Raw genomic sequence first — 111,373 nt, forward strand, 5'->3', positions numbered from 1 at the left:
ATCTCGCTGGAAGGTTCGGTTGGTTGATGACAGGTACCTCCCGTAACCGCATCCAAAAGGATGACGTGCTGACCTGGCTTGGTTACGCACTGCCGGTTCTGGGCGGGCTGCTTGGTGTGGCTTACGTCAACATCAACCACATGGAATTCATCAACCCAGTTTGGGCGGTTGGGGGCGGGTCGATCATCGGTTGGATCGTCGCGCGGCTACTCCGCAGGTTTCTGGGGTAAGAAGGTTTCGGGGCCAGAGCGCCCCTTGCGATACGCAAAAGGATAAAAAATGCTGGAAATCAAGAACCTGCACGTGCAGCTTGAAGAAGAAGATAAGCAGATCCTCAAGGGTGTGGACCTGACGGTTGAGGCCGGCAAGGTACACGCGATCATGGGGCCAAACGGCTCGGGCAAGTCGACGCTCAGCTATGTGCTGTCGGGGCGTGACGGTTATGAGGTGACCGAAGGGTCGGCCACTTTGGACGGCGAAGACCTGTTGGAGATGGAGCCTGAAGAGCGCGCAGCAGCCGGTGTTTTTCTTGCGTTCCAATACCCGGTTGAAATCCCCGGTGTGGGCAACATGACATTTCTGCGTACCGCAGTGAACGCTCAGCGCAAGGCCCGCGGCGAAGAAGAGCTTTCGGCGGCCGATTTCCTCAAGGAAGTGCGTGCCAAGGCTAAGACGCTGAAAATCGACGCAGATATGCTTAAACGTCCGGTCAACGTAGGCTTTTCGGGCGGTGAGAAGAAGCGCAACGAAATCCTGCAAATGGCGATGCTGGAACCGAAGATGTGCATCATGGACGAGACCGACTCGGGCCTCGACGTGGACGCAATGAAGCTGGTGGCCGAAGGCGTGAACGCGTTGCGCGATGAAGGCCGTGGTTTTCTGGTGATCACCCACTATCAGCGCCTGTTGGACCACATCAAACCGGACGTTGTGCACATCATGGCCAATGGCCGCATCGTCAAAACCGGTGGCCCCGAGCTGGCGCTTGAGGTTGAAAACAACGGTTACGCCGACATTCTTGCCGAGGTGAACTGATGGCCTTGCCCGAAGTCAAACAAACCGCAACCGAGGCGCGGCTGTCTGCCTTGACCATGCCTGATGCGGGCTGCACCCGTGCCGCCCGCGAAGATGCGCTGGCACGTGTTCTGGAAACAGGCCTGCCCGGGCGGCGTGACGAATATTGGAAATACACGCAACCGGATACGCTGGTCTCACCCGAAGCGATCCCGGCTGCGGTGTTTGCCGATGACGAGCCATTGATGTTCAACGCGCTGGACCGTCTTAACATTGTCTTTGTGGACGGTGTCTTCAGTGCCGAAGAATCTGATGACCTGTCGCTTGAAGGCGTGACCATCGACCGGCTCGAAGCTATCTGTTGCAAGGACATTCACTGGGCGAAAGACCTGTACGGCGTGCTTGAAACGCGCGGTCAGTCGCCGGTGCAGCGCCCTCTGGCGGCGTTGAATACGGCCTTTGCGTCGGATGGCGTGGCCATCCACGTGACAGGCAAACCGTCCAAGCCGATCAACTTGATCTATCGTCATGCGTCGCCGACCTCTGATGCGATCCTGCACCATGTTGTTCGCGTAGAAAGCGGGGCCGAGGCGACCATTCTGGAAACCGGCCCGGCGGCGTCGCGCTTCAACAAGTGCATGGAGATCGACATTGCCGACAAGGGCACGCTGCATCACGTACGAGCGCAGGGTAGGGATCACGAGCGTCGCGCTGCGACCCACATGTTTACTCGTCTGGGTGCGGAGTCGGTCTACAAGTCGTTCACTCTGACCGTGAACGGCGTGCTGACCCGCAACGAACAGGTTATTGAACTGACTGGTGATGACGCTGTGGCGCATGTGGCCGGGGCCTGTGTTGGTGATGGTGACTTCCATCATGACGACACGGTTTTCATCACCCATGACGCGGTGAACTGCGAAAGCCGTCAGGTGTTCAAGAAAGTACTGCGCAACGGGGCGACGGGTGTGTTTCAGGGTAAGATCCTTGTGAAGGAAGGCGCCCAGAAAACCGATGGGTATCAGATCAGCCAATCGCTGCTTCTGGATGACGACAGCCAATTTCTGGCCAAGCCGGAACTTGAGATCTACGCCGACGATGTCGCGTGTTCGCATGGCTCGACCTCGGGTGCGATTGACGAGACAGCTTTGTTCTATCTGCGGTCTCGTGGTGTTCCGACCAAGGACGCGACCAATATGCTGACACTGGCCTTCCTGGCCGAAGCTGTAGATGAGATAGAAGACAGCGCTCTGGCGGAAGAGATCGTAAGCCGTCTGGAAGGATGGCTTGCGCGCCGCAGCTGATGGCCGTCTCGTCAGACATACTGGCAACGTACCGGGGGCCGGGGCGCGTGGTGCGTCGGCTTCTGGAAATGGGTCCGCGCGAAGACCGGGCATTGGTTTTTGTCATGGCGTTCTGCGTGGTGGCCTTTATCGCGCAGATGCCCAGCCTTGCACGCAAGGCGCATCTGGAAGGCGTTGAATTGAACATGCTCTTGGGCGGCGCGCTGCTGGGGTCTGTGTTCATACTGCCTTTGTTTTTCTATACCCTTGCGTTGATCTCTTATTGGGCGGCGCGCTTGGTGGGCGGGCAGGGCACAGCCTATGGCGCACGTCTGGCGCTGTTCTGGGCGCTGTTGTCATCTGCTCCGCTGGTTTTGTTGAACGGTCTGGTCGCCGGGTTCATCGGACCTGGGCCGACTTTGACGTTTGTCGGTATCCTCTGGGTTGCTGTTTTTGTCTGGTTCTGGTTATCCGGTCTGAGACAAGTACAAAGGTCCGCTGTATGACTATCAATTCCCTAGGCGCTCTGGCGGTTCTGACGATCAGAAGCCCCGCCGAAGCTGCACGTCAGTTACTGACCTTAAATCCCGGCCGGGAAGGGTTGTGGCTGGCATTCGCGCTGGCGGTGGTCCTGAACTGCCTTGTTCAATTGGGAATCGATTTGTCTGTGCCTGTGACGCCCGGCCAAACCGCACCGGCACCTGAAAGCATCCCCGTTGTCTTATTGCGCTCTGCCGGAGCAATGATGCTGAGCATCGTCGCGTTCTTCATCGTCGGAAAGGCGATTGGCGGGAAAGCTAGCTTTGATGATCTGATGGTCCTGACGGTCTGGTTGCAGTTTCTGCAAATCGTTGCCTTGGTCATCACTCTTTTTCTGAGCCTGACCCTGCCGTTTCTGATGATAATAATGTTGTTTGCCACAGGAATCCTGAGCCTCTACATCACGCTTCATTTTCTGAACGAAGCGCATCAGTTCGGATCGTTGTGGAAGTCTTTCGCCGTGATTTTACTTTCCGCTCTTGTTGCGGTTCCTTTCGTTCTGTTTCTAACCCCGGCCGCGCCTGTCTAGGAAAACCATCCCATGTATGATGTGCAGAAAATCCGCTCTGACTTTCCGATCCTGTCGCGTGAGGTGAACGGCAAGCCTTTGACATACCTCGACAATGGTGCCTCAGCTCAGAAGCCTCAGGTCGTCATTGATGCGGTGACCCGTGCCTATGCCGAGGAATACTCGAACGTTCATCGCGGTCTGCATTTTCTGTCTAATCTAGCGACCGAGAAATATGAGGCCGTACGCGGCACCATCGCGCGGTTTCTAGGGGCATCTAACGAGGATGAGATTGTCCTGAACTCGGGCACGACCGAAGGCATCAATCTGGTCGCTTACGGTTGGGCCATGCCTCGGCTCGAAGCGGGGGATGAGATTGTCCTGAGTGTGATGGAGCATCACGCAAACATCGTGCCCTGGCATTTCCTGCGCGAACGGCAGGGTGTCGTTCTGAAATGGGTCGATGTGGGCGCGGACGGCGGGCTGGATCCGCAGGCGGTGATCGATGCGATCGGGCCGAAAACAAAGCTCGTTGCTGTGACCCAGTGTTCCAATGTGCTGGGCACGGTTGTGGACGTCAAAGCCATTACCGATGGCGCCCATGCCAAAGGCGTTCCGGTTCTGGTCGATGGCAGTCAGGGCGCGGTTCATATGCCGGTGAATGTCGAAGAAATCGGTTGTGACTTCTATGCGATCACAGGTCACAAGCTTTATGGTCCGTCCGGATCAGGTGCGATTTACATCAAATCCGAACGCATGGCCGAAATGCGCCCCTTTATCGGTGGTGGTGACATGATCAAAGAGGTCAGCAAGGATCAGGTCATCTACAATGACCCGCCCATGAAATTCGAAGCCGGGACCCCGGGCATTGTTCAGACCATCGGTCTGGGCGTCGCGCTGGAGTACATGATGGATCTTGGGATGGAGAATATTGCCGCCCACGAATCCGGTCTGCGAGACTATGCCATGCAGCGGCTGAACGGCCTCAACTGGGTTCAGGTTCAGGGCACACGGCCTGACAAGGCGGCCATCTTCAGCTTTACTTTGGACGGCGCAGGCCATGCTCATGATGTGTCGACCATTTTGGACAAAAAAGGCGTGGCTGTCCGGGCCGGTCATCACTGCGCCGGACCGCTGATGGACCATTTGGGTGTTACGGCGACCTGTCGCGCCAGCTTCGGTCTCTATAACACCATGGATGAGGTCGATACGCTGATCGAAGCGCTGGAATTGGCACACGATCTGTTCGCCTGACTTTGAAATGACTCAGGGTGCAGCAATCACGATTTGCAGTTGCACCCGGATTGGATCAAGGTTAGCTAACGGCCTAGGCACCTGTAGCTCAGCTGGATAGAGCGCTGCCCTCCGAAGGCAGAGGCCAGAGGTTCGAATCCTCTCAGGTGCGCCATCTACCCCACCAATATATTGTAAATTAAACAATATTTTCGCTGGAAGGATGTTGGCGTACTGATTTCTGTACTGATTGAGTGCTTCTGAAACCCAGTGTGTTGAGCGCCTGCATCAGCGGACCACTCTTAGTATTGTTTTTGAATGTACTCATCCAAATCCGCAATTACACTTTCGTTTCGTGTGGAAAAAAACGGATCAATCGAATCCTTGCGAGCAGCAAGCATTTCTTTGAGTGTCGGATAGCCCGTTGCTACAGATTGAGTTTCGTTCCGTGCATATCGAAAGAGGCTATTGGCATATGCTTGGAGCAAGACGATATCGTAAAGCGGGCCTTTTTTGGAAAGGGGTTGGTTCTTGTTCGTAGCCCGAGCGCGTTCGACTTGATACCACGTCACTAGTTCGAAAACCCGAACCGCCGCATCGTTGTCGATATGCTCAATCACTTGTTTTAGTGTTTCAATAGCTTCTGTCGGTGCTTGGGGGGCATTCTTAGACTGTTCGGTTAAGTAGTGGCCCGACTCTGAGACGTACTTGCAGACACCGCTGAGGGCGTCTGCCATTCTAGCCCTTGCTGCCATCTTCTTTCGCTCTACTGAGCGTTGATGCCGCGCATCGTCGGCCTTTGCTTGTTTTCTCATTTCACGGATCGTGAAATAGGCGGCGATCAGGGCAAGCAAAGCCCCCGAGAGAGTCTGCCAGTCTTTGAGAAACAGGTAAGTTTGACACAAATAGTAGTTCATAGTTGCCTTGCGTTCAGGAGTGTGGGATGCCGATAGCCCTCAGCTTTCGGTGTGCTTGTTTCAAATTTCCGTAACGTGTTCCTGTGGCTGGCTGCAAGCCGCCTATCGCTCTCTAAGCGGTATGCAGTCTTGCATTTGCTCGGCTAACTCTTCGCAAAAAGCGCGGGCTTCGCTTAAGTCGTGAAATGTTCCCACGCGCAATCTGAAAAATTCTCGATCCTCATATTGTTTACATTCAGAGGTGCATTCCACGCGGGTTACCAATGGTTCGAGCGGAGTAAGCTCAGTGCTAAATCGCTTCCTTATCGATTTCCAATCGCGAGTTGCTTCCCGGACCTCGTCGTACGCTCCCAACTGCGCCACTATTGCACTGGAGGGAAAGCCTACACTCACCTGAAGACGAGTGGCATTCCAATACGCAGCAATGCCCAGCCCTGCTAAAATTAATACCGCGCAAACCCCAGTCTTCCACTTAGTTGTCAATTTATATCACCTTGTTCAAAAACTGCTGACCAGCAGCACTATTGCATATGGTTGACCGATGGCCCGCGAACGCGGGCCTTTTGATTGGTCCGCTTCGAATCGCCTCGCGAACCGCTGAACCGTTACAATTCGCTTTGTCAAGAAAAATCTGGTATAGATTGTTCAACGATACAAGAAACCTTACCAAATTTGAGGAAAGCAGTACCAAGTGTCCATCACTATTACGCAAAATAAATACGCTCGCGCGTGTGCCGTCACCCGGAACACGGCCTGTGCGCGCTTGAAGGGTATCCGCCCGATTGGGACCGGACAGCCGTTCGATTACCATCTTGCCGCCGTTCTCCCGACGACCCGTAGAAAGGGAATCCCCGAGTTGTTTTCACTGGCAGAAGTGAATGACGATTTGTTTGTCGGAGATGACGTGCTTGGTACCTGCCGGACCGCAAAGGAATGGCTGACCCCCGATGAGCGTCAGCGTCTGCTCGAATGTGAAACCGCTCTTTCGAACGCGCTGGCCTCATCGCTTCGCTCATCTGAACTCTTCCGCTACGTCGACATTCTCCGTGCCAAGCTGCTGCTTCATCACGGCGTGCTTCGGTACGTGATGTTGAATGACGCCGCCGCATTGCCCAACTGGGGAGAATTCTGCGTTCCGTGGGCCATTGTGAATGCCTCAGACGAAGAAGTTCACGGGGAGATGGCAGCGTAATGACCGATTATACTAACTTTGTTGCCATCGTTAATGGGAGCGCCACCGTTGCAGAAAGGTGGGCTGAGGCCGTGCAGAAGGCAGTGACTATCGCTCAAGAACAAGGTGTCACGATTGATGAGACCGATGTTTTGGATTGCACCGCTGCAAGAATGATGGCTCTCGGAGCGAACGTTTCCGCCGATGAACTGGAGTCCGAGGTGGGCAATCTTGGTCCCATGATCGCCTCGCGTCAGGAAGAAGCTGAGCTACAGAAGATCGCAGAAGCCGACCCCGCTGCGCTTGGTCGCCTAAATGACCTGCCGCCTGCTACTAGAATCACGATGGCGAGGCGCGCGCAGGCGGGTGTCCCCGAGCGTACCGAAGAAAGTGTAGAACTGACCGAGGCTCAAAAGCTTGAAATCGTTTTGAAGGTGGACAGCCCTATCGCCCGCCTGCGTCTCGCTGACAAGCTCGGTATCGGGCGGCGTCCTCTGTCCAACAACAAGGGTCGCTAACGATGCAGGTGGACAAGCTTATTGCAGAAGTTCGCAGTTTCGGTGGAAATCCGTGGACCAATTTTGTGTCCGTGGAAGGAGGATGGGCAGCGGTCATGATTAAGAATGTCACCTTGTCGGACCATCAGTTTCTCAAGCTGGCCGAGTGCTTTCCCGATGCGCCCCCGCCGCCGCCCGCCGTTTTGGATGAACTTAAGGCACGAGGTATGATTGAAGAGCCGGAAGAGACCGCTGAAGTGCCGGAACCCGGACAACGTACCGTGCAGACGCCTTCGCGCCCGCTGACCGAAGCGGAAATTCGCCGTAATCGTCTGCATGCCCATGTGGATCGCACTGTTGAGCGCGGTGAGCGGAGGCGGCGGCGATGAGCATTTTCGAATTGGACGAATTGGGAGCCGGACACCCTCATATTGATAAGGCTGCACGGAAGCGAATGCAGCATCGTAGTGAGCGGTGGCGGCGGGGGTTGGCGCAGCGTGAAAACTGGACTGACCAGCAATTTCGTGAAGAGGATGAGCGCCTTGAAAAGGAAATCGCCGCATTCGGGAAAGCGGCGTAGGGCTGCTTTCCAGCGCGCTTATGAGAAGCACTTGATGCGTGCCGCCATCTGGCACCGCGAACGATTGGGTATCTCAGAAGAAGAGTTCCGTGCGCGATGGCATGAAATCGCGGCAAAGGTCGCCCGTGAACTGGATGAGCTATTCCCGAGGCACGCGGTCGCTCCTAGCCAAGCGCAATGATGCGTCCGGGCGGTGGTGGTGCCCCATCATCGTCGTCCGGACGCACCAAACACCACTAGCAAGAAAGCAAAGTAATGACCATCGAACTTACGGCGGTTGAGAAGTCCCGCCTGTATCTGGCACAGATTGACGCCCTCAATATCCCGAATGAACCCTCAACCGTGCGCGACCGTATGCTTGAACGTCGGGCGTGGTTTTCGACGCATCTCGATCCGCAGGACTACGCTGACGCGCTCCTTCTGGCTGAGGCCATCGATACCAAGCTAGTCGAAATGGGCCACGGGCGTAGTTTTGCGCTGTCTCTGCGTGAGGTGCGAGACGCGGCGGAGGCCGATCTTACGGAGTGCGTCTGGGCGTTGGAATTGCTGGGCGCGCACGAGGTCCGTCCGGGCGTTTACGGCAACACTGATTCGCTTCCGGTTGTCGAAATCGGCAACCTCGGGAACTGGCGAACGCTAGTCTAACTGACCGCTGATCTTGGAAACTTCACTTGAAGTAGATGGATCAGCCGAAATGCTGCGACTTGAAGTCGAACTTTAATACAGAAACTTCACTTCAAGTGTTAAAATACAGCTAAAACAAGTACTTACATTAAATATGATCCTGTGCTAGTTAATCTGACATCGGCGGATCAGTTCCGCACGATCTCAATCAGAAGGAGATTATGGGTGTACGAAATTGAGCAGAAATTGGTGCAGGTGACGGATGCAATTCGGGCGGCTGGGCAGCGCCCGCTGACGCGGGGCAACGCAGAAGATTTGGCGCGGTTGGGCGACGAACTTACCGACCTGTTGGAGCAAGTAGCGGACGTGTCAGCGGCACAGTGAAACGGTGGCGGCGCGCGATTAGCGCGCTCTGCCCAACAATGCCCGATGGCACGGGCGCTAAGATGGCAAAAATCGAGGAGCAAGAACAGAATGGCAAAGGATGCAGTCGCACCTTTCAACAATCCCTATTTGGCTGGAGGGCTGAGCGTCTATGCGTTTGCGCGTGGGTTGCGAGATGAACAGTCGCAGGACCACCCGATCCGGCCCGATCCGCCGCTATGGATGTATGATCATTCACGAGACGGTAATGTAATTAACTTTACCCGTCCTGCGCTGAGTAAGTTTAGTGCTGCTACCGTCATCGGGGACCTTGAGGCCCCCGCTTGCGATGCATTGTTGAATTCCAAGGCGGTGATTGGTGTGACTGACCACGCGCCCAAGGTATTTGGCCGTGATTGGGTTCGGTTCAGCGGTACGTGGGCAGAGGTGGTCAAGATGATGACCCCGCACCCGGAACGTACCGACAAGGGCGGGGATGCGTTGTACTTCGCGGAAGGCGACTTGACCGGAAAGTCGGTCGCGACGAACGGGCAGCGCTTTCAGTACATGTATAAGCTCAAGAACAAGCTTCGCCGGGTGTATGCGGTCGCCATCGACGTTGACGGTGGCTGCGCCGTTGAGCCGGTGGTTGCACGGTTGCGCGAAATGGGCGTGTTCGCCGTGGTCTACACGACGCACTCTCACACCACCAAGGGCGCACCCGGCAGTGATCGTTTTCGGGTTATCATTCCGTTGGCAGCGCCTTTTGAGCTTGGCGAAGATGGTGACGGCTGGCACGCCAGGTATGCAGAGTGGCAGGCGCGTTACGTTGGCTTCTGTGAAGCGCTGATCCCCGGCGAGATTGATGCAAGGGGGCGGCTTCCGTCTCAACTCATGTATATGCCTGCGCGCCCTAAGGGGGCTGACTTCAAGCACTACATTCTTGCAGGCCGTGGGCTGACTCTCGACGAAATGCCGGTCGGAGATGTTTCGCAGTACACCCGCCGCGCACCGTCAGGCGCTAAAGGTGGAAGTGGTGCCGTTTGCGGCGAACTCGCTTACCTGTCTGATGGCTTCGACCTTCTGGCATGGTGGCACGATCACGGCGAATACTTCCTGTTGCCTGACTTTCTGGAAATGATCGGCTGGGATGTTCGGGGTGACGCGGGGCGTGGCGTCGACGTTCTTTGTCCAAACGCAGCGGCGCATACCTCCGGTGAGGATATGGCTTGGGCGGCAGAGGGTGAAGGTGCTGACGAAAGCGCGATTGTCTATTGTCACCACAGTCACTGTGAGGGCTTGTACACCTGCGATTTCCTCCGCCTTATCGAGGAGCAGGTTACCATGCCGGACGGGGAGACCTTTTCTGGTCTGCTGTGCGATCCTGCATTCTACCCGAACGAACTTGACGGTGAGGCGATCACCGTTGACCGCGCAGACTACGTAGACGAGGAAATCAGGGTTGAAATGCTCAAGACCCCTGCGGCGGTAAAGCGAGCCTTTGCTTCGCTGTCCGCTAACGCGGGCAAGGACCATTTCGCCGCAATCTATGTTGGTGTTCTCAAGGGTGGCGAACGGAACAATGCCGTTTCGATGTGGACCAACTTGATCGGTGAATATCTTGACGCGAACCGGCGCAAGAGTGTTGAGAAGCATGGGCGTGACCTGCTGGATGCTGAAAAGGCCGCTTACGCGGCGGAGAAGGCAGAAGAACAGCGCGAAGATAACCTCGCCGCCCTGAACGCCGATCCTGCAAACACGTCTCTGGACCCTGCGGACCCTTTGGGCGACGATATGGAAACCGCATTGGCGACTCTGGCCTATCGCTATGCGCCCTGCGATCTGGGCGGGCAGTTTCGCATTGTACGTAAGCCGGACTTGAACGCTTTTAACTCCGATTTCGATTCCACGATTGCCGTTTACCGCAAAGACGATTTCCTGAACCTGCATCTAGATCGACAGATCGTTGAGGGGGAAGCTCTGGTCAACCCGGCGAAGGTCTTTCTTGAAACGGCAAAGCGAAAGAGTGGCTTGGTATTCGCTCCGCCGCCGATGGTGCCGGGGGAGAATGATTTCAACATGTATCAGGGTCGAAAGCTGACTTCGCTTGCGGGTGAGTTTGGTGACGAACGGGATTTCCCGGTCCTGCACGATTTCATGCTGCGCATTGTCTGTGACAACGATCAAGACAAGTTGGACTGGCTGCTGCTTTGGATGGCGCACATGGTTCAGCGCCCCGGTGAGAAGCCGGGGACGGCCATTATCGGTGTTGGCGACGGCGGCATCGGTAAGGGGCGGTTTGGCACGCTCTTGTCGAAGTTGGCAGCACCTCATTTCAAGCAGCTTGAGAATGAGAACCATGTGATCGGTCAGTTCTCCGGTGAGCATCTGAGCAAGTGCGTTCTGGTGGTGGTCAACGAAGCTGTATTCGGAGCATCGCCGCGCGTTTCCAGCACGTTGAAGGCCAACGTCGACTCGGTCACGATTCAGGTTGAGGCAAAGGGGATGAGTATCGCAACGGTGCTTTCCTGCACGCGGTATTACTTTGACTCCAACGAGGCCGTGCCGGTGTTGATCGAAAATAACGGTTCTGAACGTCGCTATTTCGTCCTGCGCTTCAATTCAGAAGAGCAAGGGCAAACGGGGTACTTTGAGAAGCTGACCGAGGCAATTGAAGGTGATGAGATGCGCCGCCTTCTTGCTTATCTGGAACGGTACGATCCCGCGTCAGCGGGCAAGAGTTGGTCAGATGTGCGTACGGCTCCTGAGACGCCTGAGCGGAAGGTCATGGCTGTCCATTCAATGCGCCCGGGGCAGCGGCGCTTGTTGAATGTCCTGCGTGATCGAGAGGTGACGCTAAGGGTTGACGGGTATGACGAAACTTTCGTCCTAGTGAAGGATGGATTGCGTGTTCCTAGGGCTGCGTTCCGTACGTTCATTGAGGCTGCGGCAAACAAGCACGATGCCGACGACGCTGACGTGGTGGCGATGGTTTGGCGCTTGTTTGGCGTTGAGATTACCGAAAAGCGCGGGCGGGTCGGGGATCATGGGAACAAGTGGTACTGGCTGTTTCCGTCTGAGATTTTGGGTGAAAATGTCGATAAGGTCTTGTTGGGGGCCGCGTGAGCGGCCCAACCTCCAAACTGCGCGGTCTGTGGAGGTGGCTTGGAGGCGCGGGCGTGCCTTATTTTCTTGGGCCACCGGCGGCGGCCTCCAAACCTCCACCGCACACGCACCTTGACGGAAAACAGATGGGGACACACACACCCGTGTTTGTTGGTGTGTGTGTCCATACCAAATTTTATTGAGGTAGTTTCTATTGGAGGTTTGGAGGCAGCAGCTTCGCACCCCTTATTCTTATGGGCAAATCCGCCTCCAAGCCCTTGGAGGTTGCTTGGAGGCTTGGAGGCAACCACAATAATTACCTGAATAGTAAAGTAATAGTCGTCTAAATCCCGCCATGCGGGTACGTTTCTTGTTGAACGAATTATCAGATACGCAAGAGGACTCTGGATGGGCCACAATGACCACATTGATTTCGATTTGTACGAGCTTTTGGATGACACAATTGACGCCGGTTACCTTGACGCAGAGGAGCACCGGAATGCGATTGGGGTAGCGCGGCAAGTGATACACGAAGGCTATGACAGCCTTTCCCCAAAACAAAAGACCTTGTTCAAAAAGGTCGTGGAGCCTGCTCTAAATGCCTGCAAGAAAGAGCATGAAAGGAACGAACTAGCGTACCGCTATGGGGAATAAGTTGTACCATGGATGACGACCGCGACTTCCTCCGCCTTCGGAAGGAGGGCAAAACCTACATATCGAAGGTCTTTAAGTTCAACGAGCAATCGACTGAACGTTTGCGTTACGTTCACATGGTCCTCGAAGGGAATGACAGCGCGCTGCTCGGCGAGATCGACGGCTCTATGTGCCTGCGCATCAGTGGTGAAAAAAGAAAGACGCAGGTGACTGCACTTGTCTCTCAAGATGATCAGCAAGTTAAGCGTCTTTCTCTGCTGACCTACCAAACGCGGGCTGGTGACTGGGTTCAAGGCTACGAAAAGAATGAATTCACTTTCCGAGCGGGTGAATTCCAGCGCCTATTGTCCTTTCTCGAGCAAATCAACTTTGTGGATATGACAAATGAAGCCCGCTTCCAGATCGAAGACATATCCACTCAAGCTGGTCCCAAAGCGATCATTGATGCCACCGACCGAGGACTAATTGAGCGTATAAAGAACTTGGATGAGAGCCAAAGAGAAGACCTAATTCAGGCATTGGGTGGATCGCTGTCCGGGGAAGAAATCAATGTTCTGCTTGGCCGTAAGCAAGGCCTTGAAGCGTTCGAGTTTCACATGTCCAGTGGAGATTGGGCAGAAACCGAATGGCAAGACTTCTTCGAGAGAAACCAGTGGGTGTTTGGTTACGGCCTCGATTACCGCGTCATGCGGCAGTTCGATAGAGAAATGTCCGTTGGTGGATACGGGACAGACAACAAGAACAAGCCGATGACTGACTTCTTAATGCAGTTTTCAGACTATACCGTACTCGTCGAGATCAAGCGCCCTGACACTCGAATATTCAAGTCAGGTAAGCGCGGACGAGCAGGTACATGGGAGTTCAGCGCGGAATTCACGAGCGCCGTTTCGCAGGTCATTGAACAGAAAGCTGAGTGGCTAGCCGCTGCCCAGACGGGAGAGCATTACAATCGCGACGGTACCGAGAAATTAGAAGCCCGTACACGCAACGCCAAGACGATCCTAGTTATTGGTTCCCGGACAGAATTTGAACGCGCAGAGAACATACGATCTACACAGATCATGAGTGACACATTCGAACTCTTCCGGCGCGAAATGCGAAGCGTTGATATCGTCACTTTCGATGAATTGCTGGAGCGCGCCCGCTTTATTACACGCAAGAGTTAGTCAAAATTTACTTCGCAGCCGCCCTCGGCAAGCCAAATATCAACTCCTATGGGTCAGTTGTATTGACCTATTAATAATCGACGCAGATTTCACGTAACCACTTGATATGACTCGCGAATCATGCCTGCGACATGGTATAAATAGCACAACCAACGTAGACGATTTTTACGAGGCCCGGTATGAGCAAGAAATATGTGATCTATCGCAGGGTAAGCACGGCCCAGCAGGGCAAGTCCGGGCTGGGTCTGGAAGCTCAGGATCGGGATATTGCCTTGTTTCTAGACAACTACTCAGACGTACCGTTTGAGGTTCTGGGAACCTTCACAGACGTGCAGAGCGGCAAGTACGCCGACCGTCCAGAACTAGAAAAGGCGCTGGAAACGGCCCGGAAGCATCGGGCAGAACTGCTTGTCAGCAAACTGGACCGCCTCAGCCGTGATGTGGAATTTATCGCGAAAACCCTTAAAGATAAGGACCTTACGCTAAGGGTGGCGTCCATGCCTTCCGCTGACAAATTCCAGCTGCATATCTATGCAGCGCTGGCAGAACAGGAACGTGACTTCATCAGCCTGCGCACCAAGCAAGCGCTAGCGGCAGCGAAGGAAAGAGGCGTCAAATTGGGTGGTATGCGGGATGCCACCATGAAGCGCAATGAAGCGGCGAAACAAGCGGCTGACGCCGCCGCTCAGCGTGTCGCATCCATCATCATTCCAATGCGGAAATCCAACGCTTCACTACAGGCAATCGCGGACGCTCTGAACGCTGCCAACGTCCCGACACCACGTGGCCGCAAGTGGGCTGCAATGAGTGTCAGCAACGCCCTGAAACGGCTGGATGCAGCTTGATCCTATTAACATGACATAGAGAGGTATCCGGGTGGGTGCGGGGCCGCGTTAGCGGCTTGAAAACAAAGGCAAATCACATTGACTCTTAACGTCGAATCGTCGTATAAGTAATTGTAAATAAAGGGAAAGGGGACCCGAGGCCGGTATACCCTTTTTTCGTGGAGAGGCGCGTAGTTGCTGTCTGCATACCTCGTGTAAACCTCAGAAAACCCGGATTAAGTACCCCGAGTTGACATCGGTTCTCATCTGCCCCGTCTCGGTTGCATTTTGAACTTCACGGTTATCATTTAGCGCTCTGGATGTTGCACGAATAGGGGACCCAACGGCAACCGGCACCCCCCTTTTTCGTTTCGCAATCCGGCCTCAAAAAATTTTCAATTCCGGTGAAAAAATGTTGCAGTGCCTGCGACTGAACGCTGCCCGGTTTGGATGAACCGTTTTGGCGGTTTGCTAGGCCACGTCACCCACCTGTGATACACTGTACTTGCTTAGCGGGGGTCTGATCCCCCGGCATTTTTGCCGTCTTCGGGCGGGTGTTTCGGGCGTATGGGGCCGCGAAACACCCGCCCACTTTTCCCATACCGAAGAAAGATGTAGCCACCACATGGCTGAAACTCACGAACTCCGTTTGAAGATTAATTCGGGTGCTGCAAAGAGCGGCGCGCGTGAATTCACTGGTGCCATCAAGGCCGTTCAGAAGGCCGTCCGCGATCTGGACCGGGACACCGCCGGGACTTTCACCAAGCTCAAGAATATTAAGCCGCAATACGACGTGACCCCGCTGACGCGGGCACGCACCGAAACCGAAAACCTGACCCGTGCAACCGACCGCGCCGCCGCCACGATCCAGAGAACCGCACTCGCCAGTGCGTCGGCGCTCAGGTCTTCTGAACAGGCCGCGCAGCGCCTTGCCCTGCGTATGGGCGATCTTGGTGACACGTCCGGGATTGCTCAACTCGAAACCGCTCTGACGCGTCTACAGGCCAATCTTGTGAACGCCACCAGCACCTTGGATGTGCGTTCCGCCAAGTCTCAGTTCGATGATCTGCGCAGTTCTTTGTTGCAGAACACTGTCGCTGCTGAACATCTTCGCGGCGAACAGGCTCAGCTTGCCCGCCAGACCGAAGAGGCTGCACGCGCTGCCTCTGGAAAGGCTGAGGCATTGGACCGGCTACGCACCAAATACAACCCGGTCTATGCAGCCTCAAAGCAGTATGAAAACGCAATGGACGAAATCAGCGCTGCCGAACGGGAAGGAGCCATTTCTACCCAGCTCGCCGCTGACGCGCGTCAGCGCGCGGCCCAGCAGCTTGCAGGTGCGTCCGCTGTTGTCGATCAGCACACCGCCGCAATGCAGCGCAATGCCACTACGACGCAACAGGGCATCATGGTGGGGCATCAGCTTTCCGACGTTCTTATTACGTCACAGATGGGTTTTCAGTCTGTAGGCATGATCGCGTTGCAGCAAGGATCGCAAATCGCTGCCCAGATGAATAGCCTCAAGGCCGCTGGCGGGGGAGTCTTCCGTACCCTGCTTGCCGGTTTCACTTCTTTGGTGAATCCGCTCAGCCTTATCACTATAGGCGCGGTTGCCGCTGGTGCCGCCATCGCAAAGTGGTTTTTTGCTGGGGCAGAAGAAACTAAGTCATTCGGCGATGCGCTGTCCGACGCCAATACGAAGATTCAGAACCTGCGCCGTGCGTCCGACGCGTTGGCGACTGGCAATCTGTCCCAGCTCCGCCGGGAATATGGAGCAGTAAACGAAGAGCTGCGTGTGCATATCGAACGCTTGCAGCAAGTCGCAAAGATTGACGCGAAGAACGTCAACCGAGATTTGATTGCATCCATTGAAGACGCGCTTACCAGCGACGGAAACCCGTTCACCGGATCGGTCGATGAAGTTCGCCGCGCCTTCGATACCACCAACGACTCCGCCCGCCACATGTTGGCGCTGATGACCGAGATTCAGAACGCAGCCACTTTCGAAGATCAGGCGGCAAGCGTGACCCGGCTGCGCTCTGAGGTCGAACGCGTATCCGGCGGATTGGCGCGCGCTGAAGGTGAGGCGCTTGAAGTGCTGATGCAGCTCATCAAGAGCGAAGACGCTGCAAAGAAGCTCATGGCTGCGCAAGAGGGCACCAGCAAAGCTACGAGGCGGGCCGCGTCAGCGGCGTCCGGGCTATCCAGTCAGCTTGGCACGGCGGCTGACGCCGCCCAGCAGCTTCTTTCCACGTTGGGCGCGGTACCCAGCGCAGTCGCTGCATTGGGACGTTCTGTGGACGAGCAGATTGCCAGCATTCAGGCTGAAAACAGGTCGTTGACCTTGCAGGTTGATCTAGGCTTGTCCAGTCAGGCCGCGAACCGCCGGGTGCAGCTTGATGACCTGTTGCTGTCCGGTGCGATGACGCCGGATCAGGCCGTTGCCGAATTTGAAAAGATTGGCGAACTTGAAAGCCTTGCCAAGCGGCAGGCAGCGCTGCGTAAGCAGCTCAGCGAAGCAAATCGGAGCGAGCGGAAAGGCGGCGGCGGGCGAAAGAGTGAGGTAGGCGAATACAAGAAGCTTATCGAAGCTGCACAGAAGCGCACGACGGCGTTGAATGCGGAATCATCTGCTCTACAGATGCTGGCAGACGGTCAGTTTCGTACTGCTGAAGCTGCCAACCTGATGGCGCGGGCACAGCAGCTTTCGGGCGGGTCCGTTGATGCCACCACCATGGCAATGATCAAGCAGATCGATGCCGCCGCGAAGCTCAATGAAGAACTGAGCCGGGTCGCGAACGACCCGGTTAAGGCATGGCGCGACAGCGTTCCCGGTTGGTATGAAGCTGGGCAGCGGATCGAAGTGGGTGTCATCGGCAACCTCAAGGATGCTCTGTCCGAGATGATGCAGTCTGGTACTGTGGACGTAGAAGCGTTCGGGCAGGCAATCCTTGGCACGATCTCCGAAATCGTTGCAGACAAGGCTCTGAAGGAGTTGCACACCGCGTTCGGTGGTGAAGGCTCGTTCCTCGGATCGCTTCTGGGCGATACGCTCGGACAGGATGCTTCACTAGGCGACAGCGCCGCCTCTGGTGGACCTGCGGCAATGCAGAACGCCATGATGACGGGCGGGCAGCAGGCAGGGCAGAACATCGCTCAGGCCATGCTTCAGGCAGGGCAGCAAGTATCCACCCAAATGCAGGGCGGCATGGCTCAGGGTGGCGCGCAGGCTACCGGACAAATCCGGGGCGGAATGCAGTCAGGAGGAGTAGTCGCAGGCAATCAGGTTCGCACCGCTACTATGTCCGGCGGGCAGCAACACGCAACGAGTGTCCAGACCGCAATCCAGAACGGGGGCAAGCAGCACGCGACTATGATCCAGCAGGCAACCATGATGCCGAAGAAGGGCGGTTTCCTCAGTGAGCTATTCGGTGGTGGGTCCGGCTTCCTTGGTACGGCCCTGTCATTTGCGCCAATGTTCTTTGAAGAGGGCGGGCTTACGTCCAATCCGCACCCGATAAACTGGAACCACGCGCCGCACTACGCGTCAGGCACTCCGAACACGTCCGGTATCCCGGCGGTATTGCATCCGAACGAAGCCGTGATCCCGCTTTCCAAGGGGCGCAAGATTCCGGTTGAGATGGCAGGAGGTGCAGGCGGTGGCGGAAACGTAATCAACATGCCGCAGACTTTTAATATCGCAACCCCCGATGCGGATAGCTTCCGCCGTTCCCAGAAGCAGATTGCGGCAGATGCTGCCCGCGCTGGACGAATGGCGTCAGCCCAAATCGACTGAAGAAGGTCCCTCAATGTCTCAGTATACGCCTAAAACGTCCCCCGGACATCCGCTTGGATTGCATCGCCCCAAGTTCGAAGAAATCCGCAAGCAACGCGGTTTGGACGAAAAGGGCTTCCCGAAAAAGCGGGAACCTGAACCGGAAGAAGAGACGGAAGAATCTGAGCACTAGGCGCTTTCCGTGTAAACGACACGATCACGCCAAAGTTGAGCCGCAAAGCACTCATAGTCACCAAAATTACTAAGTATTTTGGAGGCTTAAGTGAGAAAAGCTATCGCAGCAATTTTGCTGATTTCGACGGTTACAGCATGCACGGAACCAGTAATTCAGACTGGTGCAAGCTACCCGGCAGTATCGCCAGATCAGGTCAAAGTGTCATTCGCCGACGCGCCAAACTGTGAGAATGCAAAGGAGATCGGACTTATCCCACAAGTTGGGTCGAACAAGTATTCTCAGACAAGGGCAATCAACGAAATCAAACGGCAAGCTGGATCACGGGGCGCTAACTTGGTGTTACTTCAAACACGGGCCACAAGTCTTTTGGGTGACATGCTTATCGACGCTGAGATGTACCGCTGCCTTTAGTATAGAATAGAGTTTGGGCCGCTCACGCGGCCCTTATTCTTTGCCATCGCTTTCCTGTGATTTGCGATACCACGTATCTACGTTCCGCTTGTCATTCGCCCAGCTTCTCTCTGAAGACATTTTATCAATTTTTTCAGCCTGCTGCCGGTGTTCTTTGATGTCGTTTAGAGAAAGGGACCAGTCGTTACCGTCGTCATCTGTGCGGATCAAAAATGGGCTGTCGGCTGTTACGCCGCCAGACAGGTATTTCCCCCATTTCTCCATTGCTTCTAGACGCTGCCGGAACTGGGACCCCCGAACGTAACGTGACTCGGTGTCTCCGTGGATATTGTGATCCAACGCTAATTCTGCAACGTCGCGAGAACAAGATTCAGTCTCAGTCGCCCACGTTCTGAAAGTGGCGCGCAACCCGTGGCCCGTCGAAGGGAAGTTATTCGACTTGAGCCAGTTGTTGAAGAAGTTCTCGGAGATAATCCCGCGTTTGAATGAACCGGCATAGGGGAATACAAGATCATCCGCGCCATGTGCTCTCGTTATAGATCGCGCATATTCAAGTTGTATCTGCGAGGCCGTAGACAATGGCACAATGAACTGTTTACCGCCTTTCATATTCTCTGGTGGAATTATCCACGCATCCGCTGCAATTTCTTTCCACTTCATGAGCCTGACGGGCAAAATTCGGGGTAGGGTCAAAAGATAGAATTTGAGTGCGACTAACCGGATGTCGTCCTCTTGAATGCTCTTGAATAACTTTGGTCCGTCTTCCCAACTCAGGGCGGCGTGAGGTTTGGGTTTGTGGCCCGATTTACCAAGCTGAGTCGCCGCCTTGTCTGTCAGTTCAACATCAACGGCGGCGTCAGCCGCTTGTGCGTACCTCAGTACGTCGGCAATGCGAGGTCGAACTTTCTTTGCCGTGGGGTACTGATCGTACCAAAGCGGTTTCAGGATGCTGACCACATCGTCAACTGTGATGTCCCGACAGCGTAGTTTGCCTAGCTTAGGAACAGCATGCATTTCTAATACACGCAGCCACTCCCCGGACTGGTTTTTACCTCTGAAACCGCGCTTCTTTGCTTCATATGTCGCTTTTGCTGCTTCGGAAAATGTCAGGAACTTAGTTCCGGTTCCACGGACCTCGGCCATGACTTCACGTGGAGAGCGTCCTGTTGCTACAGCCTCTTGGCAATCCTCCGCTAATGCCCTCGCGCGTTTCAAAGGGACAGCCGGGTAGGGGCCAAGTCCGGTCTTGGGTGGCATGCCCCGGCGCTGGGTGCGAAAAAACCAATGCGCGCTATTGGCGTTCTCACGTTGGAAATACAGCCCGCCGCCATCGTTCAAAGTGACCTTCTCGGTTCCTCGCAACTGGCTATCCTTGAGCCTGTGTATTCCCGCCATAAATACCTCAATTTCTGTACTGATTTCTGTACTGATTTTGATGTGTAATGCCGTTATCTTGCGGAGTCCATACCTCTAAATGCCTTTGAAATATAACAAAAATACGGATTAGTAGATCGCGTTATACGTGTGTATGATTCATCTCAGGTGCGCCACACCATCCAAAAAAGTACTTACGAACAATGTCTTACTTGGTTAGTTTGCTCCGACGAGTGACACGTCAAGTGAAACCTGTCGAAGAACCGGTTCAAACTTGGCCTATCTCAATTCGGTAGGGTCAGAACGCTGGTGAGAGTCGCAGTGGCCACCAGTACCATCAGAATGATTGCAGTTTCGATTTCAATTGAGCGGGCCAAGTGGCGGGCAGCTGTATCGTCCCCGGCCTGCATCGCGGGAACAAAGCGAAGTTTGTTCGCGGCTGCCAACGTCAGAACAGCGCAAACAAGTGCAAGTTTGATCAGCAGGGTTTGCCCGTAGCTTGTTGTCGTCAATGCCCGCAGATCGCCCAACAGCATCCAGGCCATCAATAGTCCCGCCAAAATCAGTGTGGGGATTATGACGGTAGCGGCTTGCCCAAACTGATGCCCTAATGAGGCTGCTGTGCCCAGATACTCTGGCTGGCGCGACAGAGCATACAACGGTCCAAGTACCCCGACCCAGAACGCAACGCCCAGAAGGTGCAGGAACAACAGAAAACGGGCACCTGTTTGTTCCAATTCAGGGACATGCCCGATTTGAACAAACGACCACAGCGCAAGCAATCCACTCGCGAGCGCGATCCATTGTCCAACGCGTGGGATAAACACTCCGACGATGATCAAGACGGTCCCGATGACGCGACTAACCAGAACGTCGCCAACCGGCGTCTGCCACAAAAGGCCGAGCATTTCTGGATCAATCATGCCATCAGCCCCACCCGTCAAGGCGGCACCACGCAGCAGGAAACCAAGGACAGAGGCAGCAAGCGCAAGCCCCGCCAGCAGCGCAGCCTGTACTTGAATCTTATCGCTGAGAGGCGACACAAGGTCGGCAAAAGCGGCCCGAATGATCAAAAGTCCGGTCGAACCACCAATACCGACATAGAGCATCAGCTTGGACAAAATTGCTCCTATTCCCCAGATATCGGGCATGGTCAGTCCACTGTGAACGTGAAATCACCCTGCATGGCGTGCCCGTCCGCACCCAAACCCCGCCATTCTATGCGATAGGTGCCTTTGCCCATGCTTTGAAACGGGAGCGCGAACGCGCGGCCGAAACTGGTCTGATCTCCAAGATCAAGTGTGACGGTGTGAGCCTTCTGATGGATCATGTTAACCTTTGTCAGGCGAATATCATCCGTGAAATTGAAACTGATCACAGAAGGCACTTCGGCAATTGTCGCGCCGTTTTCGGGTGTGGTGGTGTCCACGCGCGAATGAGCAAAAGCACCTGTGGCAAACGTGGATATCAGTGCAATTGTGGTGAGCTTCTTCTTCATTGGGTGGTTCCTCAGTTTATTCCATTGGCGCGCTGGATTTCGCGAATGTAGTCGATGACCATGGCCACGTCTCCACGGGTCAGGCCTTCTATTGGTGGCATGTCGCCAAATTGCCAGTGGTGACTTCTAACGCCCATCGCGACCGCGCGTTGAAATGACTCGTCCGCGTGATGGGCGGGTTCATAGATGACATGGATCAGCGGCGGCCCTGCACCTTCAATGCCGACCGCGTTGTTGCCGTGACACGCGGCGCATGCGTTTTCGAATATACGCTGTCCGATAACAGCGTTTCCTTCGATTGGTGGCATCTGAATTGCGACCATGTCGCTGCCATCGGTGGTCGCAGGCTGTTCGTCGTTGTCAACCGAAACCGGGCGCAGCACGAAGTAGGCAGCCATGACGGCCGCGGCGCAAACGCCGGTTAGGAGATGTTTTTGGTTCATGTAGAGGTCCTAACACTGTGAAACAGAGGAATTCCGCAAATCTTTGCGGCATATCGGAACGTGCTCACGGTACGTGAACAGCGTCGGATTTCTGTTTCAGAAGTTAGGGGGTCTGTCCGGGTTGTCCGGTTCATTAAGCGCCGAAAAGCTTGTCACCTGCCATGTCAATACGACTGCCGATTGGCAGGGGCTTGATGCGGAATTCTGAATCGTAAGTGCTAGAGCATTGCACAGGAATGGGTTGCATCCTACGTGCGCCGGTTCGTTTGATTGACGCGCGGTGTCTTCGCTTGGAGGGGTCGAAACGTGGTCAGTGTGCTGTGACTCAACGCCCGGGACCACATGATCATCATGACCGACAGCGCAATCTTTCGACAGCGCATGCGCAACACTCCCGAGCCCGATAGTACAGGCCAAGAAAAAAGCAAGCAGCGTTGTGGTTGTTAGGCGAAAGTGTTTCACGCAGAAAAACTAATCCGGGTTCCAGACAAACGCAACGCGAATGCCAGAGGTTTCTTCTGGGCAATTGATCCCTTGGAGAGGCAGCTTTGCGTTACAAAGCGGGCTTCCAAGCGCTATGCAGCACATTGGGAATTGAGACCAGAACAAACTTTCACGACGCCAAGCATCTATGGCCGCTGAGGGTCGACCACAACCGAACATCAACGGTCTTCCAGCGAGCTTCTGCGCCGCACAGAGGTCTGAAGTGAGCTCAAAGAATCTAAGGCTGCGCGCGACAGGGCTGGCAGAGGGAAGGTGTTACAAAAGCCATACCTGAACCCCTTTACTTAGCGGATCGCTCGAGATTATGAAGCGCAGTTTTCTTTCTTGGAATTCCGTAGAAATGTCCGCGTTAAGCTGCTTGAGGCCGTCGGCGCTCGAACGGGTGATGGCTATTTGGTTGAGTGTATTTTGGGTTCAATTTCTCAACCACTTTATACGGGCACGGTTTTCAATTCTGCTGGGTACGAAAGATTATTGCTAACGCCCTTACTGAGGCGCAAATTTTTCCATCAGCACGTTTTCCTGTACACTTTCCGGATGAGTTTCGTTCGCGTCACCTTTGAAGGAGGAAAGAACGTGCAAGTCATCTCTTCAAAAAAAAAGTTTCTGATCGTTGTCGTGATTGTAGCGGTTTTAGGTTGTTCTATTATTACGGGGTATTCACCCCAAAGCGTTTTAGGCTGGATTTTGGTCGGAATTGTAGCCGCATTCATCCTTGGCAAGCTGACCGATGATGATCCGGATAGCGATGATGAATTAGAAAGCGGAAAGGCGTCTGACTCAAATGTCCACTCGGATGTCGACGATGAAAAGACGCGTGAGTCAGGCAGTTCAACTGCGGAAACGGCATCCAGCAGCGATTCCGGGGGCGGTGACGCCGGCGGAGGAGGAGGTGGAGATGCAGGGATGTAACCGGAAAACCAGTCAACCGGATGTCAGATAGACTGAGATCGTAGCTTCGGCGTTTTAGCCGCGCCAACTGCGTACGACACCGCAGTCCATGTGCACGAAATTTGATCCGTAATACTGACCGACGCCACCCGCACGGCAGGACATCGCCGCCTTGGCCATCTGCGAGACCGAGCGGGACGCGAGGCGCAAGTCAGCTGCCTGTCCTTCCATGTGGAGGGACTTTCGGGCCACGCGTCGAGACCGGGCACGCAGCATTGCGTTTGTCTGAGGGGAACGATAGCCGGACAACAACATGTAGGGCTCGTTGACATCCAGCAGGTTGTGTGATGCCGCCATGATATCAATCGTGCGTAAATCGATGGATTTTACCTGATCTGTGCGCCAATCACGCATGAAGTGGTTCACTTCTTTGACAGCGTCCTTGATATACTTACCATCGACCCAATAAATCATATCCAACCGTTCGCCCGTGCGACCGGAATACATACGTATGCGACGAATATCGCCGCCACCGCGCAAAAAGCCTGCTGCATTTGAGTAGGAAGGAGCTGCCACGACTGCGGTTGCTGCAAATGCACCCAATAGGGCACGCCGGGTCAAGCCCGAGGAACTGCTCTTGGTCATTTTTGGTTCGTCCCGTACTGTTCCTGCCTGCGCACGATGTTACGCGCGCCGTCTTAATTTTTTCCCATCCCAGATGCGGAATGTATGGCACAATCGGAATCAACGGCCAAGAAGTGTTTCACAATCACCTATTCAAGGGGGAATTTTCGGCAGTTTTTTGCGCAAATGTCACAGCGCATCACAGATATTTTTGAGGTGTGAGTTTCGAGCCACGCAGCCGATGCAATCGCGCATCAGGCATCGACAGAAGCGATTTGGTAGGGAATTTGTGAATAGACAAGGCTTCGGGCTCAAATCCATACTTGTTCGACGCACATATCCACCTGTCCAAACTATTGATTATCAAGGCAACCAATGTTTTCTGTTTTCCGGACCAGTACCAGTATCCTGCTAACCGCCTGTTTTGCGGCTACGGCGAGTATTGCGAATACCACCTTTGAGCCCGCGCCCAGCACGGCGTTCCAGATGGCAATCGCTGAAAACACAGCGCGGGCGTCGCAAGTCGCCGAGTTTTACCGGACAAACGGATTTGCGCCGATTTGGGTGGGTAAAACCGCCGAACATACGCAACGCAGGGCAGCGTTGATCAAGGCTTTGTCGAGCGCGCATCTGCACGGGTTGCCGCAAGCCACCCCATCAGTTTCAACCTTGCTGGAGACGATGGAATCGGCACGCTCGACCCGCGATCTTGGGGCCGTTGAGGCTAAACTGAGCAGGATTTTTGTCGAATACGCTGACGCGCTGTACACAGGCGCAATTCGGCCCGGAAGTGTTGATGATGGTCTCGTTCGGACGGTGGCGCGGCGCAGCGCCGCCGAGCATTTGCAAGGCCTCGGTGCGCAAGGTGCTGCATATATTGAGCAACTTGCGCCGCAGACACCTCAATACCGGGCGTTAATGAAGCAAAAACTGGTACTTGAGGCTCTTATTGAACAGGGCGGATGGGGAGCAACTGTTCCCGTGAGCAAGCTGGAATTCGGCGATACCGGGCCGAATGTCGTGAAGTTGCGCAATCGTCTGGTGGTTATGGGGTATATGAGACCTTCCGCCAGCCCCTCGTTCGATGCGGCTCTGCTGGACGGTGTTCGGGCTTTTCAAACCGCGCATGGGTTGGAACCTGATGGCGTTGCGGGCAAAGGCACGATTACCGAGCTGAATCGTCCCGCTTCCGACCGGTTGAAGGCCGTTTATGTCGCACTGGAACGGGAACGCTGGTTGCCTCGGGAACGCGGCACGCGTCATATCCTGGTCAACCAGGCCGATTTCTCGGCCAAAATCGTGGATGATGGGCACGTCACCTTTGAGACCCGGGCGGTGATCGGAAAGAACACCCATGACCGCCGGAGCCCCGAGTTTTCGGACGTGATGGAGCATATGGTGATCAACCCCAGTTGGTATGTTCCCCGTTCGATCATCACCAAAGAATATCTGCCGAAGTTGAAGGCGAATCCAAATGCGGTCGGTCACATTCAGATCACCGACAGCAGGGGACGGCAGGTCAATCGTGGGGCTGTGGACTTTAACCAATTCACAGCGCGCAATTTCCCATTCGCGATGCGCCAGCCACCCAGCCAAAGCAATGCTTTGGGGTTGGTGAAGTTCATGTTCCCTAATAAGTATAATATCTATCTGCATGATACACCTCATAAAAACCTGTTTGCGCGTGAGGTTCGGGCGTTCTCGCATGGCTGCATCCGGTTGGCACAACCCTTCGAGTTTGCCTATGCGCTACTGGCAAGACAGGAAGAAGATCCGAAGGCATTTTTCCATCGCGTTCTGAAGACCGGGAAAGAAACCAGAGTTGAACTGGATCAGCATGTCCCGGTGCATCTGATCTATCGGACGGCATATGTCGGACCGAAGGGTGCAGTGCAGTATCGCCGCGATGTTTACGACCGGGATCGCAAGATTTGGGAGGCCCTTCAAAAGGCAGGGGTGGCCCTGCCGGACGTTCAGGGGTAAGCACGGGTCAAATCCTGCCAAAAGGAAGCCCGCCATGCAGTTCACCGTTCAACAAATCGCCGACTCTCTGGGCGCTGAATGTCAGGGCGATGCTGGCCTGACAATTGTGCGGGCCGCTGAACCGGGTGATGCGGGTCCTACCGATTTGGCGATGGCCATGTCTCCAAAATACGCCGAGGCGCTATCCAACGGTGAAGCACGCGCCGCTGTGTTGTGGGAAGGCGCGGACTGGCAGGCGATGGGTTTGCGGGCGGCCATTTTCGTAAAGCGCCCCCGCATGGCGATGGCCGGAATCACTGCGATGCTGGATCGCGGGCAGGGGGTTGAGCCGGGCATTCACCCTTCGGCCGTTGTTGATCCAACGGCGGAAATTGGTGCGGATGTAGCGATTGGTCCACTGGCAGTCATTGGTGCCCGCGCGCGGATTGGTTCCGGATCGGTCATCGGGGCGCATTGTGTGGTCGGTATAGATGCCGTTCTGGGCGAACAGGCTCTTTTGCGCGAGATGGTCAGCATTGGCGCCCGTGCACAGATCGGGGATCGCTTTATCGCGCAACCTGGTGCACGGATCGGGGGTGACGGGTTCAGTTTCGTCACGCCCGAAGTGTCAGGTGCAGAGAATGCGCGTAAGACAATGGGCGATCAGGGTGATGCCAAGGCGCAAAACTGGCTGCGCATTCACTCTTTGGGCGCGGTTGAGATCGGTGACGATGTCGAGGTGGGGTCGAACTGTACGGTCGACAATGGCACGATCCGCAATACATGCATTGGCGACGGCTCAAAGCTCGATAATCTGGTTCACGTCGGTCACAACACCCGCGTCGGGCGGGATTGTCTGCTATGCGGGCAGACCGGCGTGTCGGGATCGGTCGAAATTGGCAACAACGTCGTTCTGGGTGGTCAAACCGGGGTTGTCGATAATATTTTCATCGGGGACGGCGTCATATCGGGTGGAGGAACAAAGATACTGTCAAATGTTCCCGCTGGACGCGTAATCATGGGCTACCCCGGCATCAAAATGGAAACCCATACAGACGTCTACAAGGCGCAGCGACGCCTGCCGCGAATGGCCCGCGACGTTGAGGCACTGAAAAAGGCTGTTTTCAAACAGACCCCAAGCGATTAAATCATCCTCAAACTGATAATCAGGGGATCGACATGAGCATCAGCGACCGCGTCATCGCAATCATTGCAGAGCAGGCCGTGCTGGAGCCATCGGACGTGACGCCCGAAAGCACACTGGAAGATCTGGGCATCGACAGCCTTGGTCTGGTCGAGAGTATCTTTGCCATTGAAGAAGAGTTCGACATCTCGATTCCTTTCAATGCCAACGAACCCGAGGCCAATGATTTCGATATTTCGAATGTCGCTGCGATCATTGCAGGGATCGAAAAGCTTGTGTCGGAAAAGGTCTGACAAACTCTCATGAAACGTGTTGTCATTACCGGCTCGGGGACGATCAATTCGCTGGGCCATTCTGTCCCTGACACGCTGAAAGCCATGCGCGAAGGCCGCTGTGGCATCTCAGAGCTGGAATTCCGCGACGTCGACCGCTTGGCCATCAAGATCGGCGGACAGGTCCGGGGGTTTGAGGCCGAAGGGCGGTTCAACCGCCAGCAGATATCTTTGTATGACCGGTTCACCCAGTTCACCCTGACCGCAGCCAAAGAGGCGATCGACCAGTCGGGCATCGAGTTTCACGGAGAGTTGGCCGCGAAATCGGGTGTTGTGTTGGGGACCGCCGGCGGCGGCGTGTCGACTTGGGATGACAATTACCGTTCGGTTTATGAGGACGGAAAGAACAGGGTGCACCCGTTTGTTGTTCCCAAGCTCATGAACAACGCGGCGGCCAGCCATGTCTCGATGGAACACAACCTCAAAGGCCCAAGTTTCACCGTTTCGACCGCTTGCGCGTCGTCCAACCACGCCATGGCACAAGCCTTTCAAATGGTGCGCAGCGGTATCGCGCCTGCCATGGTTACGGGTGGGTCCGAATCCATGCTGTGTTTTGGCGGCGTCAAAGCGTGGGAAGGCTTGCGCGTAATGTCGAAAGATGCGTGCCGTCCTTTCAGTGCCAATCGTAACGGGATGGTACAGGGCGAGGGGGCTGGTGTCTTTGTGTTCGAAGAATACGAACACGCCCGTGCCCGTGGGGCCGAGATTTTGTGCGAAGTTGTCGGCTTTGCCATGTCGTCAGACGCCGCGGATATCGTGATGCCCAGCAAGCAAGGGGCTTCGCGGGCCATGTCAGGTGCGTTGGCCGATGCCCGGTTGAATGCAAGCGATGTGGGGTACATCAACGCGCATGGCACCGGGACGGCTGCAAATGACAAGACCGAATGTGCTGCGGTTGCGGATGTCTTCGGCCCTCATGCCGACGATCTGATGATCTCATCGACCAAATCCATGCATGGCCATCTGATCGGCGGGACCGGTGCGGTCGAGCTGTTGGCCTGTATCATGGCGCTGCGTGACGGTGTCATTGCACCAACTATTGGATACGAAGAGCCCGACCCGGAATGCGCGCTGGATGTGGTGCCGAACGATGCTCGCGATGCCAAAGTCGACGTCGCGCTCAGCAATGCGTTCGCTTTCGGGGGGCTGAATGCTGTTCTGGCTTTGAAAAGGGTCTAGTGGTCAAAAAGCCGCCGCAAGTGATGCGGCGGCATATTCAGAAAAACGTTTTCAGTTCGTATTGACCGTCAGGGATTCATAGCCTGATGTGAAGCCGGACAGCGACATATCCATTTCCAGAACCTGGTCCGGGAAGCGGGCGGGAACCAGAGAGAAAGTGGCCTTGCTGCCAGCTTTCATCGCATCGATATCACCCTGGCTGAGCCCAAGCTGTGCGATGCAGCCAACCGGAACGCAGTGGTGATAGTTGTACAGCTTGCGCGGTGCACCGTCGATGGACAGGGCAAGTTGAGCTTGCAGCAGCGTCTCCAATGGAACGATCACATTTGCCCAGGCAACGGCCGCTCCGCCTTCGGGTAGCTTGCCGATCGATACTTCTGCAATCGGGTCGCCTTGGTCGCCGTTCAGAACCTGAACGATGGCACAAGGGTCTTCACCTTGCTGTGCCTTGATGCACGACACATCCCAGTCGCCGAATTCTTCTTTGACGAATTGCTCTCCGACCCGTGGTCCTTCCTGGCCCAGGTCCAGCGCTGTTTCTGGTTCGGATGTCGTTGTGTCCTGCGCATAGGCAGCACCGCACAGCAAAACCGCTGCCACGGTATTCAGCGAGAGGATTTTCTTGATCATGAATGCCTCGATTTGATGATTGAGCTTTTCGCTTCGTTTAACACTCTTCTGGACTGGTGTCAGTCACTATCGGAACAGCATGTTCGAACGTGAACGGATTCCTGCCGGAACGCCGAAAACGGGTTGTTCCGAATTAGAAAAAGGGAGCTGATCAAACAACTCCCTTTTCCAAAAGGTTCTCCCCGTCGGACTGGCCGACTTATTTATGCGCAAACCCTACGAAAGGGGGGCTGACGGGTCAACAGCTATCCTCAATTTTTAATTTGCCGATTAGAACTTTGAAACCCTTCGGGAGAGAAAAAAAGCCGTGCCCGAAGGCACGGCCAGTCGACAGGGAGGAAGTCTGCCCCGCAGAAAGGAAATCACCACAGGGCAAATTGACTATCGCAGTCAAAGGTTAACTTTGTATGCTGGTCCCGGATCGGTGAAACATAAGGCAGTGTTAATGGGCGAGAATATCTTTTTGGGCGGCGGTGGCGAAGGCTATGGCCAGCCGCAGGAACTGGCGTTGAAATACGCAAACCGCCATGGGTTGATTGCCGGTGCGACCGGAACGGGTAAGACCGTGACGTTGCAAATCCTTGCTGAAGGGTTCTCTCAGGCCGGGGTTCCGGTGTTTTTGTCCGATGTCAAAGGCGATTTATCCGGGCTGGCCTTGCCCGGAAGCGAGACACACAAACTGCACCAGGCGTTTCTGGATCGCGCGGGTCGTATCGGCTTTGACGATTTTTCCTATTCCGCCTGCCCGGTGACATTCTGGGATCTGTTCGGTGAACAAGGTCATCCCGTGCGTACAACAGTCACAGAAATGGGGCCATTACTGCTATCCCGTTTGATGGAACTGAGCGAGGCGCAGGAGGGTATTCTGAACATCGCGTTCCGTGTGGCAGATGAAGAAGGCATGCCGCTGTTGGATCTCAAGGATCTTCAGGCGCTGCTGGTCTGGATCGGAGAGAACCGCGCGCAGCTGTCCTTGCGGTATGGCAATGTATCGACGTCTTCCATCGGCGCGATTCAGCGGCGGTTGCTGGTGCTTGAAAACCAGGGCGGAACAAAGCTGTTTGGTGAACCGGCGCTGGATCTGGCCGATCTGATGCGGGCTGACGAGAACGGGCAGGGGATGGTGAACATCCTTGCCTCGGACAAGTTGATGGCTTCGCCACGGCTTTATGCGACCTTCCTGCTATGGTTGCTGAGCGAATTGTTCGAAGAACTGCCCGAGGTCGGAGACCCTGAAAAACCCAAGCTGGTGTTCTTTTTTGACGAGGCGCATCTGCTGTTTGATGGGGCCCCGAAAGTATTGGTGGACAAGGTTGAACAGGTGGCTCGCCTGATCCGATCCAAAGGGGTAGGGGTCTATTTCATCACACAGAATCCTGCGGATATCCCCGAGGATATTCTGGGCCAGTTGGGCAACCGCGTTCAGCACGCATTGCGGGCCTTTACGGCGCGTGACCGCAAGAACCTGCGGCTGGCAGCGGAAACTTATCGCGAGAACCCGGCCTTCGATACCGAGGCCGCGATCCGTGAGGTCGGCGTAGGTGAGGCCGTCACATCGATGCTGCAAAAGAAAGGCGTGCCTGGCGTGGTTGAGCGTACGCTGATTCGCCCGCCTGGGTCTCAGCTCGGACCGATTTCAGACGCTGAACGTCAGGCGATTCTCGACACTTCGCCGATGGCGGGGAAATATGACAAGGGGATAGATCGGAAATCCGCCTTTGAAATCTTGCAGGCCCGGGCAGATGCTGCCGCAAAAGCCGCCGAACAGGCCGAATCCGATGAGGTACTTGAAGCGCAATCGCCCATAGAACGGGAGTATTCTTCGGCCCGTAGATATTCGGGTAGCCGGGTGGGCAGGTCCTCGTCCCGTGTGCAGCGCCGGAAAGACACGTTTGCAACGGCAATGACCGAGGCAGTTATCAAGGAATTGAAAGGCACGACCGGACGTCGGATCGTGCGCGGTATTCTGGGCGGTTTGTTCCGCAACAGGTAAGGGCACGGCGCCCTTCCGGGCGCCGCGGCGTTTACTTGAGGCGGCGCTGGCCTTCCTGACGGCAATAGGCATCCGCCTCTGGCACCGACATTTTCGTGGCCGGGAAATCAATCGCGCGATCCCAGGTTACCCGGTCGGGGCGATACAGCTGACAGGTCACGACACCTTTGGGCGTTTGAACCTTGACAGGGGTTGTCTCAAGTTCTTCCGGTGAGGGAATGCAGGCGGCTGTTACAACGGCAACAACGGGAAATAGAACAAGTGTTTTGAGGCGCGGTGCTTTCATCTTTTACTCTTTTCAACACGTGTGGATGATCGTTACAGATCGGCGTAGACGGGTGTGAGTGCCGGCAACTTCCCGCAACATGAAAACACTGCGGTGGGTCCGTTTATTCAGAAAATCCTTAAGAATCAAGAAACCGTGCCGGATGAAAGGCACGGTTTCGCGTATTTCAGGTGGTTCTGATCTATTTCTCGGGGATCAGCCCCCTTGGACTGAATCTGAGAACAATCAACAGGATCAGCCCCATCGTCAGCAGGCGCATATGCGCGGCGCTGTCGATCAGATGCGATTTTAGCGCACTTCCATCCGGCATTCCCGCTGTGATGACATTCATAAGCCACAGGCCGATTGGCTCAACCTGAACCCATAGGAACCAGATCAGGAACGCACCAAGCACAGCTCCGAAATTGTTACCGGAACCGCCAACGATCACCATCACCCAAACCAAAAAGGTGAAACGCAGCGGTTGATAGGCGCTTGGTGTCAGCTGACCGTCCAAAGTTGTCATCATTGCGCCTGCGATACCGCAAATGGCCGATCCCAGCACGAAGATCTGTAGATGACGGCGGGTAACGTCCTTGCCCATGGCCTCAGCCGCGACCTCGTTGTCCCGGATCGCACGCATCATTCGGCCCCACGGGCTTTTCAATGCCATCTGAGCCATCCAGAGCAGAACAAGAAGCACGATCATGAATAGCAGTGAATACCCGAGTTTGACCGAAAGCGTCGAAGCAGTGACCGGATCCAGCCCGAGCCATTCTGCCCGGGCAAGGAAGACCGGGTCATTCTGCAAGTCGACCTCATAACCCACAACCGGGGAAGGACGCGGGATGCCGTAGACATTCTTGACGCCCCGGGCCAACCAATCCTCGTTTTTCATGATGGCGATGATGATCTCGGCGATACCCAGCGTGGCAATCGCCAGGTAATCCGAGCGCAGACCCAAAGCGGTTTTACCAATCAACCACGCGGCACCTGCCGCCAGCAAACCACCGGCTGGCCAGGCCAGCAGAACAGGCAGGTTCAGGCCGCCAATGTTACCGGCTATCGCCGGGTCAATCGCCTCAACGGCTGCAATGCTGGGATCAAACACCGCACGATAGACGAAAAAGCCAACAAGCAGAACGGCAATGATCGTCAGGGTCTGCACACGACCTTTCGGCATCTTCGTCGCGACCAGTACCGCGGCCACCACAGTGGCAGCCCCCAGAAGCAAAGACAGAAGGATACCGTAACCGCCGGCAGACCAAGCACCGGGAGTGGGCGCAGTCGAAATCAGCACAACGGCCAGACCGCCCAGCGCGACAAAGCCCATGACACCGACGTTGAACAGACCCGCAAATCCCCATTGCAGGTTCACCCCGATCGCCATGATGGCCGAAATCAACCCCATGTTCAGGATCAGGATCGCGGCGTTCCAGCTTTGTGTGAACCCGGTCAAAAGGATCAAGCCAGCTACGACAACGAAAAGCAGTGTGTTCTTAACGGATTCGGTCATACCGCTTTCCCCTTGAACAGGCCGGTAGGCTTGAAAAGAAGCACGATCAGCAGGATGACAAAACTGACCGCGAATTTGTAATCGGTCGAAAGAAATTGCACCAATCCTGACGGTGCTAGGCTTTCAGGGGCGATATATGTGATCACCTTTTTCCACGCGTAGGTGATCGTAATCTCGGAAAACGCGATGATGAAGCCGCCCGCGATAGCGCCTAGCGGATTGCCCAAGCCGCCAACAATTGCCGAAGCAAAGATCGGCAGCAGCAACTGGAAATAGACGAAGGGTTTGAAACTCTTGTCCAGCCCGTAAAGCATACCGGCCGTGGTGGCCAGCGCGGCGACGATGATCCAGGTGATCATCACCACGCGTTCAGGGTTGATGCCCGACAGCAGTGCCAGATCCTCATTATCGGAATAGGCGCGCATCGATTTCCCCGTGCGCGTCTTGTTCAGAAACCAGAACAGCAGCGCCACGGCGACAACGGCCACAATCACGGTGATGCCTTGGGACGTCTTGATCGCCAACCCTTCGCGCAGACCGGTCATCGCCTTGAAATCCCGCGCCGAAATGATGAAGCGTGCGCCGTCCGAAAACCTCTGATCATCCGGTCCAATGATGAATCGTACGAGGCCGTTCATGATGAACATCACACCCATCGACACGATCACCAGAATAACCGGTTTGGCCTTTTGTTCGCGGTAAAACCGATACACAAGGCGGTCGGTGATCAGCACCAACAGGATGCAGCCAAGAATGGCGAAGGGCAAGGCGAGCAGGGCGGTTGGCAACGGTCCAAAGCTGACACCGACGGCCTGCAAGCCCCATGTCACCAGCACTGCTATCATCGCACCAAAGGCCATGGTGTCGCCATGGGCAAAGTTTGAAAACCGCAGGATACCGTAGATCAGAGTGACCCCCAGTGCCCCCAATGCCAGCTGGCTGCCAAAGGCGATCGCGGGCACCAACACAAAATTCGCAAGCGCAACAAGCGCGTTGAGTAAGTCCATTAATTCTTCTCACTGTCCGGGTGCGACCTTATGGCATGGCACCGGTTGCAAGCACAACATTGCCGCTGCGCCCAGCACGTGAATTGTTCGCAAAAAATAGGATTGGTTTCGGGATTCTGCACTCGCTGACGACGGTTATGATTGAACGACCCCAAAGGTGCGAAAGCAGCCTTTGGGGTTTGTTGGTTTGATTCTGTTCGTTGGGTTGATTAAATCCAGCTACTGAGAAATCGAACAGACCCCACGCTCGTGCCTTTGCTGGCCGCCGGTAGCCCGAACCGACAATTCCCCAGACTCATTTTGGACTGTGTAACCGATGCTGCCGCCGGCGGTAATCTGTAGAAACTCTTGCGCGCCGAGACCGCGTAAAACATGCGCTTCATATTCCTGCCCGTTAGACAGAATCGTACCTTTGGACTGGCCGTCTAACTGTTTCAGTGTAACCGGAACGATGGGGTCGAGCGGGTTGCATCCACTGGATTTGCAGGCCTCGGTAATCTGACACTCATAAATAATTTCGCCTTGCCCGGAGGTTTGCGATACCGCCTGAGCCGACGCAGGCAGGACGATGGCGGCAAGCGCTGCCAAATGTTTCATAATATGTCTCCTGAAGAGGGCATGTGCCCGGTATGGATTGAGAATTCCTAATGGATTTCCAGTGTTCGCGCGCCGTGATTAGGTGCAGATCATGGCAAGAATTAAACTGAGTCCGGGCGGAATTCTGGACCTACTAATTTTTCTTCCAAGGGGCCCAGGCGGGTAATCTTCTGACAAAACAGCGTAAAAATATGCATCTCGCAATCTGGAAGGACCGGTCGGATTTGGCGCCACTTTTTGGCCACTTTTTGCGTTCTGCATCTGGCTAATTGTTTCGCCGAAACACAACCCCTTCACCTGGATTCAAGAACCGGTGAGGGGCGTGGGACAGCCCGTAGAAACTCTTGGGTTTCTTCATGATTTATGACGAAGCGTGGGGGCGCAGAAACAAAAATGAGGTTCGACATGAAATCATACGCAGCTCTGATACTGAGTGCGACTTTGCCTGTGATGGCTCAATCCGCGAGTGATCCTCTGAACGGCGCAGATTTCGTCGTCAACTGCGTGTCGGACGGAAATGGCGGAGCGGTGACATTGGCGCGATCCGGGGCGACCGACAAAGGGTTCATCGTGACAGAGGATATCAAGGGCGAGGCTACGATCATTCCCGGACTAAACTCGCTGACTTTCCTGCATATTATGGGGCAGGATGTTGTGACCTTTGTGGTGGATTTTGACAACCTGCATTATGACATGTCGATCAAGGGGCCTCATGCAGCGCAGGATTCTGGGTATTGCAGCAATCCAGAAGGGTGAATGTTGCAAGGCGGTTGTATTTGCTTGAGCGCAGTTTGCAGCCGCCTTGTGGCCCCTGAAAACAGGTCAGATATCTGCCACGAGCTTTTTGATGTTGGGGAGTGCAAAGAAAATGGAGTGGCCACGTATTCGTAGGTTTTCGCGACTCTCAAAGCCTAATTACAGCAATAGTAAAAAAGATTTTGGACAGATCAACCTGTGGGAATGTACAACATGCGAGGCTACCGAAGCGAAAAGACGTGAAAAAACTGCTAAAATGCCGGAGCGAATTTGCGATTTCTAAGGATCAACAGATTTGACCGGGACGGAGTTTAATCTAACCCAGTATAGGTTGAACAATTGCCGTGCCATTGCGCGACAATGAACTCTCCTAGTATTGCAGTATGTCGAGAATGAACTGCTGTCCCGTCCGTTAACACAGTTGTGGATTGAACTACTCCGGACCCAAGCGGCTCAACGAAGGAAAATGCTTGATTGCCATCGACGGGGACAACCTGGACAAGTCCTACATTACCCTGCATGAACGCTTGACCTTGCCCGTCCAAAAAGAAAGTCAGGTCCATTTCCTTTTTTTGACAACCTTCGTCGCGCGTGCATTCAATGTCGAATTTACAAACACATGATGATACTTGAGCAGCCAAGCTTTGAGGCGTCAAAAAAAATACCGCAACAAGAACCTTGGGATCTAGATTTTTCATTCTACCCCCCCAGGAAACTCTTGCGAACCTCCGGATCAGCCAGCAGTTCCTTGCCCGTGCCGGTATAAGCATTCCGCCCCTGAACCAGCACATAGCCCTTGTCTGCGATCTCCAACGCCTGCCGCGCGTTCTGTTCCACCATCAGGATTGGAAGGCCAGTGCGCGAAACCTCGATGATCCGATCGAACAGTTCATCCATCACGATGGGCGAAACACCGGCGGTCGGTTCGTCCAGCATCAATACCTTGGGCTGTGTCATCAGCGCTCGGCCCACAGCGACCTGCTGGCGCTGACCGCCTGACAGTTCTCCGGCCGCCTGATTGCGCTTGTCGCGCAGGATGGGGAAGAGGTCATAGACCTGTTCCATCGTCTCGCTGATATCATCGCGACGGATGAAAGCGCCCATCTCGAGGTTTTCTTCGACCGTCATAGACGTAAAGATGTTCTGTGTTTGCGGCACGAAACCCATGCCTTTGATCACGCGATCCTGTGGTGAGAGGTTGGTGATCTCTTCGCCATCCAGTCGAACAGATCCCACGCGGACGTCCAGCATCCCGAACACGGCCTTCATCGCGGTGGATTTACCCGCACCGTTGGGGCCGACGATGACCGCAATCTCGCCCTTGTCGACAGCAATGGTGCAGTCGTGCAGGATGTCGGGACCTTTGCCGTAACCGCCGGTCATGGTGTCGCCGATCAGAAACGGCTCAGTCATTCTCCTGATCCTTCTTCATCTGGCCGGAAATATCTCGGGGGTTTTGGGGGCAGAGCCCCCAATCACAAAGATTAAGCGCGCAGCAGGCGCTCACTCGGATCACGGATCTCACGCCTCGGCCTCCAGCTTGTCTTTGTTCTTCAGGCCGGTGCCCAGATAGGCTTCGATCACGTGCTCATTGGCCTTGATCTCGTCCAAAGTACCCTCGGCCAGAACTTTACCCTCGGCCATACAAATGACTGGGTCGCAGATTTTACCAATGAAATCCATGTCATGCTCAATAACGACGAAGGTATAGCCGCGTTCCTTGTTCAGGCGCAGGATTGTGTCGGCGATGGTCATCAGCAGGGTGCGGTTCACGCCCGCGCCGACTTCGTCCAGAAACACGATCTTGGCATCGACCATCATGGTGCGGCCAAGCTCAAGCAGTTTCTTCTGACCGCCCGACACCTGGCCCGCCTTGTGATCGGCCAGATGTTCAATGGTCAGAAACTCCAGCACCTCATCGGCCTTGGCCTTCAGCGCGCGCTCCTCATCGGCGATGCGCTTGCGGCCGAACCAAGTGTTCCACAGCGATTCACCCGATTGCGCGCCGGGCACCATCATCAGGTTCTCACGGCAGGTCATCGAGGAAAACTCATGCGCAATCTGGAACGTGCGCAGCAGACCCTTGTGGAACAACTCATGCGGGGGCAGGCCGGTGATATCCTCTCCGTCCATGTACACTTTGCCACTGGTCGGAGGCAGAACGCCTGCGATCACGTTGAACAACGTGGTTTTACCAGCGCCGTTCGGTCCGATCAGGCCAGTGATTGACCCCTTTTGGATTTCAAGCGACGCGCCATCCACCGCGTGAAACCCGCCGAAATGCTTGTGCATGTCTTCGACGACGATCATGTCTTCCCCCAGCCACCGTTTCCGGCGTCGTTACCTATCCCCGTTTTCGAGGTGCGGCTTTTTTCATTGAAACAGCCCGGACACAAGGCCCGGGCTGTTTGTTTTTATAACAGATTACGCAGGATCAACGGAACTTTACGGTCTTGTTCTCGCCGTCGGTCACTTCGATCTCACGATAGGAACCCGCGCTTTCACCGGGGCCAATCAGCTCAACACCGGACGCGCCGACGTAGTCGATGTCTTGGCCAGCTGCCAGCAGTTCCAGACCTTTGGCCAGTTCGCCGGGATAGATTTTCTCGCCCGGAGCGTTGGCCACATCCATGATTTTGGCACCATAATCGGCAGGGTTGGTCGAGCCGGCCGCTTGCATGGCTAGCATAAACAGAGCCGCGGCGTCATAGGATTCCGGCGAATATGGCGACGAGCCGTCAAACCCTGCTGCCTCGGCCATGGCAAAGTATTTCTCGGCACCTTCACCACCCGAACCGGCGATCTGACCAAACGAGCCGTTCAGGTCGGGTCCGACGTTTGAGGGCAGCGAGTCACCGATCATGCCGCCGGGCAGACCGAAGGTATCAAACGCACCGCTGTCCAGTGCCGACTGGATGATACCCAGACCGCCTTGGTCCAGATAACCCGCAACGACCAGAATGTCGCCACCGGCTGAAGCAAGCGCGCCAACTTCGGCCGAGTAGTCTGCCTTGCCGTCTTCGTGCGCGGCAACGATGGTAACTTCGCCACCGGCCGCCTCGAACGAGGATTGGATCGCATCCGCCAGACCTTTGCCATAGTCGTTGTTGGTATAGGTCAGAGCGATTGAGCTGATGCCGCGATCATTCAGGATGTCGGCCATAACCTGACCTTCACGCGCATCCGACGGCGCGGTGCGGAAGAACAAGCCATTGTCTTCCATGGTCGACAGACCGGGCGAGGTTGCCGAAGGCGAGATCATGACCATGCCGTTCGGAATCGCGACGTTCTGCAGGATCGCACCGGTCACGCCCGAGCAATCGCCGCCGATGATACCGGCAACACCGTCCGCGATCATGCGTTCGCCGTTCGACGTGGCCAGGCCGTTGTCGATACAGCCGGTGTCAGCGCGTGAGGCGGTCACATTGGTTCCATCCAGCAGTTTGCCGGATTCGGTCACTTCGGCCATCGCCATCTCGGCGCCCGAACCCATTGCCGGTGCCAGCGATTCAATCGGACCGGTGAAACCGAACAAAACGCCTAGCGTGATGTCCTCAGCCATGGCGGTGCCGGAAAGCAAAGCGGTTGCTGCAGTTGCGGTAAGCAGCTTTTTCATATGGTTACTCCCTATTGTGAACGTGTTCGTTCTGGCCACGAACCTAGGCAAGCCGTCTGGAAAAGAAAAGTCCTAACGCAAACGTGTTTTTGCCGATAGGAATTCTAACTGTTTTGTTAGGGTTTACCTGCGATTGCCACGGAAGGGGGCTTTCATGTTCAGAACTGTTGTGATTCTGTTCCTCTCTATTTGCGCCGGAAGCGCATTCGCTCAGGTCCTGTCGACGTCTGCTGGGAATGTTGTGCTTAAGGAAATGATCAGTGGGCTGGATACGCCCTGGGCAGTGGGTATCCTGCCGGACGGCGATTTCCTCGTCACCGAACGGGACGGAGAATTGTTGTATGTAAGGGATGGAAAGGCGCACGAGGTCTCGGGCGTTCCAAAGGTTGCAGCTTCGGGGCAGGGCGGATTGCTGGACGTCACAATCCCACGTGATTTCAATCAAAGCCGAGAGGTCTTTCTGACCTATTCACAACCACAAAAAGGTGGTGCAGGTACCGCGGTCGCAGTCGCGCGCCAGTCCGGGAACGGCAAGCGCCTGACAAACCTGCGCGTGATTTTCGAGGCCTCCCCGGGCGGATCGGGCGGGCGTCACTTCGGCAGCCGCGTGGTCGAGGCACGGGACGGGACATTGTTTGTAACAATTGGTGATCGTGGCCATGCGGACAATGCCCAGGACCGGTCCAATCACATGGGCTCGGTCATCCGGATAAACCGTGATGGAACAGTGCCGTCAGACAACCCGTTTGTCGGACAATCGAACATCCGACCGGAAATCTGGTCGTATGGTCACAGAAACCCGCAAGGGGCCGGACTGGATTCGCGCGGGCGGTTGTGGGTTTCGGAACATGGCGCCCGCGGTGGAGACGAGGTCAACCAACCCCGTGCGGGCAGAAACTATGGTTGGCCGGTCATTTCTTACGGCACTCATTATTCCGGGCAAAAAATCGGGGAAGGTACAGCCAAGGAGGGAATGGAACAACCAGCGCATTATTGGGACCCATCCATCGCGCCTTCTGGCCTGCTGGTGTATTCCGGCAGACTCTGGCCGCAATGGAAGGGTGATATCTTTGTCGGGTCGCTGAAATTTGACTATATCGCCCGGCTTGCTGGCAAACCGCTGCGAGAGGTTGAACAGATAAAGGGGCCCGAAACCGAGCGTGTGCGCGATATTGTCGAGGCCCCTGACGGTTCGATCTGGTTTATCTCGGTTGGGCAGGGCGCGGTGTATCGGATGGCCCCGTAGGCTTAAACCGACAACCGCCCGCTTTGCGCACCGCGTTCGCGATACGGCGTGGTGTTGTAATGCGCACGATAGCATTTCGAGAAATGGCTGGGTGAAGCAAAGCCACAGGCGAGCGCTACGTTGATCACGCTCATATCCGTCTGCATCAGCAGGTTCCGGGCCTTGTGCAGGCGCAGTTCCATGTAATAGCGCTTGGGCGAACGGCTGAGGTATCGGCGGAAAAGACGCTCCAACTGACGGGTCGACATGCCGACATCCTTGGCCAGAATCGAAGGCGAGATCGGTTCTTCGATGTTTTTTTCCATCATCAGGATAACCTGACTCAGCTTGGGATGCCGCACACCGATCCGGGTTGGGGTCGACAGGCGCTGGGTATCCTGATCCGTGCGAATCGATGAATAGATCATCTGATCCGCTACCGCGTTGGCCAGATCCTCGCCGTAGTCCTCGGCAATCAGCTTAAGCATCAGGTCAATCGAAGACGTGCCGCCCGCAGTCGTCATACGGCTTCCATCGATCTGAAAGACGGATTTCGTCAGTTCAACCTCATCAAATTCTTCGATGAAACTGTCCGAGTTTTCCCAGTGAATCGTCGCCTTCTTGTTATCCAGCAACCCGGCCTTTGCCAGAGTATAGGCAGCCGTGCACAGGCCACCAATCCGCAATCCGCGCCGGGCTTCGCGCCGCAACCAGTTCAGAACGCGCTTACTGGTGGCGGCCTGAACGTCAACGCCGCCGCAGATCAGAACGACGTCGTCCCGCTGCAATTCTTCCAGATCGCTATCCAGCCTGAACTCGGTCCCGGCCGAGCAGGTTACTGATTCTCCGCCTTCTCCCAACAGCCTCCAAGTATAAAGCTGTTTGTTCGCCATTCGGTTGGCGATACGAAGACTGTCCAACGCCGAAGCAAACGACAGCAAAGAGAATTTGTCCAAGAGGACAAAAACAAAATTCCGAGGCGGGGCCGCGGTGTCTTCCACCGTGACAACTTGGCGTTGCTCTTGCATGGCGAGATGTCCTTACTTCGCTGCTGGATAGAAGTATATCCAACGGCAGATTTGGCGGCCAGCATGATCAAAGCTTGTTTGCGTCGTCAAGAGGCGCAAATGGGATATGGTCACTCTTCATTGCATTTTGTATAGAGACGACCTGAACATTTCAGCGGAGATCAAAGCTATGACCGAATGGCAAAAAACGAACTGGCGCAACAAGCCCCGGGTTCAGATGCCAGATTATACCGACGCGGCCGCTCTGGCCAAGGTCGAGGCCCAGCTTTCACAGTATCCCCCGCTGGTCTTTGCGGGTGAAGCGCGGCGTCTCAAGCAACATCTGGGTGCCGCTGGTCGCGGCGAAGCCTTCCTGTTGCAGGGCGGGGATTGTGCTGAAAGCTTTGAACAATTCAGCGCGGACGCGATCCGTGACACCTTTAAGGTGATGCTGCAAATGGCGATGGTTCTGACCTATGGCGCCAAGGTGCCTGTGGTGAAGGTTGGTCGCATGGCCGGCCAGTTCGCCAAACCGCGCAGTGCACCGACCGAAGTTGTGGATGGCGTCGAGCTGCCCAGCTACCGCGGTGACATCATCAACGAGCTTGCCTTTACGCCCGAAGCGCGGATTCCGAATCCTAGCAAGATGCTTCAGGCCTATACGCAGGCAGCGGCTACTTTGAACCTGTTGCGTGCCTTTTCGACCGGTGGTTTTGCCGATATGAGTCGGGTTCACGCCTGGACACTCGGCTTTGCGGATGAGCAGGACGTTCAGAAGTATTCCGAGATTGCCGACCGCATTCAGGACACGATCGACTTCATGGAAGCTGCGGGAATCACAGCGGATACCACGCATGAGTTCTCAACCGTTGAGTTCTACACCAGCCATGAAGGGCTGTTGCTTGAGTATGAAGAGGCACTGACGCGTCTGGATTCAACCTCGGGCAATTGGCTGGCAGGTTCCGGTCACATGATCTGGATCGGCGACCGCACGCGTCAGCCGGATGGTGCGCATGTTGAGTTCTGCCGTGGGGTTCAGAACCCGATTGGTCTGAAATGTGGTCCGACAACGACCGCCGAAGACCTCAAGGTTCTGATGGCCAAGCTGAACCCGAACAACGAAGAGGGTCGCCTGACCCTGATCGCGCGTTTCGGTGCGGGTAAAGCAGGTGAGCATCTGCCGCGTTTGATCAAGGCTGTGAAGGAAGAAGGTGCCAAGGTCACTTGGGTCTGCGACCCGATGCATGGTAACACGATCAAGTCGGCCACAGGCTACAAGACGCGCCCGTTCGACTCAGTCCTGCGCGAAGTGCGCGACTTCTTCGGCGTGCATCAGGCCGAAGGCACCATCCCCGGTGGTGTGCATTTCGAGATGACCGGTCTGGACGTGACCGAATGCACTGGCGGCGTGCGTGCTGTGACCGAAGAGGATCTGTCGGATCGCTACCACACGGCCTGCGACCCTCGTCTGAATGCCTCGCAATCATTGGAACTTGCGTTCCTGGTGGCAGAAGAACTGACCAACCTGCGGCGCAACGGCGGTAAACGCGCAGCAAGCTGATCGCAGGCGTAAAACAAAAAAACAGCGGGCCTTGGGTTCGCTGTTTTTTTCACCCCGAGTCAATCGTCGCGTGATACGACCAGCCGCAGATGGCTTGCGGCCCGTTTGAAACCGGCTTGTTCTTCGGCAAACCCTTCCACCGGCTGCGGCGTTACAGGGGCCTGGGCCTGAATGTCAGCTACCGGTCTGATCCGCGTGTCAGAAATTGAAAACCGGCGAGGCGTTTTGCCGATTGCGCCGTCCGCGATCATGACCCCCAGCACCCGGCTGACATCCCCCAGATCGCTTTTCAGTGGCAGAAGGATCATGCGAGCCTGCATTCTTGCCCGCCCCAGCACACCGGCCGAGATCAAACCCAGTTCCGCGACTGCGGGCACGGCAAATACCTGTTCCAACACATCCTTTGTTTGGGCGCGATCATCGGGCTGAAAGAAGGCAGTCAGGGGCATTCCCCGAACTTCCATACCTGCAAGGGCATTCAGATGGCTGCCTGCCAGACGAAACCGCGCCAGCCCCGGAGCGATGCGTTCCAGAATGAAGGTGTATTCCAAAACATTCTCAAGACCGCGCGGGTCGATTTGTGACCGCATCGGAACGCTGTTACCGCTCAGCAATGCGGTCCAATACGCCTCGGCCTGGCGGATCGGCGAAAGGCTGCGCCCACTGTCAAAGCGATCCATTGCGACGATCTTTCCAAATTTTGACCCGGAACCTGTCCCGAAAAAGGTTTTCATTTTCATCACCCTAACGTCAATTGGCCGCCTTTTTCATAAAATGCAACACAATGGGAGCATCAGCGGCCCACAAGCCATTGCTAGGGGCAGTTTGACTCGGGTTTACTCAATTTTGGAGTAATTCTTTAACGAATGGTTAACTTGCGCCAAACAATTGCGTCTTCAGCAAACTCTTGCTCTGCACCTGACAATGGCATTAGGTGCGGCGAGAAGCGCCACAGGAAAGGGCAGTGATGATCAAATCCATGACCGGGTTTGCCTCGGGGAAGGGAACATACGGCCCGCACAGCTGGACGTGGGAACTGCGCAGCGTAAATGGCAAGGGCCTGGACATGCGCCTGCGCTTGCCTGACTGGCTGACCGGCCTCGAAGTCGCGCTGCGGGCCTCTTTGTCGAAGTCTCTGAGCCGCGGAAACGTGACCCTGTCCATGCGTCTGAACCGAGAGGACGCGGCCCCTGAGCTGTCGTTGAACGAAGCCGCGATGGCTGCCGCATTGACCGCACTTGAACAAACGCAAGAACTGGCCTCTGCGCGCGGCATCACCTTGGCTCCGACGAGCGCTTCGGACTTGTTGGCCCTGAAAGGTATGTTGGATGCCGGGGCAGAGGCTGACGATCCGGCGCCGCTGGTTGCGCATCTGACATCCGCGTTCAATGATTTGTTGACAGCATTTATTGACATGCGACGGACCGAGGGCGAGGCGCTGACAACGGTTCTGAACACACAGCTGGATCAGGTCGCGGAACTGACTGCGCGTGCGGCGGACTTAGCGGAACAACGCAAGGGCAAGATGGCTGATGCGTTGCGTGAGAATCTGGCGCGTGTGCTGGAAAACGCGCAGGGCGCGGACCCTGATCGCGTTGCGCAGGAACTGGCTCTGATTGCGGTCAAGGCCGATATTACCGAAGAGATTGATCGCCTGACCGCCCATGTCGACGCCGCGCGCGATTTGCTGGCGCAGAACGGAGCCGTGGGCCGCAAGCTGGATTTCTTGATGCAGGAGTTCAACCGCGAGGCCAACACGCTGTGTTCCAAGGCGCAAAGCTCTGACCTGACATCTGTGGGGTTGGAGCTGAAGGCGGTGATCGATCAGATGCGCGAACAAGTGCAAAACGTAGAATAAGAATGGGAACGACTGACATGGCGGACCGCCGAGGCCTTTTAATCATCCTATCTTCGCCATCCGGAGCGGGCAAATCCACTCTGGCCAAACGGTTGATGGCCTGGGACACGGATCTGGAATTCTCGATTTCGGCCACAACCCGCGCTCCGCGTCCGGGGGAAGAAGACGGGCGGGAATATTTCTTTCTGTCGGAAGATGCTTTCAAACAGCAGGTCGCGGAAGGTCAGATGCTGGAACACGCTCATGTGTTTGGCAATTTCTATGGCTCACCCGCTGAACCCGTTCGCAACTCGATCAATGCGGGTAAAGATGTGCTTTTTGATGTCGACTGGCAAGGTGAAGTTCAGATCAGAAACTCGGATCTGGGCAAGCACGCGTTGTCGATCTTTATCCTGCCTCCGTCGATTCCCGAACTGCGCCGCCGTCTGGAAACACGCGGGCAGGACAGCGATGATGTGATCGGTAAACGGATGCTCAAAAGCTGGGATGAGATCAGTCACTGGGGCTATTACGACTATGTCCTGATCAACGACGATCTTGAGGCGACCGAGGAAAAGCTGAAAACCATCGTCAGCGCGGAACGGATGCGCCGTATTCAGCAGCCTGCGCTGCAACAGCACGTTCGCAAACTTCAGAATGAATTCGAGGGGCTGTCATGACCATTTACGCATTGGGTGACCACACGCCTCAGATTCACGAAGACACATGGGTCGCTCCTGATGCCAATTTGATCGGCAAGGTCGTGTTGGAACAAGGGGCGTCCGTTTGGTTTGGCTGTACGATCCGCGCGGATCACGAAGAAATTCGCGTTGGCGAAGGCAGTAACGTTCAGGAAAACTGCGTCATGCATATCGACGCGGGGTATCCTCTGACCATTGGTCCGAACTGCACCATCGGCCACAAGGTGATGCTGCATGGCTGCACCATCGGTGAAAACACCTTGATTGGCATGGGTGCTATTGTTCTGAACGGCGCAAAGATCGGTCGGAATTGTCTGATCGGGGCAGGGGCCCTGATTACCGAAGGCAAGGAGATACCCGATAACTCGCTGGTCATGGGCGCACCGGGCAAAATTGTGCGCCAGTTGGATGAGGCGGCGGCAAAGCGGATTACTATGAGCGCGCTGCATTATCAGGAGAACATGCGCAAGTTTCGTAGAACCTTAAAACCTATCCCCTAAGGCGGGCGGGTTGATAGGGTATTGAAGCATGACTGCAGACCTTCTTGAAGAATTCGTTCTTGCAATACCGATGCCGGCGCTGATGGTCGATCAGACCGAACGGATTATTGCCGCCAATACCGATGCAAAGACCCTGTTGGGCCCGAACATTGTAGGGCGTCATTTTGCAACCATTCTGCGACAGCCACAGGTTCTGGAGGCAATCGAGCAAAGCCTGTTAAGCAAAAGCTCGAAAAAGACCCGTCATCTGTCCAATGACGGTGCGCAGGACACCACGTTTGAAGTACAATGCCGTTATATGAACGGGGTAGGTGCCGTGGCCGGAGGGGCCGTTTTGGCCACCTTTCAGGACATCACGCATCTGGAGCACGCCAGCCAGATGCGACGCGATTTCGTGGCCAATGTCAGCCACGAATTGCGCACTCCGCTGACTGCGTTGATGGGGTTCATCGAAACCTTGCGTGGCCCTGCGCGTGATGATCCTGCGGCGCGGGAACGATTCCTGCAGATCATGACCGATGAAGCCAACCGGATGAACCGGCTCGTCGGCGATCTGTTGTCGTTAAACCGGGTGGAAAGTGAAGAGCGTGTTCGGCCCAAAGAACAGTTGGAGCTTACCGGGCTGTTGCAATCCACAATGAACTCTCTGCGACCACTTGCAGAAGATGCCGGTGTGGTTCTGTCGCTGGACGCAAAGGACGGGCCACTGTCGGTTACCGGTGACAGTGACCAATTACGGCAGGTTTTTACCAATCTGATTGAAAACGGGATCAAGTATGGTGCCAGCGGGGGCAGTGTCGCGGTACGCGTTGTGTCCTCGGACCGGGATACCGCGATGCGGGGGCCAGCGGTTCGGATTCAGTTTATCGACAAAGGTCCTGGCATAGATGCGATTCACTTGCCGCGCCTGACTGAGCGATTCTATCGCGCTGACAGTCATAGATCGCGGCAATTGGGCGGAACGGGTCTGGGCCTTGCGATCGTAAAGCATATCGTCAATCGGCATCGCGGAAGACTGCGTGTGGAAAGCGAGTTGGGAAAAGGGTCTGTTTTCACGATCATTTTACCCCGTTAGATAGCCAGCCCCGCACTTTCAAACGCGCCAATGCTTGTATGGCTGTGAAGTTTGCGACAGCAAAATCTCGGAAAAAACCGGGTTGTCATAAAATCGTTACACACTTGTCACAAAAGGCTTACGCACGGCCCCTAGGGGTGCGCGCAGGATCATCATGGGGGTGATCAAGCATACCTTTTTCAGGGAGACTGAAATGTCCTTTGTAAAACTGTCGGCATCTGCGCTGGCAATCGCTGCCGTCTCGGCAACCACTGCTGCGGCTCGTGACAACGTTCAGGTTGCCGGTTCGTCGACCGTTCTGCCTTATGCCTCGATCGTCGCCGAACTGTTCGGTGAAAACACAGACTTCCCAACCCCGGTTGTTGAATCGGGCGGTTCGTCGGCTGGTCTGAAGCGTTTCTGCGAAGGCGTTGGCGAAAACACCATCGACGTTGCGAACGCGTCGCGCGCGATCCGTGAAAAAGAGATCAAAGCCTGTGCCGAAAACGGCGTGACTGACATCATGGAAGTCCGCATCGGCTATGACGGCATCGTTTTTGCAAGTCAGCAGACCGGTCCTGCCTTCACCGCGTTTGAACCTTCCGACATCTTCAACGCGCTGGGTGCGAAAGTCCTGAAAGACGGCGAAGTTGTTGATAACCCTTACAACACCTGGGCCGAGTTCAACTCGGAACTGCCGGACGTTGAAATCGCAGGCTTCATCCCGGGCACCAAGCACGGCACCCGTGAAGTGTTCGAAGAAAAAGTTCTGCTGATCGGTTGTGAAGAAACCGGCGCAATGCAGGCCATGATCGATGGCGGCATGAGCGAAGACGACGCAGAAGACGCTTGTCTGGCCGTTCGTACCGATGGCAAGTCGGTCGACATCGACGGCGACTACACCGAGACCCTGGCGCGTATCGACACCAACCCCAATGGCATCGGCGTCTTTGGTCTGGCGTTCTACGAGAACAATACCGACAAGCTGAAAGTGGCCACCATGTCGGGTATCGCTCCGTCGACCGAGACCATCTCGACCGGCGAATACCCGGTTTCGCGTCCGCTGTTCTTCTACGTGAAGAAAGCCCATATCGGCGTGATCCCCGGCCTGAAAGAATACGCTCAGTTCTTCACTCATGACGAAATCGCCGGTCCGTCGGGCCCGCTGGCCAACTACGGTCTGGTTGCTGATCCTGAGCTGGCACAGACACAGGACGCCATCGCCAACGAAGTCACCATGGGTTCGGGCAGCTAAGCCTTTCGCTGGTGTAATGCATCGGGGGCGACGGATCAGTCGCCCCTTCATTGTCTCTTCTACTAACCGCAATCAAGAGCAACGGGGGTGTCATGCCGATACTTTGGCTCATTCTGATCGTATTGGCGATCGCAGCAGTCGGCTATGTACTTGGACGCGCACGCGCCCTGAAAAGCGCCGGTGGCGACAGCCGGGATCTGCACTCACTTCCATCGTTTTATGGCGCAAACGTTGCGCTGAAGACGATCGTTCCGGCCTTTGGCCTCTTGATTGTCTGGCTGCTGGCGCAGCCGCTTTTCGTTAATTCTCAAGTGTCTGGCATGATCCCGGATTCGGTGATCAAGGAAGGTTCGTCGCGCAGTCTGGTCATGGCCGAGGTGCGCCGCACCGCAACCGGCTTGGACAATGCCGTTGCGCAGGGCAATCTGACCGAGAATGAAGCCAACAACCAGCAAGCAGACGTCACCGAGGTCACCCAGCAGTTGAAAGATGCGGGGCAGGTGGTGACGTCGGACATCACTCAGCCGGTTCTGAACGCGGCGCAAAGCTATCGCGCCATGAATGCGACCGGCTATACGATCATGTCCGCCGTTCTTCTGGCGGTCGCCCTGATCGGGGCTGCCGTGGCCTGGTTGCAAACCAACGCCGATTACCGCGCCCGCAACGTTGTTGAACAGGGCGTCGGCATTCTTCTTCTGGCCGCCGCGTCGATAGCCATTTTGACAACTGTGGGCATCGTCCTGTCCCTGGTGTTCAACACCTGGGAGTTCTTCAAGCTATACCCTGCTACAGACTTCTTCTTTGGCCTGACCTGGGCACCCAGTTTTTCGGGCCGTGGAGGCCTGTCCGAACTCGGTATCATCCCGCTGCTGTGGGGTACGCTTTACATCTCTATCGTTGCGCTGCTGGTTGCGGTGCCGATCGGATTGTTTGCCGCGATTTACCTCAGCGAATATGCCTCGCCCCGCGTGCGGTCCGTTGCCAAGCCGTTGCTTGAGGTTCTGGCCGGTATTCCGACCATTGTTTACGGTCTCTTCGCGCTGCTGACCGTTGGCCCGCTTCTGCTGGACGTGTTTGGCGACAATGGCCTGGGTTGGATGAAAGCAGGGACGGCCGTGATGACGGCGGGCTTGGTGATGGGGATCATGCTGATTCCGTTTGTTTCCTCACTGTCCGACGACATCATCAACGCGGTGCCACAGGCGATGCGCGATGGGTCTTATGGCCTTGGTGCGACGCAGTCAGAAACCATCCGTCAGGTCGTTTTGCCTGCCGCCTTGCCCGGTATCGTGGGGGCGATCCTGCTGGCGGCATCGCGCGCCATCGGCGAGACCATGATCGTGGTTCTCGGGGCAGGGGCCGCAGCCCGACTGAGCCTGAACCCGTTCGAAGCCATGACAACCGTGACCGCCAAGATCGTCAGTCAGTTGACCGGCGATGCCGATTTTGCCTCGCCCGAGGCTCTGGTCGCCTTCGCGCTTGGCATGACCCTTTTCATCCTCACCTTGGGGCTCAACGTTTTTGCCCTCTACATCGTGCGTAAGTACCGGGAGCAGTACGAATGACCGACGCAAGCATGCAAAGCCCCGATTCCGGTCGCCGCTCAACCTCGCTCACGGCTACGGATGAACGCACGAAAAAGCGCGCCAATGCCGAGAAACGTTTCCGCGCCTATGGTGTTGTTGCGATTGCAACCGGCCTGTTCTTTCTGGTTGTACTGTTCGCCTCGATCCTGTCGCAGGGCATCCCGGCCTTCCAGCGCACCGTCGTCAGCGTAGACTTTACCCTGACCGAGCCGCAGCGCGACGAGGCAGAAGGAACGCTGTTCAAAACCAAGGCTTATTCCAACCTGTTCATCGCTCAATTGAACAAAGAACTGGCAGACAGCGGGATCAGCGTCGATTTTGACGAGGCGGCCATCGAGCGTCTGTTGGGTAAAATTGGCGGGACGATCCGAACCTTTTATGCCGAAAACCCTGACAAACTGGGTGAGCCTATCGAATTCGATCTGGCCGCTTCCAGCCGGGTGGACGGGTACTTCAAAGGCCGCGTGTCCCGTGACACCATGCAAGACAGCCGATTCCTTCAGAAAAGCGACCTTGATCTAGTCGACGCACTGGAAGAGGCCGGTATCATCAAACAGGCGTTCAACTGGCCGTTCATCACCGGGGCAGACTCGGGTGTGGACAACCCGGGTGGTGCGGGCATCGGTGCCTCGGTCGTAGGGTCGTTCTTCATGATGCTGGTGGTTCTGGGACTGTCGCTGCCGATTGGCGTGGCCGCCTCGATCTACCTCGAGGAGTTTGCACCGCAGAATAAGTTCACTGACCTGATCGAGGTGAATATCTCGAACCTCGCCGCCGTGCCGTCCATCGTGTTCGGTATTCTGGGTTTGGCCGTGTTCATCCAGTTCATGCATCTGCCGCAATCGGCACCGCTGGTCGGTGGTCTGGTGCTGACCTTGATGACGCTGCCGACAATCATCATCTCGACCCGGGCCTCGTTGAAGGCGGTTCCACCGTCGATCCGCGATGCGGCGCTTGGGGTAGGGGCCTCGAAAATGCAGGCGGTGTTCCACCACGTGCTGCCACTGGCCGCGCCGGGTATCCTGACCGGCACCATCATCGGCCTCGCCCAAGCCTTGGGTGAAACTGCGCCGCTGCTGCTGATCGGTATGGTTGGTTTCGTCGCACGGGGATACCCCGATGGGTTCATCGCTGGCTTTACAGAGCCGAACTCGGCCATGCCGGCGCAAATCTACACCTGGGCTGCACGCGCTGACGTAGGCTTTTACGAGAAAGCGTGGGGCGGCATCATCATCCTTTTGATGTTCCTGCTGACCATGAATATCATCGCAATCATCCTGCGCCGCCGCTTTGAACGCCGCTGGTAATTGGGGGCAACAATGAACGACATGACACGAGTGGAGAGAGCCGTGGACTCCAAAGACATCAAGATCAACGCCAAGAAGGTTCAGGTTTTCTACGGTGACACCCATGCCATCAAAGACGTGAACGTCGAGATCGAAGATAAAACCGTCACGGCTTTCATCGGCCCGTCGGGCTGCGGCAAGTCGACCTTTCTGCGCTGCCTGAACCGGATGAACGACACCATCGATATCTGCCGCGTAGAAGGCGATATCCTGTTGGACGGTGAAGACATCTATGACAAGCGTGTCGACCCCGTACAGTTGCGTGCCAAGGTGGGCATGGTGTTCCAGAAGCCGAACCCGTTCCCCAAGTCGATCTATGATAACGTAGCCTACGGCCCGCGCATCCACGGCCTGGCCAAGAACAAGGCGGATCTGGATGAAATCGTTGAAAAATCCCTGCGCCGAGGTGCGATTTGGGATGAGGTCAAGGATCGCCTGGATGCACCCGGAACCGGCCTGTCCGGCGGTCAGCAGCAGCGACTGTGTATCGCCCGCGCCATCGCAACCGCGCCCGAGGTTCTGCTGATGGACGAGCCATGCTCGGCACTGGACCCAATTGCAACCGCGCAAGTCGAAGAACTGATCGACGAACTGCGCTCGCGCTATTCCGTGGTGATCGTGACCCACTCGATGCAGCAGGCCGCACGGGTCAGCCAAAAGACCGCCTTCTTCCACTTGGGCAATCTGGTCGAATTTGGTGAGACGGGGCAGATCTTTACCAATCCGGTCGATCCGCGCACGGAAAGCTACATTACTGGCCGTATCGGCTGAGCACAGGTATCTGACAATGAGCGAACAACATATTGCATCCGCATTCGACCGCGATCTCGAAGCGATCCAGGCCCATATCATGAAAATGGGCGGTTTGGTCGAGGCTGCCATCATAAGCGCCGCGCGCTCGCTGGAAACCCGCGACGAAGAACTGGCGCAAGAGGTGCGCAGGGGCGACAAGGCGATCGACGCGCTTGAAGATCTTATCGATGAAGAAACCGCGCGCCTGATCGCGCTCCGGGCGCCTACGGCCAGCGATCTGCGTCTGGTTCTGTCGGTTCTGAAAGTGTCCGGCAATCTGGAACGGATCGGAGACTACGCCAAGAACATCGCCAAGCGGACCACGGTCCTGGTCAATGCAGGCGAGATCAACGGCAGTGCCGCAGCCCTTCGCCGCATGGCGCGCGAAGTCGAACGGATGCTGCGTGACGCGTTGGACGCCTATATTCAGCGTGATGCCGAACTGGCGACTGACGTCATTAATCGCGATGAAGAAGTTGACCAGATGTATAACGGTCTGTTCCGCGAGTTCCTGACCTTCATGGCCGAGGATCCGCGCAACATCTCCTCGTGTATGCATCTGCATTTCATCGCAAAGAACATTGAGCGCATGGGCGACCATGTGACCTCGATCGCCGAACAGGTCGTCTATCTTGTTACAGGCGAACGCCCAACCGAGGCTCGGCCCAAGGCCGACACTACGTCGCAAACCGTGTAGGAGACGACTGAGATGTCCGCAGATCAACCTACGGTGCTGGTGGTCGAGGATGAATTGGCCCAGCGTGAAGTTCTGGCTTACAACCTCGAAGCCGAAGGATTTCGGGTCTCCAAAGCTGCCAGCGGTGACGAGGCCATGTTGCTGGTAGACGAGGATTGCCCGGATATCATCGTTCTGGACTGGATGATGCCCAATCTCAGCGGCATCGAAGTTTGCCGCCGCCTGAAAAGCCGCCCGGACACACGTTCGATCCCGATCATCATGCTGTCGGCCAGAACCGAAGAAGTCGACAAGGTTCGGGGGCTTGAGACGGGCGCGGACGACTACGTGGTCAAGCCGTATTCAGTGGTCGAGTTGATGGCACGTGTCCGTACGCAATTGCGCCGAGTACGTCCGGCGACTGTCGGTTTGAGACTTGAGTTCGATGACATCATTCTGGATTCCGAAACTCACAAGGTCAGCCGCGCAAGCAAGCCATTGAAACTCGGACCAACCGAATTTCGGCTTCTCAGCACGTTCATGGAAAAGCCGGGCAGGGTTTGGAGCCGCGAACAACTGCTCGACCGGGTATGGGGTCGCGACATTTACGTTGATACCCGAACCGTCGATGTACATATTGGACGTTTGCGCAAAGCGCTGACCCAGCATGGTGGGAATGATCCAGTGCGCACAGTTCGTGGCGCAGGTTATGCTTTAGGTTAACCAAAGTCAGATCAGGGCACGATAAATGCTGTGATCTGATGGGTTTCCGAAATTGAACTCTATGTCGGTAGGTTGGCGCCTTGCCTGTAGATGGCAATCGTATAATTGGTATTATGGTAAATATTAGGACCTTGTGAATTAAACAACAAGAGAACACTCTTATCCCGAGTTTACCACTCAATCTGGAAGTTTGCATGGATCTGAAGAACAAAACAGTCGTCGTGACTGGTGCAGCCCAAGGTATCGGCCGTGGTCTGGTCGAAAGATTTGCCGATGAAGGTGCGCGAGTTGTTTGCGCGGACATTGACGAAGCAGGTGCTAAGTCAGTTGCCACGTTCATTGGTGGTGTTGCGTATCCCTGCGATGTTTCCAACGAAGATCAAATCGAGGCATTGATAGATTTCACGGAAAACTCAGTTGGACCGATCGATCTGTTCTGCGCGAATGCCGGGGTCCTGACGCTTGGCGGGTATGATACGCCGGATGAGCATTGGGACCGGATCTGGAAAATCAATGTGATGTCTCATGTCTGGACCGCCCGCCATCTTGTTCCTCGCATGATAAGCCGTGGTGGCGGATTTATTCTGACGACGGCGTCTGCCGCTGGATTGCTGAACCAGCCAGGCGCTGCTCCGTACAGTGTTTCGAAACACGCGGCGGTTGGATTTGCTGAATGGTTGTCGCTGACATACGGCGACAAAGGTTTGCGAGTTTCCGTTCTGTGCCCTCAGGCAGTGCGTTCAAAAATGACCGAAGGACACGAGGTCTCAGTCGCGTCCATTGACGGAATGCTGGAGCCCCGTGACGTGGCTGAAGCCTGCGTGCAGGCCATCCAAGCCGAGCGGTTTCTTGTTCTCCCACATCCGCAGGTTTTGGACTATCTACAACTGAAAGCTGCGGATTATGATCGGTGGTTGGGTGGAATGCGTAAGTTAAATCAAAAATTTAACACTGAAACTTAACGTTTTTACCGGGCGCGGCGCATCAAACCTTCCTGAGCGACAGAGGCAACCAAGGTGCCATCCTCAGAATAGATAGACCCACGATTGAAACTACGCCCCTGCCCCGTCCAGGGTGAATCCATCACGTACAAGTGCCAGTTCTGGAATTTTACAGGTGCGTGAAACCACAGCGCATGGTCCAGACTGGCGCCGTTGAACTCTCCTGTGAACCAGCTCAGCCCATGTGGCCGCAAACCGGACGACATGAGGTTCATGTCTGAGGCATAAGCCAGCAACAGGTGCTGAGTTTTGGCGTCTGCAGAAGATGCCGCAGCCATACGAAACCAGGTCTGGTTGCGATCGTCGGATACCTCGGGCTTGAACGGGTCAAGATGATCCACGTCGCGCACCTCAATCGGGCGTTCACGCAGCAATTCACTGTGGAGTTTTTCAGGTACGCGATCGACATATGTCTTTCGCAGTTCGGACCGGGATGGATATGTTTCCGGTGGTTTCACTGATGGCATCGGGTGCTGGTGATCCCAACCGTCATCCTGAACGTGAAAAGACGCAGACATGTTCAGGATCTGTTTGCCATGCTGAATAGCGACGACGCGGCGGGTTGTGAAAGAACCTCCATCTCGCGCTCTATCAACCTGATAAATAACGGGTTTCTCTGGATCTCCGGGGCGAATGAAATAGGCGTGCAGGGAATGGCACAAACGGTCTTCTACAGTCCTGTAGGCCGCCGCCAACGCCTGTGCAATGACTTGCCCGCCAAAAATCCGGGTTGGAGTTTCACCTCCGGACCCCGTGCCGCGAAACAGATCGACCTCAAGCCGTTCGATATCCAGAAGATCCAGTAAGATGCGTTCCGCTTCGGTCATTGTCTGCTCACAGGATGGTTGTTCCAGACTCGGGTATCAGCCTGAGCAAGATCATTCAATCATGGCGGCATGGACCAATGCCTTGAGCTCAGCTCGGGACGGGTAGGAACTGGATGGTGACAATTGGGTAATAAACACGGCCGTCAAGTCATTCTCCCAATCGATCCAGAAATAGGTCGAGGCCATGCCGCCCCAACTAAAATCACCGAATGTTCCAGGTACGCACACCCGAGCCGGGTTCAGGACAATAGCCCCAGCAAGGCCAAACCCCATGCCTTCCATCGGTTGTTCCGCAAAGCTTTTTGGTCCCATCGACGCGATATCGCCCGGCAGGTGGTTGCGCATCATGAAGTCCACGGTTTTTGGCCCAAGCAATCGATGCCCGTTGCCGGATCCGCGATTGCGCAGCATGTCGACAAATTTGGCATAGTCATCAATTGTGGAAATCAGCCCGCCGCCGCCTGAGAAGGTTGTCGCCTTTTCAAATGGTGAACCTTCGTGGGAATCCACCAGCCGCAAGGTATCGCTTCCCTGAGCAGCGGAATTCAACGCCATCGCATCACCAGCCAACGGTGTGTAAAGTGCCGCAAATCGATCCCCTGCCCCGGTTGGGACTGAGAAGCCCGTTTCGGTCATGCCCAGAGGCGACAAAATCTCCTGCTGAAAGAACTGATCCAGTGTTTGTCCCGAAACGACCTCGATCACACGCCCAAGCACATCGGTACCGACCGAGTATTCCCATCGTGTGCCGGGCTGAAAAGCCAAGGGTAATTCCGCCAACTCACGTACACGATCTTCCAGAAGCCCTTGATCTGGTTTGAACATAAGGTCTTTTTCATCCATCGCTTCGGGCAGAAGTCCGGGATTGAACGGATAGCTGAACCCACTGGTATGGGTCATCAACTGATGCAGTGTTGGCGATGCCGCGTCTTCGGTCTGATCCAATCTTTGCGCGCCGGGTACCAGAGCCTGCATTTGCTTGAACTCGGGCAAGAAGTCAGACAGAGGCGCGCCGAGATGAAAAAGCCCGCGCTCTGCCAGTGTCATCAAAGCAACCGAGGTAACGGGTTTGGTCATTGAGTAAATACGCGCCAACGAATTGCGTTGGAACGGCAGGCCATGCTCAAGACTTCGCAGACCGCAGGAGTGAAAGAAGGCCTCGTCCTGTCTGTGTCGCAGCAAAAAAGATGAGCCCGCATATTTTCGCTGCTCAACATAGCTGTCCATCCAGGTACGCAGCCGGTTCAGCCGTGTTTTTTCAAACATCACTTGTTTTGAGGCCATAAGCAGAATTCCGTCAGGTGTTGACCGTCATAGTCGGTACTTGAGACCTGAAATAACAGCAAAAAATGGGTTAGTCACAGACTTCAAAAGCGCTATTGGTATCTAGGTGTTAGACTGAATCCGACGCAGATTCGCTTGGAAAGAACTAGGCGGGATCACGTGATTCCAGCTTGGAGGATAACTATGACGCAAATTATAGATTTCGTTTACGATTTTTGCAGTCCCAATGCATTTCTGGCCCATAAGATGCTGCCAGATTTGGCCGCGCGACACGACGCAAAGATTAACTATGTGCCTGTCCTTCTGTCTGCCGTGTTCAAGGCGACCCATAATCAAAGCCCATTTCAGGCTTTTTCCGAGAACCGCCAGAAAACTGCCTATCTTACGCATGACCTGCACAGGTTCGCGCGCCGCCGGGGATTAAGCTTTCACATGAGTCCCCATTTTCCGATTAACACGAAGTTTGCGATGCGCGGTGCACGTTTCGCCAACGGAAAATCTTGGGAAACCAAATATATAAACGCGGTTTTTGATGCGATTTGGGTGCACGGGCAAAAGGCGGACGAACTGGCGGTCCTCACCGATATTCTGCAAGAAAATGAACTGCCGGTCCGAAAACTGCGCGAGGCGATGACCAACCCGGACATCAAGCAGGACTTGAAGGATCAGACCAAAGCCTTTGTGCGTCGCGGTGTGTTTGGCGTGCCCAGCATGTTCGCCGGACCCGAGATGTTTTTTGGGAAAAACAGCTTATCGAACTTGGAGATTGAGCTTTCTCGAAACAAGGAAAGTGAATAAAAACAAAGTCTAGCGTGAGTATGTGAGTGTTACATCCTGTACAATCTGAACCTACAAGTTGAGCGTGTGCGCATTACGGTTTAACTCGGGAGGTTGCCGGCTTCCCTGCCCTCAAAGAGCCTCGGCAAAGATGTTGCCGGACGTGACTACGTTGATCCCACCTGAGACCGGGATGACCGCACCGGTCACATAGCTGCCGCCCCGCCCGCACAGGAACAGCATACATCCTGCAATATCCTCGTCGCACCCGACACGGCCCAGCGGCACTGAGTTTCCGACTCTTTCCCTGGTGCTTTCATCTGCCGTCGCAAAGGCAGTCATACGAGACACAAAGGGACCCGGCGCCAGCGCGTTGACCGTCACGTGATAGGACGACAATTCCTTGGCCATGATCTTGGTGAGGTGCAGGACTGCAGCCTTTGAAGCGGAATAACTATAGGCTCCATCCCCCATGGGAACCTCCCCCATCACGGATCCTACATTCACAACCCTCGCGGGATCATCAGCCGTGCCTGATTTCATCAACATTGGCAGAAGCCGCTGGGTCAGTTCAAAAATCCCGGCCACATTGACGGACATCACCTTGTCCCATGCGTCATAAGGGAACTGACCCAACGGTGCGCCCCAGGTCACGCCTGAGTTATTCATAAGTATATCAAGATGTTCGGTGCGCTCCTGAATGTCGGAAACCAGTTTGGCAATTCCTGCCTCGCTGCCTATGTCTCCGGCAAATCCCTCGGCACGGCCGGGGGCGTCCAGCGCATTCAGCTCAGCAGCGGCCGCAGCACAAGCGTCCCCGTTGCGAGAGGCTATCAGCACGCGCGCACCGGCCCGGACCAATGCCTCAGCTGCCATTCGGCCAATGCCCGTCGCGCCACCCGTAACCAACGCGGTCTTGCCCGGCAGTGTAAAAAGAGTGTCTGGGGTCATGGTCGTGCTCCTTGAAAAACTCTGGCGGCCTCTGTTTTTTGACCCGAACAACCCAATTGCCGTTACGGTAATCAACCGTTCACAGCGTTGACAAAATTCTGGGCTGGACCAAAAATTCCTTCTGACAAGTTTACAGGCAGATCAGAGGCGGTATGCAAGCATTACTCAGCGTCGCGCCGGGCGGACCCGAAACCTTGGAACTGACCACCCTGCCTGACCCAGAGCCAGGCAAGGGTCAACTGGTCGTTGGAGTCAGGGCCGCGGGTGTGAACTTTCCGGACACGCTGATCATTCAGGACCTCTATCAGATTAAACCTTCAAGACCTTTCGCCCCGGGAGGTGAAATTGCCGGCGAGGTGTTAGTCCTTGGTGAAGGTGTCACTGATTTCAAAGTTGGTGACCGCGTTCTCGCGTTGACCGGGCACGATGGTTTTGCCACTCACGCCACGATCAGAGCGGATGCCGCCCTCAAATTTCCCGATACGATGCCCTTTGAGGAGGCCGCCTGTTTCCTCTTTACCTACGGAACCTCCTATCATGCGCTCAAGGATCGGGCGAAAATTCAGCCCGGAGAAAACTTGTTGGTGCTGGGTGCAGCCGGTGGGGTTGGATCAGCTGCGATCGAACTGGGAAAATCCATGGGCGCCAAAGTGATAGCTGGCGTTTCTACCGAAGAGAAAGCAGAGTTCTGCCGTCGAATTGGAGCGGATGAGGTCGTGATCTATCCGCGCGACATGGACAAGGAGGCGCAGAAAGCCTTTGGCGCCGAGGTTAAAAGGCTTGCCGGTCCTAACGGAGTTGACGTGGTTTATGACGCGGTCGGCGGTGCTTTGGCTGAGCCGTCCCTGCGCAGCATGGCCTGGAAAGGGCGCTATCTTGTTGTTGGCTTCCCGGCAGGCATTCCGCAGATTCCGTTGAATTTGCCGCTTCTCAAAGGGTGTCAGATCGTGGGCGTGTTTTGGGGCGCGTCCGTGTTCCGTGAACCTCAAACCCATGCGGAAAACGTCAAAGAGCTGTTCGATCTCTACAGCGCCGGGAAGATCAGGCCACACATAAGCGCGCGGTTCCCGCTGGCCCGCGCGCACGAAGCGCTCGCGCAATTGTCACAGCGCTCTGTGCTTGGGAAAATCGTTGTCACGATGGGGGATGCTTGAAGTCTGGTTATGCGCTGCCCTTCGCTTTGTTTTCTAAGCAACTGACTGCATTCATTCCGGCAATGTCAGGTGGACAACCCGACCTTTTCGCGTCTATGAACCAATTATGGGGATCGTGAAAACATGCATAACGTTTTGGTATTGAATGGCCCAAACCTCAACCTGCTTGGTACAAGGCAACCCGAGGTTTACGGCAGCACAACTTTACATATGATCGAGGAACGTTGCGTACAGCATGGCGCGTCCATAGGGTTGGACGTCACGCATCTGCAATCCAATCACGAAGGTGTTTTGCTTGACGCGATACATGCGGCGCGCGGCGTACAAAGCGGTCTGGTTCTGAATGCCGGGGCATTCACGCACACGTCGATAGCACTGTATGACGCCATTGCGTCCGTAGAAGTGCCGGTTGTCGAGGTGCATCTGTCCAATATCCATGCCCGAGAGACCTTTCGGCACAAGTCCTACATAGCCCCGGTTGCATTGGGGCAGATCTGCGGGTTCGGAGCCCAAAGCTATATTCTCGCACTCGACGCGCTGGCGGCTCATCTTAAAGTGGGTGGCGTGGCATGAACCTCAAGGAATATCTACGGTTTGTCAGCTATGCCAAAACCCTGGAAGACCTTTGGGACGCCCACTGCCGTCAGATGGCTGAGTTTGGCTTCGCGCGCCTGATTTATGGCTACACACAGTTCAGAACTGCGACGTCGCTGGGCGACCCGGAAGATTTCGTTATCCTGTCAAACCACAGCCGGTCCTATGTCGACGGTTTCATCAAGGACGGACTGTATTTTCACGCTCCGATGCTGAAATGGGCGCTGGACAATGAAGGCGCGGCCAGTTGGAAAATGCTGCAAGATATGAACTCGGGCGGGACGATGACCGCCAAAGAACGCGACGTGTTTGAGTTCAACAAATCCATGGGTGTGGTCTCGGGTTACACCGTCAGTTTCAACTCGGTTTCCGTGCGCTCAAAAGGCGCGATCTCTCTGGCGGCTGCAGATGGGTTGAGCCAGGAAGACGTTGACGAGGTGTGGAACGAACATGGTGAAGACATCCTTCTGATGAACAATGTCGCCCATCTGAAAATCCTCACCCTGCCCTTTCTTCCGCCTAACCGGGCCTTGACCAAGCGACAGCGTGAAGCCTTGCAGTGGGTCGGAGATGGGAAGACCACGCAAGACATCGCCCTGCTGATGGGGCTGACATCGGCGACCGTAGAAAAACACCTGCGACTCGCTCGCGAGGCTTTGTCGGTCGAAACGACGGCACAGGCCGTTCTCAAGGCGTCGTTGCACAATCAGATGTTCATTATGGAAGTGTGATTACAATATTTTGACGCTATGCCGCGTCAGTTTACCTTAGGTAAGGAAATCACTACTTTTCAAATCAAGCCTAAAAGTTGCAAAGTGAGAGTGTTCCGTGAGTGGTGGCTTTAGCCAGGGAACATTCGATTGGATCTTTGCAATATCAAAGCTCTCCAATCACTCTGACAAAGGGGCGTCTATTTGTCCGCGTACCGGTGTCGGAATTTTGGGGGGCCTCGACCATCCCCATCAAGCGGGGCCCTCCAATCCTTCTCTACATATAGAAGTATGCTTTTTGCCGATGGCAAAAGAAAAAAGGGTTACGCGATGCGCAACCCTTACATTTTTTGGAAAAGGCTCCTGTCGGAACCTTAACCATAACTTCTTAGCCCTGAGCGGCCTTTGCAACTTCGGCTGCGAAGTCTTCTTTTTCGACCACGATGCCTTCGCCAACTTCCAGGCGAACAAAGCCGGTGATGGTCGCGCCTGCTTCCTTGGCTGCTGCTTCGACGGTCAGGTCAGGGTTCACAACGAACGACTGGTTCAGCAGGGTCGATTCCGCGACGAATTTCTTCATGCGGCCTTCGATCATCTTTTCGATCACCTGCTCCGGCTTGCCGGATTCGCGGGCGATGTCCATCTGTACCTGCTTTTCTTTCTCGACAACCGCCGGATCCATGTCGGCCTCGGACAGAGCTGCCGGGTTCACAGCCGCGATATGCATCGCGACCTGCTTGCCGATGGCTTCATCGCCGCCCGACAGGGCAACCAGAACGCCGATTTTGCCCATGCCGTTGGTCGCTGCGTTGTGCACATAGGACACAACGGTGTCGCCCGACAGTTTGGCCATGCGGCGCACCGACATGTTCTCGCCGATGGTGGCGATCTTGTCGGTCAGGGTGTCCGCAACGTTCTTGCCGCCAAGGTCAGCCGCCAGCAGAGCCTCGACGTTGTCGACGCCTTCAGCTGCGTAAGCGATCTTGCCGACCATTTCCTGGAACTCGGCGTTCTTCGCAACGAAGTCGGTTTCCGAGTTTACTTCAACAGCAACACCATTGCCGCCGTCGACGTGTACTGCAACCAGACCTTCGGCCGCGGTACGGCCCGATTTCTTGGCCGCCTTGGCCAGACCTTTGGTGCGCAGCCAGTCAACGGCTTCGTCCATGTTGCCGCCGGTTTCGGTCAGCGCTTTTTTTGCGTCCATCATGCCTGCGCCGGTTGCGTCGCGCAGTTCTTTAACCATTGCTGCTGTGATTGCCATCTCTTGGCTCTCCTCAATTCAAACGGAATTGGGGCAGGTCATACCCTGCCCCATATGTCATTTACGTGACGGGCAGCTTACGCTTCGGCAGATGCTTCTGCTTCCGCCGGGGCTTCTTCTGCGACGGCTTCTTCAACCGGCGCTTCTTCGAATGCACCGAGGTCAACGCCGGCTGCACCCATCTGAGCGGTCATACCGTCCAGAGCGGCGCGTGCGGCCAGATCGCAGTACAGCGAGATTGCGCGGGCTGCGTCGTCGTTGCCGGGGATGATGTAGTCTACGCCGTCGGGCGAGCAGTTGGTGTCGACAACAGCTACAACCGGGATACCCAGTTTGTTGGCTTCGGCGATGGCCAGTGCTTCTTTTTTGACGTCGATGACGAACAGCAGATCAGGTACGCCGCCCATCTCGCGGATACCGCCCAGCGAAGCTTGCAGCTTGGCCTGGTCACGCTCCATGCCCAGACGCTCTTTCTTGGTCAGGCCTTCAGCGCCCGATTCCATTGCTTCGTCGATCTGGTTCAGACGGTTAATCGACTGGGAAACGGTTTTCCAGTTGGTCAGAGTGCCGCCCAGCCAGCGGTGGTTCATGTAGTACTGAGCCGACTTTTCAGCCGCTTCAGCGATCGGGCCAGCGGCCTGACGCTTGGTTCCGACGAACAGAACGCGGCCACCTTTTGCAACGGTGTCACGAACAGCCTGCAGAGCCTGATCCAGCATCGGAACGGTCTGGGTCAGGTCCATGATGTGGATGCCATTGCGCGAGCCGTAGATGAACGGGCCCATGCGGGGATTCCAACGCTGTGTCTGGTGACCAAAGTGAACGCCAGCTTCCAGCAGCTGACGCATGGTGAACTCGGGAAGAGCCATGCTATTTTCCTTTTCCGGTTTACGCCTGGGCGGGGGTGAAAGAAGCGGATGCTCCAACCGGCGGTCTTGATGAGGATGTCTCCCTCAAAAAGCCCAAACCCCGCCTGCGGGTTTGAATGGCGCGCGTATACGGCAGGTTTTGAAACAGTGCAAGGGCCTATCGCCCTTATTTTTCAAGCCGCGCCAGCGCATGCGCATGGCGCACGGCCTCTTCGCAATGCCGGGCCAGTTCCTTGCGACTGGCAAAGTCGCTGACCTTTGCCGGAGAATGATAGATCAATTCGACGGAACCCTGCCTGCGCGCGCCAAGGGTTTTCAGCAAATGCGGACCAAACTCCATATCGCCCCACCAGCCGTAAAACCGGTCGGGCTGCCCTTCGGGTGCGTGAAAAATAACCGAGACCGGCTGCACATACATGAAATCGCGCAGCTCATCTACGAAGAACGCCGCGAACAGCGTTGTTTTAAATGGCAAAACACGCAAGCCATCAGTCGATGTGCCTTCAGGGAAGAACAGCAGCTTGTGGCCAGCTTTCAGGCGGGTTTCAAAGACTTTCGTTTGCTCCTTGGCCTTCTTGCGGTCACGCTCAATGAACACGGTACCGGTCGCGCGGGCCAGCCAACCGATGCCGGGCCACTTCGCAACCTCGGCCTTTGAGACGAAATACACACGTTTGCGTGCATTTAGCGCAAAGATATCCAGCCACGAGGTGTGGTTCGCAACCACGGCGCCGCGCTGCTGCATCAATTGACCAGAGGTGCGGAACCCTATCCCGAGAATCCGAAACGCATTTCGACACACAAACTGCGAGATAAAAGGCGTGACTGGGCGGCGCACGCCGAACAACGGGCGTTCGATCAGACGAAGGACCAAAAGAACGATCAGCCCTCCAAACACCAATAGGGCCAAGGGAACGCCGCGTAGAAACGCCAGTACCCAGCCGAGCGGCCCAAGCCGGATCGGGTCCGGCGCGTCTTCGCTGTTCCAAAGTGGGTCGTTCACTGCTTCAGGTCCCGGCATAGATGCGTCTCTGCCGTTCGTTCATGCGGGCAGTGTCGAGGACTAGGCACACGTCGGTCGTGTTGAAGGCATGATCGATAAAGGCCCCTTCGCCCACGAAACCGCCCAGCCGCAGATAGGCTTTGATCAACGACGGAACCTGCACCATCGCCGCCCGGCGATCCAGATCCTCGGGCGCGACGAGGTCCATGCTTTCGAATACCTCCGGTTGCGCCCGCACCCGCAGGTCCGGCGGAGCAAGATGGTTGTGATGCAACATCGACAAAGGCTGCGCCAGCTGCTCAAGGTCCGTTCCGTGAAAACTGGCTACGCCGAACAGGACTTCGATCTCGCGCTCGGTGACATAAGCCGCCAGACCGTTCCACAGATGGTACATCGCCGTGCCACCGCGATAGTCAGGATGCAGGCAGGACCGCCCCAGTTCCAGCAGCTTGCGGTCACTTTGTTTCAGGACAGTCAGGTCGTATTCATCCTCAGAATAGAACTGCCCAATTTCCGCTGCACGTTCGCCCGGTAACAGCCTGTAAACGCCTATAACTTCACGGGTCTGGTCATCAATCGCCAGCATGTGGTCAAAGTATGGATCGAACCTGTCGCGCTCCAGTCCGGTCTCGTGATCGACCATCTCTCCGCCGCCGCCCAGTTCACGTACGAACACGTCATAGCGCAACCGCTGCGCCGCATGCAGGTCGGCTTCGGTCTCGGCGAGTTTGACGGTGAAGGAAAGGTTTGCATCCGGCATCGGTCGTTCCGCTTTGGTTTGCGCGCTGATAGCGCAGTTGCCGGGGGGATGGCAACATAGGCGGATAACGGGGCTGTTAACCTTTCCTAAACCAGTTTCACGGATCAAAGACCGGCATCAGGGCGATGCGCGATCCGTCAATCACCACTTTCCCCTGCTCGCGAAAGTTCACGGTGATTTTGCCACCGATATTGGACTGCACCTGTCCAATGCCCCAATCGGGGAAATCGGGGTGGCGGACATACATGCCCGGTGCAAGAATGGCATTGAGGTCTGACATGTCTGGGCTCCGGTCCGGCGGTAGTTACAACAAAAGAGGTACGCATGGGCGACACCAACGTCAATCTGGCCGAACTTATCGGTTCACGGATCTGCCACGATCTGATCAGCCCTATTGGCGCCATCACCAACGGGCTTGAACTGTTGGACATGGTCGGGTCGGTCCAGGGCCCCGAGATGGAGTTGATCTCGGGCAGTGTCGGCAGCGCGGGCGCGCGGATACGGTTCTTTCGTGTCGCCTTCGGATCCGCCAGCGATCAACCTTTGGGCCGTGCAGAGGTGTCGGAACTGCTGAGGGATGTGGAACGCGCGGGGCGCGTGCGGGTCAACTGGAACCTGACCGAATCCGTGCCGCGCAATCAGGTAAAGCTGACCTTTCTGGCCATGATGTGCTGCGAAAGCGCTATGCCTTTTGGTGGTGAAGTTTCCATCGTGAAAACAGGGGAAACTTGGACCGTGACGGGCTCAGCCGACAAGCTGAATCTGGACAATGACTTGTGGAAGAACTTGCCTGTCGGGCGGTTCCCCAACAAGGTCACGCCTGCTCAGGTTCAATTCGCCTTGCTGCCCCAAACCGCTGCTTCGATGGGACGGCGGGTTGCGGCAGAGACCACCTCAACCCGCGTCGTGATCCGGTTTTAAGACCGGGTCGTTCCGTTTCCACGGACCAGATACTTGAAACTGGTCAATTGCGCGGCTCCGACGGGGCCGCGCGCGTGCATCTTGCCGGTGGCTATCCCGATCTCGGCTCCCATGCCGAATTCGCCGCCATCTGCGAACTGGGTCGAGGCATTGTGCATCAGGATGGCGCTGTCCAGACGTTCGAAGAATCGCGCGGCGGTGCCTGCGTCTTCGGTCATGATGCAATCGGTATGGTTCGACCCGAACTGACGAATATGCGCAATTGCCGCGTCAACGTCAGCCACAGGCTTGGCAGCAATGATGCTGTCGAGGAATTCCTTACCCCAATCGTCAGCCGTAGCCGCCACCGTTCCTTCCACAGCCAAAGCTCCTTCGGCGTGAACCTCAACACCTGCGGATAGCAAAGCCGCTATTGTATCCCGGCCCAGCGTTTCGACGATGTCTTCATGGACCAGTAGACACTCGGCGGCACCGCAGATGCCGGTACGGCGGGTTTTGGCGTTCAGTACGACCTCAAGCGTCTTTGCTGGGTCTGCGGCTTTGTCGATATAGATATGCACGATGCCTTCGAGATGGGCGAAGACAGGCACGCGCGCCTCTCGCTGCACCAGCCCGACAAGCCCCTTGCCACCGCGCGGAACGATGACGTCCACATAATCTGTCATGGTTAGCAATTCCTGAACCGCCGCACGATCGCGGGTCGGCACCAACTGGATCGCATCTTCGGGCAGGTTCGCGGCTTTGAGCCCTTCAACAAGGCAGGCGTGAATTGCCGTTGAGGAATGAAAACTCTCGGACCCGCCGCGCAGGATCACAGCGTTCCCCGATTTCAGACACAGCGCCCCGGCATCGGCGGTGACGTTGGGACGGCTTTCATAGATCACGCCGATCACCCCCAAGGGTGTGCGCACACGCTGGATGTTCAGACCAGTGGCCATGTCCCATTCGGCCAGAACCTCACCCACGGGATCGGTCTGATCCGCCACGGTGCGCAACCCGTCGACCATGCCTTGAATGCGTGCCTCATCCAGCATCAGGCGGTCCATCATCGCCGGGCTCAGACCCTTATCGCGGCCGAATTCAAGATCTTTCTGATTGGCCTCGATGATCTGCGCGCGATTGGCCCAAACCGCGTCGGCTGCCGCGATCAGGGCCGCATGTTTACGCTCGGCGCTGGCAAAGGCCAGATCGAGGGACGCTGCCTTGGCGCGTTGACCAAGATCGGCCATCAGCGCGGGAATAGTGTCAAAATCCTTCATCTCATGTGCCTTTCGGTCTTGTATTTTAGCATCGCGCCATCACAGCGCCAAATCATCCCGGTGGATCAACACTGCGCGCCCTGGATAACCCAAAGTGGCCTCGATCTCAGAAGATTTCCGCCCCTTGATCGCATCTGCCTCTTGCGCGGTATAGCGACTGAGCCCCTGTGCCAGTCGGCGGGCCTGCGGATCGAGAATGGCCACCGGATCACCGCGGCCGAAATCGCCGGTCACTTCGACAATTCCGGCGGGCAGCAGGCTTTTGCCGTTGCCCAATGCCTTGGCCGCACCCGCATCCACCACGATTTCACCGCGTGGTTTCATAGCGGAAATCCAGCGTTTGCGGGCAGCGTGCGGATCAAGTGTTGCCGTGAACCACGTACAATTCGCCCCGTTTTCCAGCATTTTCAAAGGGCTCAATGTCGACCCTTCAGTAATCGACATATCACATCCCGCAGCCGTCGCCATCTTGGCCGCCAAAAGTTTGGTTTTCATCCCACCCTTGGACAGCCCTGACCCGGCATCGCCTGCCATCGCCTCGATCTCGGGCGTGATGGCCTCGATGACATCAAATCGTTTGGCGTTGGGGTCTTCGTTGGGATTGCCGGAATAAAAGCCGTCCACATCCGACAGCAGGATCAATTGATCAGCACCGACCGTCACCGCGATCTGGGCGGCCAGACGGTCATTGTCGCCATAGCGAATCTCATCCGTGGCAACTGTGTCATTTTCATTCACAATTGGAACGACGCCCAACCCAAGCAATGTCTCAAGTGTCGCACGAGAGTTCAGATAGCGTCGCCGATCCTCACTGTCCTCCAGCGTGACCAGAACCTGCGCCGTGGTGATGCCATGCGGTGTCAACGCCTCTTCATAGGCGCGCGCCAACCTGATCTGACCGACCGCGGCGGCGGCCTGAGACTGTTCCAGCGGCAAGGCAGCCATGGGCAAGCCAAGCACGCCGCGCCCCAACGCGATCGAACCGGAAGAGACCAGAACCACATCGGTCCCCTGCCCCTTCAGCCATACCACGTCCTGCGCCAGCGAATGCAACCAGTCCGAGCGCAACAAGCCCGTATTCCGGTCCACCAGCAATGCGGATCCGATTTTGACAACCAGTCGTTTGGCCGAGGTCAGGGTTGCCAAGGCTGTGCCTCCTCGGCGGGCTTCTGACGCAACCGGTTTTCGTCAATCTGCGCGCGCAAAGCCCGCAGAACCTCGGTCACACCCAGATGCGCCACGCCTGACATGGTCATGACCGGGCCGCCAACAGCCTCTTCCAACTCGGCCTTTTGCAGCGCCAGTTCCTCTTCGTCCAGCGCGTCGACTTTGTTCAGCACTGTGATCCGGGGTTTTTCAGCCAGCTCTCCGCCGTACGCTTCAAGCTCGTGAATAATGGTTCGGTAATCCTCGGCAACAGAGTCAGAGGTGCCATCGACCAGATGCAGCAGAACGGCGCAGCGCTCGACATGGCCCAGGAAACGATCGCCGATACCGCGCCCTTCATGCGCGCCTTCGATCAGGCCAGGGATATCCGCTACAACGAATTCCACATTATCGACGCCCACAACGCCCAGATTGGGGTGCAGAGTCGTAAACGGGTAATCGGCAATCTTGGGGCGCGCGTTTGAAGTCGCGGCCAGAAAAGTCGATTTGCCCGCATTGGGCATGCCCAGCAGGCCCACATCAGCGATCAGCTTCAGCCGCAGCCAGATGGTGCGATCAATCCCAGCCTGCCCCGGATTGGCGCGGCGCGGTGCCTGATTGGTGGCCGATTTGAAATGCAGGTTGCCGAAGCCGCCATTACCGCCCTTGGCCAGCAGCACGCGCTGACCAACCTCGGTCAGATCGCATATGACGGTTTCTTCGTCCTCGTCCAGAATCTCGGTGCCCACGGGTACACGCAGAACGATGTCGTTACCATCCTTGCCCGTCCGCTGCTGTCCACGACCGGGTTGGCCGTTCTTGGCAAAGAAATGTTGCTGATAGCGGAAGTCGATCAGGGTGTTCAGCCCGTCCACAACCTCGGCCCAGACGGACCCGCCTTTGCCGCCGTCCCCGCCATCGGGTCCGCCGTATTCGATGTATTTTTCGCGTCGAAAGCTGACGCAACCGCTACCACCGGCCCCGGACCGGATGTAGACCTTTGCAAGATCGAGAAATTTCATGTGTGTCCCCTACTGCAAAGGCCCCATCGGCCACAAGTCAGAGTTTTTTACTGTATGTCCAGGTGGGCACATTCGCATCGCGCGCCACCGAATAGCTTTCTGCATCACCCAAATACTGGAACCCGCAATGGGTCAGAACCCGCGCCGATGCCGGATTGTCCTGAAACACGCTGGCGAACATGGTGGCGTTTTCCAGCGGATTGGCATGTACCAGCGCTTCGACAGCCATCGAGGCGATGCCCGTGTTCCAATAGATCGGAGCAACCCAATAGCCGACCTCTGACTGATTCCGATCCAACCGCTTGAGCGTGATCAGACCAATCAGTTCCGGACCACCATCTTTGTTGGCATCCATGACCCAGACGTCCTCGTCCCGGTTTTCGGCCATCGAGCGAGTCACAAAAGCCTCGGTCGAGCCGGGGGCCAGCGGATGGGCAATACTGGTCGTCATACGCGCCACACGCTCGTCACCGGCATAATGCTCGATCAGCCCCATATCCGACCGGCGCAGTGGACGCAGATCGAAACGCTCGGTTTCTATCACCGGCTGATTTATTATTGTTTCAAGCTTCATTGGTGTGTTCCTCCTCCGAACAACACGAAAAGGACGGACGCAACCGTAAGTCCGGCCAACGTCCACATCAGATATTTTTCCGCAGGGCGACCTTCAACCGCATGCGCGATTCTATCCCCGGCAAATGTCCAGATCGGGTGCAAGACAATCTGGCAGATCAACAAACAAAGAGCGATCGTGAGCGTTGCGTCAAAACTAGACGTGCCCGCCGCGACGAACCCAGTAAAACCTGCAATGATCATAGCCCAGGCTTTGGGATTCAGCGGATGCACGATCAGCCCAGCCCAGAAACCAGGCACCGTTTCGCTTGCCCCACCACGTGAAAGGCGCAGATTGGCAATCTTCCAGGCCAGCCAGATAATATAGGCTGCCGACGCGTATTTCAGCACCGAGAACATAAACGGTGCCTGTTCGGCCAATTGCAGCAAACCAAAACCCACCGGCCATATGATCAGCTGCTTGCCCAGAATGACGCCACCGACAAAAGGCAGCGCCGCCCGAAAACCATAGCGCGCACCTGTTCCCAGCAGGATCATATTGGCCGGCCCCGGCGTGCCCACCTGAGAGGCGGCAAAGATCAGGAAACTGGTGGTTGCGACTGTCATCGGTTTTGTTGATCACGACTGAGTTAAAACGAAAAAGGGACCGGCATTTTCTGCCGGTCCCCCATGAATTTTTTATTAAACCTTCTGGGTCTCGGCTTACTCTGCGGCCTCCGCCACTGGCAGGACCGAAATGAAGGTGCGGTTTTTGAGTCCCTTGTGGAACTTCACGGCGCCATCAGTGGTAGCAAAGATTGTGTGATCTTTGCCCATGCCTACGCCTTCGCCCGGCCAAAACTTGGTGCCGCGCTGACGTACGATGATGTTGCCTGCGATGGCCGCCTGGCCACCATAGAGTTTCACGCCAAGGCGGCGACCCGCTGAGTCGCGACCGTTACGGGAGGAACCGCCAGCTTTTTTATGTGCCATTCTCTCTCTCCTTAGCCCTGAGCCAGCTCTTTGGCTTGCTCAACCCATTCGGGTTTCACTTTGATGGTGTCGATAGCAGCAATCTGCTCGTCCGACAAGGCGGCCAGAGCGGCAAAGCTCTCGATACCGGCTTCAACCAGCTTTTTGGCAGCGGCAGGGCCGACACCGTTCAGCTTGGTCAGATCGTCAGCAGCAGCGGCGGCAGGTGCCTCTGCCTTGGCTTCAGCTTTCTTGGCAGGCTTTGCAGCAGGTGCCGCTTCGCCAGCCGGAGCAGACCCGGTTGCAGCTTTGATGCCCGACTTGTCAGCGCCCGACGACAGGATGTCGGTGATTTTGACCAGAGTCAGTTTCTGACGGTGGCCAACGGTACGCTTCGAGCTGTGCTTACGACGGCGCTTCACGAACTTGATGACCTTGTCACCTTTGATCTGTTCGATCACTTCGGCTTGTACGCCTGCGCCTTCAACGAAAGGTGCACCAACAACCGGAGCGTCGCCGCCCAGCATCAGAACATCGTTGAATTGAACTTTTTCACCTGCGTCGGCAGCCAGTTTTTCAACGCGGAGGATATCACCCGCCTGAACCTTGTACTGCTTGCCGCCAGTCTTGAGGACCGCAAACATGCGTCTTTCCTTTTCATACCCGCGTTCTGTGGTCCCCTTCCGGGTGTTTTCGGCTTTCGCCACCTCGAACAGCGCGCCCTTTTCGGGCTGTGTGAATGACCTTTGGACCATCCCAAGGGTCAAATAATAACGATACCCGGCGCGGAATACCGGCCGGGATGCGCGCTTATCCATAGATTGCCGGGAAAAGTCAACACCAAAGCGACGTCAAAGATCGGACGCCCTTAGCGTTTGTGCAACCGCCTGACCCAGCTGGAAAGAGATACCGTTGAACATGCGGTCAAAGCCGTCAAACAGGGCCTCATTCAGGGCGCGGCCGGTCTCGGTTCTGGAAAACGCGATGTTCTCTCGCATCTGCGCTTCATTCAGAGGGCGATAGGCCATCAGGAGAAAAGAGTAAAGCCACGCCTCGGTTTCGGCTGTGCGGCTCTCTCTTTGTGACAGAAGCTCGGCCAGCAACTCCTGATCATCGCCCCGCGCATCGACATCAAGACCCTGGAAGAAACTATAGTCTGAACTCAGGGCCCCTTGAACATTCTTTTCGATCAGATCATTTGCCTGAATGTATTCATCGACCAACGCATAACGCGTCGAGTTGCGTTCCACGGTTTCGTAAGCCTCGCGAGCCATGTCTTCTATGGCCTGTTCGGACATCGCTTGCCGGGCCGAGTTTTCCAAGGCCACAATCATCTGTCCAAGCTCACTTTCGAAAAACACGATCGCCTGATCAAGCTGTGCGTCCGACATCCCGGCCTCAAACGCATCCGTTAGATGTGTTTTCATCCAAAGCGGGTCGTAAATGTCATTAACCTGCGCTTCAAAAAACGCGCCACCGGTGTTGTCCAACAAAGTATCGTCAAGTTCTTCGCGATGTACCTGCCCCTCAAGCACCAGGATGTCCATCACTTGCGACAGGTGCATGGCCTGCGCAAGGCGATCCACCTTTTCATTGGCCTGTGGCGGCACCCCACACAGAATAAATGTAATCGCCAGAAGAACGCGCCGCATCAAATATCCTGTGCGGGATGAATTTCTGCCATCCGGGCCGCGAGAACCTCGAAACGCATCGCCATAATCTCATACTGGATCGCGTTCAGCAGTTCATAAACTTCCTGCATCAAGGGCTGTTCCAACGCTTCGACATATGTGTCGACATCCGCGTCGGAGAAATCCTGATACGTGTAGGCCGCGCCTGCAAGGCTGGACAGTTGAAGTGACTGGCGCATGCCGGGTTCGTTCCGTTTCATCAGCGCGCGCAATTCATCCGCATCCAGTTGCAACTCGATGACGCCAGATGCGCTGGCCGCCAGAAGGAAACGTAACTGGATCTCTTGCAAGGCCCGCAGTGCAGTGCCCGTGGAGTCTATGGCGGTATTCATGCGTTTGAAGCTTTCGACCCGATGCGACCCGTCCTTGATGAGGTCGGAAATGATCTTTTGCCCTTCCAACTGCTTGGCTTCATCGTCCTCAATCATATGCGACGCGTTTTCTGCTTCGACCAGACGCTGCCCCAGATCGGAAGCATAGAAATCAACCGCGTGGGTCAGGGCTTCATCACTCAAGGTTTGTTCCAGGATAGACACCGCGGTCTCGTGCATGGCTCTGACTTCGAAAACCTCATCCGCCAGACGTGTCCAGTCAGATCCGAATCCATCTGGATCAATCCCCAGCATCTGCGGGGCGGACCGAGAGCTCAGGGCGATGCTTTCAAGGGCTACGTCGAATCCGGTGGTGGTCAGAAACGCCTCGATCCGGTCCCGATTAGCGGCAGAAAGTTCCAATGGGATCAGAACAAGCGCAAAAAGCGGGGCCAGAAACCAAAAGGCAGTGCGGCGTGCAAGCTGTGTCATACCTATCAGACTAGGAGTTTTACGTCGGCAGGCAACGGAAAAACCCGGCTTTCGTAAATTCTGGAATTTTCTGCTTGCACCCCTGCCCGTTCCTCACTAAATCCCCCCCTCACAGACCCCCGCGGAGAGGTGCCGGAGTGGTCGAACGGGGCGGTCTCGAAAACCGTTGTGGGTGCAAGCCCACCCAGGGTTCGAATCCCTGTCTCTCCGCCACATAATTTACCTAACTTATCGTTTTATATATCTTATTTAAGTTATGGTGATTTTTGTCACCCAATTACTCCCCCGAGGGACATCAAAATCGACCAGTATGTACTCAGAAAGTCAGAGTGGATGGGTTCGAGTGGCGGCCTAAGATTTCTGATCTTCGTAAGTTGGATGCCTGCGGACAGGCCACACAGTTGCCATTCGCTGCGGTTGCAGCACTAGTCATCGTTGACAGCCGCTACGCGGGAAAAAGTGTGAATTTTCTGCAAGAGTACGAAAGGCTGCTTTCATGAATTCTTGGTCAAAATTGCCCACTCGGGATACTTACTATCCTGAAGAATTTTCCAAATCACGTACCTAGCAATTGCTTCTCCTCTGTTGAGGTGATCCAAGGCGTTGTCTGGATCGTCGAATTTCCCAGTATGAACGGCTTGGCAGCAAGTATCGTATACTTTGTCTATTTTCTTACCGGATAGCTCTTGTCCATCCACCTCTATTTTCAGCACTTTGACCCGTTTCTTAAACTCACTAACCTTTACATCTTCTTTTTCAAAGAAAACAGCATCAAGACAAACGCGCAGATCAACGGCGCGCTGTTGTAGTTCTTCCTGAGAACCAAAATTGTTCAAAAAGCGAAGGCAAACTGTGATTTTCTCCTTGAGGTCTTTGTCCAGCTTATCGAAATGCCCAATGGCTTCATCGGCTCTTTCAAACTCTGCTTGGCTAAACTTACCACGCGTTTGCTGCATCTTCTGATACACACGGTAACCAAACTCAATATTGCCAACGTTAGGGACGCTTTCATCAGGAATAACGGTAGCATAGTTGGTGAAAACCCCCTTTCCTTCTTCGCACGCTAAACACAGGCAGAGTTTGGTGATCTCAACCTGACGGCGGGCATGTTCAATTGCATTGCTTTCTTGAACAAGTTTTGGATCAGTTTCATCCGCGACAAACTTGACGTCAGTGTCCCAGGAATATGACAATACACTGTTGGTCGTATCAGCCGGTTGCGAAAAAATCATGCGTTGCCTTACCATCTCATCAAGATAGTTCCGCAGATTTCCAGAAGGCAGCTTTGAGCGGCAGTGTAGGACAACGCCATTGCAAAAACGGTAGTCACCGAGATTGTTTTTGTGATCAACTCTGAATATCTGACTTTGAAAGTACGGTCTTCAATATAACTTCGGATGTCATCCAATGCAGTCTCGGCACTCGTTTCCTTCGTGCGTTTGACCGACCACCGTACAAGGTCACGGACGTTCACTGAGCTGAAATTACCCGCGATCCATTGGTTGCTATCCACGAATTCCGGGAATGTGGAGTGGAACTGGTTCTCAAGAACGCGGAGACTGCTGACAGTATCAGCCTGTGGGCAATCTATATCCGCTACATTGATTTCCCAAAAAGGACTTTTCGAATGCAGGAGGAGGAGTTCTTCGTCGCTCATATTAGCGGCTAACTGGGTTAGATGGTGTTTTGCATCCTCTACGCTCAAAACTGCTCTTTCTCCATTAAACAATATTCGTCTTGCGAAATCTTCGGTATGTAAAGCGCTTTGGTAAAGATAGTATCCACGGCAAGGCAAGCGCATATCGATGCATCGAGTTCAAAAAGGAGACATTGAGGAAGCGAGCACCACCCGCCAATTTGGGATCGTAACTGCCGAACGCATCCGCAACATTCAATTGGCACGGTAATGGCCGCTCAGGGTTCGTTAGATCAATTTGAGCCTGTCGCAGAGAATGGCCGCATCGGGCCCATTGATCATTGTTCCAACAGTAATTGCCCCAATTGAAAGCAGATTTACTTTGTGCCTTTGGTGTTCTGCGGGTTTCAATCAAATGTCAGTGGACGAACGGCAATCGGTCAGCACTCACATGCCCTTAAATTCCAGGGCGCCCTACCCCTACGGTGCGCTTGCGGGCATCTGTTGCGTTGCGCAGTGTATACCGCCACCCAATTCACCCAAAACATCCACATTCAGCGTTACGATTTCGCGCTCTGGATAGTGGTTCGCCAACGTTTCCTTGGCCAGAAAGTCCGTTTCAGGATCGCCAAACTCAGCAGCAAGCACTGCGCCGTTGCAAACATAGTAATTGGCATAGGACGCCACGAATTCGATGCTTTTGATCCGGCGAATTTCGGGCTCGGGGATAACTTCGACTGACAAGCCTGCCGCAAGTATCGCATCATGGGTATCAAGCGCGGCAAGGTGGAACGGGTCCTCCATATCCGGTTGATCCGGCAGATTGATCAGCACGCGTCCCGGGCCGGTGAAGCGCGCCAGGCTGTCGATGTGATAATCTGTGATGTCCTCGCCCCAGACACCCTGTGACCAGATCATTCGATCGGCACCGTAGGCGGTCAATAACCGCGCCTCAATCTCTTCGCGTGTCAGCCCCGGGTTTCGGTTGTCGTTCACCCAACTGCTTTCATGCGCCAGAAGCAGCCCGTGACCATCATGCTCAACGCCGCCACCTTCGCCATAGAGCCCGGTCTGCCTAAGCTCTAAACCAAGCCTGCTGGCGACCCGAGCGGCAATCTGACTGTCCCGGCGGCTGCGCTGACGACCGCCCCACCCGTTGAACTGAATATGACTGACCGCTAGTTCGCCTGCACCATCAACAACGAAAATCGGCCCGGAGTCCCGGCACCAAAGGTCTTCGGTCGGGATATCCCAAAGCTCAACCCGCTGCGATAGTTTCGCGCGCGCTTCGCTATCGTCTTCTGATGCAACCAGCATGGTAACCGGCTCAAACTCGACGATTGCGTTGGCAATATCTGCGATGGTTTGCTGTGTCGTTTCAAGAAATTCGCGGTCACGATAAACATGACGGCTTACAGGCCATTGCATGAACGTCCGCTGATGCGGCCCTTCCTCAGGTGGAACAAAGAAACCGGGGCTAGCTTTGGCCGCTGAGCTGTTGAAAAGATTGCATAAAGCCATCGAACCACCGCCAATCAATACATCCCGACGCCTCATCGCATCCCTTCCTGCTACAGTGTTTCGCTACGATACAATTTAACTGTCGTAAAGCATGAGTATTTTGTGAAAGCGATCCCTCTACCTCAAGCAGATTTCCTTAACCAGAGTAAAGAAGGCTTATGTTCAAATGTACTATGGCTCTCCGATTCACCGGTTGGCGAGATCATTTGAGAGATACCACCACGCTACCAATCGCGATTCCATTTCCGGATGCCAGTTGGCGTACTCCTGACATTCATGACGTTTTTGGGTGCTGAATCTTCAGTCTCTTTAGATCCTCAGAACAGAACCGGGGTTCATGATCCGTCTTGAGTCTAAAGCGTCTTTGATGGCCCTTAACGCGGCCAATTTGGTTGGGTCACCAAGGTCTTCCAATTGCCCGACCTTGATCCGCCCAACACCGTGTTCGGCGCTGAAAGAGCCGTCGAAGCTGCGAACCAGCGTATAGACGCTGTCTTCAATCTCGGGTTTCAAGTGCATGTAGGCATCCCGCGCCTGCCCGGCCGGAGGGAAAATGTTGTAGTGCAGGTTCCCATCTCCCAAATGGCCAAAGCAATTGACGCGCACGGGCCAGGTTTTGAGGGCCTCTTCGGCCTGTTCCAGAAACGCGCTGATCTGACCCAAGGGGATCGAAATGTCGTGGCTGGCAATGGCCCCGATATGGCGGTTGGCTTCGGGGATGTGTTCACGCGCGTTCCAGAATTCTGCCCGCTGGCCCTCGGACTGCGCGATCATGCCGTCTTGGACCAAATCCTCTTCCAGACCGTGCTCAAACAAGGACATCAAGGCGTCTTCGCCGGATTGTGTGTCCTGCACACCAAGATCAATCAGGACGGACCATGGCGGAGGTGTTTCGAAAGGCAGGCGCAGATCCGGCATGGTCTGTGCCAGGAATTCCAGTCCGGTACCCTGTATCAGCTCAAAGGCCGAGACGGTATCACCCGCCAGCTCGCGCAGGTATTGCAACAGTTGCAAAGCGGCGCTTGGGCTGCTGACTGCCATAACTGCGGTGCAGTATTGGTGCGGGCGTGGATAAAGCCGCAAGGATGCAGCGGTGATCACGCCAAGCGCGCCCTCGGATCCGATCAAAAGGTTTTTCAGATCAAAGCCGGTGTTGTCTTTGCGCAAACGGCTCATGCCGTTCCAGATTTCGCCATTCGGCAGGACCGCTTCCAACCCAAGGCAAAGATCGCGCATGTTACCATAGCGCAGCACGTTGACGCCGCCTGCATTGGTGGCCAGATTGCCGCCGATTTGACAGGTACCTTCGGCCGCAAGCGACATTGGAAACAGCATGCCTGCCTCTTTGGCAGCGTCCTGTACTTGCGCAAGGGTTGCCCCGGCCTCAACCTCCATCGTGTTTTCCAGCGGGTGCACTGCGCGGGTGGCTTTCATTCGTTCCAGCGACAGGATCACCGGGTCCGGCCCTTCGGTCATGATCTGTCCGCCAACAAGACCGGTTCCTCCGCCAAAAGGCACAACAGGCACTGAATGTTCCCAGCAGGTTTTTATGATGGTGGAAACTTCAACAACATCGCGCGGTGCCAGAACCAGCCCGGCCTTGCCCTTCAGATTGCCGCGCGGGTCTTCAAGGTAAGCCGGTGTCAGCGGGCGAAAACAGGCCTCGGGCAGTTGTGCAGCAAGCAAGTTTCGGAAACCCTCATCAGCGGGTTTGAGATCGATCATTTTGAGCCTCCCTGCGCCAGAATTTCGGCGTCCGGCGCGAATGACGAGCGCAGCTGGGCCGCCCAGATGCCATCCAGACGCGCAATCACCCAGAATGATGAAAAGGAGTTCATCAGCGCACCGTCGGCGTCGTATCGTTCGACCAGCACATCGAGGTGCACCTTGTCTTCGCTTGCATGCACCACGTCCAACCGTCCCCAGCCGGAATGCCCCCAGCCTTGTCCTGCCCTGTCGCGGAAATCCGACAGATAGCTTTCGGGACCTTCCCAAGTTTTTAAACTGCCATCGACAAGCCGGTAATGCGGGAAATGCAACGTCGCGGCGATGGCCTCTCCGTCGCGCGCATTGAGAGCTTCAATATGCGCCTGCATGACCTTCAGGGCCGCTTCGACGCATTCGGAATGATTGTCAGAGGAAGAGACGTTCATAATCGGTTCACTCATTTTTTGATGGGGGCATCGAACCCGTAAAGACGGCCAGGATTGTCGACGAGAATGCGGTTGCGCATTGCCTGGTCCGGCACCCAGTCGGCCAGCATGTTCAACAGTGCCGTGTCATTGGGCATATCAACCGGGATATGCGGGTGCGGCCAGTCGCTGGCCCAAACGCATTGGTCAGGATTGGCCTCGACCAAGGCGCGGGCGAAGGGTGCGATGTCTTCATAGGGTGGGATATGTTCGGTCGTCATGCGATAGCTACCAGAGAGCTTTACCCATGCGTGCCCCTCGGACATCAATCGCAGGAGAGATTGAAAGCCAGAATCTCGCAGACCGTTGGACGTCTGCACATGACCCATGTGATCAATCACAACCGGAACCGGCAGGTCACGCACAAAGCCTTCGAAGTCATGAAAACGCGACACGTCGATCAGCATCTGCATGTGCCAACCGACATCCGCCAAACTGCGCCCGAGGCGGATCAAAGCATCCCGTTTGGAATCGCCCGAGAACACTACGTTGACTCTTGCCCCACGCGCGCCTTGATCGTGCATGTCCATCAACTCGGACACAGCGACGTCCTCGTCGACCACAACGACAGCGCGGAAACCTTCACCGCCACGTGCCACCGCGTTCAGGGTTGTTCGGTTGTCGACGCCATAGACACTGGGTTGCACGATGACGGCGCGTTGCAGGTCGAGCGTGTCCAGCACGGTCCTGTATGCCTCGAACGACGCTTCGGCAGGTGTGTAGATGCGGTCTTCGACCAGATTTGACGGGCCTGCGAAGACATGTGCGTGACAGTCACAGGCCCCCGCAGGAAGCATGAAGTCAGCCGGTCCCGCAACATCCAGTGCGGGCGCGCAGAAAGGGGCGTCAACTTCCGACATAGGCTGGCTTTTCACCCGGAGGGGGCGTTGCACCGAATCCGCCTTTGGCGACCACGGCTTCGGCCCCGCCGTGTTGCTCGACAAGTGCGTGCTGATCGGCCATTGCCCGGGCGTTCACCTCATCGGGGTCGCAAATCTGCAGCAAGGCGTGCATCAAATCATCTATGATGACGGCATGGTCAGGGCTTTGTCCCAGATCGTTACCCTCGTCCGGGTCACTGGACAGGTCATACAGCTCGGGCGGCATCCCGACATAGTGCACCAGTTTCCAATTCCCTTTGCGGATCATGAAAGCTCCGGTGGCTGAGCCCATTGCGTGATATTCGCTGAATACCACCCGTTCGAGATCATCTGGCTGAGTTGCCAAAGCAACCAGCGATGTCCCTGGCCTGTCTTCCGGTATGGTGAGACCAGCTTCACCAACCAATGTTGGATAAACATCGACAAGGCTGGCTGGTGTTTCACATACGTGACCCGAAGGGAAACCCGGCCCCGCCGCGATAAGTGGAACGCCCGCGCTTTCTTCGAACAGGTTGGACTTTCCCCATAACCCTCGTTCCCCGATATTGTCGCCGTGATCGGACGTGTAGATCACCTGCGTCGTGTCGGTTAGGCCAGCCGCATCCAGCGCATCCAGAACCCGACCCATATTGGCGTCCATGAAACTGACCAGACCGTAGTAAGAAGCCAGAGCAATCCGCGTGCGTTCCCGGGTGAAGTTGTCATACAGGATGCAATCCCGCATGGCTTTGTGCCACGCATGTTCGGTCTCTGATTGCGGCTTTGATGGCATCAGTCCTTTGTCGGCATAGAGGTCATAAAACTCTTGCGGTGCGATCAACGGGAAATGAGGGGCGACCATCGAAACAAACAGGGTCCATGGCTGTCCGCTGTTGCCATTGGTTTCGATCCACTGCACGGCGGCATCCGCGATATTTCGGTCATAGGCGGTGTAGGAGGTCTCACCTGGCCCGATTTTTTCCGCCATAGCGTGCGATTTCCAGCGTTTGGGCAAGGGTTCGCGCACACAGCCCAATACATCCCCGACACCGTTTACGACATGCATGGGGATTTCCTGAAAATCCAGGCCAACCGGATCGTCAACGTTCCGATAATGCAGCTTGCCAATCGAGCCTACAGTTCGGCCAGCTTCCTGCAATGCGTGGCCCCAACTGCTGGGTTCGCCAATATACGGTGTGGCGTTGTCCCAATGACCGGTGCTGTGGCCATAAAGACCCGTTGCGAAACTGGCACGGGCCGGAACGCATATCGGAACCGGAGTGTATGCGTTGGAAAACACGGTTCCCCGTGCCGCCAGACAGTCCAGATTGGGGGTCTGTACTACAATGTTGCCGTAGCAACCCAGCACATGACGGGTATGTTCGTCCGACATCAGGACGAGTTGATTGACGGGTTTTCCCACAACAACGCTCCGCTTGTAATCGATACGCGGAACCTTAGAGGTAGAAATTGTTTTCGAAAAATATAATTAACTGATATCGTATTTACTTTTTTCGAAGATGTTTCAGGCCGTCTTCGTTTGCTCTTCCCATACTTCGTTCAAACATTCGATGAGATCTGGCGTAGCCCTGTGTTTGGATTGGTTTTCTGGGGCGTAGATTCCAATTTGCATGCGAACCTCGGGTGCCCAAGGCACCAACACCGTGCTCTCCATGAAGCCGGGGTCCAGCACAGTCACATCGCTGAAGGTAAAACCAATGCCCCCTGCCACCATCCGCAAGGCGGCGTTGGTGCTGCTGACCTCGTGAAAAATTTCCAGCGTCTCTCCCGAACGGTTCAAGGCCTGGTCCACCGCTTCCCGCGCCATCAGCCCGCGACGCAAAGCGACATAACGCTCGTTAACCATATCCTTTGGGGTCAGCAAGTGACGGTTCGCCAGATGGTGATTCTTGGGCAACAAAACCTGCAACCGGGTTTCCCGCTGTTCCAGCAACCGAACACCCGGAACACTCATGGGAACCACATAAATACCCAGATCAAACTTGTCCTGTTGCACGCGGCGACCCAGGTCACGCCTTGGATGAATGTCCAAAGTCGTCCGAATATTCGGAAACCTGTGCGCAAATCTCACGAGGGCCGGAATGACCAGACCGTTGGCCGATCGCATTTGGCAAATGACACGCAAAGGTACCATCGAGTTATTGCGCAATTGCCGGAACAATTCCGGAAAATCATCGACCGATGCAATCACGCGCTGCGCCTCCGGATAGAACAGTTCGGCCTCCGGAGTGGGCGCCAATGTCTTTTGATCCCGATAGAACAGTTTTGTTCCGATCTCTTCTTCCAACAGGTGAATAAGACGACTGACAGCAGGTTGCGACAAGTTCATCTTTTCCGAGGCTGAGACCAGAGCGCCCTCATCCATGACATGCAAAAACGCCCTAAGGTTCTTTAACTTCATCTTAGAATTTCCTGATATGGAATTTCATTAATTCTATTATCCTGAACTCAATTAGTAAAGTATAAGCAGGCAAACGGGTCAAAAGTGTTGCCCGTAGTTATGGGAGGAAACCATGGACAGAAGGTATTTTCTGAAGGTTGCCGGTGCATCCACATTGGCCTTGGCAACTGGAACCGTTGCGCAGGCGGAATGGAGCCCGCGCAGGCCATTGAACATCATCGTGCCGTACAAAGCGGGTGGCGGAACTGACCTCTATGCCCGCGCGCTTGCAGCTGCGGCGCAGGACAAACTGCCTGTTCCTCTGGTCATCGTGAACAAGCCCGGAGCGGGCGGAATGACGGGTGCGATCGCCGCGTCTCAGGCCCGGCCAGACGGCAATACGATCATGATGCACTCCACCGGGTCTTTCCTGCTGCGCCACATGTTCCAGGAAACAGAAGTCGGACCCTTTGACAGTTTCCAGACAATTGCGCAGATCGGGAATTTGAAGGGCGCTTTGGTGGTGCCTGCATCAAGTTCGTTCCAATCCGTAGAAGATGTCGTGAACGCGCTGAAAGCGGACCCCGGCAAGCTGCGTTGGGGCCATAACGGTCGCGGGGCAACGTTTCATGCGATGGGCCAGACCTTCCTGAATGCACTTGAACTTGAGGCTGTCGATGTCCCCTTCAAAGGCGGTGCGGCAAGTCGCGCGGCACTAGTGGGGGCGCAGGTTGATTTTGGCTTCATTGGAATTCAGCAGGCCAAGGGCTTTGAAAACGAACTGCGGATTCTGGCCGTTGCCGATACCAAGCGTGATGATTTTCAACCCGATGTACCGACATTCTCCGAAGCCGGGTTCGAGGTTCCGCTTATCAGCTCGCCCATCATGCTGTTCGCGCCCAACGGAGTCGACTCCGAGATCGTAAGTGGCATTGAAGCCGCGTTAAAAGATGTGGTCGCCGACCCGCAATTTGCCGAGCTTCTGGCTGCAAAAGGCACGCTTCCGCTGTACCGCACCGGTTCGGATGCCGAAGCGATGCTGAGAGACGTTGAAAGCGCAGCCCAGCCGGTCATCGACGCTCTGAAAGCGAACCAGTAAAATGACCACTCGCGTGAACGAAGCAATGGCCGTTGGCGGTGTTCTGACCGTATTCGGCCTTTGCGCCTTGGGCTTGGGGTTGTCCATTGAGGCGGATGCCCAAGGCAATGCCAATGCCCGGATCTTTCCTGCGCTGTCTGCCGCAGCCATTGTGGTACTTGGGGTTCTCGAATTCCGGCGCGGTTGGGCTGGGGAAATCCGCCCGCTGGCCTTAGGGGAAAACATGTCTGCTGTTTTCGCCCTTCTGGCGCTGGCCGTAGCCTACGCCTGGGGTCTGGGGAAATTCGGCTATTTGCTTTCAACCGGTGTGGCTGCGCCGTTGGCGATGTGGCTCTTTGGAATTCGCAACCCCATTGGCTTGCTGGCGGCGGCCGTACTTTGCCCGGCCATTTATCACCTGATTTTCTTCGAACTCATGGGCGTGTTCCCACCCTTTGGTGAGTGGTTCGATTTGCTTGACGTGATCCAGGGAGTGTAACGATGGAAATCCTTGCTGGACTCGCAACTATTCTGACCAGCCCGGCCCTGATCGGGTGGGTCGTACTGGCGGCGCTTGTCGGTATGATTGTTGGTGCAATCCCCGGCCTGACCGCATCCGCTGCAATCGCAATGCTTTTGCCTATCACCTTTTATATGGACCCATTGGCCGCCCTGGCGTTTCTATACGTGATCGGTAAATCCGGTCGATACGGTGGGTCAATCGCCGCTATTCTTTTCAATACACCTGGCACAGCGGCCAGTGCGGCCACCCAAATCGATGGCTACCCGCTTTCCCGTCGGGGCATGTCCTCAAAAGCGATGAAGGTAGCGACGATCAGTTCGGTCATCGGAGATTATACAGGTGAGATACTCTTGATCGCCGGCGTCGGCCTCATCGCTGCTATTGCCCTGACATTGGGCCCGCCAGAGCTGTTCGCCGTCTATTTCGCCGCTTTCGTCGTGATCGGTTCCGTCATCGGGAAATCAGTTGTTCGAGGGTTGGCCTCTGCCGTTTTGGGCGTTCTCGTGAAAACAGTTGGAATCGACCCGATTACGACATCCGAGCGTTTTACGTTTGGCAGTTACGAGCTTCAGAATGGCATTGCCCTCGTCCCGCTCATGATCGGTATTTTCGTTCTCGGAGAGGTCTTTACCCAGATCGAGTCCAATCATAAGGACGTCGAACAATTCGATGATCCGGACACGGAAGAAGCCCGCGCGCGCAATCACCTGACCTGGGCCGAATATAAGCCCTGCATTCCGCATGTGATCCGTTCGTCTTTCATCGGTGCGTTCATCGGCATCCTTCCGGGGCTCGGTTCGGCCATTGCCGCCTTTGTCGCCTATGGCGAAGGAAAACGTCGTGCCAAGAACCCCGAACAATGGGGCAAGGGTGCCCTTGAAGGTATCGCCGCGCCCGAAGCTGCCAACAACGCGGTTTCCGGTCCATCCATGGCGCCGCTGCTGACATTGGGTATTCCCGGCTCAACCATTGGGGCGATCATGGTCGGTGTCTTCCTGATCCACGGCATTCAGATCGGCCCTACCCTGTTCCTGACACAGCGTGATCTGGTGTATTCGCTGTTTGCCGCTGGTCTGGTGGGGATCACGGCCTATGGCCTGATCGGTTACTTCGGTGCCGCCTTTGTTGGGCGTTTTATCCTGAAAATTCCAACAAACATCCTGTATCCCCTGATCTTCCTGACGGCCTTCATCGCGGCTTATGCTTCGCGCGGCAGCCTGTTCGACGTCTGGGTTATGTTGATTGCAGGGTTCGGTGGCTGGTTGATGAAAAAGCTCGACTTCAATCCGGCAGCTTTCGTCATCAGCTTTGTTCTTGCCGGTGGTGCCGAGGAAACCTTCCGCCAGTCGCTGCTTCTGTCCGATCAAGGTGTTCTGATCTTCATCACCCGCCCGTTCGCGTTGTTGTTCCTGATCATTGGTGCAGCCGCCGTGTTCATGCGGGTTCGGACCCTCAGTCGGCAAGCCCGCAACGCAGCATTGGAGGACGCGTGACAGGCCCGCTTTCAGGTATCCGCGTGATCGACTTCACGCATGTCTTGGCAGGGCCGGCTTGCGGTTACTACCTGGGCCTGCTGGGCGCGGAGGTTATCAAGGTCGAAAGCCAAAGCCGCGGTGATGCGATGCGTTACCGTGGCGGCACCGACGCCGAAGGTGCCGCCCGTGGAATGAGCACGGCTTACCTGACGCAAGGCGCAGGCAAGCGTTCCGTCGCGATCGATCTGGAAATCGACGACGGTAAAGCGAGGATGCAGCAACTGTTGGCCTCTGCCGATGTGTTCGTAGAAAACCATTTGCCCGAAACAATGTCTCGGCTTGGGCTGGAAGAAACATCTGTGGCCAAAGCTCATCCCCATCTGATCCATTGCGCCATGACCGGTTACGGCCGTGGAGGCCCATTGGAGAACATGCCCGCCTATGACGTCAACATTCAGGCAGCCTGCGGAATCATGACGATCACAGGAACAAAAGACACCGGGCCGCTGCGGACCGGAGCACCGATTATGGATTATTCGGTGGCCTTGGCGGCAGGGTTTGCCATTTCTGCGGCGCTCTACCGGCGAAGCCAGACCGGCTCGGGACAGTTCATTGACGTATCAATGCTAGAGACAGGATTGTCGCTGATGGCGTCCACGATCACCGACTATCTGGCGACTGGAAATGAGCCGAAACAGCGTGGGAACGCAGCGAACAGCCGTTCCCCTGGTGCGGGTAATTTTCCGTGCAAGGAGGGTGTCATAAGCCTTGGGGTAAACGAAGAAAGCCAGTTTCAACGTTTGGCCTTGGCACTGGGCAAACCCGAGTGGCTGAGTGATCCGCGCTATTCAAACCGCTCAAACCGCGCAAAACATACGGCGGATCTGGAACGTGATCTGTCTGAAACGCTGCTTGCGAAAACGGCGCAGGAATGGGAATCCATCATGCTGGAACAGGCCGTGCCTGCCGCAAAACTGCGCACGCTTCCCGAGTGCCTGGAACAGGAACAGGTTCAATCGCGCGGTTATGTGGTCAAAACCGATTCTGGTGTTTCCGTTCCCCATCTTCCTTTCAAGATGCAGAGCCTTGATAGAGAAAAAAAACTGACCGACGCCCCTCGTCACGGTTTCGACACTGAGGATGTCCTGAAGAGCTTGCGCTAGCGGTTTTCTGTTTCGCAACGAGTGAGGGTTGAAGACTGATCAGAGCGTTTGATCCGAAGACCTCTGTCAGAGAACACGTGATCGAACTCGTGCAATGTTTGAATGCGTATTGTCGCCCCCCTAACAATACTGAAAATTTGAAGTGCACGGTCTGCGCAAAAGCTTAGGTAAGGCGCAAGCCCTGGGCGTCCGAATTCCAACGAATCGCTAACACTGATAGGCTGTGCACTATTCGAAAAAGGTGTGTTGATGCGAAACGCCCGACTCATCGAAGTAAGTATTATCTTCTTTCAAATCGCGTTTCTGGTGGCCGCGATATACGTGGCGGTCGAGTTTTCGGTGCTTGCCGGCGCCCTTGTGTTCCTTGGGCTGACTATTGGTTTTACTGTACTGGTCTATAATCATGACGCCTGGTTTGTCCAAAGGCTGACATCGGACACACAGCCGCTGGCATTCAGCCTGTGCCAGAGCGGGTTTGTCGGACGGGTAAGAAGGTTCACCCGACTGTTCCCGGCCTCGCCCAGATGCCGCCTGTGTCTGGTGCCCTTTGGGGGTGTCGGCAAAGTTCTGGGTATCAAACCAGCCTCTGAAAACCCGAACTTTTGCAGAAGCTGCTTTGAAGGATTGCCGACCAAAACGCTGGATGCTGAAGTTGGATTGCTGTTTGCGGACATGAGAGGTTATACGCCTTGGTCCGAGCAACATTCTCCGGCAGAAGCAGCGGACATGCTGACCCGGTTTTATGACATTGCGGAAAAGGAAATCACGCGCGACGACGCCCTGATTGAATTTGTCGGAGATCAGATCATGGTGATTTATCCGGTTCAGATGGCCTCGCTTGGTGATCGAACGGCGGACGTGATGCTGCAGGCAGCCGTTCGCCTGTTGGACAGAATAAGCTCGGAACCCAACATGCTGGGTGTCGGGGTTGGATTGAACATCGGCATTGCGCAGGTTGGTGAAATGGCGACCGGCTCATCCAGAAGTTTCACAGCTATCGGGGATGTCGTGAACACGGCCGCCCGTCTTCAAAGCCAGGCGGCGGAAAATGAAATCCTGCTCTCGGAAGACATTTACAACAAGCTCAACTCGCGGGCATTCGACTTTGAACCGAGCGAGATCAGTCTGAAAGGTAAAGCCGACGCTGTTCGAACCTATTCCTTGAAAACGGGTTGATCGCTGGAATGGCCTTTCCACGCACGTCAACGGGTCAAGAGTTTTGAGGGCAGCGAGTTGAGCACCTGTTCTGGCAAAATACAGACAACGGCGCATACCAACTTACCAGAGAATTCCTTAGGCCTTGTCCGATCGTCGCTCATTCCCGGCGGATCGCTGCCAAAGTGGGTTAAGGCCCATTTGAGCAGGCGTGTTCTTGCCGCGTTTCAATGAGGCAATGAGCGTAGCTCGGCCCATACCCTATTCTGCTGAGAAATCACAGGAATTCCCCTTTGTGCATGAGTTACTTTTAACGCATCCCTGCGACACAATTTCCAAAGGAGACACACATGTCGCGTACTCTCATTCTTGTTATCGTCATCGCCGCTATTGGTGCTGGCGGATATTTTTACCTGAACCAACCCGAACCTACTCCGGCCGAACGCTTGCAAACCGCGGCACAAGACGCGGCCGAAGCAGTGACTGACGCGGCTTCTTCTGCTCAGGAAGCAACTTCCGAAGCGGCATCGTCACTGGCAGATCAGGCAACTGAAGCTGCCTCTTCGGTCGCAGATCAGGCCAGCGAAGCGGCTTCTTCTGTGGCAGACCAGGCATCCGAGGCGGCTCAACAAGCGGGCGATCAGGTGGCCGCGCTGGCCGGTCAGGGTCAGGAACTGCTGACGTCCTGGATTCAGGAGGGTAAGTTGGACCCCACCAATTTCGACTATGATGGTATCATGACATCCCTTCAGGAAAGCACTCTGGCAACCGACCTGAAGGATCAGGCGATCAAGATCGTGAATGACATCAAGGCATCTCCGGAAACCATTGTTCAGAAAATCCAGGAACTGACCAACCTGCTGACTCAGCAATAAGAATGGATGAGGCCGATCCCCACGGTCGGCCTCTGCCAAACGGCATTTCCGCACTGACTTGACGTTATTACTTCGTTGAATTGACGGCATATGCGGCTTTTGATTGTCTGAAACCCACAGAAGGCCCGCGCCCTGCCCGCTCCATCAGCAGCATTCCTATCTGGCGCGCTTACCTTAGCCATTTCGAGGAGAATTTCATGACCGACCTGCCCCAGACCATGTTTGCCGCCATCCTGAAGCATGACGGGTATTCCGGAACATCCAGCGGGCCGGTCATTGCGGATGCGGCCGAGTGGTTGGAAGAAGCAGAGCTTCCCATGCCGCAACCTGGCCCCGGTCAGGTTCTGATCCGGTTGCGCACTGCATCGGTCAACCCGTCAGACCTGCATTTCATCAAAGGTGAATACGGGCAGCCTCGGGTCAAAGGGTCACCAGCCGGGTTCGAAGGGTGCGGAGATGTCGTGGCCACCGGCAAAGGCGCTGAGGCGTTGCAAGGACAGCGCGCTGCATTTGTCGCTGCCGGGTCAGGGGCGTGGGCAGAATATGTCGTCACGCAGATGCAGATGTGTATCCCCTTGCGCCCTGAAATCTCGGACGATGACGGTGCCGCGCAAATCGTGAATCCGCTGACCGCAATGGCGATGGTGGATATGGCGAAGGCCGATGGCGATGCCTTTGTGGTTTCTGCCGCAACCAGTCAGTTGGGTAAGCTTATGTGCAGCCTCGGCCGCGATCTGGGTTTGAAGCCCATCGCGCTGGTGCGCCGGGCCGAGACTGTTGAGATGTTGAAAAGCCTTGGTGCAACCGAAGTGCTTGTGACAACCGGTGATGATGTGGTCGCAAAGTTTGCCGATCTGATTGCAAAGCTGAAACCACGGGTGTTTCTGGATGCCGTGACAGATCAGCTTTCCGAACAATTGTTCTGCGCCATGCCCAACCGGGCGCGTTGGATCAGCTATGGCAAGCTGTCTACCGAAGCGCCGAAACTGACACAGACAGGTCAGTTGATTTTCATGGGCAAGAGGATCGAAGGGTTCTGGCTGACTCAGTGGATGATGTCGACCCCACCCGCCGATCAGATGCGCGTGGTGGCCGAAGTCCAGGCCCGCTTTGCCGACGGGCGCTGGAAAACAGATGTTTCTGAACACCTTACCCTCAGAAATCTTGTTCCAAATCTGGCAGATGCGCTGAAAAAGAGTGACGGAAAGGTGATTATCACGCCATAGTAGAACATACCTGCGTTACCGAGGGTAAGCGCGGGCGGAACGCGACACCGGAAAACCGGTGGAGGGAGGACAGTTTGGATAACGCACAGCTGCTGATCAGCGGACTGGCAAACGGGTGTGTCTATGGCCTGATCGCGCTTGGCTTTGTTCTGATCTACAAAGCAACTGAGGCTGTGAACTTCGCGCAGGGCGATTTCATGATGTTGGGGGCCTTTGTGACCATTGGCCTGACGAATACCGAATATATGGGCCTGCCGTTCTGGTTGGCCTTGCCGGTCTCATTAGGGATCATGGGGGCGTTGGGCTATCTTCTGGATCGACTGATCATCCGTCGTTTGTTCGGCGAAAGCCAAACGGCTGTTGTCATCCTGACCATCGCATTGGGATTTGTGATCCGTTTTGTTGCCGGGTTGATCTGGGGGCATGAACCGCAAACGCTGCAAAACCCGCTGGCAGGTAAAGAGGTGCGTTTTGGCGGCCTTGTACTGGGGATGGAGGATGTGGCCGTCATCATCGTAACGATCCTGCTGACATGGGGCCTTTACGTGTTTTTCAACCGGACCAAGTTGGGGTTGGCGATGCAAGGGGCGTCGCAAAACCAGTTGGCGGCCTATTACATGGGTGTGCCGGTAAAGCGTGTTCAGGAGTTCATCTGGGCACTGGCCGGAGTTGTCGCCGGGATCGCAGGCATACTATTCGCAGCCAAAGGCGCAGTGGATCCAACAACCGGTCTGCTGGGCATAAAGGCCTTTGCCGCCGCTGTCATTGGCGGATTTGGTAGCCTACCGGGGGCATTGGCAGGCGGGCTGATCGTAGGTGTCATCGAACCCTTTGCCAGCCGATATATCGCGGCGGGCTATAGCCAGGTCGCTCCCTACGCTCTGCTGCTTGCGGTGCTGATCTTCCGCCCCAACGGGCTGTTTAGTCAGGTTCGGGTCAAAAAGGTCTGAACCATGCGGATTGTCTTTAAAACCAGCTACATGCAGGACATCCGCCCCTGGAAAGACCGGTACCAACTTGGCCTCTATCTGATCCTGTTGGCCGTTATTGCCGCCGCTCCCTGGTGGCTGGATGACTTCTATCTGGGCGAGTTGACCAACGTACTGATCTGGGCCATCGCGGGGCTTGGTCTAATGGTCCTGACCGGCCACACGGGGCAAGTCAGCCTTGGCCACGCTGCTTTTCTGGCCTTTGGTTGTTATGCCAATGTTGCCCTGATCGAAGCGGGGGTGCCGTTTCTGATCGCCTTCCCATTGGCCGGAGTCCTGACCGGTATCGCAGGTGTGACAGTGGCGATCCCTGCCCTGCGGCTTCATGGGATCTATCTGGCAATCTTCACCATGGCGCTGTCCATCCTGATGGATGACATCATCGTTCTGTCCGAACCCATCACCGGAGGCGTCGCCGGCAAATATATCGGCGGGGTCGAGATCTTTGGCCATCTTGTCGACCGCTGGGGAACGCCCAATCAGTTCTTCTGGCTGGTTCTGACCGTCGCCGTTCTAGTCACGTTGGGCTACATCAACCTGCTGCGTGCGCCTTTGGGGCGTAGCTTTATCGCCGTGCGCGACTCCGAGGTTTCGGCGCAGGCGATGGGCATTGATATCGCGCGAACAAAGATGATCTCTTTCGCCCTTTCTTGTGCCGTGACGGGCTGGGCCGGGGCGTTGATGGGCTTGTTTGCCGGAGCGTTCAACAACGAAACCTTCAGCGTTCTGATCTCGATCCAGTTGCTGATGATGATCGTAATCGGTGGGCTGGGGTCGATCCACGGGGCGTTTCTGGGCGCAATTGTGATTGGCTTTCTGCCGCAATTTTTGTCGATCTCAAAGGAATATGCCGGTGCCCTGTTTGGCGGAAACACTGTCGCCATCCCGGGGCTGGAGTTCGGCATCTTCGGAATGATCCTGATCGCATTCATCCTGTTCGAACCTATGGGCATCTATGGCCGCTGGCTTAAAATCCGCACCTGGTTCGAGCTGTTCCCATTCTACCGAAAGGACATGTTCAAACGGCAGAAATCCTATCTTAAGACGGAGCGTCTGAGATGAGCTTGCTGGAGTTTGAAAACGTTACTCTCAAGTTCGGCGGCCTGACGGCGGTGGATGGTCTGTCCTTTGAGGTTCAGGAAGGTGAGGTTTTTGCCATCGTCGGTCCAAACGGCGCGGGAAAATCCACGGTCTTCAACCTGATTTCCCGGTTCTACGACCCATATGAAGGGTCCATCCGGTTTGACGGTCACGATCTGCTTCAAGTCAAACCGTCAGGTGTTGCGGCCTATGGCGTGGCGCGGACGTTTCAGAATATCGAACTGTTCGAGCACGCGACTGTCCTTCAAAACCTGCTGGTCGGTCGTCACCGACACCGCGGGACAAACCTGATTTCCGAAATTCTGTTCACCCCTTCCGCTCGTCGTCAGGAGTTGGCTAACCGAGAAAAGGTTGAACAGATCATCGATTTCCTCGACCTGCAGGCCTATCGCGAAAAGATGATCTCGGGGCTTCCCTATGGCGTGCGCAAAGTGGTCGAAGTTGCACGCGCCTTGGCCACCGATCCCAGGCTGTTGCTGTTGGACGAACCAGCCTCGGGGCTTTCTGTCGAAGAGACGACCGACATGCGTTGGTGGATTGACGATATTCGACGGCAGATGGGGATCACTGTACTGATGGTCGAGCATGACATGGGCCTGGTCTCGGGCGTGTCCGACCGGGTTTTGGCCATGGCAGACGGTGCAAAACTGGCGCTTGGCACCCCGTCCGAGGTGCAATCGCACCCGGCCGTGATCGAAGCCTATCTGGGCAAAGCCTCATGACCGCTCCGATCCTGAAAATCCGCAATATCGAGAGTTTTTACGGCCCTATCATGGCCATTCGGGGTGTATCTCTGGATGTTCATGAGGGAAAGATTGTTTCGATCCTCGGCGCGAACGGTGCGGGCAAGACGACATTGATGAAAACCGTCTCGGGCGTGATGGACCCGGAAAAAGGAACGATCACCTTCAATGGTGACGACATTCAGGGGGCCGAACCGCACACAGTCGTCCAACGTGGGATCGTGCATGTGCCCGAAGGGCGCGAAGTGTTTCCCCTGCTGACCGTTGATGAAAACCTCAGCCTCGGCGCCTATACCCGTTCGGATAAAAATCAGGTCGAACAGGATCGCGAGCTTGTCTTCAGCTATTTACCTGTTCTGAAGGAGCGCCGCGCGCAAGAGGCCGGGACCCTTTCGGGGGGACAGCAACAGATGCTGGCCATTGGACGAGGCTTGATGGCGCAACCCCGGATCATGCTGTTGGACGAACCGTCGCTGGGCCTTTCGCCCCTGTTGGTGCAAGAGATCTTTGGCATTCTCAAACGCCTGAACGAAGAACAGCATATGACGATGTTGCTGGTCGAACAGAACGCCAATGCCGCGTTGGAATTGGCGCATCATGGCTATGTGATGGAGGTCGGCCGCATCGTCATGGACGGAGCCGCCGAAGTGCTTTTGAAATCCGAAGACATCCAGAACTTCTACCTTGGTGTTCAGGAAGACGGCGCGCGCGAAAACCGCCGCTGGAAACGCAAAAAGACGTGGAGGTAAGCTGAATGGATGCGACGCCCCTGCCCCCACAGATCAATATCAACGGCGTAGAGCTTAATGCCATGCCGGGTCAACGCCCGCTGCGTGTGGATGGATGCACCACAATCAGCGCGTTGTTTCAAAACCGTTGTGAAGAACTTGGCAATCGCACAGCCCATCGTGAAAAGGATTTGGGTATCTGGAAATCCTATTCCTGGGCTGACTACTGGCAGCACGCTAAATGGATCGGGCTTGCCCTGCGAAAGCTGGGTTTGGAACGGGGGGATGTGGTTTCAATCCTGTCCGAGGACCGCAAGGAATGGATGTGGTTCGATATGGGCATTCAATGCGTTGGCGGCATAGCCTCTGGCGTTTACACCACGGATTCCGCCAGTCAGCTACAATATCTGATCAACGACAGCGGCAGCAAATTCCTGATCGTCGAGGACGAAGAGCATCTGGACAAGTTTCTTGAGGTCGAAAGTGAGCTTCCCGGCCTGATCAAAGTGATCATTCTGGAAGACGAAGGTCTGCACGATTTGAACCATCCACGCTGCATGATGATCGAGGACCTCTATACTCTGGGCCAGCAGGTCGAGAAGACCGACCCGGGTTTGTTCGAAGCCGAAATCGCGCAGGCAAGACCGCAAGACACTGCTTTGCTGGTCTATACATCCGGCACCACAGGGCAGCCCAAAGGCGCAATGCTAAGCCATGAGAACATTCTGGCTGCCATTGAAGCGGGCGCGCGATCGTTGCCGACACTGGCAAGTGACGATCAACTGTGTTTCCTGCCCCTCTGCCATATTCTGGAACGCGATGTATCGGTCTATTTCCCGCTGGCCGCCCGCTGCACTGTGAATTTCGCTGAAAGCCCCGAGACGGTTTTCGCGAACCTGCAAGAAGTTTCACCCTCGACCTTCACGGCTGTGCCGAGGGTCTGGGAAAAAATCTATGCGCATGTGCAAATTCTGTCGCAGGACGCGACGCCGCTGGGGCAAATGGCATTTGGCTTTGCCTTGAAAGCCGGGATGCGTCGCGCGGAGTATCTGAGCGCTGGAAAATCCGTTCCTGCGGGTGTCGCGGCCAAATTCTGGTTCTGGGACCAACTGGTTCTGAAAAACCTGCGCCGGATGCTGGGATTGGACAGGCTGCGCCGTGGCGGAACGGGTGCCGCCCCTATCTCAACAGACTTATTGAAATGGTATTGGGCCATAGGCGTGCCCATTGTTGAGGGCTTTGGGATGACCGAAACCTCGGGCCTCGCCACGCTCAACACCATTGAATGCAACAAGATCGGCACCATAGGAAAGGTCGTCGAAGGCTGCGACATACGCATTTCGGATGAGGGTGAAATTCAGCTGAAAGGCATGAACATCTTTCAGGGGTATTGGCGGAACAATGCCAAGACTGCGGACAGCTTTACCGCCGATGGATGGCTGCGTACCGGAGATATGGGGCGTATCGACGAGGAAGGATATGTCACCATCACAGGCAGGTTGAAGGACATCATCATCACCGCCGGTGGCAAGAACATTACCCCGGCTGAGATCGAAAGCCGGTTGAAGTTCAGCCATTTCATTTCGGATGCCGTCATCATTGGCGACAAGCGCAAATACCTGACAGCGCTGATCATGATCGATCAGGAAAACGTCGAAAAATTCGCTCAGGACAGGAAGATTCCGTTCTCGAACTTTGCTTCGCTTTGCGCAGCAACGGAAATCAGGGATTTGATTGGTGACGAAGTTGCCATTGTCAACGCTGAGTTCGCGAGGGTCGAGCAGATCAAGGATTTCCGACTGATCGACGTTCTGCTGACTGCCGAAGACGACGAACTCACCGCCACGATGAAGCTGAAACGCGGCTTGGTGGAAAAGAAACACGGACATCTGATTGAAGACATGTACACTTAGGCAAAGGATTTTTTGGGAGGAAAAAGATGCAGAACTCACTCAAATGGCTGACCACTGCAGTAGCACTTTCCACGACGGCGAGCATTGGTTGGGCGCAAACGCAAGGCGTGACCGATGACGAAATTGTCATTGGTTCCGTCAACGACCTGAGCGGCATCTTCGCCGCCGTTGGGGTCCCGGCAACCAAGGGCGCGAACGTGGTTTTCGACCGGGTGAATGAGGCCGGTGGCGTGCACGGGCGCAAAATCCGCTATGTGGTCGAAGACAATGGATATCAGATGCCGCGTGCGATGCAGGGCTATAACAAGCTGCTGAACCGCGACAAGGTGTTCGCCATGCTGCAGTCACTTGGCACGCCAATGAATATGGCCGGGTTCAAGCTATTGGACCCCAAGGGCATTCCCAACGTCGCCCCGCTGACAGCCGCACGCCAGATGTTGCAAGAGCCGATGCGGAACAAGTTCACATCTTTTTCGACTTACTTTGATCAGGCCCGTGTCGGCGTGAACTACCTGGCCGCTGAATTTGGTTCACAGACCGTTTGCACCATGTACCTACCCACCGATTTCGGTGAGGAAATCCTTGAAGGCAGCAAAACCGGAGCGGAAGAAGCCGGGATCGCCTTTGGAGCCGAGACGACGCATAAGCCCGACGAAACGGATTTCGTGGGCTCTCTCAGCAAGCTTAAGGAAGAAGGCTGCGATATTGTAACAATGGCGCTTGGCGTACGCCAGGCGATCACCGTCGTGGGCACTGCCAAAAAGATGGGCCTGACGGATATGAAATTCCTGGGCACGTCTGCCAGCTTTCTAACGGTCGTGGCACAGGTTCCCGGCGGGGTGACAGACGGGTTCTATGCAGCAGCGTCTTGGCGGGATCTATGGGCGCGCGCAGATGAGCCTGCTCCTGCGGCATTCATAGAAGAATACAAGGCCGCCACGGGTGAAGATCCCGTCGGGTTTGCCATGCTGGGCTATTCCGCAGCTGAAATGATGGTCAAAGCGCTCGAGGCCGCGGGCCCTGACCTGACCCATGACAGCTTTATTGAGGCGATGGAAACGCTGGACTATCAGGACGATCTGGTCGGCAATCACATCACCTATGGTCCTGACGACCATCAGGGCGCGGATACCGTGTTCGTCAATGTCGTTGAAAACGGGGCGTGGAAACTCGTTTACGAAGAGTAAGAAACGACAACCGAAACGAAAAAGGGCTCGCATAAGCGAGCCCTTTCTTTTTGGGTATTCCCAGCGATTAACGCTTCGAGAACTGGAACGAACGGCGGGCTTTGCGCTTACCGAATTTCTTACGTTCCACAACGCGGCTGTCGCGGGTCAGGAAGCCTGCGGCTTTCAGGGCGCCACGCAGGTTCGGATCGTAAAGCTGCAGCGCTTTCGAGATACCGTGCTTGACCGCACCGGCCTGACCGGTCAGGCCACCGCCTTTGACGGTTGCAACAACGTCAAACTCACCTTCAACACCAGCAACCTGGAACGGCTGGCGCAGGATCAGCTGCAGAACCGGACGAGCGAAGTACTTGTCCTGGTCTTTGCCGTTCACGGTGACCTTGCCGGAACCCGGCTTGATCCAGACACGGGCAACAGCGTCTTTACGCTTGCCTGTGGCGTAGGAGCGGCCCAGTTCGTCACGTACGGGTTCACGCACGATGACTTCTTCGGCCACGGTTTCAACGCCTGCGACGGCGCTCAGCTCTTCGAGAGTATTGATCTGATCAGCCATCGGTCATTAGCTCCGGGTGTTTTTCTTGTTCATGGACTTAACGTCCAGAACTTCGGGCGCTTGCGCCTCATGGGGATGCTCGGCACCGGCATAAACGCGCAGGTTGGTCATCTGCTGGCGCGCCAGACGGTTGCCCGGCAGCATGCGCTTGACCGCTTGGGTCACGACGCGCTCGGGGTGTGCACCCTCGAGGATTTGCTGCTTGGTGCGCGATTTGATGCCGCCCGGGTGGCCAGTGTGCCAGTAGAAGTTTTCTTCGCGCTTCTTGCCGGTCATCTGGATTTTGTCAGCGTTGATCACGATGACGTTGTCGCCCATGTCCATGTTCGGGGTGAACGACGCTTTGTGCTTGCCACGCAGGCGCATGGCGACGATCGAGGCAAGACGGCCCAGAACAACGCCCTCGGCGTCGATCAGGATCCATTTCTTGTCGATGTCTGCAGGTGTTGCAGAAAAGGTTTTCATGGCAGGATAGTCCTGTTTGATGTGAAAGACCGCCCCAAGGCGGAGCGGCCCGAATTCGATGGATGCGTATCTAGACTTCCCTAGATGCGTCGTCAAGCAAGGTAATGTCATTTAAATTACGTAAAAACAAGGCGTTACAAAATAGGTATTATTTTACCCCACATTTATCCCCTACTCCACCGGCAGAAAGCATTATGATCCCACCCGAGCAGCAAACAAAGGAGAACCAATGTCTGACCTGAACCAAGTCATCGCCGACTACGGTGCCGCATGGCAGGAAACCGACGGCGACGCCCGATTGAACCTGCTGAAGCGTTGTTTTTCGGAAAACGGCCGCTATGTCGATCCCACTGCCCAAGTCACGGGGCGAGACGCCCTGAATGCTCATATCGGCGCAGTCCTTCAAAGCTCAAATGGGCGTGTCGAAATTACAAGCCAGACGGTATCGCACCACAACGTCGCACATTTCACCTGGCACATGGTTGGAAAAGACGGGGCTAAGGTGGTCGATGGCCATGACTTTGTCCAACTCGACGCGGACGGACGGATTGCATCTTTGACAGGTTTCTTCGGCAGCCCGGAGCCCTTGACCTGAAGAATTAGACGCTGATTTGTTCGGGTGGATTGTCCAGCAAAGTCCGCAGCCGCAACATCGCATCTTCAAACCGCTGCAACGAGACGTGCCCGTTCATTGCAATACGCACCGCGTTCGGCGCGCGCCCGTCGCGCAAGGCAAACTCGTCAGCCGAGCGTAATTGTATCCCTTCACGCTCGGCGGCCCGACTAAAGGCAGCAGCGCGCCAACCCGATGGCAGGTTCAGCCAGACAAAAGGAACATCCGGCGCCCAGTTCAGGTCAAACCCCCCAAGCGCGTTCACTGTAATGCGCACATACTCTCCCATACGGGCACGCACATCCTCGGCGATCTGACGTGTGCGAGGGTCAGAAAGTAGCAATCGAGTAAGCTCGGCCAGCGGCTGCGCCAATCCAAAATACCCATACTCGGCCGAGCGGCGCAGGTCCGCGCTGCGATCCTTTGGGGCGATTGCAAAACCTACCCGCAAAGCCGGGGTCAAAATTTTGGAGATCGACGACACATGCCACCCCCGCTCGGGCGCCAAAGCGCGATAGCTGGGTTCCTTGGCATCCCCCATGCGGTAGCAATCATCCTCAACGATCTGAATGTCGAATTTCCGAGCAACTTCTACGATCTCCTTGCGACGCTCCAATGGTGTATGCACGCCGGTCGGATTTTGGACTTCGGGAGAAACGCACACGGCTTGGGCAGCGTTTTGTCGTAGAACATGTTCCATGGCCTTGGGATCAACGCCCCATTTGTCCATTTTGACCCCGATTACCTCGGCGCGCATTAATTCTCCAGCGCGGCGGAACCCTGCATAGGACAGGTCTTCGACCAGAACGATCGGCTTCGGACCGCGCAAGATGGTTTGGAACACAAGGCACAGCCCGTTCTGCCCCCCGTGTGTCAGAACGATATCATCATGAGATAAAGCGCCCAACGGCAGATCTGATAACCATTCCACCACGACTTGCCGCATGGGTTGATACGCGTCGCGCGTTGGATAATTCAGGAAAAGACCGGGATCAGCCTGGGAAACCTTTTGCAGGCATTCACGGATCAACGCTACCTGCCCGGCATCTGCCAGTCGTGGGCTGAACAGGCTGACATTCGAGTTGTATTTGTCGTCCCGCAGATGGAGTTGCCGGGACCAGACATCATCCAGAATCGGCGACTTTGGGGGGGCTACAAATGTACCACGCCCAACTTCGGCTTGTAACAAGCCCTCATCGGTCAGGATTGTGTAGGCGCGCGCTACTGTACCTGGCGTGATTTGCAATCGATACGCCAACTCCCGGACCGGAGGAAGTTTAGCGCCTACCTCCAGAGATTTGTTTTCAATTGCTTTTCGTATGGCATCAGCGACCAGAGTGTATTTTGGCCCTTTGGTTTTCGGCAGCACGTCCGGCCAAATTGTATCCATTACAATTCTTCCTTTGCCTTTGACACAATTTCGAATGTATCAAAACACTGTACTAACCGTTACCGACTTGTGTCAATACAATTTGAAAGGACTTCTGAGATGACACGCACAATGCACAACCCCGCCCTCATGCTGCTGAACGACAGTCCCCGGCTGCCGCTGATCGCTGCGCTGGCCGTGCGGTTTGCGGCGGCGGTCACTCAATGGGAACGCCATCGTCGCAGTCGCGTCAACCTGGGCTATCTGGATGACCGTTTGCTGCACGATGTGGGCCTGACCCGCCGCGATGCGCACCGTGAAGTAAAGCGCTATTTCTGGCAGCCTTAACTGATCCCCAGTCCCAATTTATTGGGACCTCTTCCTGGGCCGGGGCCTGCCCCCGGCCTTTTTTATCCGAAGTTTGCCGCTGCTGAGCCTGCGGGCGGGATGGAATAGGTCATCGTTGCACGCGCGACGGGTTCATCCGCGCCTTCGGAAAAGATCAGCACGTCCCCAACCGCCAAGGTTCTGCCGAGTTTAAGCAAGCGGCAGGTCGCGATCAGATCGGCACCACCTTTTGGCTTTCGCAGAAAATCCAGTGAACTGTTGGTCGTCACTGCCAGAGATTGACGCCCCTTTCGTGCCAGAACCATCGCATACACACAGACATCGGCCAGCCCGAACATGGAAGGCCCCGAGACCGTCCCACCGGGGCGCAAATGTCGGTCCTGAACCACAAGACGCATGGCTATGGTGTCTTCGGTCAGATCCTCGACCACAAAATCTTTGTGCACCTGCGGGAACACCTCTTTGAGATATTGTGACAGTTCGTCCCGGTTCATTGCCAAAGCCATACTTCCCCTCCTGCTCTTACCGACCTAGAGTTGGCCCAACTTGGGATCGGAGGGCAAGATGACAATTCTGGAACGTAACGACACAGGCGCGGTTGCAAGGCTGACGATGAACGCCCCGGACCGGCTGAACGCACTTAGCGAAGAGATGCTGGCGGCACTTCAGTCAGAACTTGATGCTCTGCGCGAAGACAGTTCGATCCGGTCTGTGATCCTGTCGGGCTCAGGTAAGGCCTTTTGTGCCGGGCATGATCTGAAGCAGATGACAGCCGGGCGTCAATCCGAGGATGGCGGCAAAGCCTATTTTCAGGATCTGTTTTCACGCTGCGCCAGGATGATGATGTCGATCCAGTCCCTACCCCAGCCCGTCATCGCGCAAGTTCATGGAATTGCGACGGCAGCCGGGTGTCAGTTGGTGGCCACCTGCGACATGGCTGTCGCGGCCGAAGGTACGCGCTTTGGGGTGAACGGCGTTAACATTGGCTTGTTCTGCTCGACACCGATGGTGGCGCTCAGCCGCAACATTCCCAGAAAGCGGGCTTTTGAGATGCTGACAACCGGTGAATTCATCTCTGCCGAGCGCGCCTCAGAGCTGGGTCTGATCAACAAGGTCGTTCCTGAGATGCAACTGGAACAGGAAGCAAACGCGCTGGCAGATCTGGTTGCTTCCAAACTGGGGGCAGCCGTCAAAATCGGAAAAGAGGCGTTTTATCAGCAGCTTCAAATGCCGCTCGACCAAGCCTATGCCTATACCGGCGATGTGATGGCACAGAATATGTTGTACCGGGATACGGAAGAAGGCATTTCCGCCTTTATTGAAAAACGCCCCCCGAATTGGACCCAATGAGGCAATTGTTTTGAACATTTTTTGCCACTGTTTTCATTTTTGCACTTTCCAAAAGGGCAACTCTATGGCAAAGCTGGGTCGAGGCTGAGGCCTCAGGATACTTTTGGGTCGCCGTGGGCGGAAGGTCCCTCCAGCTGGTCTCTCTCACCAGCGCAGACAATCCCGCAGCGGCGACCCCAAGACCCCTCCTTCAAAATTTCGAAACTGGCGATGCCTTAGTTGCGTCCGATTGTGCTGTGCCCTATGTGGCAGCACATGACACAAGTTTTGCATATTGTAGGCGGCGGGATGGCCGGGTCAGAGGCAGCATGGCAAGCCGCTGAAATGGGCGTTGACGTGGTGATTCACGAAATGCGCCCCACCGTTGGCACCTTTGCGCATCAGACCGGCAATCTGGCCGAGATGGTCTGCTCCAATTCGTTCCGCTCGGATGACGACGAGCAGAATGCCGTGGGCCTGCTGCATTGGGAAATGCGCGCGGCGAACGGTCTGATCATGACAACGGCAGATGCCCATCGCCTGCCAGCGGGTGGCGCGCTTGCCGTGGATCGCGATCCTTTTGCCGAAAGCGTCACTGCAAAACTCCGCGCGCACCCGCGTGTAACCGTGACCGACGAAGAAGTGACAAGTCTGCCTGATGACGGCCAGTGGATCTTTGCAACCGGCCCCCTGACATCCCCCGCGCTGGGTAAGGCCATTCAGGCTGAAACCGGCACGGATGCGCTGGCATTCTTCGACGCAATTGCCCCCATTGTTTACGCCGATAGCATCGACATGAGCCAAGCGTGGATGCAATCGCGTTATGACAAGGGCGAGACTGAAGAAGAACGTACGGCCTATCTGAACTGTCCAATGGACCGGGATCAGTACGAAGCTTTCATCGATGCTCTTCTGGCGGCGGACAAAACCGAATTCCACGAAGGGGAAACAGCCGGGTATTTTGACGGCTGCCTGCCTATCGAGGTCATGGCTGAACGCGGGCGCGAAACCCTGCGTCATGGGCCGATGAAGCCGGTGGGCTTGACCAATCCGCACGCACCGGACGTAAAACCACATGCAGTGGTTCAGTTGCGCCGCGACAACGCGTTGGGCACGTTGTTCAACATCGTGGGCTTCCAGACCAAGATGAAATACGGTGCCCAGACCGACGTGTTCCGCATGATCCCAGGGCTTGAGAGCGCCAGTTTTGCACGCCTAGGCGGCATTCACCGCAATACGTTTATCAACTCACCTACCCTGCTTGATGCGCAAATGCGGTTGAAATCCAAGCCCAACATCCGCTTTGCCGGGCAGATTACGGGTGTCGAAGGTTACGTCGAAAGCGCGGCGATGGGATTGCTGGCCGGACGTCTGGCTGCCGCTGAAATTCTGGGGCGCGAACTGCCGGAAGTGCCGCAGGACAGCGCCATGGGTGCTTTGATCCATCACATAACAGGTGGGGCCGAGGCCAAGACCTTTCAGCCGATGAATGTAAACTTCGGCCTGTTCCGCCCGGTGGATGGTCTGAAAGGCGGTCGACGGGGTCGGAAAGACCGGTACAAGGCCTATACCGACCGGGCCAAAGCCGAATGGAACACGTGGTTGGACCATTGCTGACTGGACGTGCAACATAATCTCGGCCTAGCATGTTGAGATGAGCGAAAAGTTCCTGAACAGCACCTACGACCTCGACACTCCGCAAGAAACTGAAACGCACTATCGGAACTGGGCGGCGACCTACGAAGATGAGGTTGCCGAACAGGGATACGCCACTCCGGGCCGTGTAGCTGCCGCCTTGTGGTCTATCCACCCAAAGCCTGAGACTCCCATTCTGGATTACGGATGCGGCACCGGATTGTCGGGCCTGGCGTTGCGCGCTGCCGGTTTTGAGATCATCGATGGTATGGATCCAACCCAAGAAATGCTGGAAGAGGCTGAGGCCAAGGGGGCTTACCGAACCCTGACCAGTTTTGACATTACCGAGCCCGCTCCGCTAAAGCGTGGCGCGTATTCGGTGATCACTGCGATTGGCGTTATCGGTCAGGGTGCAGCTCCGCCCGAGACTTTCGACATGTTGATGCACGCCCTGCCCAAAGGCGGATTGCTGGCATTTTCTTTCAATGATCACGCGTTGGCAGATTACAAATTCACCTGCCGCCTGTCCGATTGGGTCGACATGGGGGCCGCTCGTCTGTTATTTCGTGAACATGGGCCACATCTGCCCGGCATAAACCTTAACTCAGACGTGTATGTATTAGAAAAAGCGTGACTTTCACAACTCGCTTCGCGCCATCCCCAACAGGGCCGCTTCACCTTGGACACGCGTATTCGGCGCTGCTGGCCCATGACATGGCAGTTGCAAAGCACGGTCAGTTCCTTCTGCGGATCGAAGATATAGATATGTCCCGCTCGCGTCCACAGTGGGAGGTTCAGATCTACGATGATCTCAGTTGGTTGGGACTGACATGGCCAGAACCTGTGATGCGCCAGTCGGATCGCCTGAGAGTTTATGACCAAGCGCTGGATCAATTGTGGAGGCAAGGACTGCTGTATCCCTGCACCTGCAACCGCAAAGACATCGCCGCCGCCGCAAGCGCACCGCAGGAAGGCGCGCCGCTGCATGGGCCCGATGGGATCATATACCCTGGTACATGTCGAAATAGATTTATTGGCAAGGATTTAGGGGCGCTTCCTCGTCCAAAAGAAGCGCCTTTGCGATTGAATGTCGCTAATGCATTTCAGACGATCCGCGACTCTGACAGGTTTCATTTCACCGAACTTGGCTCGGGACCTGATGGCGAAACCGGTACGATCACCTTCTCTCCTGACGAAATGGAAACAACAATCGGCGACGTTGTCCTGTCCCGTCGGGACATGGGTACCTCGTACCATTTGTCCGTCGTACTGGACGACGCGGCTCAGGGGATCATCCGGGTGGTCCGCGGTCAGGACCTGTTCGAAGCAACCCGCATACATGTCCTGCTTCAGGCCCTGCTGGATTTACCCACGCCCGAGTATTACCACCACGATCTGATCCGTGATGATGCGGGCAAGCGTCTGGCCAAACGTGACGACGCGCGTGCGATCTCGAAATACAGGGCCGAAGGCGCCAGCCCCGCAGACATTCGGCGTATGGTCGGACTTTGACCTTGCGCCATTATTCCATCGGGGCCATCAGTTCCGTCTCGACCCCATCCCGCACAGCCGTGTAGAAACAGGTCCGGCGGTTGGTGTGGCAGGCAGCCCCAGTTTGGTGCACCAGAACCAGCAGGCAATCCCGATCGCAATCGATCCGAAAATCCACAAGCTCCTGCACATGCCCCGAGGTTTCGCCCTTGATCCAGAAGGCCTGACGAGACCGTGACCAATAGGTTACCCTGCCCGTTTCCAGCGTTTTTTCAACAGCTTGCGCATTCATCCATGCCATCATCAGAACCTCGCCTGACGATTCATCCTGCGCAATCGCGGGGATCAAACCTGCCTCGTTGTATTTCAAGGCAGAAGGATCAAATACGACGGGATCAGACATGTGAAAAACCTTTTGCATCCGGTGGGCTGACGACTATGTATGAGGAACACACGACGAGGGAAAGCCATGAGCGGCGAGAACGACCTGATTAAACTGTATTCCGGGCGCATTCTGGCGCTGGCGGCGGACATTCCGCATCTGGACCGGCTGGAAGACCCTGATGCAACGGTCAAGAAACGCTCACCTTTGTGCGGTTCGACGGTGACGGTGGATGTAAAGGTTCACGATGGTCGCGTCAGCGCCTTTGGTCAGGACGTGAAGGCTTGTGCTCTGGGGCAAGCTTCTGCTTCGGTCGTTGGAGACGCTGTTATCGGGGCCACACGCGCGCAGGTCGAAGCCGCACGTGATCAGCTTGCTGCAATGTTGAAGAAAGACGGCCCCGTGCCGGACGCGCCCTTTCACGGGCTTGAGGTTCTCATGCCCGCGCGGGACTATAAGAACCGCCACGCTTCGATCCTGCTGGCGCTGGATGCCACAGCCGAAGCCATGGCGCAGGCGGAACAGGCGCACTGCGCCTGATTGTAGCTATTTGAGACGAACCCGTTTACCCTCCGCTCAGATTTGAGGAGGGATGGGTTTGGATAATCTGCTTGAGCATTTTGTGACACTATGGGTCGTCATTGACCCGATCGGCACAATTCCTGTGTTTATCGCCGTAACTGCCGGCCTGAGCGCTGCGGCCCGACGGAAAACGGCCTTGTTGGCCGCCATCATAAGCGCCGGGGTGTTACTGTTCTTCCTTGTATTTGGCCAATTGTTGATCGAAGCGCTGGATATCGGCCTGAATTCGTTTCAGGTGGCCGGTGGCATCATCCTGTTTCTGTTCGCGCTGACCATGATCTTTGGCGAAAGCAAACAGGACATCGAACAACGGCAGGCGGAAGAGGACCTGGAAGACAAGTACCACAAGCAAAACCCGGCGATTTTTCCTCTGGCCGTACCCTCGTTGGCGTCACCGGGTGCCATGCTGGCCATCGTCATTCTGACCGATAACCATCGGTACAGCGCGACGGATCAAGGAATCACGGCGCTGGTCATGCTGTCCGTGCTGTTGGTTGCTTTTGTTCTGATGCTTCTGGCAGAGCCGATCATTCGTTGGATCGGCCATTCAGGCGCGGCGATCATCAGCCGCATCATGGGGATGATACTGGCGTCCGTTGCGGTCAATTCCGTCCTGTCCGCGCTGCTTGAGATTTTCAAAACCGGTCAATTGTAAAAAAAGCCGCCGCACCTTCCGGGCGAAAGGGCGGCGGCAGGCATTGCGTGTCTCGTGTGGGGTCCGGTTCACCGCGCGGGGCCGAGGCATGGCCCCTCAAGGGGTTTGGGACAGGCAGGTCACCCTTGACTGAAATGGGGATGACAGCGCGGTTTGTTCGGCACGAGATCGCAGGCAGAAAGGCTTAGAATCCAACCGGCAGGTGAAGCGCAACCATCAGGATCACGACCAGAGACATCACGCCAACCGCATCCTGAAGGATGGTCGATTGCGCGCGGCTGAAAGCGGTCTTGATCTGGGTCAGCATAGGGTCACCTCCGGGCAGAGTTTTAATCCTTTGTTGACCTTTTGTTCTCACATTTACTCGAGTCGGTAAAGAACTTTTTGAGAACATTTGTGAACTTTTTAGAACGTCGAGTCTAACCCACTGAAATCAAACGGATTGCTTGATCTTGTTTCATCAGCCACAGAAGAACACGTGCCGCTCGTCCCCGATCCGAGGTCAGTTTGGGGTCCGCATTCAGCAACGCCCGTGCATCGGACTGGGCCACAGCCATCAAACCGGCCTGACGTTCCAGATCAGCTATACGGAACTTGGGCAGACCGGATTGCGCTGTTCCGATCAGATCCCCGGCGCCGCGCATTTCTAGATCGGTTTCGGAAATGCGGAACCCGTCTTCGGTTTCGCGCAGAACCTCCAGCCGCTTGCGGCCTCCTTCGCTCAGCGGCGGTTGGTACATCAGCAGGCACGTCGAGTCCGCGTCGCCACGCCCCACGCGCCCGCGCAATTGGTGCAATTGCGCCAATCCAAAAATCTCCGCGCGCTCAATGACCATGATCGTAGCGTTGGGAACATTGACCCCTACTTCGATGACGGTCGTAGCCACCAACACCTTGGTGTCACCGCTCTGAAAGGCGCTCATGGCCGCGTCTTTGTCTGCGGGCGGCATTTGCCCGTGCACCAGCCCTACCACACCGTCGCCCAGAATAGCACGCAGCCGCTTGAACCGTTCTTCTGCGGCCGTTAGGTCCGAGACCTCGGATTCGTCCACCAAGGGGCAGACCCAATAGCACTGCCGCCCCTCTTCAATCGCGCGGCGCAGGTGTGACACGACCTCGTCCATGCGCTGCGTGCTGACGATCGCTGTCTTGATCGGTTTTCGACCCGGCGGCTTTTCGTCCAGCACCGACACGTCCATATCCCCATATTGCGCCAGCGCGAGGCTGCGCGGGATCGGCGTTGCTGTCATAACCAGAACGTCGGCTCCCTGCCCTTTCTCAGACAGTTCCATCCGTTGCCGAACGCCGAACCGGTGCTGTTCGTCGACGATGGCCAGATGCAGAGCTTTAAACTCCACATCATTCTGAAACACGGCATGGGTACCCACCAGAATATGAATCTTGCCCTGCTTCAAAGCGCCAAGCTTGGCGCGACGCTCCGCTCCCTTATCGCGCCCGGTGAGCAGCTCCAGAACCACCCCAGCCTTTTCTGCCAGCGGTCGTAACCCTTCCAGATGTTGGCGCGCGAGTATCTCGGTCGGGGCCATCATCACACCTTGCCCGCCAGCCTCGACTGCGATCAGCAGTGCCATGAAGGCCACCAAGGTTTTACCCGCCCCTACGTCCCCCTGAAGCAAGCGGTTCATGCGAGTTTCGGATGCCATGTCGGCCGAGATTTCTTCAATCGCACGGCATTGTGCCCCGGTCGGGCGATACGGAAGGCTTGCCAGCACTTTGGACTGCAACGCTCCGGTCGCAACGCTGACAACACCCCGTGACTTACGTTCCCGCTGCCGCGCCAGAGCCAGCGTCAACTGGTGCGCAAACAGTTCGTCATAGGCCAAACGCTGACGCGCAGGCGCAAATGGAGCGACATCATCCGCCCCTTGCGGATTGTGACCTGCGCGAATGGCCGAGGCCCAATCCGGCCAGTTTTGTTGCGCCACTTGCGCGGGATCAATCCATTCCTCAAGCTCGGGGGTTCGCGCCAACGCGCTGCGGCTGGCCTTGAACGCTGTTTTCTGGGTCAGCCCCTGTGTCAGGTGATAGACCGGCTCGAATTCCGGGATCTCCCCGGCCTGTTCGACCGGCAGCATGTGGTCCGGATGCACCATCTGGGCCATGCCATCGAACAGTTCCAGCTTGCCCGAAACCACCCGGCGCGCGCCCTGAGGCAGCACTTTCTTCAGGTAATCCCCGCGCGCATGAAAGAAGACCAGCTGAAAATCGGCCTGACTGTCTTCGACATGAACACGGTAGGCTCCGCCTTTGTTGCGTGGCGGTCTGTGCGGGCCAACAGTCACCTCCACGGTCAGCGTAGCAGGCAGATCAGCACCCTGGATCGTATCACGCCTGCGCCGGTCGACCACGGCATATGGCAACCCAAACAATACGTCGCGCGGGCTTTCCACGCCGGTCTGCGCCATGACCTGCGCGGTTTTGGGGCCAACACCTTCAAGTGTTTCCAATCCCGCAAAAAGCGGGAAAAGCTGTTCAGGCCGCCCGCTCATGCGCCTTCGATCAGCTGCAACCAGCCATCCTCATCCAGAGTTTCGATACCAAGCTCTGCCGCCTTCTTCGCCTTTGACCCAGCCCCGGGACCAGCGACCAGAATATCGGTTTTCTTACTGACAGAGCCTGACACTTTCGCGCCCAACGCTTCGGCCCGGGCCTTGGCTTCGGCGCGTGTCATCTTTTCCAGCGTTCCGGTGAAAACGACGGTTTTGCCTGCCACTGGACTATCCGAAGCGGGCGCATCGGGCGCGACAACCGTCAGTTCCTTGCGCAACGTGTCGAAAGCACGCCTCTCTTCCAAATTAGCAAACGCATCCGACAGCGACAGGCCAAGCGTTGCGCCGATCCCATCGATGCCAATCAAATCAAACCACGCGGCATTGGCCTCGGCAGACGCGTTTGCCGTTGTGATGGCTGCGTCCCGCACCTCTTTGAGGCGGGCGCGACGGCCCTCAGCCTGCGCAGCCGCGCGTTCCGCATCTTCCGCCTCATCCGCTTGTCTTTGAGCCAGAGCGGCGGGGCGCGCTGTATCAAGCGCCTGCGCCATGGCATCCCAATCGCGGTAATAAAGCGCCAGATCGCGGGCACCGACTTCACCCACATGTCGAATCCCCAACGCAAACAACAGGCGCGCAAATGGAATGGTGCGCTTTTCGTCGATTGCGGCAAACAGGTTTCCGGCCGAGGTTTCCCCCCAACCATCGCGGTTTTTCAGCCGCGCCAGATTACCTTTGTCGCGCTGTTGCAACGTAAAGATATCTGCGGGGGTATTAATCGGCAGGACCGGATCATCATAGAACATCTCGATCTGTTTTGCGCCCAGCCCCTCGATGTCAAACGCCTTGCGGGAGACAAAATGCTTCAGCTTTTCAACGGCCTGCGCCGGACAAATCAAGCCGCCGGTACACCGGCGTACAGCGTCGCCCTCCTCGCGGATCGCTTCGCTTTGGCATTCAGGACAGCGTGTCGGAAAGACATAGGGCTGAGCATCATCGGGACGCTTGGAAAGATCTACATCCGACAATTTCGGAATCACATCCCCGGCGCGATATACCTGCACCCAGTCGCCGACACGAATATCCTTGCCTTCGCGGATCGTGCCGCCCTTGGCATCGCGCCCGGCAATATAGTCTTCATTGTGCAATGTTGCATTGGACACAACAACGCCGCCAACCGTCACCGGATGCAAACGCGCCACGGGGCTGAGCGCGCCGGTGCGACCGACCTGAATGTCGATCGCCTCCAATCTTGTCCAAGCCAATTCGGCGGGAAATTTGTGTGCAATCGCCCATCGCGGCGTGGTTGAACGGAACCCCAATCGCGATTGAAGGGTCAAGTCATTCACTTTGTAAACGACCCCGTCAATGTCATAACCCAAGGTCGAACGTTGCGCTTCAATATCCTGGTAATGCTTGAGTATTTCTTGGGTTGTATCACACAGACGAGTCAGTGTGTTTGTTGAAAACCCAAGAGTTTTTAGCCGCTCAATCGCTTTCATTTGCGTATCAGCCAGAGGTTCGGACAATTCGCCCCAAGCATAGGCGAAGAACTTCAGCGGGCGGGACCGCGTGATTTCCGAATCCAACTGCCGCAAAGACCCTGCGGCTGCGTTGCGTGGGTTGGCAAAGGGCTTTCCGCCCCGTTCCGCCTGCCGCGCGTTCAGCGCCTCGAAATCCGCGTGAGACATATAGACCTCACCGCGGACCTCCAGAACGTCTGGTGCATTGTGCAATTGCTGAGGGATATCGGTAATCGTGCGCGCATTGGCTGTCACGTTCTCGCCAACTTCGCCATCCCCACGGGTTGCAGCCTGAACAAGCTGGCCGTTTTCATACCGCAATGACAAAGACAGGCCGTCAATCTTTGGCTCCGCCGTGAAGGACAAAGGTTCATTCGCGCCCAGACCCAGATATTTTCGGATCGATCTTTCGAAATCGGCCACGTCCTCATCATCAAAGGCATTGCCCAGCGACATCATCCGCACCGCATGGGTGACTTTCGAAAACCCATCTGCCGCTTTGGCCCCCACCTGATCCGACGGGCTGTCGGCGCGTTTGAGATCGGGAAAACGCGCTTCGATTTTGGCATTCCGGCGTTTCAGAGCGTCATAGTCTGCATCCGACATCTCGGGGGCGTCTGCCCCATGATAGAGCGTGTTTGCACGTGACAGTACTTCCGCCAGGCGCGCCAGTTCTGCACGCGCTTCGTCTTCGGTCAGATCAGATATGGAAATGGAGTTGCTCATGGCCTCGCCCTGTCACGCGTTCTTGGACCTCAGTGATAGGGCGAGGCCATGGCCAGGTCCAGACGTGCTGAGCCGTGAGTGCAAAGTGCCGCCCTGGACCACCGGCGGCACTGGTGGTTCAAATCAGAGGCCGACCGCCATCCGGGTCTCGTCCAAAGTGTTGCTTTGTGGGTCGCGCAGAACATATCCGCGCCCCCAGACGGTTTCGATGTAATTCTCGCCACCTGTCGCGTTGCTGAGCTTTTTGCGCAGTTTGCAGATGAACACGTCGATGATCTTCAGTTCAGGTTCGTCCATGCCGCCATACAGGTGATTCAGGAACATTTCTTTCGTCAGCGTTGTGCCCTTACGCAGGCTGAGCAGTTCCAGCATCTGGTATTCCTTGCCGGTTAGATGCACCGTCTTGCCATCCACCTCGACAGTTTTGGCATCCAGATTCACAGCAACGCGTCCGGTGTGGATGATGGATTGTGAATGCCCTTTGGACCGGCGGATGATGGCGTGGATTCGTGCCACCAGCTCTTCGCGATGGAAGGGCTTGGTCAGATAGTCATCCGCGCCGAATCCAAAGCCTTTGATCTTGCTTTCGGTGTCATCAGCGCCAGACAAGATCAGAATCGGTGTTTCGACCCGGGCAATCCGCAATTGGCGCAGAACCTCATGCCCGTTCATATCCGGCAGGTTCAGGTCCAACAGGATCAGATCGTAATCATAGAGTTTCGCCAGATCGATTCCTTCTTCGCCAAGATCCGTTGCATAGACGTTCAGATTTGCGTGCGTCAGCATCAATTCGATGCTTTTGGACGTAGTCGGATCATCCTCGACAAGAAGTATTCGCATTTTTCACTGCTCCAATTCGGGTCAATAATTCCAATTAAAAATAAACCTGACCAAGAATGGTTAATCTGACGTTACCGTTGAATCATTTATTCACGCTCTCCCATAGGTTGTCGATACTTTTTTAAGGCGGTGGCCTTTAACGCCTCAACCCCGTGTTCTGCGACCAGGGAGACCCAGCCGTTGAATTCTTCGTCGCTGATTCCGTATGTTTTCTTTGCCTCCGACAGGCTGATCAAACCGTAAAGTACCCCACGCACGACCAGAATCTTGCGCGAGGCGACCCATCGCCGTGTGTTTGCCGGCGGCAGATCGGCACGCGTCAAAATTGTTCCATCCGACAGTGAAACAGACCTTGGCCCTTCAACTTTGTGCAAATACATCGCTTTACCCTTCTTGCTGCATCAAAGCTGGCACAAGCCTACTTAAGGTCGTATGAAACCGCCCCTTGAGAGTGTGTAGAATTTTCCTATATTCTGCCGGTCTTTCTTAACCCGGACTGGAATCTGCAATGGCCCTCGATACCGAGACCCCGCTGAACTCGCTTGGCTTTGCCAAACCGCCCTCGGAAACGCGG

General features: G+C 55.8%; 120 protein-coding genes and 2 tRNA genes (2 of these 122 only partly in view). 69 read left to right on the top strand and 53 right to left on the bottom strand.

Annotation, left to right across the window (positions count from 1 at the left end):
• From sufB to ACR0LF_RS02260, 8 genes are all read left to right on the top strand, one after another.
• Positions 1-27, top strand: partial view of a Fe-S cluster assembly protein SufB gene (sufB, locus tag ACR0LF_RS02225; protein WP_480574322.1) — the end only. The gene continues 1,494 nt to the left of window position 1, outside the view; the window shows 27 of its 1,521 coding nt (coding positions 1,495-1,521); the start codon falls outside the window, past its left edge; it ends in the stop codon at positions 25-27.
• A complete protein-coding gene (locus ACR0LF_RS02230) occupies positions 27-230 on the top strand; it encodes a hypothetical protein (RefSeq protein ID WP_480574325.1) in 204 nt (67 codons plus the stop codon). The genes sufB and ACR0LF_RS02230 overlap by 1 nt, the downstream gene beginning before the upstream one ends.
• A gap of 49 nt (positions 231-279) precedes the next feature.
• Positions 280-1,035 (top strand): Fe-S cluster assembly ATPase SufC, encoded by a 756-nt coding sequence (sufC, locus tag ACR0LF_RS02235; RefSeq protein ID WP_480574328.1) that lies wholly within the window; start codon positions 280-282, stop codon positions 1,033-1,035.
• The gene (locus ACR0LF_RS02240) at positions 1,035-2,315 is read left to right on the top strand and encodes a SufB/SufD family protein (protein ID WP_480574331.1); all 1,281 of its coding nucleotides are present in this window, start codon (positions 1,035-1,037) and stop codon (positions 2,313-2,315) included. The genes sufC and ACR0LF_RS02240 overlap by 1 nt, the downstream gene beginning before the upstream one ends.
• Positions 2,315-2,800 (top strand): YIP1 family protein, encoded by a 486-nt coding sequence (locus ACR0LF_RS02245; RefSeq protein ID WP_480574334.1) that lies wholly within the window; start codon positions 2,315-2,317, stop codon positions 2,798-2,800. The genes ACR0LF_RS02240 and ACR0LF_RS02245 overlap by 1 nt, the downstream gene beginning before the upstream one ends.
• On the top strand, positions 2,797-3,363 hold the full coding sequence (locus tag ACR0LF_RS02250; protein ID WP_480574337.1) for a Yip1 family protein: 567 nt from the start codon (positions 2,797-2,799) through the stop codon (positions 3,361-3,363). Before ACR0LF_RS02245 ends, ACR0LF_RS02250 begins: the two co-directional genes overlap by 4 nt.
• A 12-nt stretch (positions 3,364-3,375) precedes the next feature.
• Positions 3,376-4,596, top strand: coding sequence for a cysteine desulfurase (locus ACR0LF_RS02255; RefSeq protein ID WP_480574341.1), 1,221 nt, complete (start codon positions 3,376-3,378; stop codon positions 4,594-4,596).
• A gap of 77 nt (positions 4,597-4,673) precedes the next feature.
• Positions 4,674-4,750: transfer RNA gene (locus ACR0LF_RS02260), tRNA-Arg, on the top strand.
• 127 nt (positions 4,751-4,877) lie between these two features.
• Here the strand turns inward: ACR0LF_RS02260 and ACR0LF_RS02265 are convergent.
• On the bottom strand, positions 4,878-5,492 hold the full coding sequence (locus ACR0LF_RS02265) for a hypothetical protein (protein ID WP_480574345.1): 615 nt from the start codon (positions 5,490-5,492) through the stop codon (positions 4,878-4,880).
• Positions 5,493-5,594: 102 nt separating this feature from the next.
• Positions 5,595-5,885 carry an SPOR domain-containing protein gene (locus ACR0LF_RS02270; RefSeq protein ID WP_480576160.1) on the bottom strand — a complete coding sequence of 97 codons (291 nt, stop codon included), beginning with the start codon at positions 5,883-5,885 and terminating at the stop codon, positions 5,595-5,597.
• A 298-nt stretch (positions 5,886-6,183) separates the two neighbouring features.
• Between ACR0LF_RS02270 and ACR0LF_RS02275 the strand changes: the two genes are divergently transcribed.
• From ACR0LF_RS02275 to ACR0LF_RS02335, 13 genes are all read left to right on the top strand, one after another.
• A complete protein-coding gene (locus ACR0LF_RS02275; protein WP_480574348.1) occupies positions 6,184-6,684 on the top strand; it encodes a hypothetical protein in 501 nt (166 codons plus the stop codon).
• Entirely contained in the window at positions 6,684-7,181 is a 498-nt protein-coding gene (locus ACR0LF_RS02280) for a hypothetical protein (RefSeq protein ID WP_480574351.1), read from the top strand. Before ACR0LF_RS02275 ends, ACR0LF_RS02280 begins: the two co-directional genes overlap by 1 nt.
• A gap of 95 nt (positions 7,182-7,276) precedes the next feature.
• Positions 7,277-7,549, top strand: a complete 273-nt coding sequence (locus tag ACR0LF_RS02285) for a hypothetical protein (protein ID WP_480574354.1) — start codon at positions 7,277-7,279, stop codon at positions 7,547-7,549.
• Complete coding sequence (locus ACR0LF_RS02290; protein WP_480574356.1) at positions 7,546-7,740, top strand: hypothetical protein; 195 nt, start codon at positions 7,546-7,548, stop codon at positions 7,738-7,740. Before ACR0LF_RS02285 ends, ACR0LF_RS02290 begins: the two co-directional genes overlap by 4 nt.
• Before the next feature lie 34 nt (positions 7,741-7,774).
• Positions 7,775-7,921, top strand: coding sequence for a hypothetical protein (locus tag ACR0LF_RS02295; RefSeq protein ID WP_480574359.1), 147 nt, complete (start codon positions 7,775-7,777; stop codon positions 7,919-7,921).
• 74 nt (positions 7,922-7,995) lie between these two features.
• Positions 7,996-8,385 (top strand): hypothetical protein, encoded by a 390-nt coding sequence (locus ACR0LF_RS02300; RefSeq protein WP_480574362.1) that lies wholly within the window; start codon positions 7,996-7,998, stop codon positions 8,383-8,385.
• 204 nt (positions 8,386-8,589) lie between these two features.
• The gene (locus ACR0LF_RS02305; RefSeq protein ID WP_480574365.1) at positions 8,590-8,748 is read left to right on the top strand and encodes a hypothetical protein; all 159 of its coding nucleotides are present in this window, start codon (positions 8,590-8,592) and stop codon (positions 8,746-8,748) included.
• Between the two features lie 90 nt (positions 8,749-8,838).
• Entirely contained in the window at positions 8,839-11,853 is a 3,015-nt protein-coding gene (locus ACR0LF_RS02310) for a primase-helicase family protein (protein WP_480574368.1), read from the top strand.
• Positions 11,854-12,240: 387 nt separating this feature from the next.
• Positions 12,241-12,486 (top strand): hypothetical protein, encoded by a 246-nt coding sequence (locus tag ACR0LF_RS02315; protein ID WP_480574371.1) that lies wholly within the window; start codon positions 12,241-12,243, stop codon positions 12,484-12,486.
• 8 nt (positions 12,487-12,494) lie between these two features.
• Complete coding sequence (locus tag ACR0LF_RS02320; protein ID WP_480574374.1) at positions 12,495-13,652, top strand: Shedu immune nuclease family protein; 1,158 nt, start codon at positions 12,495-12,497, stop codon at positions 13,650-13,652.
• A gap of 179 nt (positions 13,653-13,831) precedes the next feature.
• Positions 13,832-14,497, top strand: a complete 666-nt coding sequence (locus ACR0LF_RS02325) for a recombinase family protein (RefSeq protein WP_480574377.1) — start codon at positions 13,832-13,834, stop codon at positions 14,495-14,497.
• A 604-nt stretch (positions 14,498-15,101) separates the two neighbouring features.
• Positions 15,102-18,272 (top strand): phage tail tape measure family protein, encoded by a 3,171-nt coding sequence (locus ACR0LF_RS02330; RefSeq protein ID WP_480574381.1) that lies wholly within the window; start codon positions 15,102-15,104, stop codon positions 18,270-18,272.
• 13 nt (positions 18,273-18,285) lie between these two features.
• Positions 18,286-18,444, top strand: coding sequence for a hypothetical protein (locus ACR0LF_RS02335; protein ID WP_480574384.1), 159 nt, complete (start codon positions 18,286-18,288; stop codon positions 18,442-18,444).
• 447 nt (positions 18,445-18,891) lie between these two features.
• Here ACR0LF_RS02335 and ACR0LF_RS02340 read toward each other — a convergent pair whose 3' ends face one another.
• The 4 genes from ACR0LF_RS02340 to ACR0LF_RS02355 form a co-directional block, all read right to left on the bottom strand.
• Positions 18,892-20,253 carry a tyrosine-type recombinase/integrase gene (locus ACR0LF_RS02340; RefSeq protein WP_480574387.1) on the bottom strand — a complete coding sequence of 454 codons (1,362 nt, stop codon included), beginning with the start codon at positions 20,251-20,253 and terminating at the stop codon, positions 18,892-18,894.
• 263 nt (positions 20,254-20,516) lie between these two features.
• A complete protein-coding gene (locus ACR0LF_RS02345) occupies positions 20,517-21,383 on the bottom strand; it encodes a copper resistance D family protein (protein ID WP_480574390.1) in 867 nt (288 codons plus the stop codon).
• Positions 21,384-21,385: 2 nt separating this feature from the next.
• Positions 21,386-21,730 carry a copper resistance CopC family protein gene (locus tag ACR0LF_RS02350; protein ID WP_480574393.1) on the bottom strand — a complete coding sequence of 115 codons (345 nt, stop codon included), beginning with the start codon at positions 21,728-21,730 and terminating at the stop codon, positions 21,386-21,388.
• An 11-nt stretch (positions 21,731-21,741) separates the two neighbouring features.
• Positions 21,742-22,173, bottom strand: coding sequence for a c-type cytochrome (locus ACR0LF_RS02355; protein WP_480574396.1), 432 nt, complete (start codon positions 22,171-22,173; stop codon positions 21,742-21,744).
• 828 nt (positions 22,174-23,001) lie between these two features.
• Here ACR0LF_RS02355 and ACR0LF_RS02360 point away from each other — a divergent pair.
• Complete coding sequence (locus tag ACR0LF_RS02360) at positions 23,002-23,589, top strand: hypothetical protein (protein WP_480574398.1); 588 nt, start codon at positions 23,002-23,004, stop codon at positions 23,587-23,589.
• Between the two features lie 54 nt (positions 23,590-23,643).
• Here the strand turns inward: ACR0LF_RS02360 and mepK are convergent, their stop codons facing one another.
• Positions 23,644-24,213, bottom strand: a complete 570-nt coding sequence (gene mepK / locus ACR0LF_RS02365) for a peptidoglycan L,D-endopeptidase MepK (RefSeq protein ID WP_480574401.1) — start codon at positions 24,211-24,213, stop codon at positions 23,644-23,646.
• 354 nt (positions 24,214-24,567) lie between these two features.
• Between mepK and ACR0LF_RS02370 the strand changes: the two genes are divergently transcribed.
• Genes ACR0LF_RS02370 through ACR0LF_RS02385 form a run of 4 tightly spaced genes read left to right on the top strand, consistent with a single transcriptional unit; the run spans position 24,568 to position 28,809 of the window.
• Positions 24,568-26,175 carry a L,D-transpeptidase family protein gene (locus ACR0LF_RS02370; protein ID WP_480574405.1) on the top strand — a complete coding sequence of 536 codons (1,608 nt, stop codon included), beginning with the start codon at positions 24,568-24,570 and terminating at the stop codon, positions 26,173-26,175.
• Between the two features lie 34 nt (positions 26,176-26,209).
• Positions 26,210-27,301: a UDP-3-O-(3-hydroxymyristoyl)glucosamine N-acyltransferase gene (lpxD, locus tag ACR0LF_RS02375; RefSeq protein ID WP_480574408.1), complete on the top strand. Its 1,092-nt coding sequence runs from the start codon at positions 26,210-26,212 to the stop codon at positions 27,299-27,301.
• A gap of 32 nt (positions 27,302-27,333) precedes the next feature.
• On the top strand, positions 27,334-27,591 hold the full coding sequence (locus ACR0LF_RS02380; protein ID WP_152458003.1) for an acyl carrier protein: 258 nt from the start codon (positions 27,334-27,336) through the stop codon (positions 27,589-27,591).
• 9 nt (positions 27,592-27,600) lie between these two features.
• A complete protein-coding gene (locus ACR0LF_RS02385) occupies positions 27,601-28,809 on the top strand; it encodes a beta-ketoacyl-[acyl-carrier-protein] synthase family protein (protein WP_480574411.1) in 1,209 nt (402 codons plus the stop codon).
• 51 nt (positions 28,810-28,860) lie between these two features.
• Here ACR0LF_RS02385 and ACR0LF_RS02390 read toward each other — a convergent pair whose 3' ends face one another.
• Positions 28,861-29,439 carry an invasion associated locus B family protein gene (locus ACR0LF_RS02390; RefSeq protein WP_480574414.1) on the bottom strand — a complete coding sequence of 193 codons (579 nt, stop codon included), beginning with the start codon at positions 29,437-29,439 and terminating at the stop codon, positions 28,861-28,863.
• Between the two features lie 445 nt (positions 29,440-29,884).
• On the opposite strand from ACR0LF_RS02390, the gene ACR0LF_RS02395 reads away from it, so the two are divergent.
• Positions 29,885-31,432 carry a helicase HerA-like domain-containing protein gene (locus ACR0LF_RS02395; protein ID WP_480574417.1) on the top strand — a complete coding sequence of 516 codons (1,548 nt, stop codon included), beginning with the start codon at positions 29,885-29,887 and terminating at the stop codon, positions 31,430-31,432.
• 31 nt (positions 31,433-31,463) lie between these two features.
• On the opposite strand, the gene ACR0LF_RS02400 is transcribed toward ACR0LF_RS02395, so the two are convergent.
• The 4 genes from ACR0LF_RS02400 to ACR0LF_RS02415 all read right to left on the bottom strand — a co-directional run bounded on the left by ACR0LF_RS02400 (position 31,464) and on the right by ACR0LF_RS02415 (position 34,817).
• Positions 31,464-31,718, bottom strand: a complete 255-nt coding sequence (locus ACR0LF_RS02400) for a hypothetical protein (protein ID WP_480574420.1) — start codon at positions 31,716-31,718, stop codon at positions 31,464-31,466.
• Positions 31,719-31,899: 181 nt separating this feature from the next.
• Positions 31,900-33,213, bottom strand: coding sequence for a branched-chain amino acid ABC transporter permease (locus ACR0LF_RS02405; protein ID WP_480574423.1), 1,314 nt, complete (start codon positions 33,211-33,213; stop codon positions 31,900-31,902).
• Positions 33,210-34,220 (bottom strand): branched-chain amino acid ABC transporter permease, encoded by a 1,011-nt coding sequence (locus ACR0LF_RS02410; RefSeq protein WP_480574426.1) that lies wholly within the window; start codon positions 34,218-34,220, stop codon positions 33,210-33,212. Before ACR0LF_RS02410 ends, ACR0LF_RS02405 begins: the two co-directional genes overlap by 4 nt.
• Positions 34,221-34,439: 219 nt before the next feature.
• Positions 34,440-34,817 (bottom strand): hypothetical protein, encoded by a 378-nt coding sequence (locus tag ACR0LF_RS02415; protein WP_480574429.1) that lies wholly within the window; start codon positions 34,815-34,817, stop codon positions 34,440-34,442.
• 405 nt (positions 34,818-35,222) lie between these two features.
• On the opposite strand from ACR0LF_RS02415, the gene ACR0LF_RS02420 reads away from it, so the two are divergent.
• Complete coding sequence (locus tag ACR0LF_RS02420; protein ID WP_480574432.1) at positions 35,223-35,573, top strand: hypothetical protein; 351 nt, start codon at positions 35,223-35,225, stop codon at positions 35,571-35,573.
• Positions 35,574-35,884: 311 nt separating this feature from the next.
• On the opposite strand, the gene ACR0LF_RS02425 is transcribed toward ACR0LF_RS02420, so the two are convergent.
• The 4 genes from ACR0LF_RS02425 to ACR0LF_RS02440 form a co-directional block, all read right to left on the bottom strand.
• Positions 35,885-36,271 (bottom strand): hypothetical protein, encoded by a 387-nt coding sequence (locus ACR0LF_RS02425; RefSeq protein WP_480574435.1) that lies wholly within the window; start codon positions 36,269-36,271, stop codon positions 35,885-35,887.
• A 1-nt stretch (position 36,272) separates the two neighbouring features.
• A complete protein-coding gene (locus ACR0LF_RS02430) occupies positions 36,273-36,986 on the bottom strand; it encodes an ABC transporter ATP-binding protein (RefSeq protein ID WP_480574438.1) in 714 nt (237 codons plus the stop codon).
• Between the two features lie 108 nt (positions 36,987-37,094).
• The gene (locus ACR0LF_RS02435) at positions 37,095-37,883 is read right to left on the bottom strand and encodes an ABC transporter ATP-binding protein (protein ID WP_480574441.1); all 789 of its coding nucleotides are present in this window, start codon (positions 37,881-37,883) and stop codon (positions 37,095-37,097) included.
• Positions 37,884-38,007: 124 nt separating this feature from the next.
• A complete protein-coding gene (locus ACR0LF_RS02440; protein ID WP_480574444.1) occupies positions 38,008-39,189 on the bottom strand; it encodes an ABC transporter substrate-binding protein in 1,182 nt (393 codons plus the stop codon).
• Between the two features lie 154 nt (positions 39,190-39,343).
• On the opposite strand from ACR0LF_RS02440, the gene ACR0LF_RS02445 reads away from it, so the two are divergent.
• Positions 39,344-40,435 carry a PQQ-dependent sugar dehydrogenase gene (locus ACR0LF_RS02445; protein ID WP_480574447.1) on the top strand — a complete coding sequence of 364 codons (1,092 nt, stop codon included), beginning with the start codon at positions 39,344-39,346 and terminating at the stop codon, positions 40,433-40,435.
• Between the two features lie 2 nt (positions 40,436-40,437).
• Here the strand turns inward: ACR0LF_RS02445 and ACR0LF_RS02450 are convergent, their stop codons facing one another.
• Entirely contained in the window at positions 40,438-41,442 is a 1,005-nt protein-coding gene (locus ACR0LF_RS02450; RefSeq protein WP_480574450.1) for a GlxA family transcriptional regulator, read from the bottom strand.
• 169 nt (positions 41,443-41,611) lie between these two features.
• On the opposite strand from ACR0LF_RS02450, the gene ACR0LF_RS02455 reads away from it, so the two are divergent.
• Positions 41,612-42,982 (top strand): class II 3-deoxy-7-phosphoheptulonate synthase, encoded by a 1,371-nt coding sequence (locus ACR0LF_RS02455; RefSeq protein WP_480574453.1) that lies wholly within the window; start codon positions 41,612-41,614, stop codon positions 42,980-42,982.
• A gap of 59 nt (positions 42,983-43,041) precedes the next feature.
• Here the strand turns inward: ACR0LF_RS02455 and ACR0LF_RS02460 are convergent, their stop codons facing one another.
• Positions 43,042-43,716, bottom strand: coding sequence for a PAS domain-containing protein (locus tag ACR0LF_RS02460; protein WP_480856003.1), 675 nt, complete (start codon positions 43,714-43,716; stop codon positions 43,042-43,044).
• A gap of 233 nt (positions 43,717-43,949) precedes the next feature.
• On the opposite strand from ACR0LF_RS02460, the gene ACR0LF_RS02465 reads away from it, so the two are divergent.
• From ACR0LF_RS02465 to ACR0LF_RS02515, 11 genes are all read left to right on the top strand, one after another.
• On the top strand, positions 43,950-44,840 hold the full coding sequence (locus ACR0LF_RS02465) for a YicC/YloC family endoribonuclease (RefSeq protein ID WP_480574459.1): 891 nt from the start codon (positions 43,950-43,952) through the stop codon (positions 44,838-44,840).
• A gap of 17 nt (positions 44,841-44,857) precedes the next feature.
• Complete coding sequence (gmk, locus tag ACR0LF_RS02470; RefSeq protein WP_480574462.1) at positions 44,858-45,499, top strand: guanylate kinase; 642 nt, start codon at positions 44,858-44,860, stop codon at positions 45,497-45,499.
• Complete coding sequence (locus ACR0LF_RS02475; RefSeq protein WP_480574465.1) at positions 45,496-46,020, top strand: gamma carbonic anhydrase family protein; 525 nt, start codon at positions 45,496-45,498, stop codon at positions 46,018-46,020. The genes gmk and ACR0LF_RS02475 overlap by 4 nt, the downstream gene beginning before the upstream one ends.
• 28 nt (positions 46,021-46,048) lie before the next feature.
• Entirely contained in the window at positions 46,049-47,095 is a 1,047-nt protein-coding gene (locus ACR0LF_RS02480) for a sensor histidine kinase (protein WP_480574468.1), read from the top strand.
• 193 nt (positions 47,096-47,288) lie between these two features.
• Positions 47,289-48,329, top strand: a complete 1,041-nt coding sequence (locus ACR0LF_RS02485) for a substrate-binding domain-containing protein (RefSeq protein WP_480574471.1) — start codon at positions 47,289-47,291, stop codon at positions 48,327-48,329.
• Positions 48,330-48,421: 92 nt separating this feature from the next.
• Positions 48,422-49,894 (top strand): phosphate ABC transporter permease subunit PstC, encoded by a 1,473-nt coding sequence (pstC, locus tag ACR0LF_RS02490; RefSeq protein WP_480574475.1) that lies wholly within the window; start codon positions 48,422-48,424, stop codon positions 49,892-49,894.
• The gene (gene pstA, locus ACR0LF_RS02495; protein ID WP_480574478.1) at positions 49,891-51,222 is read left to right on the top strand and encodes a phosphate ABC transporter permease PstA; all 1,332 of its coding nucleotides are present in this window, start codon (positions 49,891-49,893) and stop codon (positions 51,220-51,222) included. Before pstC ends, pstA begins: the two co-directional genes overlap by 4 nt.
• 12 nt (positions 51,223-51,234) lie before the next feature.
• On the top strand, positions 51,235-52,032 hold the full coding sequence (pstB, locus tag ACR0LF_RS02500) for a phosphate ABC transporter ATP-binding protein PstB (protein WP_480574481.1): 798 nt from the start codon (positions 51,235-51,237) through the stop codon (positions 52,030-52,032).
• Between the two features lie 16 nt (positions 52,033-52,048).
• A complete protein-coding gene (gene phoU / locus ACR0LF_RS02505) occupies positions 52,049-52,750 on the top strand; it encodes a phosphate signaling complex protein PhoU (protein WP_480574484.1) in 702 nt (233 codons plus the stop codon).
• Positions 52,751-52,762: 12 nt separating this feature from the next.
• Positions 52,763-53,452, top strand: a complete 690-nt coding sequence (phoB, locus tag ACR0LF_RS02510; RefSeq protein WP_480574487.1) for a phosphate regulon transcriptional regulator PhoB — start codon at positions 52,763-52,765, stop codon at positions 53,450-53,452.
• 194 nt (positions 53,453-53,646) lie between these two features.
• The gene (locus tag ACR0LF_RS02515; RefSeq protein ID WP_480574490.1) at positions 53,647-54,414 is read left to right on the top strand and encodes an SDR family oxidoreductase; all 768 of its coding nucleotides are present in this window, start codon (positions 53,647-53,649) and stop codon (positions 54,412-54,414) included.
• A gap of 5 nt (positions 54,415-54,419) precedes the next feature.
• Here ACR0LF_RS02515 and ACR0LF_RS02520 read toward each other — a convergent pair whose 3' ends face one another.
• Both ACR0LF_RS02520 and ACR0LF_RS02525 read right to left on the bottom strand, forming a co-directional pair.
• On the bottom strand, positions 54,420-55,280 hold the full coding sequence (locus ACR0LF_RS02520; RefSeq protein ID WP_480574493.1) for an acyl-CoA thioesterase: 861 nt from the start codon (positions 55,278-55,280) through the stop codon (positions 54,420-54,422).
• A 51-nt stretch (positions 55,281-55,331) separates the two neighbouring features.
• Positions 55,332-56,546: a serine hydrolase domain-containing protein gene (locus ACR0LF_RS02525; RefSeq protein ID WP_480574496.1), complete on the bottom strand. Its 1,215-nt coding sequence runs from the start codon at positions 56,544-56,546 to the stop codon at positions 55,332-55,334.
• Positions 56,547-56,723: 177 nt separating this feature from the next.
• On the opposite strand from ACR0LF_RS02525, the gene ACR0LF_RS02530 reads away from it, so the two are divergent.
• Positions 56,724-57,362, top strand: a complete 639-nt coding sequence (locus tag ACR0LF_RS02530) for a DsbA family protein (protein WP_480574499.1) — start codon at positions 56,724-56,726, stop codon at positions 57,360-57,362.
• 111 nt (positions 57,363-57,473) lie between these two features.
• On the opposite strand, the gene ACR0LF_RS02535 is transcribed toward ACR0LF_RS02530, so the two are convergent.
• Positions 57,474-58,292: an SDR family NAD(P)-dependent oxidoreductase gene (locus ACR0LF_RS02535; protein ID WP_480574502.1), complete on the bottom strand. Its 819-nt coding sequence runs from the start codon at positions 58,290-58,292 to the stop codon at positions 57,474-57,476.
• Between the two features lie 152 nt (positions 58,293-58,444).
• On the opposite strand from ACR0LF_RS02535, the gene ACR0LF_RS02540 reads away from it, so the two are divergent.
• The 3 genes from ACR0LF_RS02540 to ACR0LF_RS02550 all read left to right on the top strand — a co-directional run bounded on the left by ACR0LF_RS02540 (position 58,445) and on the right by ACR0LF_RS02550 (position 60,771).
• On the top strand, positions 58,445-59,446 hold the full coding sequence (locus ACR0LF_RS02540) for an NADPH:quinone oxidoreductase family protein (protein WP_480574506.1): 1,002 nt from the start codon (positions 58,445-58,447) through the stop codon (positions 59,444-59,446).
• A 123-nt stretch (positions 59,447-59,569) separates the two neighbouring features.
• Positions 59,570-60,019 (top strand): type II 3-dehydroquinate dehydratase, encoded by a 450-nt coding sequence (gene aroQ / locus ACR0LF_RS02545; RefSeq protein ID WP_480574509.1) that lies wholly within the window; start codon positions 59,570-59,572, stop codon positions 60,017-60,019.
• Positions 60,016-60,771, top strand: a complete 756-nt coding sequence (locus tag ACR0LF_RS02550) for an autoinducer binding domain-containing protein (protein ID WP_480574512.1) — start codon at positions 60,016-60,018, stop codon at positions 60,769-60,771. Before aroQ ends, ACR0LF_RS02550 begins: the two co-directional genes overlap by 4 nt.
• A 367-nt stretch (positions 60,772-61,138) precedes the next feature.
• Here the strand turns inward: ACR0LF_RS02550 and tsf are convergent, their stop codons facing one another.
• The 5 genes from tsf to ACR0LF_RS02575 form a co-directional block, all read right to left on the bottom strand.
• Entirely contained in the window at positions 61,139-62,014 is an 876-nt protein-coding gene (gene tsf, locus ACR0LF_RS02555; RefSeq protein WP_480574515.1) for a translation elongation factor Ts, read from the bottom strand.
• Positions 62,015-62,091: 77 nt separating this feature from the next.
• The gene (gene rpsB, locus ACR0LF_RS02560) at positions 62,092-62,883 is read right to left on the bottom strand and encodes a 30S ribosomal protein S2 (protein WP_170424888.1); all 792 of its coding nucleotides are present in this window, start codon (positions 62,881-62,883) and stop codon (positions 62,092-62,094) included.
• A 166-nt stretch (positions 62,884-63,049) separates the two neighbouring features.
• On the bottom strand, positions 63,050-63,904 hold the full coding sequence (gene olsA / locus ACR0LF_RS02565) for a lyso-ornithine lipid O-acyltransferase (protein WP_480574518.1): 855 nt from the start codon (positions 63,902-63,904) through the stop codon (positions 63,050-63,052).
• Positions 63,891-64,646: an L-ornithine N(alpha)-acyltransferase gene (olsB, locus tag ACR0LF_RS02570; protein WP_480574521.1), complete on the bottom strand. Its 756-nt coding sequence runs from the start codon at positions 64,644-64,646 to the stop codon at positions 63,891-63,893. Before olsB ends, olsA begins: the two co-directional genes overlap by 14 nt.
• 97 nt (positions 64,647-64,743) lie before the next feature.
• Positions 64,744-64,926 carry a DUF3553 domain-containing protein gene (locus ACR0LF_RS02575; RefSeq protein WP_170388360.1) on the bottom strand — a complete coding sequence of 61 codons (183 nt, stop codon included), beginning with the start codon at positions 64,924-64,926 and terminating at the stop codon, positions 64,744-64,746.
• Between the two features lie 44 nt (positions 64,927-64,970).
• Here ACR0LF_RS02575 and ACR0LF_RS02580 point away from each other — a divergent pair, with 44 nt between their 5' ends.
• A complete protein-coding gene (locus ACR0LF_RS02580; protein ID WP_480574524.1) occupies positions 64,971-65,567 on the top strand; it encodes a histidine phosphotransferase family protein in 597 nt (198 codons plus the stop codon).
• Here the strand turns inward: ACR0LF_RS02580 and ACR0LF_RS02585 are convergent.
• From ACR0LF_RS02585 to ACR0LF_RS02625, 9 genes are all read right to left on the bottom strand, one after another.
• On the bottom strand, positions 65,564-66,826 hold the full coding sequence (locus tag ACR0LF_RS02585; protein WP_480574527.1) for a glutamate-5-semialdehyde dehydrogenase: 1,263 nt from the start codon (positions 66,824-66,826) through the stop codon (positions 65,564-65,566). The two genes, ACR0LF_RS02580 and ACR0LF_RS02585, sit on opposite strands and share 4 nt — an antisense overlap.
• Before the next feature lie 39 nt (positions 66,827-66,865).
• Entirely contained in the window at positions 66,866-67,972 is a 1,107-nt protein-coding gene (proB, locus tag ACR0LF_RS02590; protein WP_480574530.1) for a glutamate 5-kinase, read from the bottom strand.
• Complete coding sequence (obgE, locus tag ACR0LF_RS02595; protein ID WP_480574533.1) at positions 67,960-68,994, bottom strand: GTPase ObgE; 1,035 nt, start codon at positions 68,992-68,994, stop codon at positions 67,960-67,962. The genes proB and obgE overlap by 13 nt, the downstream gene beginning before the upstream one ends.
• Before the next feature lie 37 nt (positions 68,995-69,031).
• Positions 69,032-69,568: a GNAT family N-acetyltransferase gene (locus tag ACR0LF_RS02600; protein ID WP_480574536.1), complete on the bottom strand. Its 537-nt coding sequence runs from the start codon at positions 69,566-69,568 to the stop codon at positions 69,032-69,034.
• A complete protein-coding gene (locus ACR0LF_RS02605; protein ID WP_480574539.1) occupies positions 69,565-70,173 on the bottom strand; it encodes a LysE family translocator in 609 nt (202 codons plus the stop codon). Before ACR0LF_RS02605 ends, ACR0LF_RS02600 begins: the two co-directional genes overlap by 4 nt.
• 96 nt (positions 70,174-70,269) lie before the next feature.
• A complete protein-coding gene (gene rpmA / locus ACR0LF_RS02610) occupies positions 70,270-70,539 on the bottom strand; it encodes a 50S ribosomal protein L27 (protein WP_039535512.1) in 270 nt (89 codons plus the stop codon).
• A gap of 11 nt (positions 70,540-70,550) precedes the next feature.
• The gene (locus ACR0LF_RS02615) at positions 70,551-71,162 is read right to left on the bottom strand and encodes a 50S ribosomal protein L21 (protein ID WP_170539672.1); all 612 of its coding nucleotides are present in this window, start codon (positions 71,160-71,162) and stop codon (positions 70,551-70,553) included.
• A gap of 207 nt (positions 71,163-71,369) precedes the next feature.
• Positions 71,370-72,170: a DUF2059 domain-containing protein gene (locus tag ACR0LF_RS02620; RefSeq protein ID WP_480574541.1), complete on the bottom strand. Its 801-nt coding sequence runs from the start codon at positions 72,168-72,170 to the stop codon at positions 71,370-71,372.
• A complete protein-coding gene (locus ACR0LF_RS02625) occupies positions 72,170-73,012 on the bottom strand; it encodes a DUF2059 domain-containing protein (protein ID WP_480574544.1) in 843 nt (280 codons plus the stop codon). Before ACR0LF_RS02625 ends, ACR0LF_RS02620 begins: the two co-directional genes overlap by 1 nt.
• 123 nt (positions 73,013-73,135) lie before the next feature.
• Here ACR0LF_RS02625 and ACR0LF_RS02630 point away from each other — a divergent pair.
• Positions 73,136-73,225, top strand: a tRNA-Ser gene (locus ACR0LF_RS02630).
• 281 nt (positions 73,226-73,506) lie between these two features.
• On the opposite strand, the gene ACR0LF_RS02635 is transcribed toward ACR0LF_RS02630, so the two are convergent.
• From ACR0LF_RS02635 to ACR0LF_RS02670, 8 genes are all read right to left on the bottom strand, one after another.
• Positions 73,507-74,244, bottom strand: a complete 738-nt coding sequence (locus ACR0LF_RS02635) for a hypothetical protein (protein ID WP_480574547.1) — start codon at positions 74,242-74,244, stop codon at positions 73,507-73,509.
• Positions 74,245-74,252: 8 nt separating this feature from the next.
• Positions 74,253-74,717, bottom strand: a complete 465-nt coding sequence (locus ACR0LF_RS02640) for a hypothetical protein (protein WP_480856005.1) — start codon at positions 74,715-74,717, stop codon at positions 74,253-74,255.
• 411 nt (positions 74,718-75,128) lie between these two features.
• Complete coding sequence (locus ACR0LF_RS02645; protein WP_480574553.1) at positions 75,129-76,205, bottom strand: agmatine deiminase family protein; 1,077 nt, start codon at positions 76,203-76,205, stop codon at positions 75,129-75,131.
• Positions 76,206-76,478: 273 nt separating this feature from the next.
• Positions 76,479-77,894 (bottom strand): FAD-binding oxidoreductase, encoded by a 1,416-nt coding sequence (locus ACR0LF_RS02650; protein ID WP_480574557.1) that lies wholly within the window; start codon positions 77,892-77,894, stop codon positions 76,479-76,481.
• Positions 77,891-78,322: a hypothetical protein gene (locus ACR0LF_RS02655; protein ID WP_480856006.1), complete on the bottom strand. Its 432-nt coding sequence runs from the start codon at positions 78,320-78,322 to the stop codon at positions 77,891-77,893. The genes ACR0LF_RS02650 and ACR0LF_RS02655 overlap by 4 nt, the downstream gene beginning before the upstream one ends.
• 11 nt (positions 78,323-78,333) lie before the next feature.
• The gene (locus ACR0LF_RS02660) at positions 78,334-79,221 is read right to left on the bottom strand and encodes an amidohydrolase family protein (protein ID WP_480574563.1); all 888 of its coding nucleotides are present in this window, start codon (positions 79,219-79,221) and stop codon (positions 78,334-78,336) included.
• The gene (locus ACR0LF_RS02665; protein ID WP_480574566.1) at positions 79,208-80,644 is read right to left on the bottom strand and encodes a sulfatase family protein; all 1,437 of its coding nucleotides are present in this window, start codon (positions 80,642-80,644) and stop codon (positions 79,208-79,210) included. Before ACR0LF_RS02665 ends, ACR0LF_RS02660 begins: the two co-directional genes overlap by 14 nt.
• Positions 80,645-80,746: 102 nt before the next feature.
• Entirely contained in the window at positions 80,747-81,643 is an 897-nt protein-coding gene (locus tag ACR0LF_RS02670) for a LysR family transcriptional regulator (protein ID WP_480574569.1), read from the bottom strand.
• A 112-nt stretch (positions 81,644-81,755) separates the two neighbouring features.
• Between ACR0LF_RS02670 and ACR0LF_RS02675 the strand changes: the two genes are divergently transcribed.
• The 13 genes from ACR0LF_RS02675 (at position 81,756) to ACR0LF_RS02735 (ending at position 95,778) form a co-directional block, all read left to right on the top strand.
• The gene (locus ACR0LF_RS02675) at positions 81,756-82,721 is read left to right on the top strand and encodes a Bug family tripartite tricarboxylate transporter substrate binding protein (protein ID WP_480574572.1); all 966 of its coding nucleotides are present in this window, start codon (positions 81,756-81,758) and stop codon (positions 82,719-82,721) included.
• A 1-nt stretch (position 82,722) separates the two neighbouring features.
• On the top strand, positions 82,723-83,199 hold the full coding sequence (locus tag ACR0LF_RS02680) for a tripartite tricarboxylate transporter TctB family protein (RefSeq protein ID WP_480574575.1): 477 nt from the start codon (positions 82,723-82,725) through the stop codon (positions 83,197-83,199).
• 2 nt (positions 83,200-83,201) lie between these two features.
• Entirely contained in the window at positions 83,202-84,716 is a 1,515-nt protein-coding gene (locus ACR0LF_RS02685) for a tripartite tricarboxylate transporter permease (protein WP_480574578.1), read from the top strand.
• Positions 84,713-85,861, top strand: coding sequence for a CaiB/BaiF CoA transferase family protein (locus tag ACR0LF_RS02690; RefSeq protein WP_480574581.1), 1,149 nt, complete (start codon positions 84,713-84,715; stop codon positions 85,859-85,861). The genes ACR0LF_RS02685 and ACR0LF_RS02690 overlap by 4 nt, the downstream gene beginning before the upstream one ends.
• 249 nt (positions 85,862-86,110) lie before the next feature.
• Positions 86,111-87,037 carry an adenylate/guanylate cyclase domain-containing protein gene (locus ACR0LF_RS02695; protein ID WP_480574584.1) on the top strand — a complete coding sequence of 309 codons (927 nt, stop codon included), beginning with the start codon at positions 86,111-86,113 and terminating at the stop codon, positions 87,035-87,037.
• A 329-nt stretch (positions 87,038-87,366) separates the two neighbouring features.
• The gene (locus tag ACR0LF_RS02700; RefSeq protein ID WP_480574587.1) at positions 87,367-87,891 is read left to right on the top strand and encodes a hypothetical protein; all 525 of its coding nucleotides are present in this window, start codon (positions 87,367-87,369) and stop codon (positions 87,889-87,891) included.
• A gap of 197 nt (positions 87,892-88,088) precedes the next feature.
• A complete protein-coding gene (locus tag ACR0LF_RS02705; RefSeq protein ID WP_480574590.1) occupies positions 88,089-89,117 on the top strand; it encodes an alcohol dehydrogenase catalytic domain-containing protein in 1,029 nt (342 codons plus the stop codon).
• A gap of 74 nt (positions 89,118-89,191) precedes the next feature.
• Entirely contained in the window at positions 89,192-90,067 is an 876-nt protein-coding gene (locus tag ACR0LF_RS02710) for a branched-chain amino acid ABC transporter permease (protein WP_480574593.1), read from the top strand.
• A gap of 3 nt (positions 90,068-90,070) precedes the next feature.
• A complete protein-coding gene (locus tag ACR0LF_RS02715) occupies positions 90,071-91,168 on the top strand; it encodes a branched-chain amino acid ABC transporter permease (RefSeq protein WP_480574596.1) in 1,098 nt (365 codons plus the stop codon).
• Positions 91,165-91,929 carry an ABC transporter ATP-binding protein gene (locus tag ACR0LF_RS02720; RefSeq protein WP_480574599.1) on the top strand — a complete coding sequence of 255 codons (765 nt, stop codon included), beginning with the start codon at positions 91,165-91,167 and terminating at the stop codon, positions 91,927-91,929. The genes ACR0LF_RS02715 and ACR0LF_RS02720 overlap by 4 nt, the downstream gene beginning before the upstream one ends.
• Positions 91,926-92,699 carry an ABC transporter ATP-binding protein gene (locus tag ACR0LF_RS02725; protein WP_480574602.1) on the top strand — a complete coding sequence of 258 codons (774 nt, stop codon included), beginning with the start codon at positions 91,926-91,928 and terminating at the stop codon, positions 92,697-92,699. The genes ACR0LF_RS02720 and ACR0LF_RS02725 overlap by 4 nt, the downstream gene beginning before the upstream one ends.
• Positions 92,700-92,704: 5 nt before the next feature.
• Complete coding sequence (locus ACR0LF_RS02730; protein ID WP_480574605.1) at positions 92,705-94,591, top strand: AMP-dependent synthetase/ligase; 1,887 nt, start codon at positions 92,705-92,707, stop codon at positions 94,589-94,591.
• A gap of 26 nt (positions 94,592-94,617) precedes the next feature.
• Positions 94,618-95,778 carry an ABC transporter substrate-binding protein gene (locus ACR0LF_RS02735; RefSeq protein WP_480574608.1) on the top strand — a complete coding sequence of 387 codons (1,161 nt, stop codon included), beginning with the start codon at positions 94,618-94,620 and terminating at the stop codon, positions 95,776-95,778.
• A gap of 67 nt (positions 95,779-95,845) precedes the next feature.
• Here the strand turns inward: ACR0LF_RS02735 and rpsI are convergent, their stop codons facing one another.
• Both rpsI and rplM read right to left on the bottom strand, forming a co-directional pair.
• Positions 95,846-96,331 (bottom strand): 30S ribosomal protein S9, encoded by a 486-nt coding sequence (gene rpsI / locus ACR0LF_RS02740; RefSeq protein WP_171090107.1) that lies wholly within the window; start codon positions 96,329-96,331, stop codon positions 95,846-95,848.
• A 6-nt stretch (positions 96,332-96,337) separates the two neighbouring features.
• Entirely contained in the window at positions 96,338-96,796 is a 459-nt protein-coding gene (gene rplM, locus ACR0LF_RS02745) for a 50S ribosomal protein L13 (RefSeq protein ID WP_039536983.1), read from the bottom strand.
• 229 nt (positions 96,797-97,025) lie between these two features.
• On the opposite strand from rplM, the gene ACR0LF_RS02750 reads away from it, so the two are divergent.
• On the top strand, positions 97,026-97,391 hold the full coding sequence (locus ACR0LF_RS02750; protein ID WP_480574611.1) for a nuclear transport factor 2 family protein: 366 nt from the start codon (positions 97,026-97,028) through the stop codon (positions 97,389-97,391).
• Positions 97,392-97,395: 4 nt separating this feature from the next.
• On the opposite strand, the gene ACR0LF_RS02755 is transcribed toward ACR0LF_RS02750, so the two are convergent.
• Positions 97,396-98,799, bottom strand: coding sequence for an aminotransferase-like domain-containing protein (locus ACR0LF_RS02755; protein WP_480574614.1), 1,404 nt, complete (start codon positions 98,797-98,799; stop codon positions 97,396-97,398).
• 99 nt (positions 98,800-98,898) lie between these two features.
• Between ACR0LF_RS02755 and ACR0LF_RS02760 the strand changes: the two genes are divergently transcribed.
• A complete protein-coding gene (locus ACR0LF_RS02760; RefSeq protein ID WP_480574617.1) occupies positions 98,899-99,126 on the top strand; it encodes a DUF1127 domain-containing protein in 228 nt (75 codons plus the stop codon).
• 62 nt (positions 99,127-99,188) lie between these two features.
• Here the strand turns inward: ACR0LF_RS02760 and ACR0LF_RS02765 are convergent, their stop codons facing one another.
• Positions 99,189-99,632: a PaaI family thioesterase gene (locus tag ACR0LF_RS02765; RefSeq protein ID WP_480574620.1), complete on the bottom strand. Its 444-nt coding sequence runs from the start codon at positions 99,630-99,632 to the stop codon at positions 99,189-99,191.
• 58 nt (positions 99,633-99,690) lie between these two features.
• Here ACR0LF_RS02765 and ACR0LF_RS02770 point away from each other — a divergent pair, with 58 nt between their 5' ends.
• From ACR0LF_RS02770 to gluQRS, 4 genes are all read left to right on the top strand, one after another.
• Positions 99,691-100,476, top strand: coding sequence for an enoyl-CoA hydratase (locus tag ACR0LF_RS02770; RefSeq protein ID WP_480574623.1), 786 nt, complete (start codon positions 99,691-99,693; stop codon positions 100,474-100,476).
• Positions 100,477-100,731: 255 nt separating this feature from the next.
• Positions 100,732-102,072, top strand: a complete 1,341-nt coding sequence (gene trmFO / locus ACR0LF_RS02775) for a methylenetetrahydrofolate--tRNA-(uracil(54)-C(5))-methyltransferase (FADH(2)-oxidizing) TrmFO (RefSeq protein ID WP_480574626.1) — start codon at positions 100,732-100,734, stop codon at positions 102,070-102,072.
• Between the two features lie 37 nt (positions 102,073-102,109).
• Positions 102,110-102,724 carry a class I SAM-dependent DNA methyltransferase gene (locus tag ACR0LF_RS02780; protein WP_480574629.1) on the top strand — a complete coding sequence of 205 codons (615 nt, stop codon included), beginning with the start codon at positions 102,110-102,112 and terminating at the stop codon, positions 102,722-102,724.
• Positions 102,721-103,602: a tRNA glutamyl-Q(34) synthetase GluQRS gene (gluQRS, locus tag ACR0LF_RS02785; protein WP_480574632.1), complete on the top strand. Its 882-nt coding sequence runs from the start codon at positions 102,721-102,723 to the stop codon at positions 103,600-103,602. Before ACR0LF_RS02780 ends, gluQRS begins: the two co-directional genes overlap by 4 nt.
• 10 nt (positions 103,603-103,612) lie before the next feature.
• On the opposite strand, the gene hisI is transcribed toward gluQRS, so the two are convergent.
• A complete protein-coding gene (gene hisI, locus ACR0LF_RS02790) occupies positions 103,613-104,002 on the bottom strand; it encodes a phosphoribosyl-AMP cyclohydrolase (protein WP_480574635.1) in 390 nt (129 codons plus the stop codon).
• A gap of 48 nt (positions 104,003-104,050) precedes the next feature.
• Between hisI and ACR0LF_RS02795 the strand changes: the two genes are divergently transcribed.
• On the top strand, positions 104,051-104,503 hold the full coding sequence (locus ACR0LF_RS02795; RefSeq protein ID WP_480574638.1) for an iron-sulfur cluster assembly scaffold protein: 453 nt from the start codon (positions 104,051-104,053) through the stop codon (positions 104,501-104,503).
• 58 nt (positions 104,504-104,561) lie between these two features.
• Positions 104,562-105,200 carry a MarC family protein gene (locus ACR0LF_RS02800; RefSeq protein ID WP_480574641.1) on the top strand — a complete coding sequence of 213 codons (639 nt, stop codon included), beginning with the start codon at positions 104,562-104,564 and terminating at the stop codon, positions 105,198-105,200.
• Between the two features lie 184 nt (positions 105,201-105,384).
• Here the strand turns inward: ACR0LF_RS02800 and ACR0LF_RS02805 are convergent, their stop codons facing one another.
• The 5 genes from ACR0LF_RS02805 to sciP all read right to left on the bottom strand — a co-directional run bounded on the left by ACR0LF_RS02805 (position 105,385) and on the right by sciP (position 111,179).
• Positions 105,385-105,507, bottom strand: a complete 123-nt coding sequence (locus ACR0LF_RS02805; protein ID WP_256367922.1) for a hypothetical protein — start codon at positions 105,505-105,507, stop codon at positions 105,385-105,387.
• A 112-nt stretch (positions 105,508-105,619) separates the two neighbouring features.
• A complete protein-coding gene (gene recG / locus ACR0LF_RS02810) occupies positions 105,620-107,710 on the bottom strand; it encodes an ATP-dependent DNA helicase RecG (protein ID WP_480574644.1) in 2,091 nt (696 codons plus the stop codon).
• Positions 107,707-109,959, bottom strand: coding sequence for an NAD-dependent DNA ligase LigA (gene ligA, locus ACR0LF_RS02815; RefSeq protein WP_480574647.1), 2,253 nt, complete (start codon positions 109,957-109,959; stop codon positions 107,707-107,709). The genes recG and ligA overlap by 4 nt, the downstream gene beginning before the upstream one ends.
• Before the next feature lie 123 nt (positions 109,960-110,082).
• Complete coding sequence (gene ctrA / locus ACR0LF_RS02820) at positions 110,083-110,799, bottom strand: response regulator transcription factor CtrA (protein WP_050602406.1); 717 nt, start codon at positions 110,797-110,799, stop codon at positions 110,083-110,085.
• Positions 110,800-110,885: 86 nt separating this feature from the next.
• Positions 110,886-111,179 (bottom strand): CtrA inhibitor SciP, encoded by a 294-nt coding sequence (gene sciP / locus ACR0LF_RS02825; protein ID WP_480574651.1) that lies wholly within the window; start codon positions 111,177-111,179, stop codon positions 110,886-110,888.
• A 128-nt stretch (positions 111,180-111,307) separates the two neighbouring features.
• Here sciP and mnmA point away from each other — a divergent pair, with 128 nt between their 5' ends.
• Positions 111,308-111,373, top strand: the 5' portion of a protein-coding gene (gene mnmA, locus ACR0LF_RS02830) for a tRNA 2-thiouridine(34) synthase MnmA (RefSeq protein WP_480574654.1). The gene runs 1,080 nt beyond the window's last position; the window shows 66 of its 1,146 coding nt (coding positions 1-66); its start codon is at positions 111,308-111,310; its stop codon lies beyond the right edge, outside the window.

The organism is Ruegeria sp. E8, assembly GCF_056533985.1.

Coding starts and splice junctions, on each gene's coding strand:
- ACR0LF_RS02450 (WP_480574450.1), bottom strand. CDS start 41,442: ATGCAAGAGCAACGCCAAGTTGTCACGGTGGAAGACACCGCGGCCCCG.
- ACR0LF_RS02290 (WP_480574356.1), top strand. CDS start 7,546: ATGAGCATTTTCGAATTGGACGAATTGGGAGCCGGACACCCTCATATT.
- rpsB (WP_170424888.1), bottom strand. CDS start 62,883: ATGGCTCTTCCCGAGTTCACCATGCGTCAGCTGCTGGAAGCTGGCGTT.
- ACR0LF_RS02535 (WP_480574502.1), bottom strand. CDS start 58,292: ATGACCCCAGACACTCTTTTTACACTGCCGGGCAAGACCGCGTTGGTT.
- ACR0LF_RS02760 (WP_480574617.1), top strand. CDS start 98,899: ATGACACGCACAATGCACAACCCCGCCCTCATGCTGCTGAACGACAGT.
- ACR0LF_RS02600 (WP_480574536.1), bottom strand. CDS start 69,568: ATGAAGCTTGAAACAATAATAAATCAGCCGGTGATAGAAACCGAGCGT.
- ACR0LF_RS02550 (WP_480574512.1), top strand. CDS start 60,016: ATGAACCTCAAGGAATATCTACGGTTTGTCAGCTATGCCAAAACCCTG.
- ACR0LF_RS02730 (WP_480574605.1), top strand. CDS start 92,705: ATGGATGCGACGCCCCTGCCCCCACAGATCAATATCAACGGCGTAGAG.
- ACR0LF_RS02285 (WP_480574354.1), top strand. CDS start 7,277: ATGATTAAGAATGTCACCTTGTCGGACCATCAGTTTCTCAAGCTGGCC.
- ACR0LF_RS02465 (WP_480574459.1), top strand. CDS start 43,950: ATGATCAAATCCATGACCGGGTTTGCCTCGGGGAAGGGAACATACGGC.
- ACR0LF_RS02345 (WP_480574390.1), bottom strand. CDS start 21,383: ATGCCCGATATCTGGGGAATAGGAGCAATTTTGTCCAAGCTGATGCTC.
- ACR0LF_RS02575 (WP_170388360.1), bottom strand. CDS start 64,926: ATGTCAGACCTCAATGCCATTCTTGCACCGGGCATGTATGTCCGCCAC.
- trmFO (WP_480574626.1), top strand. CDS start 100,732: ATGACACAAGTTTTGCATATTGTAGGCGGCGGGATGGCCGGGTCAGAG.
- ACR0LF_RS02515 (WP_480574490.1), top strand. CDS start 53,647: ATGGATCTGAAGAACAAAACAGTCGTCGTGACTGGTGCAGCCCAAGGT.
- aroQ (WP_480574509.1), top strand. CDS start 59,570: ATGCATAACGTTTTGGTATTGAATGGCCCAAACCTCAACCTGCTTGGT.
- ligA (WP_480574647.1), bottom strand. CDS start 109,959: ATGAGCAACTCCATTTCCATATCTGATCTGACCGAAGACGAAGCGCGT.
- ACR0LF_RS02340 (WP_480574387.1), bottom strand. CDS start 20,253: ATGGCGGGAATACACAGGCTCAAGGATAGCCAGTTGCGAGGAACCGAG.
- rplM (WP_039536983.1), bottom strand. CDS start 96,796: ATGAAAACCTTTTCTGCAACACCTGCAGACATCGACAAGAAATGGATC.
- ACR0LF_RS02430 (WP_480574438.1), bottom strand. CDS start 36,986: ATGACTGAGCCGTTTCTGATCGGCGACACCATGACCGGCGGTTACGGC.
- ACR0LF_RS02370 (WP_480574405.1), top strand. CDS start 24,568: ATGTTTTCTGTTTTCCGGACCAGTACCAGTATCCTGCTAACCGCCTGT.
- ACR0LF_RS02415 (WP_480574429.1), bottom strand. CDS start 34,817: ATGAAACATTTGGCAGCGCTTGCCGCCATCGTCCTGCCTGCGTCGGCT.
- ACR0LF_RS02300 (WP_480574362.1), top strand. CDS start 7,996: ATGACCATCGAACTTACGGCGGTTGAGAAGTCCCGCCTGTATCTGGCA.
- ACR0LF_RS02435 (WP_480574441.1), bottom strand. CDS start 37,883: ATGATCGTCGTCGAAGACATGCACAAGCATTTCGGCGGGTTTCACGCG.
- ACR0LF_RS02670 (WP_480574569.1), bottom strand. CDS start 81,643: ATGAAGTTAAAGAACCTTAGGGCGTTTTTGCATGTCATGGATGAGGGC.
- ACR0LF_RS02650 (WP_480574557.1), bottom strand. CDS start 77,894: ATGATCGATCTCAAACCCGCTGATGAGGGTTTCCGAAACTTGCTTGCT.
- olsA (WP_480574518.1), bottom strand. CDS start 63,904: ATGCCGGGACCTGAAGCAGTGAACGACCCACTTTGGAACAGCGAAGAC.
- ACR0LF_RS02645 (WP_480574553.1), bottom strand. CDS start 76,205: ATGAGGCGTCGGGATGTATTGATTGGCGGTGGTTCGATGGCTTTATGC.
- ACR0LF_RS02725 (WP_480574602.1), top strand. CDS start 91,926: ATGACCGCTCCGATCCTGAAAATCCGCAATATCGAGAGTTTTTACGGC.
- ACR0LF_RS02455 (WP_480574453.1), top strand. CDS start 41,612: ATGACCGAATGGCAAAAAACGAACTGGCGCAACAAGCCCCGGGTTCAG.
- ACR0LF_RS02675 (WP_480574572.1), top strand. CDS start 81,756: ATGGACAGAAGGTATTTTCTGAAGGTTGCCGGTGCATCCACATTGGCC.
- ACR0LF_RS02310 (WP_480574368.1), top strand. CDS start 8,839: ATGGCAAAGGATGCAGTCGCACCTTTCAACAATCCCTATTTGGCTGGA.
- ACR0LF_RS02325 (WP_480574377.1), top strand. CDS start 13,832: ATGAGCAAGAAATATGTGATCTATCGCAGGGTAAGCACGGCCCAGCAG.
- ACR0LF_RS02720 (WP_480574599.1), top strand. CDS start 91,165: ATGAGCTTGCTGGAGTTTGAAAACGTTACTCTCAAGTTCGGCGGCCTG.
- ACR0LF_RS02240 (WP_480574331.1), top strand. CDS start 1,035: ATGGCCTTGCCCGAAGTCAAACAAACCGCAACCGAGGCGCGGCTGTCT.
- rpmA (WP_039535512.1), bottom strand. CDS start 70,539: ATGGCACATAAAAAAGCTGGCGGTTCCTCCCGTAACGGTCGCGACTCA.
- ACR0LF_RS02520 (WP_480574493.1), bottom strand. CDS start 55,280: ATGACCGAAGCGGAACGCATCTTACTGGATCTTCTGGATATCGAACGG.
- ACR0LF_RS02330 (WP_480574381.1), top strand. CDS start 15,102: ATGGCTGAAACTCACGAACTCCGTTTGAAGATTAATTCGGGTGCTGCA.
- ACR0LF_RS02245 (WP_480574334.1), top strand. CDS start 2,315: ATGGCCGTCTCGTCAGACATACTGGCAACGTACCGGGGGCCGGGGCGC.
- ACR0LF_RS02295 (WP_480574359.1), top strand. CDS start 7,775: ATGCGTGCCGCCATCTGGCACCGCGAACGATTGGGTATCTCAGAAGAA.
- ACR0LF_RS02480 (WP_480574468.1), top strand. CDS start 46,049: ATGACTGCAGACCTTCTTGAAGAATTCGTTCTTGCAATACCGATGCCG.
- ACR0LF_RS02615 (WP_170539672.1), bottom strand. CDS start 71,162: ATGTTTGCGGTCCTCAAGACTGGCGGCAAGCAGTACAAGGTTCAGGCG.
- phoU (WP_480574484.1), top strand. CDS start 52,049: ATGAGCGAACAACATATTGCATCCGCATTCGACCGCGATCTCGAAGCG.
- ACR0LF_RS02795 (WP_480574638.1), top strand. CDS start 104,051: ATGAGCGGCGAGAACGACCTGATTAAACTGTATTCCGGGCGCATTCTG.
- ACR0LF_RS02715 (WP_480574596.1), top strand. CDS start 90,071: ATGCGGATTGTCTTTAAAACCAGCTACATGCAGGACATCCGCCCCTGG.
- olsB (WP_480574521.1), bottom strand. CDS start 64,646: ATGCCGGATGCAAACCTTTCCTTCACCGTCAAACTCGCCGAGACCGAA.
- ACR0LF_RS02395 (WP_480574417.1), top strand. CDS start 29,885: ATGGGCGAGAATATCTTTTTGGGCGGCGGTGGCGAAGGCTATGGCCAG.
- phoB (WP_480574487.1), top strand. CDS start 52,763: ATGTCCGCAGATCAACCTACGGTGCTGGTGGTCGAGGATGAATTGGCC.
- ACR0LF_RS02780 (WP_480574629.1), top strand. CDS start 102,110: ATGAGCGAAAAGTTCCTGAACAGCACCTACGACCTCGACACTCCGCAA.
- hisI (WP_480574635.1), bottom strand. CDS start 104,002: ATGCAAAAGGTTTTTCACATGTCTGATCCCGTCGTATTTGATCCTTCT.
- mepK (WP_480574401.1), bottom strand. CDS start 24,213: ATGACCAAGAGCAGTTCCTCGGGCTTGACCCGGCGTGCCCTATTGGGT.
- ACR0LF_RS02735 (WP_480574608.1), top strand. CDS start 94,618: ATGCAGAACTCACTCAAATGGCTGACCACTGCAGTAGCACTTTCCACG.
- lpxD (WP_480574408.1), top strand. CDS start 26,210: ATGCAGTTCACCGTTCAACAAATCGCCGACTCTCTGGGCGCTGAATGT.
- ACR0LF_RS02755 (WP_480574614.1), bottom strand. CDS start 98,799: ATGGATACAATTTGGCCGGACGTGCTGCCGAAAACCAAAGGGCCAAAA.
- pstC (WP_480574475.1), top strand. CDS start 48,422: ATGCCGATACTTTGGCTCATTCTGATCGTATTGGCGATCGCAGCAGTC.
- ACR0LF_RS02635 (WP_480574547.1), bottom strand. CDS start 74,244: ATGATTTTTTCGCAACCGGCTGATACGACCAACAGTGTATTGTCATAT.
- ACR0LF_RS02425 (WP_480574435.1), bottom strand. CDS start 36,271: ATGAAAAATCTAGATCCCAAGGTTCTTGTTGCGGTATTTTTTTTGACG.
- ACR0LF_RS02525 (WP_480574496.1), bottom strand. CDS start 56,546: ATGTTTGAAAAAACACGGCTGAACCGGCTGCGTACCTGGATGGACAGC.
- ACR0LF_RS02485 (WP_480574471.1), top strand. CDS start 47,289: ATGTCCTTTGTAAAACTGTCGGCATCTGCGCTGGCAATCGCTGCCGTC.
- pstA (WP_480574478.1), top strand. CDS start 49,891: ATGACCGACGCAAGCATGCAAAGCCCCGATTCCGGTCGCCGCTCAACC.
- ACR0LF_RS02695 (WP_480574584.1), top strand. CDS start 86,111: ATGCGAAACGCCCGACTCATCGAAGTAAGTATTATCTTCTTTCAAATC.
- ACR0LF_RS02620 (WP_480574541.1), bottom strand. CDS start 72,170: ATGCGGCGCGTTCTTCTGGCGATTACATTTATTCTGTGTGGGGTGCCG.
- ACR0LF_RS02625 (WP_480574544.1), bottom strand. CDS start 73,012: ATGACACAGCTTGCACGCCGCACTGCCTTTTGGTTTCTGGCCCCGCTT.
- ACR0LF_RS02680 (WP_480574575.1), top strand. CDS start 82,723: ATGACCACTCGCGTGAACGAAGCAATGGCCGTTGGCGGTGTTCTGACC.
- ctrA (WP_050602406.1), bottom strand. CDS start 110,799: ATGCGAATACTTCTTGTCGAGGATGATCCGACTACGTCCAAAAGCATC.
- ACR0LF_RS02410 (WP_480574426.1), bottom strand. CDS start 34,220: ATGGACTTACTCAACGCGCTTGTTGCGCTTGCGAATTTTGTGTTGGTG.
- sciP (WP_480574651.1), bottom strand. CDS start 111,179: ATGTATTTGCACAAAGTTGAAGGGCCAAGGTCTGTTTCACTGTCGGAT.
- ACR0LF_RS02585 (WP_480574527.1), bottom strand. CDS start 66,826: ATGAAGGATTTTGACACTATTCCCGCGCTGATGGCCGATCTTGGTCAA.
- tsf (WP_480574515.1), bottom strand. CDS start 62,014: ATGGCAATCACAGCAGCAATGGTTAAAGAACTGCGCGACGCAACCGGC.
- ACR0LF_RS02400 (WP_480574420.1), bottom strand. CDS start 31,718: ATGAAAGCACCGCGCCTCAAAACACTTGTTCTATTTCCCGTTGTTGCC.
- ACR0LF_RS02475 (WP_480574465.1), top strand. CDS start 45,496: ATGACCATTTACGCATTGGGTGACCACACGCCTCAGATTCACGAAGAC.
- ACR0LF_RS02280 (WP_480574351.1), top strand. CDS start 6,684: ATGACCGATTATACTAACTTTGTTGCCATCGTTAATGGGAGCGCCACC.
- ACR0LF_RS02420 (WP_480574432.1), top strand. CDS start 35,223: ATGAAATCATACGCAGCTCTGATACTGAGTGCGACTTTGCCTGTGATG.
- ACR0LF_RS02350 (WP_480574393.1), bottom strand. CDS start 21,730: ATGAAGAAGAAGCTCACCACAATTGCACTGATATCCACGTTTGCCACA.
- ACR0LF_RS02805 (WP_256367922.1), bottom strand. CDS start 105,507: ATGCTGACCCAGATCAAGACCGCTTTCAGCCGCGCGCAATCGACCATC.
- ACR0LF_RS02700 (WP_480574587.1), top strand. CDS start 87,367: ATGTCGCGTACTCTCATTCTTGTTATCGTCATCGCCGCTATTGGTGCT.
- ACR0LF_RS02335 (WP_480574384.1), top strand. CDS start 18,286: ATGTCTCAGTATACGCCTAAAACGTCCCCCGGACATCCGCTTGGATTG.
- obgE (WP_480574533.1), bottom strand. CDS start 68,994: ATGAAATTTCTCGATCTTGCAAAGGTCTACATCCGGTCCGGGGCCGGT.
- ACR0LF_RS02390 (WP_480574414.1), bottom strand. CDS start 29,439: ATGATCAAGAAAATCCTCTCGCTGAATACCGTGGCAGCGGTTTTGCTG.
- ACR0LF_RS02445 (WP_480574447.1), top strand. CDS start 39,344: ATGTTCAGAACTGTTGTGATTCTGTTCCTCTCTATTTGCGCCGGAAGC.
- ACR0LF_RS02355 (WP_480574396.1), bottom strand. CDS start 22,173: ATGAACCAAAAACATCTCCTAACCGGCGTTTGCGCCGCGGCCGTCATG.
- ACR0LF_RS02655 (WP_480856006.1), bottom strand. CDS start 78,322: ATGAACGTCTCTTCCTCTGACAATCATTCCGAATGCGTCGAAGCGGCC.
- ACR0LF_RS02660 (WP_480574563.1), bottom strand. CDS start 79,221: ATGTCGGAAGTTGACGCCCCTTTCTGCGCGCCCGCACTGGATGTTGCG.
- ACR0LF_RS02315 (WP_480574371.1), top strand. CDS start 12,241: ATGGGCCACAATGACCACATTGATTTCGATTTGTACGAGCTTTTGGAT.
- gmk (WP_480574462.1), top strand. CDS start 44,858: ATGGCGGACCGCCGAGGCCTTTTAATCATCCTATCTTCGCCATCCGGA.
- ACR0LF_RS02255 (WP_480574341.1), top strand. CDS start 3,376: ATGTATGATGTGCAGAAAATCCGCTCTGACTTTCCGATCCTGTCGCGT.
- ACR0LF_RS02705 (WP_480574590.1), top strand. CDS start 88,089: ATGACCGACCTGCCCCAGACCATGTTTGCCGCCATCCTGAAGCATGAC.
- ACR0LF_RS02580 (WP_480574524.1), top strand. CDS start 64,971: ATGGGCGACACCAACGTCAATCTGGCCGAACTTATCGGTTCACGGATC.
- ACR0LF_RS02230 (WP_480574325.1), top strand. CDS start 27: ATGACAGGTACCTCCCGTAACCGCATCCAAAAGGATGACGTGCTGACC.
- ACR0LF_RS02380 (WP_152458003.1), top strand. CDS start 27,334: ATGAGCATCAGCGACCGCGTCATCGCAATCATTGCAGAGCAGGCCGTG.
- ACR0LF_RS02750 (WP_480574611.1), top strand. CDS start 97,026: ATGTCTGACCTGAACCAAGTCATCGCCGACTACGGTGCCGCATGGCAG.
- recG (WP_480574644.1), bottom strand. CDS start 107,710: ATGAGCGGGCGGCCTGAACAGCTTTTCCCGCTTTTTGCGGGATTGGAA.
- ACR0LF_RS02385 (WP_480574411.1), top strand. CDS start 27,601: ATGAAACGTGTTGTCATTACCGGCTCGGGGACGATCAATTCGCTGGGC.
- ACR0LF_RS02250 (WP_480574337.1), top strand. CDS start 2,797: ATGACTATCAATTCCCTAGGCGCTCTGGCGGTTCTGACGATCAGAAGC.
- ACR0LF_RS02765 (WP_480574620.1), bottom strand. CDS start 99,632: ATGGCTTTGGCAATGAACCGGGACGAACTGTCACAATATCTCAAAGAG.
- sufC (WP_480574328.1), top strand. CDS start 280: ATGCTGGAAATCAAGAACCTGCACGTGCAGCTTGAAGAAGAAGATAAG.
- rpsI (WP_171090107.1), bottom strand. CDS start 96,331: ATGGCTGATCAGATCAATACTCTCGAAGAGCTGAGCGCCGTCGCAGGC.
- ACR0LF_RS02320 (WP_480574374.1), top strand. CDS start 12,495: ATGGATGACGACCGCGACTTCCTCCGCCTTCGGAAGGAGGGCAAAACC.
- ACR0LF_RS02440 (WP_480574444.1), bottom strand. CDS start 39,189: ATGAAAAAGCTGCTTACCGCAACTGCAGCAACCGCTTTGCTTTCCGGC.
- ACR0LF_RS02265 (WP_480574345.1), bottom strand. CDS start 5,492: ATGAACTACTATTTGTGTCAAACTTACCTGTTTCTCAAAGACTGGCAG.
- pstB (WP_480574481.1), top strand. CDS start 51,235: ATGAACGACATGACACGAGTGGAGAGAGCCGTGGACTCCAAAGACATC.
- ACR0LF_RS02605 (WP_480574539.1), bottom strand. CDS start 70,173: ATGACAGTCGCAACCACCAGTTTCCTGATCTTTGCCGCCTCTCAGGTG.
- ACR0LF_RS02770 (WP_480574623.1), top strand. CDS start 99,691: ATGACAATTCTGGAACGTAACGACACAGGCGCGGTTGCAAGGCTGACG.
- ACR0LF_RS02540 (WP_480574506.1), top strand. CDS start 58,445: ATGCAAGCATTACTCAGCGTCGCGCCGGGCGGACCCGAAACCTTGGAA.
- ACR0LF_RS02460 (WP_480856003.1), bottom strand. CDS start 43,716: ATGAAAACCTTTTTCGGGACAGGTTCCGGGTCAAAATTTGGAAAGATC.
- ACR0LF_RS02685 (WP_480574578.1), top strand. CDS start 83,202: ATGGAAATCCTTGCTGGACTCGCAACTATTCTGACCAGCCCGGCCCTG.
- ACR0LF_RS02405 (WP_480574423.1), bottom strand. CDS start 33,213: ATGACCGAATCCGTTAAGAACACACTGCTTTTCGTTGTCGTAGCTGGC.